Raw genomic sequence first — 114,681 nt, 5'->3', positions numbered from 1 at the left:
GGATGATCTGTCCGGTCAGGTCCTGGAAATCCTGCGCCATCAGCACTTCCTGCAGATTGGCGCGCAGGCGTGGGGCATCCGTGTTGACGCCATCGAGAAACTCGCCCAGACGGCGGCTCAGATCGCGAAATTCATCCGGACTCATCTTGCGCTGGGTAAAACGGCCCCACTCCTGCTTCAGCGCGGTAGCCCGTTCTTCCATTGATTCGCAAATGGGCATCGATTCTTCCACGGCTGTCATGGTGCGATTGGCGGACTGCGCGGTCATGCTGACCACGTAATTGAGGCGTTCACGCGCATCAGGAAAATCCTGTGCCGCCAGGGAGGCAATACGGGAATCAAGACGGAAGCTCTGCAAGGCTTCGTGGAACTCACGGGTCAGACGGCCCAGCTCCTGAAACAGAGTCTTCTCGCGCAGAGTGGTGAGTTCGTCGAGCAGCCGCGTCGCTTCCGCAGTATCGCCTGCGTCGATGGTCTGGGCCAGGGTACGCACCCGATCGATGTATTCTGCGCTCAGGGGGCCGGTTTCATTATTCATTATCTGGGTCATCCTCTACTGCTGACGCCGCCGGGCGGCCAAGGGTTTACTGGCTGGCTTCGATGCGCTCGAAGATCTTCTCCAGTTTCTCCTTGAGGGTCTGTGCCGTAAACGGCTTGACGATATAGCCGTTCACGCCAGCCTTGGCCGCTTCGATGATCTGTTCCTTTTTCTGTTCGGCCGTGACCATCAGCACCGGCAGGGTAGCCAGCTTGGGATCAGCCCGCACCGCCCTGAGCAGGTCGATGCCTTGCATGCCGGGCATGTTCCAATCAGTCACCAGAAGTTCAAAATTGCCCGATTGCAGCATGGGCAGGGCCGTCAGACCATCATCGGCTTCCGCCGTATTGGTAAAGCCAAGGTCGCGTAGCAGATTCTTGATGATGCGCCGCATCGTGGAGAAGTCATCCACAATGAGAATCTTTATGTTTTTGTTCAAGACAACCTCCTGACCTGTACTTCCGGCCGTTCGACCGGAATCCGCCCGGCTAATTAGTATTTTGCCTATCTTAACCCGAACAATTCATAAATTGCGCCCACCCTCGGCCAGGGCAGTACGCAGACGCAGCAGGGCACGACTGTGGATCTGGCAGACCCGGGACTCGCTCACCCCCAGCACGGCGCCGATCTCCTTGAGATTCAGCTCCTCATCGTAATACAGGGACATCACCAGCCGTTCCCGCTCCGGTAGCTCGTCTATGGCGGTGGCCAGACGGCTTTGCAACTCTCTTGCCTGCAACCCATCCTCGACGCCCGGCCCCTCGTCGGCCAGTCGCTCCAGGATCGATTCGTCATGGCCGGTGGCCATGTCATCCAGGCTGAGCAGGCGGTGGCTGCTGGAGTCCAGAAGTATCTGATGATATTCCTCGCTGTCGATGCCGAGGGCGGCGATAACCTCCTGTTCGGTGGCTTCGCGCCCCTCGCGGTGCTCGATGGCACGCATCACCTCCCCCATTTCGCGCGCCTTGCGATGAACCGAGCGCGGTGTCCAGTCAGTGCGCCGCACCTCATCCAGCATGGCGCCCCGGATGCGGATGCCGGCATAGGTCTCAAAGCTGGCGCCCTGGCCAGTGCGGTAGTTGCGCGCGGCCTCCAGCAGGCCGATCATGCCCGCCTGGATCAGGTCGTCGACCTGGATATGCTCCGGTAGCCGCCCCAGCAGGTGGTAGGCGATGCGCTTGACCAGCGGCGCATACTGCTCCACCAGGTCATCGGACCAGGTGGTTTCGCGTTCGATGGCATAAGCCGCCAGGCCGTTCATGGCTGCTTCCTCCGGTTCATGGCCACATCCCCCAGTCTGCGGTGTCGCTGCGCACCAGACGCTCGACGAAGAACTCCAGGTAACCGCCGGCGGCAGTCGGCATCGGCCAGCTGTCCGCCTTCTTCGCCAGACCGGTAAAGGCCTGCGCCGCCTTGCTGCGCGGGTAGGCCTCCACCACCGGGCGCTGCTTCTGCACCGCCTTGCGCAGATATTCGTCGTAGGGGACGCTGCCCATGAAATCGAGCACCACGTCCTCCAGGAAACGATCGGTCACCTTGACGATCTTGGCAAACAATTCGCGTCCCTCCTGCGGGCTGTGGGCCATGTTGGCCAACACCCGGAAGCGGCGCACGTTATGTTCCTTGTTGAGCAGCTTGATCAGGGCATAGGCGTCGGTGATGGAGGCAGGCTCATCACACACCACCACGATCACCTCCTGCGCCGCCTTGCTGAAGCTGACCACGCTGTCGGAGATGCCGGCTGCGGTATCCACCAGCAGCACGTCCACATCCGAAGACAATTCGCTGAAGGCGCGGATCATTCCCGCATGTTCCGCCGGGGTAAGCTCGGCCATGCGCTGGATACCGGACGAGGCCGGGATGATGCGCACACCGGCCGGACCCTCGACCAGGATTTCCTCCAGACTGCGTTCGCCGGACAGTACGTGGGACAGGTTGTACGTGGGTTGCAGACCCAGCATCACGTCCACATTGGCCAGACCGAGGTCGGCGTCGAACACCAGCACCTTGCGCCCCATATGCGCCAGCGCCACGGCCAGGTTGACCGAGACGTTGGTCTTGCCCACACCGCCCTTGCCGCTGGCCACCGCCAGCACGCGCACCGGTTTGGGCTTGTTCATACGGCGCAGGCCAGCCGCCTGATCGTTTGCATTGTCTGCCATCGCGTTAGCTCACCCTGCGGCCGAAGGCCTCGGCCAGGATTTCTTCCCCCGGCACTTCACTGTTGTGGTTCTGCATCAATGCCACACTGCCGCTGACCAGCTTGTTGGCCCGCGCCTGGTGCAGGTCCTCAGGCACCCGCTGACCGTCGCTGACATAGGCCACCGGCAGCTTCTGCTGCACCACCGCCGACAGCACCTCGCCCAGGCTGGCCGCCTCGTCCAGCTTGGTGATGACGCAACCGGCCAGGTCCATATGACGGAAGGTGCGCACGGTTTCGTCCAGCGCCGCGCGCTGGGCCGTGGCCGACAATACCAGATAGTTCTTCACCCGCGGCGCCCCCTGACGCAGCAGGCCCAGTTGCTCGGTCAGGCGCATGTCACGCTGGCTAACACCGGCGGTATCGATGAGCACCAGCTGCTTGTCACGCAGGGTATCGAGCAGGGTGCGCAATTCGGCGGCGTCGTTGGCTTCATGCACCGGCACGCCGAGCAGGCGGCCGTAGGTACGCAACTGCTGATGGGCGCCGATACGGAAACTGTCGGTGGTCACCAGGGCCACGCGGTTGGGACCATGGCGCAGGATGAAACGGGCGGCCAGCTTGGCGACGGTAGTGGTCTTGCCCACGCCGGTAGGCCCAACCAGGGCCACCACGCCGCCGCGGGTCAGGATATCGTCCTCGGTGACCTGCACCTGACGCGCCAGCAGGCCCAGGGCGTGGCGCCAGTGATGTTCGTGATCCTGCGCGTAGGACACCTGGTCGGCCAATTGGCGACACAGTGCCGGCGCCAACCCCAGTTGCAGCAACCGCTGCATCAGCTTGGCGCGGGCCGGATGGCGCATGGCCTGATCGCGCCAGGCCATACCGGTGAGCTGGCTCTCCAGCATGCCGCGCAGCGTCTTGATCTCCTCCCGCATGCCGAGCAGGGCCGGGTCCTGGCTCCACTCAATCTTGTGCACCGCGGCCGCGGACGGCTTAGCCGGGACGGGCTCCGCCATGGGCATGGCCGGCGCCTTGCGTTGCAGGGCCTCAGCCACCGCATGGGCAAACGGTGCATTGGGAGGCATTGCGGCAGGTTCCACGCTGGGTCGAGGCTGCGGCGCCGCAGCCGGGCGAGACTCTTCCCCCGCCATCTTGCGCACCAGCGCCTCGTCGTAATCCACCGCCGCCACAATCTCGACCCCGCCGTTGACCTTGCGGTTGGAGAGTATGACCGCGTCCGGTCCCTGTTCCTCGCGCACCAGGCGGATGGCCTGGCGCATGTCGGCGGCAAAGTAGCGTTTGATTTTCATCCCATCGACCCTCGTACAGGCCGACCGCTCGCGGCTAGCCTGCCTGATTACCCACCGTCGCCACGATCCGCAACTGCTTGCTGTCCGGTACCTCGTTATAGGCGAGGACATGCATGCCCGGTATCGTGTGCCGTACAAACCGCGCCAGCAGATCGCGCAAGGGGGCTGAAACCAGCAGGACCGCCGGCTGCCCGGCCATTTCCTGCTTCTGGCTGCTCTGGGCCAGGCCGCGGTGGATACGTTCCGCCAGCCCCGGCTCGATGCCCGCGCCCCCTTCATCTGACGCTCGAATACTCTTTAGCAATATCTGTTCCAACTCTGGCGCCAGCGTAATCACCGGCAACTCGCTCGCCAACCCATTGATTTTCTGGACTATCATCCTGCCGAGGGCCACACGTACCGCGCTCGTCAAAATCCCGGCATCCTGGGTGCGGGGAGCGTTCTCGGCCAGCGTTTCGGCGATGCTGCGCATATCGCGGATGGGTATGCCCTCGGCCAGCAGGTTCTGCAGCACCTTCACCACCACCGACATGGGCAACTGCTTGGGCACCAGATCTTCCACCAGCTTCGGCGCGCCCTTACCCAACTGGCCCAGCAGGTGCTGCACTTCTTCGTGGCCCAGCAGCTCGTGGGCATGACTTTGCAACAGTTGGCTCAGGTGGGTGGCCACCACCGTGTTGGGATCAACCACCGTGTAACCCAGGCCCTGTGCCTCCTCGCGCCGGCCCGGCTCGATCCACACGGCCTCCAGACCGAAGGCCGGGTCGGTGGTCTTGATGCCGGTGAGCTGGCCATAGACCTGGCCGGGGTTGATGGCCATCTCGCGATCGGGATAGATCTCCGCCTCCCCCACCGTCACACCCAGCAGGGTGACACGGTAGGCCGTAGGGGACAGGTCCAGGTTGTCGCGGATATGTACCGCCGGCACCAGAAAACCCAGCTCCTGCGACAGTTTCTTGCGTACGCCCTTGATGCGCGCCATCAACTGCCCGCCCTGGGTCTTGTCCACCAGCGGGATCAGGCGATAGCCCACCTCCAGACCGATGGGATCCACCAGGGGCACGTCATCCCAGGTCAGTTCCTTCAGCTCCGTGCTCGGTTCGGCGGCCGGCGCGGCAGCCGGTGGCGGCGCAGCCCTGGCGATGGCCTCGGCCTTCTGCTTACGGAACAGCCACCACGCACCACCGCCTATGATCGAAGCCAGCAACAGGAACGGCAGATTGGGCATGCCGGGGATCAGACCCAGCAACAGCAGCACACTGGCGGTCACCGCCAGCACGCGCGGATTGGAGAACACCTGGGCTACCACCATCTCGCCCATATCACGCGAGGCAGAGACGCGGGTAATGATGATGCCGGCGGCGGTGGACAACACCAGCGAAGGAATCTGTGCCACCAGGCCGTCACCAATGGTCAGCAAGGCATACACCTGTGCCGCGTCACCAAAGGGCATACCGTGCTGGGCGACGCCAATGGTGAGGCCGCCGATGATGTTGATGATGGTAATCAGGATGCCGGCCACGGCATCGCCGCGCACGAACTTGCTGGCACCGTCCATGGAGCCGTAGAAATCCGCCTCGCGTGCAATCTCCTCGCGGCGGGTGCGCGCCGTGTCGGCATCGATCAGACCGGCATTGAGGTCAGCGTCGATGGCCATCTGCTTGCCGGGCATGGCATCCAGGGTAAAACGGGCGCTTACTTCCGATATACGGCCGGCGCCCTTGGTGACCACGGCAAAGTTGATGATCACCAGGATCACGAACACCACCAGACCTACCGCGTAATTACCGCCCACCACGAATTCACCGAAGGACTGGATCACCTGGCCGGCGGCGCCGGTACCGGTGTGGCCCTCCAGCAGCACCACGCGGGTGGAGGCCACATTGAGCGCCAGGCGCAACAGCGTAGCGATGAGCAGCACGGTGGGAAACACCGCAAAGTCCAGCGGGCGCAATGCGTACACCGTCACCAGCAGGATGATCAGCGACAGCGCGATATTGAAGGTGAAGAAGATATCGAGCAGGAACGGCGGTAGCGGCAGCACCACCATCGACAGCAGAATGAGCACGATGATCGGCGCGCCGAGGCCGGAGGCCAGCAACATGCGTGTGGTGTGTAGAACTCCGCCAAATTGAGCCATTGTCAGTACCTAGTCAGAAACCTTGCTCGTCATTCATCGCGCCGCAGATCATCCGGGATCGGCAAGTCGGGCATGGTCACCACGCCCTCACGGCTGTACAGCGGGCCTTGGCGCAGGTGATAGACATAGGCCAGCACCATGGCCACCGCACGATACAGGCCGACCGGGATCGGCTGCTCCAGCTCTGTACTGTGGTACAGCGCGCGCGCCAATGGCGGCGCCTCCAGTACCGGCACATCGTTTTCCTGCGCCACGGTACGGATCTTCAGCGCGATCAGGTCGCTGCCCTTGGCCACTACCACCGGCGCATCGCCGCGCGCCTGGTCGTAGCGCAGCGCCACCGCGTAATGGGTCGGGTTGGTCACAACCACATCCGCCTTGGGCACTTCCGCCATCATGCGCCGCTGCGCGATCTCCATCTGCATGCGACGGATCCGGCCCTTCACTTCCGGGCTGCCCTCGGTCTGCTTGTACTCGTCACGCACTTCCTGCTTGGTCATGCGCAACTGGCGCTGGTGATCCCACAACTGGAACGGCACGTCGATAAAAGCCACGATCAGCAGGGTCGCACTCAACAGCAGAAAGATCCACGACAGCAGGTTGCCCACATGGGCCAGTCCCTGCGGCAAGGATTCACGCCCGAGGCCGAGGAACTGCTCCCCCATCAGTTTGAGGATCAGCAGCGCGGTCATTGCCACTAGCAGGAACTTGGCCATCCCCTTGAGCATCTCCACCAGGCCACGCCAGGCAAATACCCGCCCCATACCCTTGATGGGATCGAGTTTTTCCCATTTGAAGCTGATGGCGGTAAACGCCCAGCCACCGAGCACGGCCGACGCCGCGATGGCCACCACCAACATCAATACAAAAAACGGCATGAAGGTCCACAGGGCCGCAATCACCGCATCCACAAATCGCGCCGGCAATGCCGTCGTATCGAACACCTGCTCCCTGCTCAGGTTCAGACCACGCTGCATCTGCGCAGCCATGGCGCGGGTGAGAGATTCGCCCATGAAAATCAAGGCCGTGGCGGCGGCCATCAACGCCGCCACCGTGCCCAATTCACGCGAGCGCGGCACCTGGCCCTTTTCGCGCGCCTCCTGTTGGCGTTTGGGCGTTGCCTGCTCTGTACGTTCCTGGCCGTCGCTCTCTGCCATGGATTACTCCCGGGACAGCAAACGTACGATAAGTCCGAAACCGTCGCTAACCAACGACTCGAACTGTGGAACCACGGCAGGCAGGGTGAACAGAATCACCACAAAGCCCATCATCAGGGCAACCGGAAAACCGATGGCAAAAATATTCAGCTGCGGCGCGGCGCGCGCCATCACGCCAAAAGCGATGTTCACCACCAGCAGCGAGGCCACCGCCGGCAGCGCCAGCCACAGCGCGCCGGCAAACATCTGGCTGCCCCAGCCTGCCAGCAACCAGAAACCGTTGCGCGTCAGGCCATCCGCCGCCACCGGCAAAGCGATGAAGCTCTCTGCCACCAGTTCGATCATTATCAAATGGCCGTTGAAGCCGAGAAACAACAGCGTCACCAGCAGCAGATAGAGCTGCGACAGCACCGGCACCTGCATGCCGTTCTGCGGGTCCACCATCGACGCAAAGCCAAGCCCCATCTGCATGGCAATGATCTGCCCGCCGGTGGTGACGGCGTTAAATACCAGTTGCATGGAAAACCCCATGGCAACACCGATGATGATTTGTTGCAGTGCGATAAATACCGCCTCCAGGCTGAGCGGATCCACCGTCGGGCTGGCCGGCAGCACTGGCGCCACGATGGAGGTCACCGCCAACGCAAGCATCAGGCGCACCCGCACCGGGATCAGAATGGAGCCGAAGATCGGCATGGCCACAATCATGGCGCCGATACGGAACAGCGGCCACAGATAGCTGCCGATCCATGCTGCGATTTCGGCGCCGCTCAGATGCATGGCTAGCGGCTAGCCCAGCAGTGATGGGATGCTGTCGACCAGCCGCCGCGTATAGTCGATAAGCAGCTGCAACATCCACGGCCCGGCGATCATCAACACCGCCAGAGTGACCAGAATCTTGGGGATGAAACTCAGGGTCATTTCATTGATTTGCGTTGCGGCCTGAAACATGGCCACCAGCAGACCCACCACCAGCGCCGGAATCAGCAGCACCAGGATCAGCACCGTCATCACTTCCAGTGCCTGCTGAAAAACCGTCAGTACCGATTCGGGACTCATGCGCAGTCACCGTCAGACGTAGAAACTGGCCGCCAGCGTACCGACCACCATGGCCCAGCCGTCAACCAACACGAACAGCATCAGCTTGAATGGCAGCGAGATGATCATCGGCGACAACATCATCATACCCATGGACATCAGCACGCTGGCCACCACCAAATCGATGATCAGGAAAGGTATGAACAGCAGGAAACCGATCTGGAAGGCCGTTTTCAGTTCACTGGTGACGAAGGCTGGCACGACCACCGACAGCGGCACATCATCAGGCGAGGCATACCCCTCACTGCCCGACAGGCGGCCGAACAACTGGATATCGCTTTCCCGCGTCTGTGCCAGCATGAAGCCGCGCAAGGGCACGCTGGCCTTCTGCAGGCCTTCCTGGAAATTGATCTTGTTATCCATATACGGCTGGAATGCCTCGCTATGGATGCGATCAAATACCGGCGCCATGATGAAAAATGTGAGGAACAGTGCCAGACCGATAAGCACCTGACCGGAGGGCGCCTGCATCAGGCCCACCGCCTGGCGCAGGATCGCCAGCACGATGATGATGCGGGTAAAGGCCGTCATCATCATCACTGCCGCCGGCAGGAAGGTCAGCGCGGTCATCAACAACAGTACCTGAATGCTCAGGCTGTAGGTCTGACCGCCATTGGGGTTGGTGGTAACCGTCACTGCCTCCAGGCCGGTCTGTGCCCAGGCACCCAGCGGCAACAACGCGATGAACAGAACGAACACTACACGTTGCCAACTCATGAGCGGCCACTCTTTTTCAATGCGGTGGTCAAGCGCTCGGCAAAACTCTCACCAGCGCCTGCCACGACATTCACACTGATCGGTTCGTCCAGGACATGCAGGGTCTGCACCCGTCCGGGCGCCACTCCGAGCAACAACTGCTTGCCGCCCACCTGAATCAGTACCACACGCTCACGCTGTCCCACTGGCACGCCGCCCAGCACGCGCACCACGCCGCCACCCACCTGGGTAAGACCACCCATGCGCCGCATCAGCCAGGCCATGCCAACAATCAACCCCAGCACCAGCATCAAGGCCAGTACGACCTGCAACAGGCTGGCCGCCCCTACCGGCTCCGCCGGAGCCGGCGCCGGCCGGCCGACATCCGCGCCCCACACCGGCAACGTCCACAACGCTGCCGACAACCACACCAGCATCAGGCGGCCCGTCCTCATTTCAGCTTTTTCACCCGCTCCACCGGACTGATCACATCGGTCAGGCGGATACCATATTTCTCGTTGACCACCACCACTTCACCGTGGGCGATGAGCGTACCGTTCACCATCACATCCAGCGGCTCACCCGCCAGACGGTCCAGTTCCACCACCGACCCCTGGTTGAGCTGCAGCAGATTGCGAATGCTGATCTTGGTGCGACCGATCTCCAGCGAGATGGTCACCGGCACATCGAGGATCACATCCAGATTCACTTCGTCCGATGCCGGCGGACGATGTTCATCGTGCAGATCCTGCAAGGGAGCCTTTTTGACATCGGCCTTGGCAGCAGGCGGTTCCTCTTCAACACCCGCCTCGGCCATCGCCGCAGCCCACTCATCCATCACGTCACTGTCTTTATCCGTCGTGTCGTTCATGATTTACTCCGTCCACTCTCGCTGCGTCCCTTGCCGGGACGCTCTACCTGTTTGACGATCTTGATCGCCATATTGTCGTTGGCGACTCCCAGCGTGCCGCGAAACACCGGGATACCCTCGGCGCGCAACGTCACCAGCTCCGGCATTTCGATGGGAATGATGTCACCAGGCTTCATATGCATGATGTCACGCAGGGTCAACTCCACCTCGGTCAGGCCACTTTCCAGCTCCACCTCGGCGGTGCGAATCTCCTCGCGCAGCGCCACCATCCAGCGCTCATCGGTATCGGTACGATCGCTCTGCACGCCGGCATCGAGCATTTCGCGAATCGGCTCCAGCATCGAATAGGGCATGGTCACGTGCAGATCGCCACCACCGCCTTCCAGTTCAATGTGGAATTTGGAGGCCACCACTACCTCAGTGGGGCTGACGATATTGGCAAACTGGGGATTGACCTCGGAGTTGATGTACTCGAAGTCGACATCCATCACCGGCGCCCAGGCCTCGCGCAAATCCTTGAAGGCCAGATTGAGCAGCATCTGAATCACGCGCTGCTCGGTGGGCGTAAACTCACGGCCTTCGATCTTGGCGTGATAGCGGCCATCACCACCGAAAAAGTTGTCCACCACGATGAACACCAGCTTGGGGTCCAGCACCAGCAAGGCGGTACCGCGCAGCGGCCGGATCTTGATCATGTTCAGGCTGGTGGGTACGTACAGGGTGTGCACGTATTCAGAAAACTTCATCATCTCCACGCCACCAACGGAAATTTCCGCTGAACGGCGCAACATGTTGAACAGGCTGATGCGGAAGTGGCGCGAGAAACGCTCGTTAATCATCTCCAGGGTCGGCATGCGACCGCGAACGATGCGCTCCTCACTGGCAAAGTCGTAGGTCCGTGCCTCGCCCTCCGCCAGGCCCTCGTCGGTCTCGGTCTCGATATCGCCGCCCGACACCCCGTGCAACAGGGCATCGATTTCATCTTGCGACAACAGGTCGTTAATGGCCATGGGCGTTTACTGCATCACAAACTCGGTGTAATAGACGGCCTCGACCTTGCGCCCCTTCTCATAGGTGTCGAGGATGTTCTGCACCTTTTCCAGAATGGCGCCGCGCAACCGTTCCATACCCTCCGGCGTGTTGACCTCCTCGTACTTCTGTCCACCCAGCAACAGCAGAATATCGTTGCGGATGGCCGGCATATGGGTCTCCATCGCCTTCAGCGCCACCGGGTCATGGCTCATCACCTGCAGATTGACCTGCAGGAAACGCACCGGAGACCCCGGGCCAAAATTGACTACCAGCTTGTCCAGCGCCAGATAATGGGCCGGTTTGACCGCTGCAGGCTTGCTGTCCTTGCTACCCGCCTCCCCGGCGCTGTCTGCGTCTCCCTTGAGGAGAAAAAAGGCTGCACCGCCGCCGACCAGGGCCAGCACCAGCACTGCGATGATGATGTACAGGATCAAATGCTTCTTGCCTGCCGGCTTCTGTTGTACGTCGAGATCCAGTTCTTCTTTGTTCGCCATAGCCTCGTCCCCCACTGCGTTGAGCCGACTCAAGCAAGCTACATGCCAGCGTCAAAGGAAATAATAATGCCCTTGAATTTCAATGCGTTACAATCCAAGACGGAACGCATGCCGCTGCTGCGACGGCAGCGACGGAAAATTGACATCTATAACTAGCGGAACAGCTTCTCCCGGTAGTACTGCAACTCGGCGATGGACTCGCGGATGTCATCCAGCGCCAGATGCACCCCCTTCTTCTGCAGGCCGGCCGCCACATCGGGGTACCAACGCCGCGTCAGTTCCTTCACCGTGCTGACATCCAGGTTGCGGTAATGGAAGAAGGCCTCCAACTCCGGCATCCAGCGCGCCAGGAAGCGCCGATCCTGGCAAATGCTGTTGCCGCACATGGGGGATTTGCCCGCCGGCACATAGGCTTGCAGAAATTCGATGGTGGCGCGGGCCGCCGCCGCCTCGTCCTGCGTGCTGGCACGTACCCGCGCCACCAGCCCGGAAGCAGTGTGTGTACGGGTGTTCCACTCGTCCATGCCGTCCAGCACCGCAGCCGGCTGGTGCACCGCCAGCACCGGGCCTTCGGCGAGTATGTTGAGCTGGCTGTCGGTAACAATGGTGGCGATTTCGATGATGCGGTCGGCCAGCGGATCCAGCCCGGTCATTTCGAGATCGATCCAGATGAGGTTGTCGGGATTGGCGGCCATGGATGCGGCAAGCTCCGTATGAGTCAGGTTGCGGGCTATTCTATCAGAAGCCAACCTCCCGCCCGCCGCCCAATGGAACGTCGTCATGAATGAATTTTCCCTGCTGTTTCTCGCCGCCCTGAGCCTGATGGTTGGCGTGCAGTGGTGGCTGGCGCGGCGCCAGATGCACCATGTCGCGGCCCACCGAGGCACCGTGCCGCCAGCCTTTGCCGCGGCCATTTCCCTGGCCGACCACCAGCGCGCCGCCGCCTATACCCTGGCCCGTACCCAGCTCAGCCGTTGGGAACTGCTCTATGGCGCAGGCATTCTTCTGCTCTGGACACTGGGCGGAGGTCTGGAGCTGCTCGATCGGCTGTGGCGCATGGCGGAGCTGCCGGCCCTGGCGGGCGGCGTGGGACTCCTGCTCAGCGCATTGATGCTGATGGGGCTGCTGGACCTGCCTTTTTCCTGGTACCGCACCTTCCACCTGGAACAACGCTTCGGGTTCAACCGCAGCACTCCTGCGCTGTTCATCACCGACCTGCTCAAACAGGCGCTGCTGCTGGTGCTACTGGGCGGTCCGCTCGCCGCCGTGGTGCTGTGGCTGATGGCGGAAGCCGGCACACTGTGGTGGCTGTATGCCTGGTTGGTGTGGCTGGGCTTCGGACTGCTGCTGCTGTGGGCCTACCCCGCCTTTATTGCACCGCTATTCAACAAATTCGAGCCCTTGCAGAGTGCCGCGCTGCGCGCACGCATCGAGCAACTATTGCAGCGTTGCGGTTTTACCGCCGCCGGCGTGTTTGTCATGGATGGTTCGCGCCGCTCAGCCCACGGCAATGCCTACTTCACCGGCCTCGGCCGCCACAAGCGCATCGTATTTTTCGATACCCTGTTGAACAGTCTGGACGAACACCAAATCGAGGCCGTGCTGGCCCATGAGCTAGGACACTTCCACCACCACCATGTACGCCGCCGCATGGTGACCAGCGCCCTGTTCAGCCTGGCGGGGCTGGCCATCCTCGGGGGCCTGGCCGAGGCCCCCTGGTTCTACCATGGCCTGGGCGTCAGCCAGCCGTCCTTGCCCATGGCATTGCTATTGTTTCTCCTGGTGGCACCGGTGTTCACCTTCTTCCTCCAGCCCCTGCTTGCCTGGCGGATGCGCCGGCACGAATTCGAGGCCGATGATTTCGCTGCGCAGCAGAGCAGTGCCGCGCATCTGATCCAGGCGCTGGTCAAACTGTATCAGGGCAACGCCAGCACCCTCACCCCCGATCCACTGTACTCGGCCTTTTACGATACGCATCCGCCTGCGCCGGTGCGCATCGCCCATCTCACGAGGTGACCACCATGCCTACCGTCCTTGCGACCCAGCACTGTCGACCGGTCGCCCGCGGCACTCCCGCCCTCGACCAGGCCGCCATCGCGGAATTGCTGCCGCAGCTGCCGCAGTGGGCACTGGCCGACGCCCCTGCCGCACTGCGCCGGGAATTCCGCTTCCGCGACTTTTACGCCACCATGGCCTTCGTCAACGCCGTGGCCTGGGTGGCGCATCAACAGGATCACCACCCCGATCTGCAGGTGGGCTACAATCGCTGCCTGGTTGCCTGGAGTACCCACGCCGTTGGGGGACTGTCCCTCAATGACTTCATCTGTGCCGCCCGTATCGACATGCTGGACGACCATTCATGATCATCTCCCCCCGGCCCGCGCGCCGATGAGCAAACGCAAGCTGACGCAGCAACAGGCCTGGCGTATCGAAAGGATTCAGGAAGAGCGCCGCCAACGTGCCCAGCGCAAGGCCGTCGATCTGGAACAGCTCGACGGAGACCAACTGGGGCCGGAACAGGAAGGGCTGGTCATCGCCAATTACGGCGCAACCGTGGAAGTGGAGAGCGCGGACGGCACCTTGCACCGCTGCCGCCTGCGGCAGAATCTGGAAATACTGGTGCCAGGCGATCAGGTCATCTGGCAGGACATCGGCCAGGAACAGACCGGCGTGGTGGTGGCGCTGCAGCCACGCCGCACCCTGCTGGCCCGCCCCGATGCATTGGGTGCGCTGCGCCCATTGGCGGCAAATATCGATCAAATACTGGTGGTCGCCGCGCCTCGCCCTGCCTACAGCACCGACCTCATCGACCAGTATCTGGTGGCCGCCGAAACTACCGGCGTCACTCCTCTCATCGTATTCAACAAGGTAGACCTGATCAGCGACGACGAAGAGCAGGCGCACATCGCACATGACCTGGAGTGCTACCAGCGCATCGGCTATCGCGTAATCCACGCCAGTACCGTGGCGCGCCACGGCCTCGACGAGATCACCGCCACCATCCGCGACAAGAGCAGCGTATTCGTCGGCCAATCGGGCGTGGGCAAATCCTCCCTGGTCAATGCGTTGCTGCCGCTGCAGGACGCCAAGGTCGGCGCCCTCGGCGAGCGCAGCGGCCTTGGCCGCCACACCACCAGTTCCGCACGCTACTATGCCCTCCCTGGCGGAGGCGCCATCATCGACTCACCGGGCGTGCGCGAATTCAGCCTGTGGCACATGGAGCCCGCTGCACTCGCGCGCGGCTTCATTGAATTTCGCCCCTACCTCGGCAACTGCCGTTTTCGTGATTGCAGCCACCGCCATGAACCGGGCTGCGCCCTGCGTCAGGCCGTCGCCGAGGGCGCCATCAGCGCCGAGCGGCTGGCCAGTTTCCATCGCATGGTGGAAACGGAAGGCAGGTAATTTCATCGCAGAGGCGCAAAACGTCCAGCCATTCTTTGGCTGGGCGTTCTTTGCGCCTTCGTGGTGGTCTTTAGCGGCCCGGGGCCGGGCCGAGAACGCCTTCGATGGCACTTTCCACGCTATTGCCGTTGGCGCGGGCCGGTGCCGGGCGCGGCGTGATGGCGGGAGTGACGACGGGAGCGGCGGGAAGCGGCGGCGCCACCACCGGCGGCGGTGCAACGACCGGTGCCTCATCAGTGAGGCCAATGGCACGTTCAGTGGCCTTGTTCAGCACCACGATACTGATACGGCGATTCACCGGATTGAAACGGTTTTCCTTGTCGAACATCACCGAGTCGGCCAAGCCCACGACACGACCAAATTTGCGCTCCGGCATGCCGGCGCTGGCCATCTCGCGCCGCGCCGCATTGGCGCGATCGGCAGACAGCTCCCAGTTACTGTAGTCAGTGCGCTCACGACTGAAGGGCGTGGCATCGGTGTGTCCGGTGAGGCTGACGTGGTTGGGCACTTCATTGATGGTGCGGGTCAGCTCGCGAAGGATGGCGCGGGTATAGGACTTCAACTGCGTACTGCCCAGATCGAACATCGGCCTGTTCTCGCGATCCACGATCTGGATGCGCAGCCCTTCGCTGGTGATATCCAGCAGCAGCTGATCCTTGAAATCCTTCAGGGTGGAACTGGCCTCAATCTGTTCCTTCAACTTTTGCATCAACTCATCGAGGCGCGCCTTGTCCTCGATGATCTCGGCGATCTCTTCCGGCGTGGGCTTGGATGTATCGCGCGGTGTCTCCCGCAGCGGCTCACCCTCGCCACGCGGCACTTCCAGCGCACCACCCAGCTTGATCATCGAGGTGGAAGCGCCCCCCGGCCCCTGAATGGCAGAGGGGTTCTGGAAATAGTCGGCGATGGCGGCGCGCTCTTCCTGAGTAGTGGAACCCAGCAGCCACATCAGCAGGAAGAAGGCCATCATTGCCGTCACGAAGTCGGCATAGGCCACCTTCCAGGCGCCGCCATGGTGACCATGGCCGCCCTTCTTGATCTTCTTGACGACGATCGGCTGCTTTTTATCTTCCAACGCCATGAGCCACCGGCTGCGCGCTTATTTTTTCTTGACGTGCTCTTCCAGCTCAACAAAGCCGGGGCGCACGGTGGAGGGCAATGCCTTGCGGCCGAACTCGACGGCGATCTGCGGCGTGTAGCCGTTCAGTGTGGCCATGATGCACACCTTGATGCAGCCGAGGAACTTGCCCTCCTCTTCGGCGCGGTGCTTGAGTGCAGTCGCCATGGGGCCGACAAAACCGTAGGCCAGCAGAATACCGAGGAAGGTACCCACCAGGGCCGCAGCGATCTTCATACCCAGCACCTCCGGCGGCTCGCCCACCGAGGCCATGGTAATGACCACGCCCATGACCGCCGCCACGATACCAAAGCCCGGCAGACCATCAGACATGGTGGTAACGGACTCTCCGGGGAGCATGGCCTCGTGATGATGAATCTCCAGTTCCAGATCCATCAGGTTTTCCAACTCGAAGGGGTTCATGCTGCCGCCCACCATCAGGCGCATGTAATCGGTGATGAAGTCCAGCGCGTGATGGTCAGCAAGCACCTTGGGGTACTTCTTGAAGATTTCACTCTGCTGCGGTTCTTCGATGTCGTTCTCCAGCGCCATCAGGCCTTCCTTGCGCGCCTTGGCAAACAGGTCGTACATCAACGCGAGCAGATCCATGTAGGACTGCTTGTTGTATTTCGCGCCGCCGAACAGCTTGGGCAGCCCCTTCAGCACGGCCTTGATCACTTGCGGCGGATTGGCGACCACAAAGGCACCCAGGGCGCCACCGCCGATGATGATGAGTTCTGGCGGGTGGTACAGGGCGAGCAGTTGGCCACCGGAAAGCACAAAACCACCGAACACGCAGATGGTGACGATCAGAAGGCCGATAAGCAGCTTCATCCGTGGTCCGTCCTTAAACTAATCTGTTACATGAGTGACTTCGGGGTTATCGGCAGAAGCGCCCGGCCCTTTATCCGGCATGGATCGGGACCGGGAACGGCCGCATCCCCTCATGGGATACGTGTGGTGCCGGCAGTTTACCAGCACCGGGTACCGAAAACACCCCGCGCCACTGCGATAATTCGCCACCGGACACGGTGCAATACCTTGCCCCTTGCGGGCGCAAAAGGCACACTCCCGCCATGGCACGAAGTGCGGCATAAGGAGCCGTGATGCACAACACCCTGAATGCCTGGGCCGACAAGCTCCAGCATGCCGTTTTGCCGGCCCTGCCGCAGACGGTGGCGGAACTGGCGCGCCTCAGCGCAGACGACAATGTGAACATGTGGAACCTGGCCCGGGTGGTGGAAAAGGACCCGGGCCTGTGCGTCGCCTTGCTGCGCCGGGTCAACAACGGCAGCCAGAAACGGCTGCGCACCGAAGTCACCACGGTGGAACATGCCATGATGATGCTGGGCATGACCCAGCTACGCACCCTCCCAAAAGCGATCCCCCTCATACAACGCGCCGGCGACCCCGTCGGGCGGGAGCAGGCACTGCGCCTGATGGCACGCAGCTACCATGCCGCCTGGCAGGCGCGCGAGCTGGCGCGCCTGCGCAAGGATCTGGAGCCGGACGAGGTCTTTCTGCCAGCCCTGCTGCACCACCTGGGCGAGATTCTGCTGTGGTTGTACGCGCCGGCAAAAATGACCCAAATCGAGGAACTCACCACCCAGCAGCAGATGGAGCCAGAGGAGGCACAATATGTCGTGCTCGGCTTCGGCCTCGACCACCTGACCCTGATGCTGGCACGGCGCTGGGGACTGCCCACCTTGCTGCAGGACAGTCTCAAGTCGGAAAGTGCGCACCAGCCGCGTGTCTACGGCATCATGCTGGCGGTGCAGCTGGCGCGTGCTGCCGCCCAGGGCTGGTACCGTGCCGCCACAACCTCGGTGTTGGAGCATATTGCCGAATACCTGGGGCATGACTTCGGCTATGCCGCTGCCCAGACCCACCGCTACGCGGCAGAGGCGGCGCATCTGGCCGACTGCTATGCCAGCGCCCCGGCCGCCACCTTGTTGCTCCATCCATCACATCCCGAGGCTGCGCCAGGCTGGAAACCGGCACCGCCACCTGCGGAAGAAGACCAAGGCACTCCCCGCCCCCAGGCCGGGGAGTTGCCAGCGGAAGCGACGGCAGCCTTTTGTCTGGCGCCGCAGTTGCACATCCTGCGTCGCTCGTTGCAGGAACTACAGAATGGAATGAAGGCAGGCAACCTCACCCTGCAAAAGATTCTATCGCTCACCATGGACGGCATGCACGATGGCATTGGACTCAACCGCGTGGTCTTCTCCCTGCTCACCCAGGAGCGCCACCAGTTACGCGCCCGCGCCATTGCCGGCGCCGACAACGACCCGGTGTTCAAGCGCTTCCTCATCGAGCTGAACGGCGCCCATCTGTTCACCCGTCTGATGGAGAAACCGCAAGCGTTGTGGATCAACGACACCAATCGGCTCAAGTTCTGGCCCATCGTGCCCAAACCGTTCCAGCGCATCATCGGCGGCAACAGCTTTTTCGTATTGTCGGTCTTTGTAAAGGAACGGCCGGTGGGCTTGTTTTATGCGGATCGCCACAGCATGGACTGCGCGCTGGACCCCCACGCCTATCATCGCTTCAAGCAGCTGGGCCTGTTGGCAGCCAAGGCGATGGAGATGGTGTCGGGGGAAAAAGAGTAGCTTCGACAGGATAGTTGCTGCGGCTTTGCGGAACTTCGGACTCGAAGCTTTTTATACTTCCCGCCGCCCGTGGAAGGCATGCGACAGCGTGCCGCCATCGACGTACTCCAGTTCCCCCCCCAGCGGCACACCGTGGGCGATGCGCGTGGCGCGGATACCGCGACTGTGCACCATCTCGCCGATATAGTGAGCGGTGGCCTCCCCCTCCACGGTGGGGTTGGTGGCCAGGATCACCTCCTTTACCTCGCCAGCGTCGAGACGCGCGGCCAGACGATCCAGGCCGATATCATCCGGACCAATACCGTCCAGCGGTGACAGGTGGCCGAGCAGCACGAAATACAGTCCTTGATAGCCGGTGGATTGCTCCAGGGCCTGTACGTCGGTGGGCGACTCCACGATACACAACAGGGATCGATCGCGGCGCGGGCTGCTGCACACCGGACATACCTCGGCCTCGGTTAGGGTGCGGCAGTCACGACAATGGCCCACCTTTTCCACCGCTTCGACCAGCGCCTCCGCCAAACGGCGCGCTCCCTCACGGTTGCGTTCCAACAGGTGATAGGCCATGCGCTGCGCCGACTTGGGGCCCACGCCCGGCAGACAACGCAGCGCCTCGATGAGACGCCCAATCAATGGGCTATGCGACATGCCTATTTAGAACGGTAGCTTCATGCCGCCGGGCAGATTCATACCGGCAGTCACACCGGCCATGCGTTCCTGGCTGGTCTTCTCGATCTGGCGCACGGCGTCATTCACCGCCGCTGCGATCAGATCCTCCAGCATCTCCTTGTCGTCCTGCATCAGGCTGGGGTCGATACTGACGCGCTTCACGTCGTGACGGCCATTCATCACCACCGACACCATGCCGCCGCCGGACTGACCGGTGACTTCCATATTGGCCAGCTCTTCCTGCATGCGCTGCATATCGGCCTGCATCTTCTGCGCCTGGCGCATGAGATTGCCCAATCCGCCTTTCATCGTCTTTCTTTCCTCAACGGGTTTACGGTGAAAAATTCGTTGTGTCACTCCAGCGGCCGCACCGAACCAGGTTCGATACGGCCACCGAAACGTTCCAGAATGGACTGCACGTTGGCATCGCTCTCGATCGAGGCCAGCGCCTCGGCCTGGCGCTCCTGATCACGGCGTTGCTGCGCCGCCATCGGCGTTTCGCCGCGGCCCCCGCCCAACTGGATGGTCAGACGGATCGGACGCCCCAGATGGTCGGACAGCGCCTTGGCCAAAACGTCTTCCCACTTTTTGTTGTGCAGGGCGCGCTGGCCGGGTTCCAGCGCCAACTCAACCACATCGCCATCGTGGCGCAACAGCGCACAGTTGAGCGCCAACTGACGCGCCAGACCGCCCAGCGGCAGGCTTGCCGCCAGTTCGTTCCAGCTGAGTCCCGTCTCTGAGGCCTGGCTTGCCGGCGGAGCCACCACCGGAGGCGGTGTCGGTGCGGCGACCGTGGCAGCCGCGACCGGTTTTGCGGCGGGCGCAGAGGCAGATACGGGTACGGCAGCTGCAGCCGTCGCCGGCCGGCCCACGCCCTGTCCCGCCCCGCCGGCCGGGCGAAAGGCCAGCATGCGCAGCAGGATCATCTCAAAGCCACCGCGCGGCTCCGGCGCCAGCGGCAGGTCGCGCCTGCCGGTAAGTCCAATCTGGTAATAGAGTTGCACGTCTTCTGGGCTGATGCGCTGCGCCAGCTCGGCCAGGGCCTCGCGCTGCTCCACCTCCTCGCCCAGCGCATCCGGCACCGCCTGCACCAGGGCGATGCGGGTCAGAGCACTGTTCAGTTCATTCAACACACCGCCATAGTCCGGCGACAGTTCCGCCAGCATTGCCGCCTCGGCCAGCAGTATGCCAGCGTCGCCTGAGGCCAGGGCACGCAACAGGGCGATGACCCGGGTGCGATCGATGGTGCCGAGCATGGCGCGCACCCCCACCGCCTCCAGCGTCCCGCCGCCGTGGGCAATGGCCTGGTCCAGCAGGCTCAAGGCATCACGCATACTGCCGTCGGCGGCACGGGCGATCTCGTTCACCGCCGCCGCCTCGGCGCTGATCCCCTCGCTGCCCAGGATGTGCTGCAAATGATCACGAATCTGCTCCAGTGGCAGGCGCTTGAGGTTGAATTGCAGGCAGCGCGACAGAATCGTCACCGGCAGCTTCTGTGGATCGGTAGTGGCAAGCAGGAACTTGACGTGCGGCGGCGGCTCTTCCAGCGTCTTCAACAGGGCATTGAAGCTGTGGTTGGACAGCATGTGCACCTCGTCGATGAGGTACACCTTGTAGCGGCCGCGGCTGGGGGCGTATTGCACGTTGTCGAGGATCTCGCGCGTGTCTTCCACCTTGGTGCGGGAGGCCGCGTCCACCTCGATGAGGTCGACGAAGCGCCCCTCGTCGATCTCGCGGCAGGCACTGCAGGTGCCGCAGGGGTGCGACGACATGCCCTGTTCGCAGTTGAGCGACTTGGCCAGGATACGGGCGATAGTGGTCTTGCCCACGCCGCGGGTGCCGGTGAACAGGAAGGCATGGTGCAGACGGTCGTTGTCGAGGGCATTGATCAGGGCGCGCAGCACATGCTCCTGCCCCACCATCTCGGGGAAGGAACGCGGACGCCATTTGCGGGCCAAGACCTGATAACTCACGGACGGGCGGCTCTCGGATACGGTGCGGCCGGATAGTGGCCGACAAAGCAGGCAGTATACCCGATCAGCTGACGACGGAAGGCAACGGCTGGAGGCTATGAAGGGTGGCGTCCCGTACCAGCCACACCCCGGCACCCGAGTCCACTGTTACGGCTGCTCCCTTCCGGGCCTGACCGGGTTCACAGCTTGTCGTCGCGAGGGGACCGGCACGGTCCGCCATTGAACTCTGGGGAATCGTGCACAAACCAGCGCACTTAAAGGAAGGTCTGAATAAGTCCATCCTGGACTTCTCAGCCCACGCGAATCGAAAAATGCGATTTTCGATTCGCTTCATTTTCCAACGACTTATCGTCGTTGGAAAATGGCGGCACATTCCTGTGCCGCGGAATCTCTGAACTTATTCAGAGCTTCCTTAATGCAGAAAGATTTGGAAAGTGGCGGAGAGGAAGGGATTCGAACCCTTGATACGCTTTTAACGTATACACACTTTCCAGGCGTGCTCCTTCAACCGCTCGGACACCTCTCCGGGAAAGCGCGCAAGGTTAAACCAGATCGACAGGCGGCGCAAGACGAAGAGGCCGTCAGAAACGGTAGTTCAGGTAAAAACCGAGGGTATCCTGCTGGCTCTTGGGCTGATAGACGTTGTACAAAGAAGCACCATGGCTCACCAGGGCGCCGTCCGAGGGGCGGAAGCGGTAGCTGTCGTAATAGCCCCCCAAATCCCAACGCGGGTTGAGGCGATAGTTGACCGAGGCGTACAGGCTGTAGTCGGGCTTGGGCTTGAGGGTCGGGTCACTGTCGAACCCCAGCCGGGTCAGGCCCACGGTCTCGCTGGTATAAAAAGGCAACTTCACCCCGCCCTGTACTGACCAACCGTGCGCACCGCTGAATACCGCACCCAGCCGGCCGTAGCCCACGTCATAACGCTCCTCGTAACCATACACGCTGCCCTTGTCGCGCAGCGCGCGCAACCAGGAATCGTAGCCGAAGGAAAAGGTAATGCCCCAGGACTGGGGCGCAGCCGGGGAGGAAAGAAAGCGGTGGGTAAAATCCAGTTCCGCCGTCCAACCCAGGTAGTCGGTAGCCGTGGTATGCGGATCGCCCGTCTGGGTCTGGCCATCATAGGCCACCCGCCCCAGATAGAGGCGGCTGCGCAGGCCATACACCCAGTTTGCCGCCGGCACCGACGCGGCGTCCAGGCCGACGAAATGACGCAGCCCGGTCTCCTCCAGTAGCCTGCTGTCGCCATCGTATTCACGCCAGGAGAAATATTCACCGCCAAAGGTGACCATCAGCTGCTCGGCCTGGGCCGGCAGCAGGGTGGTACACAACACTACGGCGGACAAAAAACGGTACATCGGGTACTCCAGGCGCAGGTCCGTGGGATAGCAGCAAAAATGGGCATCAAAACGGGTAAAAGCAAGGAACTCCAGCACACTCTAGCCCATCAGCGCCGGAACTTTATTCCGCCAGCGGCTGACCAAGCGATAGCCGCACCGCGAGCCTGGCCGCACTTGTCGCAACAACGCTTTGATATTCATGGCTTTTTACACATGAAGTGGCGACGCGGCCGGAAATGAAGTGGCGGAGGGAGAGGGATTCGAACCCTCGTGGGGCGGTAAAGCCCCAACTCGATTTCGAGTCGAGCCCGTTACGACCGCTTCGGTACCCCTCCGAAAGGGGGCTAAAGATACACTTCCGGCCGGATAACGACAACCGGCGGATGCTATATTTCCAATCCAACCCTAGCCCGGATCACCGTATGCACCGACAACGACGACGCTATGCCGCCGCCTTGGGCGGGCTGTTCCTGCTCCAACTCATTGGCGGTTGCTCCCAGCCGCGCAATGAACTGGAGCAGGTGTTGCACACGGGCGAACTGGTGGTCATCACCAGCAACACCGCCACCACCTATTACGAAGGGCCAGACGGCCCCACTGGGATGGAGTACGACCTGGTGCGCGGTTTCGCCGACGAGTTGGGGGTGCGCCTCCGGCTGGTGGTGGCCAACAATGTGGGCGAAGTGTTGCGCCAGCTGGCGGAAGGCAAGGCCCATTTTGCTGCCGCCGGTCTGACGGTGACCGAACCGCGCCGGCAGTGGCTGCGTTTCACCCCGCCCTATCAGGAAATCACCCAACAACTGGTCTATCGACGTGGCACTCCCCGCCCCGCCTCCATCGAGAAAATCAACGGCCATCTGGAGGTACTCGCCGCCAGCAGCCATGCCGAGAACCTGACCCGACTCAAAAGCGAATACGCTCACCTGAACTGGACAGAAAATACCGAACTCGGCAGCGAGGAACTGCTGTCCCTGCTCTACGAAGGGGTCATCGATTATGCGGTGGCCGATTCCCACGAAGTGGCGCTCAATCAGCGTTTCCTGCCCGAACTGCGCATTGCCTTCAATCTTACCGAGCCGGAACCTCTGGCCTGGGCCTTTCCCCGCTTCCGTGACGACAGCCTGCATGTGGCAGCGACGGAGTACTTCCAGCGCCTACATGAAGGTGGCCAACTCGCCCGCCTGGTGGAGAAGCACTACGGCCACGTCAACGATTTCGACTACGTCGGCACCCGCACCTTCATGCGCCACATCGAACAACGCCTGCCGCAGTTCCGCCCTCAGTTTGAAGCCGCAGCCAGTGACAACAATCTGGACTGGCGCCTGCTTGCCGCGATGGCCTATCAGGAGTCGCACTGGAATCCGCGCGCCGTCTCACCGACCGGCGTGCGCGGCATCATGATGCTGACCCAGGTCACCGCCCGCGACCTCGGAGTGGAACGACGTACCGATCCGGACCAGAGCATTGAAGGCGGTTCACGCTACTTCAAATCACTCCTCGACCGCCTGCCCGAACGCATCAACGGCCGCGATCGCTTCTGGCTGGCACTGGCTGCCTACAATATCGGTTACGGTCACCTGGAAGACGCTCGCATCATCACCCAGCAACGTGGTGGCGATCCGGACAAATGGATGGATGTGAAGGAAAACCTGCCGCTGTTGCACAAGCGTAAATGGTATAGCCAGACCCGCTATGGTTACGCGCGCGGCAATGAAGCGGTGCGCTATGTGGAGAATATCCGCAGCTACTACGACATCCTCGCCTGGAACATCGAACGCAACACACCGAAGCCGCCGCCCATCACCCTGCCCGCCGCCCTGCTGCTGGCCAATCCGGCACTTTGATTGACCATCAGCGGCCTACCTCAACGCCGCGCCCGGAAGAACTCGCGCAACAAGGCGCCGCACTCCTCCGCCAGCACCCCGCCGCAGACCTCGGCCTGATGATTGAGCTGGACCGACTGCAACAGGTTGAACACGCTGCCGGCTGCGCCGGTACGCGGGTCAGAGGCACCGTACACCACGCGGCGCACGCGGGCATGCACCATGGCCCCGGCACACATGGCACAGGGCTCCAGGGTAACGTACAAGTTGGTATCGGTCAGACGGTAATTGCCGATGTGCAGTGCCGCGGCGCGCAGCGCCTGGATCTCCGCATGGGCCGTGGGATCGTGGGCGGCGATGGGACGGTTCCAACCCTCGCCGATGACAACGCCATCCTTCACCACCACGGCGCCCACCGGCACCTCACCCTCTGCCGCGGCACGTTGCGCCAATACCAAGGCATGGCGCATCCAACAGGCGTCTTCTTCTGCGCTGCTCATGCGTCGATATCGCGTTCACGCATACCGAGCAGATAGAGTATGGCGTCCAGGCCCAGAGTAGCGATGGAATGCTGCGCCTGTTGCTTGACGATGGGCTTGGCGTGAAAGGCGATACCGAGACCGGCGATGGACAGCATGGGCAGATCATTGGCGCCATCGCCCACGGCAATCACCTGCTGCAATGAAATCCCCTCCCGCGCCGCCAGCTCGCGCAGCAAACGTGCCTTGGCCTGGCCATCGATAATCTCGCCCTTGACCTCGCCGCTCAGCCTGCCGGCGTGAAAATCCAGCTGGTTGGCATAGATGTAGTCAATGCCCAGCTTGCGCTGCAGATGCTCGGCGAAATAGGTGAACCCGCCGGACAGGATTGCCACCTTGTAGCCAAAGCGCTTGAGGGTCGTGATCAGGTGTTCGGCGCCCTCGGTAATGGGTAACCGTTCGGCAATCCCCTGCAACACCGCTTCATCCATCCCCTGCAGCAGCGCGAGGCGGCGGCGGAAACTCTCGGCAAAATCCAGTTGACCACGCATCGCCGCCTCGGTGATGGCAGCAACCTCCGCGCCCACCCCGGCCACCTTGGCCAACTCATCGATTACCTCGGCCTGGATCAGCGTGGAATCCATGTCGAAGCACACCAGTCGGCGGCTACGGCGGTAGATGTCGTCCTCCTGAATGGCGATATCCACCGCCAACTCCTGCGATACCTGCAGGAAGGCGGCATGCAATGCCGTCAGATCAGATGTCGCGCCACGCACCGACAGTTCGACGCACGCAATACGCTTCGGCTCCGGATGTTGCAGCGAGATGCGACCGGACAAGCGGGTGATGTTGTCGATATTCAGGCCCTGCTCCGCCACCACTTCGGAAACCCTGGCCAGATGCCGCGCGCTGATCTTGCGTCCCAGCAGGGTAATGATGTGGCGCGGCTGCCCCTGCGCCGAAACCCACTGTTCATATTCGGCAGCACCGATGGGCAGAAACCGGATGGTGAGATCGAGGCGGTGGGCAGTGAACAGCAGGTCGCGGAATACCGCACAGCCGGCGGCGTCCGCGGGCATCTCGACCAGCAGCCCCAGCGCCAGGGTGTCGTGAATGACCGACTGGCCGATGTCCAGCACATTGACATCATAGGACGCCAGCACCGCGGTCAGTGCAGCGGTGATCCCCGGCTGGTCACGGCCGGAAACGGTGATCAGAATGACTTCGTGCATGCGTCCCGCGTCCCCAGACTCTGGCTCCGAGTCCCCGGCCCCTGTCGCATCATTCCCACTCGATGGTGGCGGGCGGCTTGCTGGAAATGTCGTACACCACGCGGGCGATGCCCTTCACCTCATTGATGATGCGGCGCGATACGTTTTCGAGGAACTCATAGGGCAGGTGTGCCCAGCGCGCCGTCATGAAGTCAATGGTTTCCACCGCCCGCAGCGCCACCACGTATTCGTAGCGGCGGCCATCACCCGTCACCCCCACCGATTTCACCGGCAGAAACACGGCGAAGGCCTGCGAGGTCTTGTCGTACAGATCCGCCTTGCGCAGCTCCTCGATGAAGATATGGTCGGCCAGACGCAGGATATCGGCATACTCCTTCTTCACCTCGCCCAGGATGCGCACGCCGAGGCCAGGCCCCGGGAAGGGATGCCGGTAAACCATTTCGTAGGGCAGGCCCAGCTCAACGCCAATCTTGCGTACCTCGTCCTTGAAAAGCTCGCGCAACGGCTCCAGCAGTTTGAGCTTCATATGCTCAGGCAGACCACCAACATTGTGGTGTGACTTGATCAGGTGGGCCTTGCCGCTCTTGGCACCAGCCGATTCGATGACATCGGGGTAGATAGTGCCCTGTGCCAGCCACTTGGCGTTCTTCAGCTTGGCGGCCTCTTCCTCGAACACCTCGACGAACAGGTTGCCGATGATCTTACGCTTCTTCTCCGGGTCGGTAACACCGGCCAGCGCGGACAGGAAACGCTGCTCCGCGTCGACACGGATCACGCGCACGCCCATGTGCTCGGCGAAGGTGGCCATCACTTGGTCACCTTCGCGATGGCGTAGCATGCCGTTATCGACAAATACACAGGTAAGTTGGTCACCTATGGCCTTGTGCAGCAAAGCAGCCACTACCGAGGAGTCGACACCACCGGACAAACCGAGCAGTACTTCATCACTGCCCACCTTCTCGCGCACGGCACGGATGGCGTCGTCAATGATCTGGTCCGGCGTCCATAGGGCGGCACAGCCGCAGATGTCGTGTACGAAGCGATTGATGATGCGCATGCCCTGACGGGTATGGGTCACTTCGGGATGGAACTGCACGCCGTAGAAGGCGCGTGCCTCGTCGGCCATGCCGGCGATAGGGCAGGAATCAGTGCTCGCCATCAGCGTAAAACCAGGCGGCATCGTGGTGACCTGATCGCCGTGACTCATCCACACATCCAACAGGCCGTAGCCCTCGGCGCTGGTGTGGTCCTCGATCTCCTTGAGCAGACGGGTATGACCACGGGCACGCACCTGGGCATAGCCATATTCATGATGGTCTGCTGCCATCACCGTACCGCCCAACTGCTGAGCCATGGTCTGCATGCCGTAGCAGATGCCAAGTACCGGCACGCCCAGGTCGAACACCCCCTGCGGGGCGCGCGGGGTCCCCTCTACGGTCACCGTCTCCGGACCGCCAGAGAGGATGATGCCGCGCGGATCGAAGCTGCGGATATCGGCGTCGGTCATATCGCAGGAGTGGAGCTCACAATAAACCCCAGCCTCGCGGACCCGGCGGGCAATGAGCTGGGTGTACTGGGACCCGAAATCAAGGATCAGGATGCGGTCGGCGTGAATATTGATGGACATGGCAGATGGCTGGCTCGGCGGCTGGGCAGGTGATATTCAGGGGTGCAGATCATCCGTGATCTCGCCGCCCCATTCAAGTCGGTTACTTTTTCGCCCCCAGAACCAGTTCATCCAGCGGTATCGGCTTCTCGATGATGTAGCCTTGGCCAAAATCCACGCCAATCTTGCGCAGCTTGTCCAGCGCCACCTCATTTTCTATGAATTCAGCGATAGTGCGCTTGCCCAGGGCATGGGCCATTTCGTGGATGGATTTGACCACTGAGTAATCAAAAACGTTGGTGCTTATGTTGCGAATGAACTGGCCGTCGATCTTGAGGTAATCCACCGGCATCGACTTCAGATAGGAATACGAAGCATGGCCGGAGCCAAAATCGTCCAATGCCAGCTGGCAGCCCGCCTGGCGCAGACGACGCATGTAGTAGACGGCCCGCTCCATGTTGCCTATTGCTGCCGTTTCGGTGATTTCGAAGCAGATTTGATGACTGGGAACCTCGGCATCCTCCAGTCGCTGTACCAACTCATCCATGAAAGCCTCATCGTCGATGGAATGGCCGGAAAGATTTACCGAGATGGAGTTGATGGTATTGAGCTTGCCCCTATTGGCACGCAACCACTCGAACACCTTGTCAACCACCCAGCGATCGATATCCAGGATACGATTATAAATTTCCGCCGACAGAACGAACTGATCCAACGACACCAGTTCACCCTGTTCGTTATGCACGTGCAGCAGGATTTCATAGCGCGGATGCTCATGGGCAAATTTGAGCGAGGCGATCTTCTGGCATTTCAGCTGGATGAGCCCGGCATCAAACAGCTTGTTGATGCGACCGACCCACTCCATGACCCCCTGACGCTTGAGGATGATTTCACTGTCTGGGTCATAGAACTGAACACGCCCACGCCCGGCCTCCTTGGCCGCAAAACAGGCCGAGTCCACTGCGGCCAGCAGGGTACGCACCGAATCACGCTGCGGGTCGATAGAAGCCACGCCAAAACTGGCATCGACCACAAATTCCTTGTTCTCGCAGCGAAAATGATACTCATTGATGGCACGCCGGATATCTTCAGATCGCTTGATGCCCTGCTCGCGGTCACACCCTTCCAGCAGTACACCGAACTCATCGCCGCCCAGGCGGGCGACAACCGTGTCCGGCCCCAGCTTGCGGCGCAACAGATCGGACAGGTTACCCAGCAACTCATCGCCGGCCTCATGACCGCAGGTTACATTGATGACATTGAAACGATCGAGATCAAAATAACAAAGGACATTGTTGCTGCCATCCTTCTTGGCCCGATTCAGCAGATTCTCCATCTCGGTTTCAAAGCCACGCCGATTCATCAGACTGGTCAGTGCATCATGATTGGTCTGCTCGATGAGTCGATCATGGATTGATTGCAGCATGGTGTAGGTGGCACGGTCCATGAGCGGCCGGTCCCAACCTTCCAGGATCAGCATGCGACCGCGCGACATCAGGGCAGCGATCTCTTCCGGCCGTACATCCAGCCCCTTGTTACCCTCGCGGTCGACAAATACGTAGCGCCCCCACTTGCGATCAGACCACACCAGTTTCTGCTGCTGCAGCTCCTCCTTATCGCTCTTATAGGAAACGAGATCGCCGTCGGCCAATGCCTCCACCCGCTTGAGCCAGCGCGCCCACTCCGCCTTGGACAGGTCCACCGGCTTCAGCGCCTGCTTCTCCTGTTCCCAGGATTGCAGCATCAACTGTGCGATGGGGCCTTTCTTGATGCGGGTGATCTTGCTCGGATCCTGTTTGGCCTGTTCGAGTTCGGAGATCAACTCCGACACTAGCACCAGACTCCGGGTATCATCCTTGTTGAGACGCTCGAGAACCTTGCTGACCTCTTCTACCAGCTTGTGGTTAGGCCATTCCATCTTGGGTCCCTTGAAGGGCTTGCCCTGCAGACGCGCCATAAGTTGCTCCATGGTGGCACGGGCGCCGCGGTAGCCGTCCCCCTTCATGCCGTCACGCTGGCAGTGGCGCCACAACAGATTTTTCCAGCCAGCATCGAGCAGCTCGAGCACTACCCGCGGAATTTGGCGGCCCGGCGCCATATCAAACACACGGTCGATATCCTCCAACATGTCCAGTGTCATCTGCCGCTGGTTGGGCTCGGCCTTGCACTTGGCGATAACCTCCTCCACCTTGCGACGGTATTCTTCCGACTGCTCGCCATAGAGCTGGTTGAGGGAGTTGACCGCCTCATCCAATACCTTGGGGTCGCCGCCGGATTCCTCACTCAGGCTTTGCAGCGCCGACTCGACCTTGTTCACCATCTGCTTGCGCAGTTCGGCCTTCTCCGGCGGCAACATCTGGAATAGCTGGTCCAGGGTGTTGAACAGATGGTGTACGGGATGGGCGCGATCCTGCAGCACATGCTCATTGTTGAGCGCCATCTTGATAAAGGGCAGCTCCACGCTCTCGAACCAGTTCTTGAGGTGAGTATCGGCAATGGCATCGGTCTGGATGGACGACAGCAGGCTCTCAGTCACCTCCAGCTTGTCTTGCGTCTCCACCGGCAGCTGTTTGGAGGTGTCGCCACCGGCCTGCTCAGTCAGTATCTGGGACAGGCGCGACGCCAGGGTCGTCCCCTGCTGACGCAGGTGACGAATGCTGATGCCCTGCTGTTGGAGATGCGCCAAACCGTTGTTCAATTCCTGCGGGGAGAAATGCGCTGCATGTCCGACCGCACCGGCCTGTGGCCCGGCGGCAGCCACCTCACCCGCGGCGGGACGCCCGGCCATGCCTGGCTGGGCTTGAATGGCAGCACGCTCCAGCTGCAGCAATTCATTGGCCGCCGCATAGGGCGAGGGCTCGGGCCCGTAACCTACGGCGGCGGCCCCATACCCCCCCTGTGCAGCAGCCGCAACGCCGTGTGGGGCTGCTGCGGTCATGCCACCCGGCGCAGGAGCATACCCGCCGACTGGGGCTTGCCCACTCGGAGCGGTCACAGGACCATACCCGGCCGCTGAAGCCTGCCCACCCGCTGGAGCCGACGCGCCATAGGCGGGCGCACCATACCCCGAGTCGGCTGCGGCATCCTGCTGTCCGGCCTCTCCTGCCGGCGGTTCCACGCCAGGCGATGGCGGCGGTGGCTTGTGAGCAGCCCCCGGCTTCTTCACCAAATGAAAATCTTTTTTCAGCTCAGGCAAAACGCCTTGGTCTTTGAGATAACTATTGATCTGCTCATAGAAAAGTCCGAACCTGGCCTGGCTATAGTCCTCGAAGGCCTTGAAAATGGGCGATCTCATATCCTCATCCAAGCGCAACGCGTCGAAACACTCCTGAAAGCGTTGTGCCAGCATCAAAGGACCCAGGGGGTTGGTCTGGCGGTTGAGCGGCCGGTTCAGTATCAGCCCCAGGCGATTTTCTAGCGCAAACAGCAGTTCTTCGTTATGGGCCTCCAGTTTGGTGACCAAGGTGGTCACGGTCAGCCAGTTCTGGAATTCGTCATCTGCCACCAGAGACAGTTCGGAACTATCGTCCACCGCTTGCTGTTTGAGTGGTTTACCCTTGTTGTCGAACTCATCCATGATGGCCGCCACGTAACACTGCTGCAGCGTGCGGCGCCCGTCGCGCAATTTCTGCTGCGCCTCAATGATGCCGCGCCAGTTCTTTTTCGACAGTTCATCGGCCCGGTTGAGGTTGTCAGAACCCTCCATGACGAAATCGTCCACCAAGGCTTCCAGGAAGGCATGGGTTTTGTCCCGGCACGCACCAATAATCGCCGCAAAACGTGCGTCGGGCGCGGCACGGCTGGTGGGCTCCGCCGTCGTACCCTGCCGCGCCCGGCTCATCAAATATTGAAAGGCCGCGCCGTCCAATTGGGTGAAGCTGACGCCAACGCCGATATCGACGACGCGGGCGATGCGCCCCGACAGCGTAAAGACCTGTCCACCCGCCTGAGGGAAACGGATATCAATGCGCTCGCCATTGCTCCAGTGCGTGGCGTGTGCGGCCTGGGGGTAAAAGGTGATGAACATGCCGCCCTGACAGAAGTCCTCGACGACGCACTCAAGATTGCGTCCTTGCGGTGAAACGGCGAGGGCATCGAGTCTGACCGGATAGCGGGGGTGGGCGCGCTTGTTGGCAGCTGACGTCATGTCAAGGCGACTCCTTGGCGTATTTGTAAGAGTTGTACCGGATAAGATAGCAAGACCGTGCCCCGCCGCATACCGGCCAACGCCATCCTAGTACGGTTCAGTCCATACGAGCCCCCCCAGGGCCGATGGTATACTTTCCGTTCTATCCTCCCTTACCCATCATGAGCAGCGATTCCCGTAAAGACACGATCTACGCCGTGCCCCATGAGCCGATGGCAGACTTTGCCTTCGACGAGCGCGTGGCCGCGGTGTTTCCCGACATGATCCGCCGGTCGGTACCGGGCTACGGCACGCTGACTGGCCTGCTCGGTCTTGTCGCCGGCACATACGCCCAGCCGGACAGCCAACTGTATGATCTGGGATGTTCGCTGGGCGCCGCCACCCTGGCCATGCGGCGGCGTATCGGCCAGCCCCGTTGCCGCATCATTGCCGTCGACAATTCCCCAGCCATGGCTGAACGCTGCCGCGAAAATATCGAGGCAGACCAAGCCCCCACCCCGGTAGAGGTGGTATGTGCCGACATTCAGGCCATTGCCATCGAACAGGCCTCGGTGGTGGTGATGAATTTCACCCTGCAATTCATCGAACCGGCGGTGCGTCTGCCGCTGCTGCGACGCATTCATGCCGGGCTGCTGCCCGGTGGTGTGCTGCTTCTGGCGGAGAAACTGCGTTTTGCAGATCCGGCCGAGCAAACAGAGCAGGAACGCCTGCATCTCTCCTTCAAGCGCGCCAATGGCTATTCAGAACTGGAGATCAGCCAGAAGCGGGCGGCACTGGAACGGGTACTGCTACCCGACACCCTGGAGGAGCATCGCGCCCGCCTCCGTGCGGCAGGCTTCAGCCAGGTCTGGCCCTGGTTTCAGGCCTTCAATTTTGCCGCCCTCATCGCCGTCCGATGATTTCATACGACCGATTGTGGCAGGCGCTGGCGCCAACACCGCTCGCTGCCTGGCGCACCCAACTCGAACCGCGGCTGGTACAGGCGCTGGATCCGGCCGGCCACGGCGACCTGCCGCACTGGTACGAGGTGCTGGCGGCACTCCCCGCCATTACACCGTCATCCATCGACCTGAGCGCCGACTGCCTGCGCATTGGCAGCGGGCGGGACACCGACACTGCCACCCGCGCACAGTTGACCCGGCTGCTGCAGGAACTGCATCCCTGGCGCAAGGGACCGTTTTGCCTGTTTGACCTGCACATCGATACCGAGTGGCGCTCCGATTGGAAGTGGAACCGCGTCGCGCAGCACCTGGACCTGGCCGGCAAGACGGTGCTGGACGTGGGTTGCGGCAACGGCTATTACGGCTGGCGCATGCTCGGTGCCGGTGCCCACCTGGTGTTCGGCGTCGATCCGACGCTGCGCTATGTCATGCAATACGCTGCTATGCGCCATTATCTCGGCGCCCAGGCCAACTACGTGTTGCCGCTCAAGTTCGAGGAGCTGCCGGAGCACTGCGCGGCCTTCGATATCGCCTTCTCCATGGGGGTGCTGTACCACCGCCGCGACCCACTGGAGCACCTGCGGCGCCTGCACGGGCACCTCAGACCAGGGGGAGAACTGGTGCTGGAGGGGCTGGTATTGGAGGGAAATACGGAGGCAGTACTGCACCCGGCCGAGCGTTACGCAAAGATGAAGAACGTCCACGCCATCCCTGCGGTTCCCCTGCTGGCCCGCTGGCTGCGGGAGGCCGGGTTCACGGATATCGCCACCCTGGACGTATCGCCCACCACGCCGCAGGAACAGCGCCGCACCGACTGGATGCACTTTGAGTCGCTGGCAGACTTCCTCGACCCGCACAACCCGGCCCTCACCGTTGAAGGCCATCCGGCACCGCTAAGGGCCTGCCTGCGTGCACGCCGGCCGGATTGAGGCGGCACACGGACACGCCTTGGTCTGAAGAGTCCAGGGGGACTTATTCAGGCCGTCCTTAATCCACGGCCCACGCGGGTCAAACGGAAAAACTGGGGAGATGCGACGCGTCGCACTCCTCGGGCAGCAGGTCTTCGGCGAGCAGTTCGCTGAGCCCGTCATCGATCGTAGAGTCGCTGGGCGAGGACGTGCCCGCGTGGGCAGGGGAACTGAGGTGTTCGTGCCGGTTCATGTCATCTCCTGTTGCGTAGCGGAGATCCATTCGATAGGGTCGGATACGCCATTCCCTTTTGGCGCATTGCCGCAGACGCTCTGCGCCCGCCGCCCAAAACACTACCCCCATCGCAACGCAATGTCCACACGATTATTGAGATAAATATCTCAATATCAGCGCTTGATCACACAAAATGAAAGGCCGCCCTAAGGGCGGCCTTGGTCGGTGCCGGTAAGAACCATCAAACGCGGTAGTTGGGTGCTTCCTTGGTGATCTGCACGTCATGGACATGGCTCTCACTGATACCGGCGCCGGTGATACGCACGAACTGAGGCTTGGTACGCATCTCGTCGATGTTCTTGCAGCCGGTATAGCCCATGGAGGAACGCAGACCACCCATCAGCTGGTGGATCACCGGCTGCAGCGGCCCCTTGAACGGCACGCGGCCCTCGATGCCTTCCGGTACCAGCTTGTCGGCCTCGTTGCCTTCCTGGAAATAGCGATCGGACGAGCCCTGCGAGGAGGCCATGGCGCCCAGCGAACCCATGCCGCGGTAGGACTTGTAAGAGCGGCCCTGGAACAGTTCCACCTCACCCGGGGCCTCTTCGGTGCCCGCGAACATACCGCCCAGCATCACCGAGTAGGCACCCGCCACGATGGCCTTGGCCAGATCGCCGGAGTAACGAATGCCACCGTCAGCGATGAGCGGAACGCCGGTGCCGGCCAGGGCCTCGGCCACGTTGGCCACGGCGGTGATCTGCGGCACGCCGACACCAGCAACGATACGGGTGGTGCAAATGGAGCCGGGGCCGATGCCGACCTTGACGCCGTCGGCACCCGCCTCGACCAGGGCCAGGGCTGCGGCGCCGGTGGCGATGTTGCCGCCGATGACCTGCAGGTCGGGGAAGTTCTTCTTGGCCCAGCGCACCCGATCCAGCACGCCCTGGGAATGGCCGTGGGCGGTGTCGACCACGATCACGTCCACCCCGGCTTCGACCAGGGCGGCGATACGCTCATCGGTGCCGGCGCCGACGCCAACGGCGGCACCGACGCGCAGGCGACCGTGCTCGTCCTTGCAGGCGTTGGGCTTGTCAGTGGCCTTCTGGATGTCCTTGACAGTGACCATGCCCTTGAGACGGAAGGCATCGTCGACCACCAGAATCTTCTCGATGCGGTGCTCGTGCAGCAGACGTTTGACCTCCTCCTTTTCCGCGCCTTCCTTCACCGTCACCAACTTGGCCTTGGGGGTCATGATGGTGGAAACCGGGGCGTCATAGCGGGTTTCGAAGCGCAGGTCACGGTGGGTGACGATGCCCACCAGGCCGCTGCCGTCGACCACCGGCACGCCGGAGATGCCATAGGCACGGGTCAGTTCCAGCACTTCGCGGATACTGGCGGTGGGGGCCACGGTGATGGGGTCTTTGATCACACCACTCTCGAACTTCTTGACCTTGCGCACCTCGGTGGCCTGCTGCTCGGTGGTCATGTTCTTGTGGATGATGCCGATACCGCCCTCCTGCGCCATGGCGATGGCCAGACGGGCTTCGGTCACGGTATCCATGGCGGCGGATACCAGGGGCAGGTTCAGGGTGATGCCGCGGGTCAATCGGGTCTTGAGGTCCACTTCCTTGGGCAGGACGGTGGAATGGGCCGGGACCAGCAAAACGTCGTCGAAGGTAAGGGCTTCCTGAACAATGCGCATAGACGATCCGCCTTAAGGAGTGTGTCGGTAAATAAACGGGCGATTATACGGTTCCGCCCGGCCGTGGTAAACAACTCGATACCCCGCCTCGATAAGTGGAATAATCCCCCTCGCTATCGCCACTTATTCCACGTCCCTGCGATAACAAAACCACTGGAGGAGAGAAGATGCGCAAAATTATCCTGGCCCTGGCCGCCGCCACCCTGCTCGGCGCCGGCTGCGCCACGCAGACGGCCAAGCCGGCCGATGCGGAACAGGCCGCCGCCGCCATCGCTGCCGCCGAGTCCAGCCGTGCCGCTGCAGCCGCCGTGGGTTATGAATGGCGCGATACCGCCAAGATGATCGAGGATGCCAAAAAGGCGGTTGAGGAAAAGGATTTCGACAAGGCCGTGAAGCTGGCCAAACAGGCCGAACGCCAGGGGCAGGCCGCAGTCGCCCAGCACAAGCAGCAGATCGAAGCGGTCAACCGCAAGTAAACACCGCACAGACAAAGGCCGCCCTGCGGCCTTTGTCTCACTGCCCCGCCAACCAGTCCAATACCCCCTGCCCTGCCGCCCGGCCGCTGGCAAAGCAGGCGGTCAGCAGATAACCGCCCGTCGGCGCCTCCCAGTCCAGCATCTCGCCGGCACAAAACACCCCAGGGACACTGCGCAGCATCAGGTGCGCGTTCAAGGCCTCAAATCTCACCCCACCGGCGCTGCTGATGGCCTCATCCAGCGGGCGCGGCGCAACCAGGGGTACTGGCAGAGCCTTGAGTGCGGCCGCCAGCCGCGCCGGATCGGCCAACACCTCCGCCGACAGAAACTCCCGCACCAGACCGGCCTTCACCCCTTCGATGCCGGCATGGCGGCGCAGGTGCTTGGCCAGGGTGTCACCGCCGCGCGGCCGCGCCAGGTCTGCCGCCAGGCGGGACGCGTCCCGGCCCGGTACGAGATCCAGCCACAGTACGGCCCGCCCCTCGGCCGCGATGGTTTCCCGCAGCGACGCCGACAGGGCGTAGACCACGCCGCCCTCGATGCCCTGCTCGGTGATCACCAGTTCACCTTGCCGGCGCTCACCGGCAAAGCTCACCACCACCGGCTTCACCGGCTGACCGGCATAGTGCGTGCGGAAGTAGTCGCTCCAGCCCACATCGAAACCGCAGTTGGACGGCTGTAGAGGTGCGACATCGACATTACGCTGCAACAACAGCGGCACCCAGGCGCCATCGGAGCCCAGCCGCGCCCAGCTGCCGCCGCCCAGCGCCAGCACTACGGCATCCGCCTGCACCCGCTGCTCTCCCGCCGGCGTGGCGAAACGCAGCGCGTCCGCACTGTCCCAGCCCAGCCAGCGGTGGCGCACATGCAGACGCACCCCGGCCATGCGCAAGCGATGCAGCCAGGCACGCAGCAGGGGTGCCGCCTTCATGTCGGCGGGAAACACCCGGCCGGAACTGCCGACAAAGGTGGTGATGCCGAGACCATGGATCCACTCGCACAGAGCCTGCGGCCCGAAGGCCGCCAGCATGGGCGCGATGAGTTCACGGCGCACCCCGTAGCGGGTGAGGAAGTGCTGCAGGGGTTCGGAATGAGTGATGTTCAGGCCGCCCTTGCCCGCCATGAGAAACTTGCGCCCCACCGAAGGCATGGCGTCATAGACGTCCACGTGCACGCCGCCGCCAGCCAGCACCTCGGCGGCCATCAGGCCCGCTGGACCGCCGCCGATCACGGCTACGCTTGCTGTGGGGAAATCAGGCTTCATGCGGTCGGGCATCGTCAGGCCATGGTTGCGGCACAAATGAAAAAGGGGCTGCCCTTGCGGGAAGCCCCTTTTGAATTGGTGCCCAGGAGAGGACTCGAACCTCCACGGTGTTACCCACTAGTACCTGAAACTAGCGCGTCTACCAATTCCGCCACCTGGGCAGGTGCAACGAAGGCGCGCACTTTAACCAAGCGCCGGGAGCTTGTCAATAATGCCCCCGGCCGTGCGCTCTTCTTCCGGTCCCGTCAGTTGAACGGGTGGCGCAACACGATGGTTTCGTTGCGATCCGGGCCTGTGGAGATGATGTCGATGGGCACGCCGACCACTTCCTCGATACGCTTGAGGTAGTTGCGCGCCGCCTGCGGCAGCTTGCCGTATTCCTTCACGCCCACGGTCGAATCCTTCCAGCCCGGCATCTCTTCGTACACCGGCTTGCAGGCGCTGAAGGCCTCGGCGCCCACCGGTGGCGTGCTGCGCTGTTCGCCGTTGCAGTCGTAGCCGACGCACAGGCGGATGGTGTCCAGGCCATCCAGCACGTCCAGCTTGGTGATGCACAGGCCAGTGACCGAATTGATCTGGTTGGAGCGGCGCAGCGCCACCGCGTCGAACCAGCCGCAGCGGCGCGGGCGGCCGGTGGTGGAACCAAATTCGTGGCCGCGCTCGGCCATGTAGGCGCCAACGGAATCCATCAGTTCCTTGCCGTCGTACAGCTCGGTGGGGAACGGACCGGCGCCGACACGGGTGGTGTAGGCCTTGGTGATGCCCAGCACGTAATCGAAGTAGCGCGGGCCGACGCCGCTGCCGGTAGCGGCGCCGCCGGCGGTAGTGTTGGACGAGGTGACGAAGGGGTAGGTGCCGTGATCGATATCCAGCAGCGCGCCCTGGGCGCCCTCGAACATCACGTTCTCGCCGCGCTCACGGTACTGGTGCAGCAGCTCGGTGACGTCGGCCACCAGCGGGCGCAGCTCCTCGGCCATGGCCATGCTCTCATCCAGCACCTTCTGGAAGTCGACCGGGTCGGCCTTGAAATAGTGCTGCAGGCAGAAGTTGTGGTAATCCAGCACCTCGCCCAGCTTGGCGGCGAAGCGCTCGCGGTGGAACAGGTCACCGAGGCGCAGGCCGCGGCGCGAGACCTTGTCCTCGTAGGCGGGGCCGATGCCGCGACCGGTAGTGCCGATGGCGGACTTGCCGCGGGCACGCTCGCGGGCGTGATCCAGGGCCACATGGTAGGGCAGAATTAGCGGGCAGGCCTCGCTGATGCGCAGCCGTTCGCGGGCCGGCACGCCGTTGTCTTCCAGCATGCGCAGTTCCTCCAGCAGGGCCGACGGCGACAGCACCACACCGTTGCCGATGAGGCACATCACGCCCTCGCGCAACACGCCGGAGGGAATCAGATGGAGTACGGTCTTTTTGCCGTCGATGACCAGGGTATGGCCGGCATTGTGGCCACCCTGAAAGCGGGCCACTGCACTGGCGCGGTCGGTGAGCAGATCCACCACCTTGCCCTTACCTTCGTCACCCCACTGGGTGCCAATGATTACGACGTTCTTGCCCATTATTACCCCTAAAGTCCCGCCCGCGCGCCTGCTTCCCCGGACGCTGCGGGTGTTGTGATGAATTTAGATTTACGGGAAAACTCGAAAACGCGGCCCGCTACTCCTGCCCGACCACCTGCCAGCGGCCGTCGCGCAGTACCAGTTCGCGGTCACACCCCATCGCCGCCGCATCGCCCTGTTGCCCCGGCAGGGCACAGACCACCCGTTCGCCGCGCGCGCGCAATTCATCCACCTGCCGCGCCAGCGCCGGGTCGTCGGCGCAGGGCGCAAAGATACCACGAACCTCCGGCAGGGTGGCAGTGGACAAGGCCAGCAGGGTCTTGAGGTCAGCGGAAAAGCCGGTGGCGGGGCGGGCGCGGCCGAACACCCGGCCGATGTCGTCGTAACGCCCGCCCTGGGCCAGGGCCTGACCGCTGCCCGGGGCATAGGCGGCGAACACCGCGCCGGTGTGGTAGTGATAGCCGCGCAGCTCGGCCAGATCGAAGTGCAGCGGCACCCCAGGCAGAGCATGGCGCACCGCCCCGGCAATGGCGCTGAGGTTGTCCAGGGCAGCATGCACCTCGGAGCTGGCGCCGGCCAGCACCGTGCGGGCGGCAGCCAATGCCTCTTCGCCGCCGTTGAGATCGGCCAGCTGCAGCAGCATCCCGCGCAGGGCTGCATCCAGCGGCAAGCCGGCGAGCAGCGCAGTGATATCCGGCCGCGACTTGCGTTGCAGGGCATCGAACAGCTGCGCCTCCTGGGCGGGACTCAGCCCAGCCTGACGCGCCAGGCCACGGAAGATGCCCACGTGCCCCAGATCGAGATACAGCTGTTTGAGGCCGGCGGCATGCAGGGTCGCCAGCATCAGGCGCAGCACCTCCACATCGCTGTCGATGCCGCCGTGACCATACAACTCAGCCCCCACCTGCAAGGGGCTACGGCTGCCACCGTGCCCTTCAGGACGGGTACGGAGCACGGTACCGAGATAGCACAAGCGGGTCGGCGTCTCGCGCTTGAGATGGTGAGCGTCGATGCGCGCCACCTGCGGCGTCATGTCGGCGCGCACGCCCATCAGGCGGCCGCTCAGCTGATCGGTCAGCTTGAAGGTCTGTAAGTCCAGATCGTTGCCGGTACCGATGAGCAGCGAGTCCAGATATTCGATAAACGGGGGCAGTACCAGCTCGTAGCCCCAGGTACTGAACAGATCGAGCAGACGGCGGCGCAACAGCTCCAGCCGCCAGGCCCCCGCGGGGAGGACCTCCTCGACGCCTTCCGGCAATAACCAACGTTCGTTTTCCATCAGTGTTTCAACCAGTAGACCAGTATCGCTCCGACCACCATCAATACCAGCCCTGCAGTACGGATGGAGCGGTCGTCCATCTGGGCGAGACCCAGCATGGCTTTGCGGTAATTACGCGGCGATAGCGCAGGTAACACCCCTTCCAACACCAGCAACAAGGCCAGTGCCACCCACAGATCAGACCACATCGCTACCTCACAAAAAAAACCGGGTGGCTAGCGCCACCCGGTACGTTGCTGCCCTGTTACTTGCGCGTTCCCGCCGCGTTGTTGAAATACTGGAAGAACTCCGCACTGGGGTCGACCACCAACATGTCCTGCGACTTGTTGAAGGTGTTGCGGTAGGCATCCAGGCTACGATACAGCGCATAGAACTCGGCGTTGCGGCCGAAGGCCCGAGCATAGATCTCCGCCGCCCGGCCGTCGCCCTCACCGCGCGTACGCTCGGCATCGCGGTAGGCCTCGGCAAGGACCACGGTACGCTGGCGATCGGCGTCGGCACGGATGCGTTCCGCCGCCTCGGCACCGCGCGAACGCAGATCCTTGGCCACGCGGGAGCGCTCAGCCTCCATGCGCTGGTACACCGAGGTGGACACTTCCGCCGGCAGTTCGATACGCTTGATGCGCACGTCCACCACCTCGATACCGAACTGCTTGGCCTGCTCGCTCATCTGGTTGGTGATGATGCTCATGATCTCGGAGCGCTCACCGGAGATGGCCTCCTGCATGGTGCGCTTGCCGAACTCGCTGCGCAGGCCGTCCTTTATGATCTGGGCCAGGCGCAGCGCCGCCTGGCGCTCATCGCCGCGCATGGTGACGTAGTAGGTGGAAACATCGCTGATGCGCCACTTGATGAAGGAGTCGACGATGACGTTCTTCTTCTCCTGGGTCAGATAGCGTTCAGAGTCCACTTCCAACGTCATGATGCGCTTGTCGAAGAATCGCACGTTGTTGATGAAGGGCAACTTGAAATACAGACCCGGCGTGTAGTCGGCGCGCACGAACTCACCCAGCCGGAACTTGATCGCCAGCTCACGTTCGTTCACCACGAAGATCGACATGGAGCCCAGCCACAGCACGGCCAGCAGGGCGATGAGAGAAATCATTCCGCGCGACATTATCGCACCTCCCGTTGACGCACGTTGTCACGCAGCCGGATATCCGTGCGCGGTTGCTGTTGCGGTGCCGTCGGCGCCGAGGTGAAGGAATCGCTTCCCAAAGTGCCGAGTGAGGCATCACGCTGCATCAGCTTGTCCAACGGCAGATAGAGCAGATTGTTGCCCCCCTTGGTATCCACCAGCACCTTGCTGCTTTGGCTCAGCACCGACTCCATCGACTCCAGGTACAGACGCTTGCGGGTCACCGCCGGAGCCTTCTCGTACTGGGCCAGCACGCTGAGGAAACGGGCAGTTTCACCTTCCGCCGCCGCGATCACCTGATCACGGTAGGCGTTGGCCTCCTCGATCAGACGCGCCGCCGCACCACGGGCACGGGGCAGCACGTCGTTGGCATAGGCCTCAGCCTCATTCTTCAGGCGCTGCTCGTCCTCACGCGCCTTGACCGCGTCAGCGAAGGCACCCTGCACCTGCTCGGGCGCCTGGGCATCCTGCATGTTGAGGGTGACCACGGCGAGGCCGGCACGATAGCGATCGAGGATATCTTGCACCAGGACGCGGATGCGCTGTACCACGTCGCTGCGGCCGCTGGTGATGACGAAATCCATTTCACTCTGGCCGATGATTTCGCGTATGGCGCTTTCGGTCGCCTCGCGCAGGGTCTGGTCCGGGTCACGCACGTTGAACAAATAGTCGCGCGCATCCTTCACCTGGTACTGCACGGTGAACTTGACGTCGATGATGTTCTCGTCCTGGGTCAGCATCAGTGCCTCGTCGGCACGGCGGCCCAGTTCCATGGAACGCACACTGGAGATATCCACCGTCTCCACGGTCTGGATGAAACGCGGATACCAGTTGAGACCGGGCATGGTGGTTTCCTTGTAGGAACCGAACTGCAACACCACGCCACGCTGGCCTTCGTCGACGATGTAGATGCCGGACAGCGCCCACAGGGCCAGCGCCAGCACCAGCACCATGCCGGCGGAACCCGCAGAAGCGGCACCGCCGCCGCCCTTGCCGCGGCCCTGGCCGAACAGACCACCGAATTTGTCCTGCAGCTTGCGCACCACCTCGTCGAGGTCCGGCGGTCCCTGCTCATTGTTACGGCCGCCCCAGGGGTCCTTGCCCCCGGAATTACCTGGTTCGTTCCAAGCCATGAGTCTCTGTACCTGTCGTTATCGTGAATTTAGTCACGCAGCACCAAGGGGCAAAGTTTAGCCCTCAGCCTGCAAGCTCGGCAACAATGCGGCGAAATCCTGCTGTTTGCGCAGTTGCGCCAGATTATGCGCCTTGATCTCCACATCCAGCAGCCAGACGCCGTCGTCTTCCAGCTGCTCACGCCGTACTGCGTCGAGGGCATACAGCGCGGCACGCAACCGCCCCGCACCGGGCGGCAGACGCAGGCGGCTCTGCACCACCTCTTCGCGGAAGAAATCGGCAACAGCCTGCAACAAAAGTTCCATGCCGGCACCGCTGATGGCCGAGAGATGCACACGCAACGGCCGGCCATCGCTGTCGCGCTCCAGTTGCGGCTGGGCCTGCGCCAGCAGATCGATTTTGTTGTAGACCTCGATCTGCGGCACCTCACCGGCGCCGATCTCCGTCAACACCGCGTGCACCTGCTCTATCTTTGCCTGCCGCTCCGGGTCATGGGCGTCGATGACGTGCAGCAGCAGATCGGCTTCATGCGTCTCCTGCAACGTGGAACGGAAGGCCGCTACCAGGTCATGGGGCAGATGGCGGATGAACCCCACCGTGTCGGCCAGCACGATGCCCTTGCCGCCGGGCAGGTCGATACGACGCAGGGTCGGGTCGAGGGTGGCAAACAACTGATCGGCGGCATACACACCGGCCGCGGTCAAGCGGTTGAACAACGTAGATTTGCCGGCATTGGTGTAACCCACCAGCGACACAGTGGGCAGCTCCGCCCGCTTACGCCCGCGCCGCCCCTGCTCACGCTGGCGATTCACCTTGTCCAGGCGCCGCTCCAGCAGGCGTATGCGATCGGCCAGCAGGCGACGATCGGTTTCCAGCTGGGTTTCGCCGGGGCCGCGCAGACCGATACCGCCCTTCTGCCGCTCCAGGTGGGTCCAGCCGCGCACCAGCCGGGTGGACAGATGGCGCAGCTGCGCCAGCTCCACCTGCAACTTGCCCTCGTGGGAGCGGGCGCGCTGGGCAAAAATATCCAAAATCAGGCCGGTGCGATCCAGCACCCGACATTGCAGTACGCGCTCCAAGTTGCGTTCCTGTGCCGGACTCAGGGCGTGGTTGAACAACACCAACTCCGCCTCGCTTTCCAACACCGCAGCACGTACCTCCTCTGCCTTGCCGCTGCCGATGAACAGCTTGGCGTCGGGACTCTTGCGTGTACCGGTCACCACGGCCACCGGCAACGCGCCGGCCGACACCGCCAGCTCTTCCAGTTCCAGCAGGTCTTCCTGGTCGCCCTCTTGCGGCAGTTCCAGGTGAACCAGGACGGCGCGTTCACCGCTCTTGGGCCGATCAAACACGGTAGTGGCTCCAGCAGGCGACAGCCGCAGACAGCAGGCTTGAATCCTCACCGCCGAGGCGCGGCGCACGCAACACTATCAATGGCATAACAAATCCGCGCCGGCTTGCAGCCTGAAGCGGTCATCCTTTCGCGTGGTCAGCGCCCCGGTGGTGGCTTTCAAGTCAGATGCGATTGCCGGGTTCAGCGGGGGCAGGCAAGGGCATGTCGTCCGGCCCCAGGTTCAGCTTGACGTTGCGCGCGGGCACAACGGTGGAAATGGCGTGCTTATAGACCATCTGGCTGACGGAGTTCTTCAGCAGCACGACGAACTGGTCGAAGGATTCAATCTGGCCTTGCAGCTTGATGCCGTTCACCAGATAAATGGAGACAGGGATGCGCTCCTTGCGCAGGGCGTTCAGATACGGATCCTGCAGGGCTTGCCCTTTGCTCATGGTGTTTCTCCTTTATTGTTATCCGCAACATGCGGTATCGCGGCCAAAGTCGGCCAAGTATCCCATTGTTTAAGTGAGACTTCCGTGTTGGAGCCCAGTGTAGCACAGGGCCGGAATCTCAGTTAATGGCGTTCTGTCCCAGCAATTTCAACACCTTGTCCAGCAGATGGGCGTCCATACTGTCGAACCCGTGGCTGTCCGGTTCACTGCGCAACCAAGTGAACTGGCGCTTGGCCAACTGGCGGGTGGCGGTAATCCCCAGTTCCACCATGGCGGGGTACTCCACCTCGCCGGCCAGATAACTCCATACCTGGCGATAACCGACGCAGCGGATGGAGGGCTTATCGGGACCGAGGTCGCCACGGCGGTACAGCCCTTCGACCTCGGCCACCAGACCCCGTTCCAGCATGAGGTGGAAACGGTCATGGATGCGGGCATGGAGCCGTTCCCGCTCCATCGGCGCCAGGGCCAGGGCCACGACCCGGTAGGGCAAGGCCGCGCCGCCGCCACGCTGCAACTCGCTCAGCGGCCGGCCGGTCAGTTCGTAGACCTCCAACGCCCGTTGCAGACGCTGCGGGTCATTGGGATGAATGCGCGCCGCCGCCACCGGGTCGACCTGGCGCAAGCGCTGGTGCAACGCCTCCCACCCCAGCGCCGCGGCCTCCGCCTCGAGGCGGGCACGCACGACCGGATCGGCCCCCGGCAGGTCGGACAGCCCCTGGCGCAGGGCGCGGAAATACAGCCCGGTGCCGCCCACCAGCAGCGGTATCCGTCCGGCCGCGGTCACCTCCGCCATCTCGCGCAGCGCGTCGGTGCGGAAACGGGCGGCGGAATAGGCCTCGGCCGGGTCGAGGATATCGATGAGGCGGTGCGGTGCCCGCGCCAGCAGCGCGGCGTCGGGCTTGGCAGTACCGATGTCCATGCCGCGGTACACCAGGGCCGAATCGACACTGATGATTTCGCAGGGCAGTCGCGCCACCAGGGCCGCCGCCAGTTCGGTCTTGCCGGAGGCAGTCGGCCCCAGCAGAAAGATCGCGGGCGGCAGAGCGTGCTCAGACATGGCGCTCAACCCAGCAGGCGGGCAAGGTCGGTGGGACTGAGCAACACCGACACACCGGCAGGGTCGGCACAGGCGGCGGCGGCCAGCCCGTCCCACTCACCCCGTTCCGGCAAAGGACCGCTACCGGCGTCGGCCAGGGCATCAATCAGTCCGTCGGTGTCCGCACCCGCGGCCAGGACGTCCAGGGCGGCCCGCGCCAGCACATCAGGCGCGGCATGGCGCACGGGGGCCGGTATCTGACGCAGCATCCACTGCTGCGGTCCGAGCGCCTCCAGTTCCAGGCCGCAGCGCGCCAACAGCGCCCGATGCGCCTGTGCGGCCGCCTGCTGCGGCGCGGACAAAGACAGCGTCACCGGCAACAGCAGGGGTTGCGCCCGCACCTGCCCGTCCGCAGCCAGCGCGGCCCGCATGGCCGCACCGGCCTGCCGGGCGCGGGTCGCCGGCAAATCGACAAGACGTAGGCCCTGCCCCCCTGCGTCCTGCAGCAGATAACGCCCTGCCACCACGCCAAGCACACGACTGGCCGACGCGCCGGCCGTGACGGCCGCTGCCGACGGCTGATACCCCGCCGTCGCCTCACGCACCCCCAGCATGGCGGCCGGTGCGGCGGCGGCCTCGTCCACCGCGGCGCGCAGGGCGCGATAGAGAAAATCATGCACCTGGCGCGTTTCGCGGAAGCGCACCTCGTGTTTGGTGGGATGAACGTTCACATCCACCTGGGCCGGGTCCATGTCCAGATAAAGCACATAGGCGGGATGGCGTCCGGGGAGCAGCGCCTCGCCATAGGCCTGGCGCACCGCATGGGTCACCACCCGATCGCGGATCACGCGGCCGTTGATATAGAAATATTGCAGGTCCGCCTGGGCGCGGGCCGCCTCCGGCCGCACCAGCCAGCCACGCAGGTGCAGCCCGGGCAGGGCAAACTCCACCGCCGTCGCCTGCTGCACGAACGGCCGGCCGCAGACCACCGCCAGACGCTGCTCGCGCTGCGCGGCGTCCTGCGCCGGGCGCACCGCCAGCACCTGACGGCCGTTGTGGCGCAGGGTGAGCGCGACATCAAAACGGCTCAGGGCCACGCGTCGCACCACCTCGGCGAGGTGTTCGAACTCGGTACGCTCGGCCCGCAGAAACTTGCGCCGCGCCGGTGTGTTGTAAAACAGGTCACGCACCTCCACCGTGCTGCCGCGCGGATGGGCGCAGGGTGCCCGCACGCCGGCGGCGTCGATGCGACTGCCGTGGGCATCATCGGCGCTGCGGCTGCTCAGGGTCAGGCGCGACACCGAGGCGATACTGGCCAGCGCCTCGCCGCGAAAACCGAGACTCACCACCCGCATCAATTCATCCTGGCTGTAGACCTTGCTGGTGGCGTGGCGCGCCAGGGCCAGCGGCATGTCCGCCGCCGCGATGCCGCAACCATCGTCATGCACGCGGATCAGCGCCACACCGCCCTGCTCCACATCCACCTCGATGTGGGTGGCGCCGGCATCGAGACTGTTCTCCAGCAACTCCTTGACCACCGAGGCAGGGCGCTCCACCACCTCGCCGGCGGCGATCTGGTTGGCTAGCAGGGGAGCGAGGGGACGTATGCGCCGGGGTGCGATCATGGCGCGCAGATTACCCCGAACGGCGCAGGATGTGTACCTGACAGACCAGGGCGCGCAGCGCCCTCGACGCATCAACCGCCGCTGGCGGCGGGAATGCTGAGCACATCGCCGACGCGCAATTGATCGCCTTTGATGTCGTTGGTCGAACGCAGTTGTTCCAAACTGACCTGATATTGGCGGGCAATACCGGACAGCGTCTCGCCACGGCCGATGACATGCTGCTGGCCACGCGATTCCTGGCGCATGGCCAGCAGGGTGCCGGGCGGCGAGTTCTGGCGGAAATAGGCTCGGGCACCTTCCATGATGCTGCGTGCCAGCGCGTACTGATGATTGGGATCACGCAGTTTGCGCTCTTCATCCGGATTGGAGATGAAGGCGGTTTCCACCAGGATCGACGGCACGTTGGGCGACTTCAACACGCGGAAACCGGCCTGCTCCACCCGGGTACGGTGCAGATGGCCCACCTGGCCGAGGCCGGACAGCACGCGACTGGCCACGTCGGTGCTGGCCTCCATGGTGCCGGTGAGCGAGAGATCCAGCAGCACCGAGGCGAGCAGATCGTCCTTGTCGTCCAGGCTCACGCCACCGATGATGTCGGAGGCGTTTTCCTTGTCGGCCAGCAGGCGGGCATGCTCGCTGGTGGCGCCGCGGTGCGACAGGGTGTAGACGGAGGCACCGCGTGCGCGCCGATCGCCGAAGGCATCGGCATGAATGGAGATGAACAGATCGGCGCGGTGCTCACGCGCCATCTCGACGCGCCGCCGCAAGGGGATGAAGTAATCGCCGTCGCGCGTCATTACCGCGCGCATGCCGGGCTCGCGCGCCACCAGTTCGCGCAGGCGCTGCGCCACGGCCAGGGTCACATCCTTTTCGCGGGTACCGCGCGGTCCGATGGCGCCGGGGTCTTCACCGCCGTGGCCGGCGTCGATGGCGATGACGATCTCGCGCGGCGCATTGCGCACGGCAGGCGCCGCCGGGGCGAGACGCTCCGGGGCGGCCGGTGCCGCGCTGACGCGCGCATCGTACAGATCGATGACCAGACGGTGGCCGTATTCGTTGTTCGGACGCAGCACAAAACTCTTGGGCTGCACCGCTCCCTTCAGATCCAGCACCACGCGCAGGTCGCCGTCATTGCGCGGGGCGGAACGGATATCCCGTACCAGGGTGGGGGCGAGATCAAGGCCGACGAAGGGCTTGTCGAGGCGGGTGTTCTTCAGATCAATGACCAGACGGTCGGGGTTCTTCAGCAGGAACAGGCTATGTTCGACATCGGCCGTGACATCAAACACCAGGCGGGTGTTGTCCGGTGCCGGCCACATGCGCACGCCGCGGATATTCACCGCATCGGCCCAGGCAGCCGCGCACAGCAGCAGCAACAGTGACGTGATTGAGGCTCTTTTTATCATTTCGCGCCCCCCCGGCACCCCGAGGCGTGATTAAACATCCGATATAAATCAATGAGATGAGCGTTATTCCTTCGATCATCTCTTAGGATATAATGGTAACTTAATACCGAATAAGCGAAAAATCAACCCGAATATCCGTGCCGAGAGAGACAGGCCAGCACCGCCGCGCCCCGCTTCGTCACCGCCTGCAAACGCGCCAGGCGGCCTTCGGCCTGATAGTCCAGGGCCAGCTCCAGGTCCGGCGGCGGCAGAATGCCGCTGCCCCGCTCCGGCCACTCCACCAGACATTGAGACTCCCCGCCGAGGTAGTCGCGTATGCCGAGAAACTCCAGTTCCTCCGGGTCACCCAGGCGGTAGAGGTCGAAGTGATACACGGTGCGGGCGGCCAGCTCATACGGTTCGACCAGGGTATAGGTGGGGCTCTTTACCGCACCGCCATGGCCCAGACCATGCAGATAGCCGCGCACCAGGGTAGTCTTGCCGGCCCCAAGATTGCCGTGAAGAAACAGCAGCAGGCCGCCGCCCGCCGCACAATCGGCCAGCGCGGCGCCCAGTGCCTCGGTGGCGGCCGTATCGGCCAAAGGCAATTCCAGTCCCGTCATGGCTGCGTCCGCCCCGGATTGACCAGGTGCCGCAGGTGGGAAAACAGGTCGGAGGCCAGCAGACCGCGCTCGCCATCGGCTTGCGCTGCGGCATCGGCAGCGGCGGCATGCAGGCATACGGCGGCAGCGGCCGCCTCACGCAGGGCCAGCCCCTGGGCAATCAGGCCGCCGATGATGCCGCTGAGGACATCGCCCATGCCGCCGCTGGCCATGCCTGGATTGCCGCCGGCACAAATTCCCGCCATGCCGTCGTCACCGAGCACCAGGGTGCCCGGCCCCTTCAGCACCACCACTCCGCCGAAACTGGCCTGCAGCCCCGCCGCCGCCGCAAAACGGTCTTGCTGCACCTGCGCCACGGTTTCGCCCAGCAAGCGGCCGGCCTCGCCGGGATGGGGGGTCAGCACCCAGTCCTTGCGATGCAGCGGTTCCAGCGCCAACAGATTGAGGGCATCGGCATCCACCACCAGCGGGTGGCGCGCCTGCAGCACCGTCGCCAACATCTGCTGGCCCCACGCCGCCTGACCGAGACCCGGACCAATCACAACGACCGTGGCGCGGCGCAACAGAGGCTCCAACTGCGCCGCCGTCTCCACCCCATGACACATCAACTCTGGCCGGGCTGCGGTAATGCTCGTCGCATGGGCCGCACGTGTCGCCACGCTGACCAGCCCTGCCCCCGTACGCGCCGCCGCCTCGGCGGCGAGACGCGCGGCGCCGGCATAGCCATGGTCGCCGCCGATCACCAACACATGACCGCAGTCGCCCTTGTGCGTATCGCGTGGCCGCGGCGCAAGATAAGTGGCGAACTGCGTCAGTTCCAGCCGCCGCGCCGCCGCCGGCACCCGCTGATAGACCTGGACCGGAACATCCAGATCGGCAAAATACAGCTCACCGCAACAGGCCGGACCGGCGCCAGTGAGCAGGCCCGGTTTGAGACCGATGAAGGTGATCGTGGCACTGGCCCGCACTGCGCAACCCAGGGGCGCGCCGCTATTGGCATCGAGTCCGGAGGGGAGGTCCACCGCCAGTACCGGCCGGCCGCTATCGTTAATGGCCAGGATGGCCCCGCGCCACTCATCGCGCACCTCGCCGCGAAGCCCGGTACCGAGCAGCGCGTCCACCACCACGTCGCAGTGGCGCAAGGCACCCACGGTCAAAGGCTGTGCCGTCAGCCCGGCCTGGCGCGCCGCATCCAGTGCCGCGCCGCGCAACCGCGCCGCCTCGCCCACCTGATACAGCGCCACCTCCAGCCCGACCGCCCGCACCAGCCGCGCCATCACAAAACCATCGCCGCCGTTGTTGCCGACGCCGCACACAATCGCCACACGACGCGCCTCGGGCCAGCGTCGGCGCAGCAGGTCAAAGGCCGCCTCACCGGCACGCTCCATCAGCGCATTGCCGGTGATGCCACCGAGGTCGATGGCCAGCCGGTCCAGTTCACGTACCTGGGCGGCACGATAAAGATCATGGGGTAAGGTTTTCATGGAGGGGTATCATACCGGCATGCCTGATCCGCACAACAGCGATGCCCGCGACTACCGCACCCTGGCGCAACAGATCCGCCAGTGGGGTGCGGAGCTGGGCTTCCAGCAGGTCGGCATCAGCCACACGGATTTGTCCACCGCCGAAGCAGCGTTGCATGCCTGGCTGGATGCGGGCCTGCATGGCGAGATGGGGTACATGGCGCAGCACGGAACCAAACGCAGCCGGCCGGACGAACTGGTGCCGGGAACGCTCAGCATCATCAGCGTACGCATGGACTATCTGCCCCCCGCGGCCGAGCCTTGGGCCGTGCTGGCCGACGGCGGGCTGGGCTATATCGCCCGCTACGCCCTGGGCCGTGACTATCACAAACTGGTGCGTGCCCGTCTGCAAAAGCTGGCGACACGTATCCAGCAGGCCGTCGGTCCCTACGGCTACCGCGTGTTCAGCGACAGCGCCCCGGTACTGGAAAAACCCATCGCCGCCCAGGCCGGCCTCGGCTGGGTCGGCAAACACAGCAACCTGCTGACGCGCCAAGGCTCGTGGTTTTTTCTCGGCGAAATCTACACCGACCTGCCGCTGCCGGCCGATACCGCAGTGAGCGCCCATTGCGGCCGCTGCACGGCCTGCATCGACATCTGCCCCACCCGCGCCATCCTTGCCCCCTACACGGTGGATGCGCGGCGCTGCATCTCCTATCTCACCATCGAGCTGCACGGCAGCATACCGGAAGCACTGCGACCGCTGATGGGCAACCGCATCTACGGCTGCGACGACTGCCAGCTGGCCTGTCCATGGAATCGCCGTGCCCACCACACCGTCGAGGTAGATTTCCTGCCGCGCCACGGCCTCGATGCGCCGCGGCTCGTCGACCTGTTTGCCTGGAGCGAGCAGGAATTCCTGCAACGCACCGAGGGCAGTCCCCTGCGCCGCCTCGGCCATGAACGCTGGCTGCGCAATATTGCCGTCGCCCTCGGCAATGCGCCGGCCGATCCGGCCGTTCGGACGGCTCTGTCGGCGCGCGGCGATCACCCTGCGCCGCTGGTGCGAGAACACGTGGCCTGGGCGCTGGCCCGGCAATCGCAATGAACACCGAGCCCTGCCTGTGACCGCGGTGGCGAAATCCGCCCCCGTTCAGGTTTACACTACGCAGCCCCGCATCCCCGGAAAGGAATCATGGCCCGCATACTTGCCGTCGGCATCGCCACCCTGGACATCATCAACCTGGTCGAAGACTATCCGGCGGAAGACGCCGAGATACGGGCGCTGGAGCAGGAAATGCGCCGTGGTGGCAACGCCACCAATACCCTGGTGGTACTGAGCCAGTTCGGCCATCAGTGCAGCTGGGCCGGCACCCTGGCGGACGAACCGGACGCGCGGCTGATCCGCGCCGATCTGGCGCGCCACACCATCGACATCAGCGCCGTGGAACTGTTGCCGCGCGGCAAGGTGCCCACCTCCTATATCACCCTGAGCCAACGCACCGGCTCGCGCACCATCGTTCATTACCGCGATCTGCCCGAATACAGTTACGAACACTTCCGCGCCATCGACCTGTCCCGCTTCGACTGGGTGCACTTCGAAGGGCGCAATGTGGAGGTGACGCAGAACATGCTGGAACGAGTGAAAAAACTGCACCCCGGCCTGCCCTGCTCCCTGGAGATCGAAAAGCCGCGCCCCGGCATCGAGCAGTTGCTGCCCTATCCCGACCTGCTGCTCTTCTCACGCGCTTATGTCCGCGCCCGCGGCTTTCAGCGGGCGGAAGGATTGTTCGAACGGCTACGGCCCCAGGCGCCGCATGCCCAACTGGTGTGTGGCTGGGGCGAAGGCGGCGCCTATGCCCGTGACCGCGACAACCACAGCTATCACACCCCGGCCTTCCCACCGCCGCGACTGGTGGACACCTTGGCTGCCGGCGATGTATTCAATGCCGGCATCATTCACGGCCTGGTGCGCAAGCGCCCGCTGGAGCTGACCCTGATCGAGGCGGCACGCCTGGCCGGCCGCAAGTGCGGTCAACAGGGCATCGAGGGATTGGCGGATTGAGAACGGCTTGAGCCGTCAGAGAAAACAGGCAATCTCGGAGTAGGCACGCACCTGATTGCGTCCATTGTGCTTGCCGAAATAGAGGGCCTGATCGGCCTCGCTGATCAGACGTTCGAGGACCAACTGTGCATCACCCTTGTCTTGCTCCAACAGGCAGGCAATGCCGATACTGACCGTGACCTTGATGCTGTGTCCTTCAATTTCAAACGCAGTGGCCTTCACCGCCGCGCGTATGCGCTCTGCCAACTGCTTGGCCCCATCCAGTTCGGTATCCGGCAGGGCCATGATGAACTCCTCGCCGCCAAAGCGCGCCAGCACATCCACCTCGCGCACCTGCTGACGGAACAATTCGGCGCAACGACACAACACCTCATCGCCCAGGCGGTGACCATGCACATCGTTGATGCGCTTGAAGTGGTCGATATCGAGCAGCAATACACAAAAGCCTTTTTTGTAGCGCAGGCTGCGCGCCAGGGCCGAACGCGATTCGGGGAAAAAGAAGCGGCGATTGTGCAGGCCGGTCAGTTCGTCAATCACAGACAGTTCGGCATAGCGGCGCTTGAGCGCTTCGGCGTCGGCCAGCGTCTGCTCCAGCTGACGGGTACGCTCGCGCACCAGATGCTCCATGCTGTTGAGCAGACGGTTGTTGACCAGCATCTGCCCCAGGAAATTGGCGAAAATAATCAGCGAACGTTCGTGCCCGTCAGTAAAGAATTCCGCATGCGGGTGCGACACATTGAGTACCCCGAGAACCTCGCCACTGGCCTTGATGGGCAAACTGATCAGCGCGCCGATCGCCATGGTGTTGGGGCTGATGCCACGACAATTGCGCTCAAAGCGCGGGTCGTTTTCACAGTTGCGGCTGTGCTGCAGGGTGCCGGTCTGCGCCGCCAGTCCCACCAGCCCCTCGCCTACCTCAAAGGAGGTAAACAACGGTGTATGGTCAGCTTTGTGGCCCTGATGGAGACCGACCAGGTCCGCCCAGTCCATGCCAGCCGTGTTCACCAGCTTGCCGTCCTTGAGCAGGTAGACGGAACAGCGCTCCAAATCCTGGTTCTGCATCAGTACATCGAGGGCGCTGCCGAGCAACTGGGTATCGCTCTGGCCGTAGATGCGCAGCGACGACAGGCCACGCAAGGCGGAGAGGGAATCGATCAGCTTGAGGAAGCTGTCGTTGAGTTCGCGAAAGGATTCAATGAACGGTGCGGTATCCATGGCGAGCCTGCTCAATGTCCCGCCAGCATCTTGGCCAGTTGGGCGATCTCCTCGCGCTTGGCGAGCATCTCACCCAATACGGCCTCGGCCTCGGCCGGCGCAATGCCCAACCCGGTCAAGGCGGCCAGGTCCGGGGCCGCCTCCTGCCGCTGCAGACGCGACGCCCACTGGGCACAGAATCCGATCAGCCGCACCAATGCGCCGTGCTCACCGTTATAGGCAATATCCCGATGGTGTTCGATGGCGGCGACCGCAAAGGCCGGCAGGTGCCACTTGCGCCCCAGCCAGCCGCCTACCTGGGCGTGATCGGCGGCCAGCAGTGCGGTCTCGATCGCTGTCAGCCCTAGCGCCGGCTCCTTGTCAAAGCGATCGAACGCCAGCGACATCTCTGCTGGGTAGAGGTGTACCAAGGCCAACAGGCCAAGATTGTGCAACAGGCCGGCAAGATAGGCGTTGCCGCCATGGGGCCGCGGCTCCACATCAATCAGGCGCGCCAGGCGCTGCGCCAGGGTGGCCGCCACCATGGCGTTGGCCCAGTATTCGTCGACGCGGAAGGCGGGGCAATGGCTGGTACGGAAGGGACCCGCCAGCACCATGCTGAACGCCAGGTTGCGGGCAATATTGAGACCGAGCACCTTGAAGATGGCGTCCTCGGCATTGGATACCCGCTCCGGGTAACCGAAATAGGCGGAATTGGCCAGGCCGATGAGGCGGGCCAGCAGGGCCGGGTCCTTCTCGATGATGACGGCGATGCGGTGCACGTCGAGATCGCCCTTGCCGAACACCTCCAGCAGTTCCTGCGCCACCAACGACATCGGCGGAAGCGTATTCAGCTTCTGAATCTCAAGCCGGGTCTCGGTTAGCGTGTGGCTGGGCTGCACCTGTCGTTTCCTTATATGTATAGCTCCAGCCCTGGGCGGGCCGTCATTTGGAACAGGTGCACAGTATATGGAAATGGAGGAGAAAGAATACCCCTGCTCAGGATTTGGGAGGCGCCCTGGCTCAGGCCTTGTCGTCGAACAGACTGCCGATGGCCTCGTCGATGGTACGCATGGCCTTGGCGCTGGCCTCGACCTGCAGGCGGTTCACCTTGCTTTCCACCAGGGGTTGCAGGGGCGACGACTCGCCACGCAGCTGCTCGGCACTGGCGATCTGGGCCGTATTGCGGTCCAATCCCTCCATGCCGCGGCGGATCCCCTGCAAGGCGCTGCCCAATGCCGCTGTTATCTTCATAGCCGTATATCCCTCGCGATTCTTACTCTACTATCGTCCAACCCGGCGGATTTTCAAGGGTGCCACTGCCGCCGCAGCCGCGACCGGTTCATTTGCAGCCATTGCAGGGCGATGATCGGGCTGGCCGAGTTGATCTGCCCGGTGGCCAGCAGGGTCATGGCCTCCTCAAAGGTCACGGCGGTAACCCGGATATCCTCGCCCTCCTCGGCCAGGCCGTGGATGCCCCCCACCCCGTCGGCATCCACCCGCCCGCAATACAGGCTGATCCGCTCCGAGGTCCCCCCCGGGCTGACCAGATATTCGCAAATGGGCTCCAGATCCAGCAAGGCGCAGCCGGCCTCCTCCTGCATCTCGCGCCGCACCACCTCCACCGCCGTCTCGCCCGGCTCGATGATGCCGGCCACAATCTCCAGCAGCCAGGGACCACCGGGGGCGGTCAACGCCCCGATGCGGAACTGCTCCAGCAGCACGATGCGATCCAGCACCGGGTCGTAGGGCAGCACCGCCGCCGCATGACCGCGCTCGAACAATTCGCGGCTCAACAGCGGGCTCATACCGCCATCGTAGCGGCGATGGTGCAGGCGATAGTGCTCCATGCGAAAGAATCCCTGATAGCACGTGCGCTGCTCCACGATTTCCACCGTAGGCTCTACCGGCCCGCGCCCTGTTTCACATTGGTCCACGCTACCTCCTCCGCTCCTGTCTGCGCCGCGTCAACGCATGGTACGATGCGACGACCTGTTGTGACACCTGCACCCATGTCCATCGAACATCCGCACGCATCCATCACCGCCGTCATCCTCGCTGGCGGACGGGCGCGCCGCATGGACGGCGCCGACAAGGCCCTGCTGCCGCTGGCGGGGCGTCCCCTGCTGGCCCATGTCATTGCGGCATTGCGCCCGCAGGTAGACACCCTCGTACTCAACAGCAACCGACCCGCCGCCCAGTATGCCTCCTTCGGCCTGCCCGTGATTGCCGACAGCCTGCCTGAACAACCCGGCCCACTGGCCGGCCTGCTCAGCGCCCTGCAAGCCAGCAGCAGCGAACTGCTGCTGAGCGTACCTTGCGACACGCCCTGCCTGCCGGCCGATCTGGTGCTACGCATGCGCCGCGCCCTGGAGGAAAAGGATGCCGATGTATGCTCCGTCAGCGATGGCGCGCGGATGCACGCCGCCATCATTCTGGTGCGCCGCCGCGTGCTCCCCGCCTTGGAGGCCTATCTCGCGGCCGGGCACCGCAAGGTACAGGACTGGCTGCGCGCGCAAAATCTTGCGGTAGCCGATTTCTCCGACCAGCCCAACGCCTTCAGCAACATCAATACCCCGCAGGAATTGCAGCAACTGGAACTGAGATTGAACCCACATGCCTGCTGATCACACCCCGCCCCTGCTCGCCTTCGTCGCCGCCAGCGGTACCGGCAAGACTACGCTGCTGGAACAACTCATCCCGCTGCTGTGCGCCCACGGCCTGCGCCTGGCGGTAATCAAACATACCCACCATGACTTCGACATGGATCAGCCCGGCAAGGACAGCTACCGTATGCGTGCCGCCGGCGCGGATCAGGTCATGGTGGCCTCGCGCCGACGCTGGACACTGCTCACTGAGCACCGTGACGATCGCCCCGAACCGCGGCTGGCGGAACTGGTGCAGGCCCTGGATCACACTGAGCTGGATTTGATTCTGGTGGAAGGGTTCAAGCATGAGGCGGTGACCAAGATTGAACTGCACCGCCCGGCATTGGGCAAGCTACCGCTGTTTCCCAACGATCCGCAGATCATCGCCATCGCCTGTGACGCGCCGCCCGCTGCCGCCACCGAACTGCCCCTGCTCGATCTCAACAACCCCGCCGCCATCGCCGCATTTGTGCTGCGCATCATCGGCCGGCAATAATTCACCGACCACTTGCTGCCCAGGAGTCGCCCTTACCATGCCCCAGAATCCCAATAGCGCGCCCCGCTCACCGCTGCTCAGCGTCGCTCAGGCGCTGGAGTACATCCGCAGCAGCCTCGTAGCTGTGCAGGGCTTCGAACAGCTTGCCCTGCGCGATGCCCTCGGGCGTGTGCTGGCCGCGGACGTACAGTCCCCTCTCGACGTGCCACCTCACGCCAACTCTGCAATGGACGGTTATGCATTGCGTGCCGCCGACCTGCCCCATGACGGCGAAGCGCCTTTGCAGCTCATCGGCACCGCCCTGGCCGGACACCCCTACAGCGGCACCGTCGGCAACGGGCAGTGTGTGCGCATCATGACCGGCGCCAAACTGCCGGCCGGTGCCGATACCATCGTGATGCAGGAAGACGTACGCCGCGAAGGTGAAACGATTTTTGTCGGCGGCGGGCACGCCCCGGGCTCCCATGTGCGTCAGCCGGGCGAGGACATCGGCACCGGTCAGACCGTGCTGAACGCTGGCAGGCAGCTCATCCCCGCCGATCTGGGCCTGCTCGCCTCCCTCGGCATCGCCGAGGTACGGGTAAAGCGCCGCCTGCGCGTCGCCTTTTTCTCCACCGGCGACGAACTGCGCTCACTGGGCGAAGCGCTGGAAGAAGGCCAGATCTACGACAGCAACCGCTACACCCTGTACGGCATGCTGAGCCGCCTCGGCGTGGAGATTATCGACATGGGAGTGGTGCGTGATCGACGGGAGGACATCGCCGATGCCTTCCGCCAGGGTGCCGCCGTGGCCGACGTACTCCTTACCTCGGGCGGTGTGTCCGTCGGCGATGCCGATTACGTCAAGGAGACACTGGAAGCACTCGGCAAGGTGAATTTCTGGAAGATTTCCATGAAGCCGGGCAAACCGCTGGCCTTTGGCCTGCTGGGCAATACCGTATTTTTCGGCCTGCCAGGTAATCCGGTGTCATCCATGGCCACGTTTTACCAGATCGTCCAGCCGGCACTTTATCAACTGATGGGTCAGGCAGAACGCATGCCGCTCAAACTGCACGTGCCGTGCGTGACTCCCTTGAAAAAATCACCGGGACGCGCCGATTACCAGCGTGGCATTCTGGAATACGACACCAATGGACAACTCGCCGTGCGCAGCACCGGCCCACAGGGTTCGCATGTGCTCAGCTCCATGAGCCGGGCCAACTGCTTCATTATCCTGCCGGCAGAAAGCGGCGATGTGGAGGCGGGGAATCTGGTGGAAGTACAACCCTTCGCCGGCCTGATTTGACCGGGCGGGAAATAGACCCTGTGCAGTGAACAGGGCCTACAAAGAAGAAGGCCACCGTCCGGGGACGGTGGCCTAGTTCATCAGGCAGCAGCCTTGACGACGCGTTTCTTACGCGCCGGTTTGCGCTTGGCCTTCTTAGCGACGGCCTTGGCGTGCTTCTTGTCAAACGCCGCAACGGCCTTGGCCATCAGGGCCTGACGGGCTTCAAAGACCTTCTCTTCATCCAACACGGCCTTCAGGCGTGCCTTGGCTTCCGCCACAGCAGCGCGCAGCTTGGCACGCATTGCCTTCTCCGCCTGTGCCGACTTCTTCTTCTCGGCAGTCAGCCGCGCCTTAACGGCCTTGGCCTGGGCATTCATCTTCTTCACGCTGGCCATCACTGCCTTCTTGCTGGAGGCAGCCTTGGCGGTGGAACGGCGTACGGCGCGCTTCGGCGCAGCAGCCTTCTTGGTACGAACACTCTTCTTGGCAACGGCACGTCTTGCAACTTTCGGCATGGCAACTCTTCTCCTTGTTTAGTAGAGACACATGTCGAAAAACATTATAAACATAAACGCCAATGTAACAAGCAAACTTGCAATATTTTTTCAAGCACAAAATGATGCGCTTCACACCCGCCATGCAGCGTGACGCGTCATTCGTCCCTCAGTGACAGGTGCACGGACTTGTGCAGGCGCCGCGACGGCCACACTATATCCCGGTGCGTACCCTGCGCGCAGACTGAAAAATACGGTATCCGGCATCACCAGTGACACCGCTGCGAGGAACAACAACATGCCCGACAACGACACCCTCGAACCCGAAATTTTGTCCCCTGAAGGCGCGTCCTCGGAGCTGGCCATCAGCGCCGACATGCTGCCCACCACACTGTACCTGCTGCCGCTGACAGACCGTCCATTCTTCCCCGCCCAAGCCTTTCCGGTGCTGCTGGACGAGCAGCAGTGGCTCGAAACGGTCGAGCGCATCGGCGATCACCCGCACCACATGGCCGGTCTGGTACTGACCCGGGGAAGCGATCTGGAGCACCTCAAGCCGGAGAATTTTTACCGCATTGGCAGCCTGGTACGCGTCCACAACCCAAACCGTTCCGGCGGAAAGATCCAGTTCATCGCCGAGGGTATCCAGCGCTTTCGCATCGTCAAATGGCTCTCGCACAAGCCACCCTTCATGGTGCAGGTGGAATATCCAGCAGAAAAGCCGCTCAAGGCCGATTCCAAGGTCAAGGCCTATGCCATGGCCATCATCAATACCCTGAAGGAGCTGATTCCGCTCAATCCACTCTACAGCGAGGAACTGAAATACTTCCTCACCCGTTTTAGCCCTAATGATCCCTCACCGCTGGCGGATTTCGCCGCGGCGCTGACCAGCGCCAAAAGGGAGGAGTTGCAGCAGGTACTGGAGCTATTCCCGGTGCTGCCGCGCATGGAGAAGGTGCTGGTGCTGTTGAAAAAGGAGCTGGACGTGGCCCGCCTGCAGTCGCAGATCCGCGAAAAGGTGGATGAGCGCATGAGCGAGCAGCAGCGCAAATTCTTCCTGCGCGAACAGCTCAAGGAAATCCAGAAGGAACTGGGGCTGGAGAAGGACGACCGCACCGCCGATGTGGAGCGCTTCCGCGAACGTCTGACCAGGCTCACTCTGCCGGCAGCGGCCCAGAAGCGGGTGGACGACGAATTACAGAAACTATCCATTCTGGAGGTAGGCTCGCCGGAATACACCGTTACGCGCAATTATCTGGACTGGGCCACGGCCTTGCCCTGGGGCGTGCACTCCACCGATCGGCTGGATTTGAAGCGCGCTCGCCGCATCCTCGACCAGGACCACGACGGCCTGGAGGACGTGAAACAGCGCATCATTGAATTCCTCGCCGTCGGCGCCCTCAAGGGTGAGGTGGCCGGCTCGATCCTGCTGCTGGTCGGCCCGCCTGGTGTGGGCAAGACCTCCATCGGCCGCTCCATCGCCAACACCCTGGGGCGCAAGTTCTACCGGTTCTCCCTCGGCGGCATGCGCGACGAGGCCGAGATCAAGGGCCATCGCCGTACTTATATAGGAGCCATGCCCGGCAAGTTCATCCAGGCCATCAAGGAGGCGGAAACCGCCAATCCGGTGATCATGCTGGACGAGATCGACAAAATCGGCGCCTCCTACCAGGGCGACCCCGCCTCCGCCCTGCTGGAAGTGCTGGACCCGGAACAGAACAGCGACTTCCTCGATCACTACCTGGACCTGCGCTTCGATCTGTCCAAGGTGCTGTTCGTCTGCACCGCCAATCAGCTCGATACCATTCCCGGCCCCCTGCTGGACCGCATGGAGGTAATCCGCCTGTCCGGTTATATCACCGAAGAGAAGCTGGCCATCGCCAAGCACCACCTGTGGCCGAAACAGTTGGATAAGGCGGGCCTCAAGTCGAGCCAGTTGAAGATTTCCGACAACGCCCTGTGCAAGGTCATCGAGGGCTACGCGCGCGAGGCCGGCGTGCGCAACCTGGAGAAGCAATTGGGGCGCATCGTGCGCAAGGCAGTGGTGCGCATCGTCAGCGGTGAAAAAACGCCGCTCCGTGTCGGCCCCACCAGCATCGAAGACCTGCTCGGCAAAGCGTTGTTCCAGCGCGAAAAGCCCATCAGCGGCACCGGCGTGGTCACCGGCCTGGCCTGGACCGCCATGGGCGGCGCCACCCTCAGCATCGAGGCGACTTTGGTGCACAGCAAGAATCGCGGCTTCAAGCTCACCGGCAAGCTGGGCGAGGTGATGCGCGAATCGGCCGAGATTGCCTACAGCTATATCTCTTCCCATCTGAAACAATTCAACGGTGACCCGGCCTTTTTCGATGAGGCCTTCGTCCATCTGCATGTGCCGGAGGGCGCCACCCCCAAGGACGGCCCCAGCGCCGGCGTCACCATGGCCACCGCCCTGCTATCCCTGGCACGCAAGGAGCGCATCAAGCGGCCGCTGGCCATGACCGGGGAGTTGACCCTCACCGGCCAGGTACTGCCGGTAGGCGGCATACGTGAAAAGGTGATCGCCGCGCGGCGCATCGGCGTGATGGAGCTGATCCTGCCCGAAGCCAACCGTGGCGACTTCGAGGAACTGCCCGCCCACATCCGCAAGGGCATCACCATCCACTTCGCGCGCCACTATCGCGACGTAGCACAGGTGGTGTTCGGGGTCAGCCGCGGAAGCTCTGCATAAGTTCAGAGTTTCCGCAGCACAGAGATGTGCCGCCATGTTCCAACGACGATAAGCCGTTGGAAAATGAAACGAATCGAAAATCACATTTTTCGATTCGTGTGGGCGGAAAAGTCCAGGATGGACTTATTCAGACCTTACCCGAGCTGGTGGGCAGGCAAATATTGCGCATCAGTATCGATGCACTACGCCAATAGCAGCATGAATGCCGAAACGATGAGTCCATACCGGCTTTGCCAGGGATTCGGTACACGACAGTCTTTTAGCTTCGGCCATTTACCCATAATTAGCAACGTGAGCAGATCGTCCCTACCATAAGCCCAGAGGATGCGAAACATTTCCTTATATTAGTTCACACTGCCTACGCACCAGCGTGCAGACATGCCCCGGAAAAAATGCGTATCTCCCGTTGCTTCAGTGCCCACAGACCTATATTTTTGGTAGCCCTGGTAGCGTGTAGAAAATTGTAGGGTTAATATCCCCCTTGATTCTCGCTTGACGTTGCACACAGAAAGGGACGCATCGAGAAACTGCATAAAAACTACAATACCGCATTGGGGGAAATCATGCCTTGCAGCCAAACCTTGCCCAGGACGGCACTTTGTGCCTGTCTTCTAGGTCTTTCCATGCCCGCCCTGGGGGGCGGCTTTGCCATCAGCGACAAAAGCGTCAGTGCGCTCGGCCAGGGCTTTGCCGGGGCCGCCGCCCTGGGCGAGGATGCCAGCGCCCTGTACAACAACCCCGCCCTGCTGACCTCGCTGAAGGGCTCGCAACTGGCCGTGGCCATCCACATCATCGACACCCATGGCGAATACCGCGACCAAGGTTCGAACACGAGCGGCGATACCCGCGAAGATGTTCACCGCCGCTCCTATCTGCCCAACCTGTATTACGTCACCGATCTGGGCAATAACCTGCATGCGGGGGTGGGAGTGTACTCGCCCTTTGGCCTGGGCCTTGAATACGACGAGAACTGGCGCGGCCGTTACCACACCATCGAGTCCTCGCTGCGCACCATCAATGTCAGCCCGACCCTGGCCTGGCAAGCCAGCGAACAGCTCTCGCTGGGCGGCACGCTGAACATCCAGTACGCCGACGCACGACTGAAGCAGGCCGTGGACTTCGGCATCCTCTGTGTGGCCAGACTGATGGGCCTGGGTGCCGACCAGACCACGGCACTGACCAATTGCGCGGCACTTGGGCTGGTGCCACAGGGCAGCGACGGCTACCAGATGCTCACGGGTGACAGCCTCTCCTATGGCCCCAGCCTCGGCCTTGCCCTGCAAAGCAAGTCTGGGCGCAGCCGCGCCGGGTTGGTCTGGCATGGCCCGGTCACCCACACGCTCAAGGGCAACTCGAAATTCGAGAATGTTCCCGCCATGCTGGCCACCACCTTCAGCGACAGCCAGGGCCAGGTCTCCATCACCTTGCCCGAGAGCGTCAGCCTGAGCGCCGCGCACGCCGCCACCGAACGTCTGACCCTGTTGGCCGACTACACCTGGACGCGCTGGAGCAGCTTCGACGAGCTGCGCGTGAAATTCAGCAACAGCCTGCCCGACTCGGTGGCCGTGCAGGGCTGGAACGACTCCGCACGGTATTCCATCGGCCTGAACTACCGGCTCACACCGGCCTGGTTGCTGCGCGCCGGCTATGTCATCGACGAAACTCCGGTCCCCAACGCCAATCTGCGCTCACCGCGCGTCCCCGATGCAGACCGCCGCTGGTACACCATCGGTTTCAGGTGGGCGCTCAGCGAGGATTTCTCCATCGATGCGGCCTACGCCTACGCGCCGGCGGACAACGCCCCCATCGACAATACCGACAGCCTAGGCCACAACCTCAAGGGCGAATACACAGATATCCTCGGGCAATATCTGAGCGTACAGGGAAACTGGCACTTCTAGGGACACAGCCATGGCACTGGTCGCAGGGAAGCTCACGGCCCCCGTACTGGGCGAGACGGTCGCTCGTCCGCGGCTGACATCGCTTGTATTTTCGCAATCCGGTCATGTGTGGATTGCCGCGGCCGCCGGTTACGGCAAGACCACGCTGGCCGCCGAGCTGCTTGTCCGCAGCGAGCTGCCAGGTGCCTGGTACCGCTTCGATGCCCTGGATCACGACCCCGGCAGCTTTTTTACTCATCTGGCCGAGGCGCTCAGACCTATCGCAGGCACAGGACTCCCCAGTCTGGGCGTAGAGTTTCACGATAACCCCAGCGCCTTTGCACGTCACTTTGCCACCCTCCTTGCCCCGCGCCTGCCCGAACACGCCTTGCTGGTGTTCGACGACTATCACCTGCTCGCACCCGACAACCCCCTGCACGACGCCCTCCCTGCCCTGCTCGCAATGCTGCCTGCCGGGCTGCGCGTGGTGGTAGCCAGCCGCAGTAGCCTGCCCGAGAGCTGGGCGAAGCTGGAGCTGTCGCCAGGTGTGATGCAGTTGGGCCCCGGAGATCTGGCCTTCACAGCCGACGAGCTGTCCGCCGTGGCACAGTTACATGGCATACAGACCGACGAGGAACAGCAACAACGCCTGCTGGGACGCACGGCGGGCTGGATCACCGGTCTAGTGCTGATGCTGCGCGGCAATGCTGCGCAGGCCGCGGCGGCGGTGGACTATCCCGAAGGCGTGTTCCGCTATTACGCGGGTGAGCTGCTGACACACGCCACACCAGACATGCGTAAATTTCTGGCCACCGTCTCGCTGTTGCCGCGCATGACCGCCGCCGGCGCCGCAAGGCTCACCGGTCATCGTGACGCCAAGGGGATCCTCGCGCGTCTGCATCGCGACAACTTCTTCATCGAACGCCATCGCCTCTGGCGGCATGTCTATACCTTTCATCCACTGTTCCGCGAGTTCCTGCTCGAACGTCTCTATGAATCGCTCGACGCCGAGGATATCAAGCTACTGCGCTGCCGTGCCGCCGAAGTGCTCGAAGATGAAGACGACAGTGAAACCGCCATCGAGCTGCTGCTGGCCGCCGGCGAATCTGCGCAGACGCTAGATATCATCATCCGCCATGCAGGCCGCTGGGTGGAGCAAGGCCGCTGGCTGATGCTGCTCGACTGGTTTGCGCGCCTGCCTGCCGATGCTTTGAAGGAGCAGCCGAAGGCGCGTTACTGGCGCGGCATCTGCCTGTTGCACGGTCAGACCCGACAGGCCAGGGACGATCTGACTGTCGCCTACCACCAACTGCGCAAGACCGGGGAGTGGGAAGATATGCACCTGGCGTGGTGCGCGGTGGTGCAATCCATACTCTTCGAATTTGGCCATTACTCCGTGCTCGATGAGTGGATCGATGCCTGGCTGAACTTTTCGCGCGACGGCATTCCGCGCGCCGCGTTTACCACGCGCCTGCGCCAGAAGGTCCTGCTATTTTCCGCACTGATGTTCCGCCGCCCGCAGGATCCGGCCTTCGCCGCACTGGAAAAAACCCTGCATCGCCTTGTGTTCTACGCCCCACTGCGCGCACCGCAACGTTTGCATATCGGCGGACACCTGCTGCGCTATTACGCCTGGACGGGCAATCTGGAGAAGAGCCGCCTTGTGGTGGATCGCCTGCGCCGTGCCGCCTCCAGCGGAGAACTCGATCCGCTGAGCCAGCAACTCTGGCAAGTGGTCGAGGCCATGTATTCCTGGTATGGCATCTCGCCGCGAGCGGGCATCGATGCCGCAGAACGTGGCCTGGCCAAGGCGGATGAAAATGGCGTGCATCTGATGGACTTCACGTTGCTGGTGCAGGCCGCCTACGCCGCCTTCGCGCTGGGTGACATCGAACTGGCGCGTCATTTCATCCAGCGCATGGAGCCCACGCTGATCGAAGAGCGCATCGTGCACTTCGGCCATTATCAATTTTATCTGGCTTGGTTGAACTATGCCGACGGCCAGCCGCAACAGGCACTGGAACGCATGCGCAACGGCCATAAAATGGCACACCGCACCGGGGCACCCTATGTAATGGTGCAAACCGACTATGGCTATGCACAGGCCCTGTTTCGCAACGGCTTGATGGATGAGGCGCAGCGTATCAATGATGCGGCCCTATCGCTGGGACGCCAGTGTGGATATGGTCCGCAGATCTATCTGCTGCTGCTCAACCGCGCACAATTTGCGCAGGCGGCAAACGACGCCGACACACTCGAGGCCACCTTGAGAGAAGTGCTCGCCTTCGGTCGCGACCGCGGCTATCGCCATGTACCCTTCTGGACACATCAGGACTTTGCCCCACTGCTGGCGCATGCATTGGACTACGGCATCGAGACCGGCTTTGTACTCGACATCATCCGCAGCCAGCAGATGCTTCCGCATGGCGTGGCTGCGCACTGTCAAGCATGGCCGCGCGTGGTGAGCATCCAGACCCTCGGGCGTTTTGGCATCACCCTCAACGGCGAGGCGCTGAGCTTTGCCGGCAAGGTACAACATCGTCCGCTGGATCTGCTCAAATTGCTGATCATCGAACCACGCATCGCCGTAAGTGATGCCGCCCTGGCCCTGTGGCCCGAGGCCGATGCCGACAGCGCGCAGGACAATCTCAAGGCCACCCTCGCACGGCTGCGCAAACTGGTGGGCAGCGACACGGTCATTCAGCAGGAGGGGCGCCTGTGGATCGATGAGGCCCGTGCGGGTTGCGATCTCTGGAGCCTGGAGCAGGCACTGGCCGAACATGCTCAAGGGCGCTGCCCGCTCAAGCGTATCCGTGCGCTCTATCGCGGCGCCTTCTTGCCCGGGGATGAACATCTGTCCTGGGTAGTGCATGTACGTGAAAGGCTGCGTCTACGTTTTCTGGCCGCACTGGAGCAGGAAACCCGGCACTGCCTGGCTGACCAGCCAGCCCAGGTGCTGGAGCTGGCCGAGGAGGCCCTGGGTGTCGACCCCCTGGCCGAGCCCTTCTACCGCCTGCTGATGCAGGCCCACATCCGCCTGGGACAGGCTCCCGAGGCAGTGCGCTGCTATCGCCGCTGCCAAAAGACCCTCGCTGACCTCCTAGCCATCGAACCCTCTGCCGAAACCCGGGCGCTCTACGCCTCGCTCCATGAACAGGTCGGGCACAGCGGCTGACGCCCCCAACCCCAAGCGCATCCGTTACCTGATCCGTCACCTCCCCCGCCGCATCCTCCGTTCCGACACACGGAGGGAATCCATATGGACAGTTACATCCTGCGCATCTATCGCCGCGAGGGCGAGCGTATCGTCGGCCAGTTGATCACGGTCGACAGTCCCCTCCCCCAAGCCTTTCACTCCATGTCCGAGCTGGGCCGCCTGCTTCAGGCACAGCCTCTCGCGCAGGATTCATCCCCAACACCCACCACGGAGCCACGAAAATGACCCCTATGTTCCGCTATGCCACTTCACTGCTGGCATTGCTGGTCTGTGCCGGCGCCCAGGCTGAAACCTGGCAACTGCTCAGCCCCAGACCCACGCCCGAAACCATCCGCAGCTGCGTCTATTCGGCATCGGCCTCCGCCTATGTCGCCGTGGGCACGCATGGCCGCTACCTCATCAGCAGCAATGGCAGCGACTGGCAGGCCGGTATCGTCACCACAGAGAACGACAACCTCTTGGGCCTGGCGGCCAGTGACAGCCTCATCGTGGCCACCAGTTTTGGAAAGGCGTTTACCAGCACCGATGGCCGCAACTGGACGACGCACACGGTAGCGGGCGATGCCACAACGCTCAGTGATGTGATCTGGACTGGCAGCCAGTTTGCCGCCACCGGCATCCACTCCCAGTCCGTGCGCAGCAGCCTCAACGGTAGCGACTGGACTGACCACCCCACCGGCGCGGGCAAGGCCATCGAAGGCATCGCCTGGAACGGCGCGCTGTATGTCATCGTTGCGCGTGATGGCGTGATCATGACCAGCAGCCATCTGGATTCATGGACACCGGCCACTTCCGGCGTGACCGTCAGCCTGAACAGCGTCGTCTGGGCCGATGGCGCCTTCGTGGCGGTCGGCGGCGACGGCACCATTCTCCGAAGCAGCAACGGCGCGGACTGGACCTCACAGGGGCCGGGTGGTGGATATGCCTTCACCAAGGTGCGTCACGACGGCAGCCGCTTCGTTGCCGTGGGTGACAACGGCATGCTGTACACCAGCAGCGATGGGCTGAATTGGACACACCAGCTGAATCAGCCCAGCGAGGAGACAGGAAAATCGCTGCACGCCATTTGCAATCAGGCAGGCAAGACCATCGTGGCAGGCGATGGCGGCCTGATCCTCTCCAGCAGTAACGGCAGCGACTGGAGCAAGCACAGCCCCGATCTGGGCATACTCAATTCGATTGCCTGGAATGGCAGCCGGTATGTAGCGGTCGGGCTGGACGGCACGGTGCTGACCAGCAGCAATGGCGCTTCCTGGACCAAAGGTTACGTCGGCCACGGCACCATGCTGTATTCCGTCATCTGGGCGGAGGAACTGGGCCTGTTCGTGACCACCGGTTACCTCGGTTACATCAGCACCAGCCCGGATGGGTTGAACTGGACGATGCGTAGCAGCGGCACCATGCAATCCCTGATGGGCGTGGCCTGGAATGGCACGGTACTCGTGGCTACAGGCGATAACGGCACCGTGCTGCGCAGCAGCAATGGCACCGACTGGGACGACCATAGCGTGACCTTCAGTCACACCAGCGCCACCCTGCGGGTGCGCCACCTGGGCGGGAGGTTCATCGCCACCGCATTCAGCGGCCCGACACTGACCAGCAGCGACGGCATCGGCTGGACGGCAAGCAACCTGGGCACCATGGGTTTTGTCTTCGATGTGGCCTGGAACGGCAGCGTCTACGCCAACGGACGTTTCATCAGCAGTGATGGCGTCAACTGGACGGCCGCTAGCACGCAGATCAGCAACCTCTACGGCATCACCCACGATGGCGAGAAGTTCATCGCCGTGGGCGCCAGCGGCATGCTCAGACACAGCAGCGATGGCAGCACATGGGTGGAACGGCCCTCCCTAACCTCGCAGACCATGAAGGGCATCATTACCACGGAGCGCACCTCCATCATCGTCGGTGACAAGGGCATCGTCTATTTCCGTTCCGGCATCGAACTGGCGGAAACCGATGGCGGCAGCAGTGTGACTGAGGGTGGCGCGAGCGACAGTTACAGTCTGGTACTGAGCGCCCCGCCAGTGCATGACGTGGTGATTACCATCAGCGCGGATGCGGGTCTCGAAGTCAACCCGACGGAACTGACCTTCACCTCGGCCAACTGGGGCACACCCCAGATCGTCACCCTCTCCGCCATCGACAACGACAGCGCCGAAGGCGGCCGCACGCTGTATATCTCGCATGTGGTCAGCAGCGCTGATACCGCATTCGATGGCATGGCCATCGCCGACCTGGCAGTCACCGTCATCGATAACGATAACGATAACGACAACGACAGCAGCAGCGGTGCCGTTGGAACGGGTAGCTCCGGTGGTGGCGGCGGAATGGGTCTGCCCTTCCTGCTGCTTGCTGCCGCAACACTGCTGCGCCGTCGCATGAGTTCACATAACCATCAAGACAAGGAGGACTGAGATGAATCGAAAGAGCATATCCATGTTCGCCCTGCTGTGTGCCGCAGGGTTCGCGCAGGCGCAAAGCTGGCATGCCGTAACACCGCATGTCACCACCGAAGACCTACTGGGCTGCACCTATTCTTCTGATGCAGGCAAGTGGGTGGCCGTCGGAGAGCTGGGCCGGGTCCTGACCAGCGCCAATGGCACGGACTGGACCCTGTCCGCCACCCTGAATACCGGCACCACCACTGGTCTGAGCCGTGTCACGACCACCGCCAGCGGACTGGCCGCCCTGTCGACAGACCAGCTGTGGGCCAGCAGCGATGGCAGCGACTGGAGCAGTTCCTATCTCGTCGATGGCCCCATCACCGGCGGCGGGTTGCGAGGTCTCCATCGCCACGGAGATCGACTGATCACCGCCGACAGTAACAATAATAAAATCTGGGTCAGTGAAAACAGTGGAGTAAGCTGGGCCGCTGTTGACCCCGGCATCACGCAGATCCTGCAAGCCGTCACCGGAAATGGCACCGACACCTATGTCGCCGTGGGCAATGCCGGAACCATCCTGACCAGCTCGGATGCCAGCAATTGGACGCCACGCACCAGCAACACCGCAAATGCTCTGTTTGATGTCGTCTACGGCAATGGCTGGTTCGTGGCAGTGGGTTCTTCCGGCACGACCGTGCGCAGCAGCGACGGCATCGACTGGGAAGTGGTCTCCGTTGGCGACATGGTCGGGCGTCGCAGTATCATTTACGACGGTACGCAGTTCGTCATCGCCGCCGGTACCGGCAACGGCATCCATACCAGCACCGATGGCAGCTCATGGACCAAACAGCATCCTGATGCCCCCCTGGCCGCCGCGCTGGACAAGCCGCTCAATGCCCTGTGCAACAATGGCGCGGATATTCGCGCCGTCGGCAATACGGGCACGATCCTTGGCAGCAGCGACGGCATCGACTGGACCTTCTTCAGCACCGATCTTCCCAGCCTTAATGCATTGGCCGCCAACAGCGACATCTATGTGGCCGTGGGTGTGAACGGAACGATCCTGACCAGCGACAACGGCAGCCAGTGGACGGAGCGCAACAGCGGCACCACTAACGAGTTACGCGACGTGCTCTGGGCCAAGGAACTCGATCTGTTTGTCGCCATCGGTTTCAATAGCACCCTATTGACCAGCCCGGACGGCATCAACTGGACACCACGCACGGCCCCTGTGTCCTCTGAGCTGCTATATCGTGTGGCCTGGAGCGGTACACGACTACTGGTCAGTGGCTACAACGGCCTGCTCTTCTCCAGCACTGACGGTACCGACTGGAGTGACATCCATATCACCGCAGAGATTGGACAGAGCCGCATCATGCATATCCACCATGCAGGCGAAAAGTTCATCATTCGCGTACAAAATGGTCCGACCTATGCCAGCGTCGATGGCGACAACTGGACCACCGGCAACCTCGGCACCATGGCCGGCAACGGTGCACTGGCCTGGGACGGCATTCGTTATACTACCGGCCCCCATTACAGCGAAAACGGCATAAGCTGGAGCACCTCAACCAACAACACAAGCAATTCTCTGCTGAACATCATGCACGATGGCAGCGCATTCACCGGCGTCGGCAATACAGGCACCATGCGCAGCAGCAGCGATGGCAGCAGCTGGCCGGCACAGACCAGCTGGTTTACCGCCGCAAACCTCCAGGACATCGTCTTGGCGGGCAGCAATGGCGTGATCGTGGGCGAGAACGGCGTAATCTTCTTCCGCTCACAGGTGTGGATCAACGAGACAGATGGCGGCAGCAGTGTCAGCGAGGACGGCACGACCGACACCTACGACGTGGTTCTGGGTTCGCCGCCTTCAGGTGATGTCACCATCACCATTGATGCCGGCGGCCAGCTCGAAACCAGCCCCATTTCCCTTATCTTCACCTCGTCCAACTGGAATGTGCCGCAGACGGTCACGGTGAGTGCGGTGGATGACACCGCAGAGGAGGGCAATCACAGCGGCACCATTACCCACAGTGTCAGCAGCAGCGACCCGGCGTACAATGGCATCGGCGCCGCACAGATCACAGTAAGCATCGAGGACAACGACCTACCGCCCGGCGTGACCATCACGCAAAGCATGGGCAGCACCATCGTCGAAGAGTCGGGCGCAGGTGACACCATCCAGATCGTACTGGACTCCGCACCCACAGCGAATGTCACCATCACGCTCGATGGCGACAGCCAGCTCTATCTGCCGCTGACATCGCTTACCTTCACGACAACGAACTGGAGCACGCCGCAAAATGTAAGTATTTATGCGATCGACGATGATGTAATCGAAGGCAACCACAGCGGACAGATCGTCCTTGCCGTCACCAGTGACGACGCAGACTATGATGGACTGTCGATCGGAAACCTGGCGGTTTCCATTGCCGACAATGACAGCGAAAGCAGCGTTGCTAGCGTAGGCGGCAGCGGCGGTGGCGGCGGTGGCGCCTTCGGATGGCTGGGTCTGGCATTGCTTGGTCTGGGCATGTTCAGGAGGCTCGTGAAGCACTGAACCAATTGGTACAACATCGGTAACACCCGCACGCAACGTGCTAATGCCAGTCAGTCAAACTGATTGGCATTATTTTTTGGACAGGTGCGGATTTCAGTCCAGAAACAGCTCCCGCGCCACGATACCGGCCAGGGCGGTGATGTGGTCGGGACGATCGTTGAGGGCCGGGATGTAGTGAAAGGACTCGCCACCGGCGTGCAGGAACAGCTCACGGTTCTCGCCGGCGATCTCTTCCAGTGTTTCCAGGCAGTCGGCGGAGAAACCGGGACAGATCACCTGCACATGTTTGATGCCCTGTGCCGGCAATCGCTTGAGTACCTCATCAGTATAGGGCTGCAGCCAGGGTTCGCGGCCGAAACGCGACTGAAAGCTCACCTGCCACGCGTCGTCCTTCAATCCCAGGCGTTCCGCCGTCAGCCATGCGGTAGTGAGGCACTGCTGATAATAGGGGTCGCCCTCGGTGCGGTAGCGCTCGGGCGTGCCGTGAAAGGAAAACAGCAGGCGCTGCCCCGATGCACCACCCTGCGGCGCCTCGCGTACCGAGGCGGCCAGCGCATCGATATAGGCCGCGTCGGCATGATAGTCCGCCACGAAGCGCAGTGCCGGCACGTCGCGCGTGTGGCGTAGCGCCTCGGCCACCGCATCGAAGGTGGATGCCGTGGTGGAGCAGGAATTCTGTGGATACAGCGGCAGCACCAGCACCTGCCGCACCCCGGCGGCACGCAACTTGGTCAATGCACTTGCAATGGAAGGATTGCCGTAGCGCATGCCGAGAGCCACCTTGCTCCGCCCCGGCCATTTCGCCTCCAATGCCTGCTGTAATAGTGCCTGCTGGCGCCGTGCGATGAGCAGCAAGGGCGAACCCTCTGCTGTCCATACCTTGCGGTACAGGCGTGCCGACCGGGCCGGACGGGTGCGCAGGATGATGCCGTGCAGGATCAGCCACCACAGCGGCCGCGGCACATCCACCACGCGACGGTCCCACAGGAATTCAGCCAGATAGCGCCGCAGCGCCGGGGTGGTCGGCGCATCAGGGGTACCCAGGTTGGTCAGCAGGATGCCGAGTGGTGCGGCAGTATCACTCACGGCAGGCACTCTCAGGTTAGTCGTTCGGCGCGAGTATATCAGTGGCGCCCGCGCAACACGGCAAACTGTTGCAGGATCGGCGTCACCACCGGCTCGATCTTCTTGCGCATCACCGTGCCGACGGCATCGCTGTGGGCGAAGATCGGGGTAATGATGGCCTCGTCGATATGGGCCAGGAACACCATGGCACGGACCTCGGCGGCGAGTTGGGGCAGGGCCTGTAACAACGCGCACAGGTCGCCGCTGCCGGCGCCACACAAGGCGGCCACGCTGGCATCAATCGCCGCGATCTCGCGCAGGCTGGGGGCGGCAGGCCGCGCGGCCTGAAAATAGCGACCGATGGCGTTGACCAGCGCCGTCACCACATCCTGATCCGCCGGCTTGTTCAGCACATCCGCGCCTACTTCAAGAAAGGTCTGGCCGGGGCCGTCCAGCAGTTTGAGCAGCAGCGCGGCATAGGGATTGTGCACTGCCAAGGGGGCCAACAGTGGACGATGCTGATCAAAATCGGCGCGGGCCGCCACCGCATCGGGCAGCGTGTCCGGTTCGGTAGCGAGGAAACCGACGCGATAGGTCTTACGGGTGCGCCCCGCGTCCCACAGTTTCCTGCGCGTCTCGGGGCTGATCAGTCCCGGCTGCAGCACCAGGCGCACCGTGTCCAACATATCCTGGTGCTCCGTCTCGAAAGGCAGATGCTCCACCAGAAACTCCGCCAGCACCGGTCCCATGGCTCCCGCCACCACCACCGGATTTTCCAGCATGCGGCGGGCATTCTCCGAGTAAGGCGCCACCCACCAGGCGCGGCGCGCCAGTTCGTCGGTGAGCTGGCGCGAGCGGGTCACTGCCACCACCGCCTCCGGCTCACCGATCATCAGCAGTTTGTCCAGGTCCTCGTTGTTGATCTGGCCCATGCGCGTCCAGCGGCGTAGAAACACCGGATAGCCGCCGGGCGAACCGAGCACCTGCCCCGACAAAAGCTCGCGCACGCGCTGCAGATACTGCTCACTGCGGCCGGTTGGATTGAGCGTTACCTTCATCTCGCGCTCGCCCTTGAGACCGTACACCGTCATATTGTTCTCGTCGATGCGGATCGCCTCGGCATTGGCGATGAGCACGTTCAGGCGCAGGCTGTCTTCGCTGGAAAGGTCCATAAAATCGCTGTCTGTTACGGTTTCTGTGCGGGATGATGCCCGCATGCGTCAATTGAGTTGGATGCGCTGGCCCCAGGGCACCTTGCCCTTGCCTTTCACCAGCCAGATCACCGGAAAGTTCGCCTCTTGAGTGGGGAAGGCACCATCGGCATCGGTGAAGTACACCAGCAGATCGGGGCGGCGCCCCTCGCGTTCCAGCCAGTCGAATACCGGCAGGAACGAGGTGCCGCCACCGCCCTTGAACTCGCGCGGCAACTTGAACTCCTCCCACGGCTCGAAGCGCCAGGGGCCATCCGCGGCCAACTGCGCGTCGCAGGCATGCAGGGTGACGCGGGCGCGCACCTGCCCCTTGATGGCGTCGATCTCGGCAAGGAACTCAGCCATTTCCTTGTCGCTGACCGAGCCGCTGGTGTCCAGCGCCACCACGATGTCGATCTCCGAGGAACGCAGGCTGGGGAAGATCGCATCGCCCTCGCGGCGCGAGGGACGCAAGTAGTTGTAATCGTCGCGGGCGGTGGCGGTCATGTATTTGGCCAGCAGCATACGCCAGGGCAGTTGCGGTTGCAGCAAGTGATCGATAAGCCGTGCCAGTGCGCCACCCAGCTTGCCGGCCTGCAAGGCCTGCTGCGCGGCGCCGGCCATGCGCTGGCGCCACTGTACCGACAGGCGCTCGCGCTCCTCGTGCGACAGCGGCTCCGGCCTGGGTGCGCCCCCCTGGCCGTCTTCCTGTTTGGGCTGCGGCCTGCCGCCACCGCCCTTGTCGTCCTTGTCCTCGTGCGTGGCCTTGCCAGCCCCACCCTCGCCTTTGTCGCCGCCGCTGCCGGCGCTGCCGCCCTGCTCGCCGCTGTCCTGATCGTAGACATGGTCGTCATGGGGCCGCATCGACTCCGCCTCATCCAGGCAGGGATAGATCTCCTCCGCCGTCATGCCCTTGTACTCATCGAGCAGCAGCGCATCCTGCACCGGGGTCAACCCCTCCTCCACCAGCAGCGGGTTGATGGCCAGGTCGCAGGAGACATCCCAGCGGTGACGGTCACGGTGCTGACGACGCGCGAAGTGCGACAGCGCGCAGTGCAGAGCCTCGTGGGCCAGGGCGAACTGGGTTTGATCGAGGGTCAACGCATCGATGTAATCGGCGTTGTAATAGAAGGCGCGCGCATCGGTGGCGGTGGTCTTGCACCAGCGCGGGTCTGCGGCGACCAGCGGCAGGCGCAGCACCAGCGCGCCGAGGAACGGCTTGTCCAGGATCAGCTTGGTGCGCGCGGCACTCAGCTTGGTTTCCAGATCAGACATGAAAACAAAACACCGGCGCAAAGATGCGCGAGTACGGCTCAGTATTCTTAACCTCTGCGCCTCTGCGCCTCTGCGGCAGATATTCCATCTTAGTCGTACAGCATCACGTCGGCCACCGCCTGCGCCCACGGCGCAAACTCGGGCACGCTGAAGATTTCCTGACCGATGGCGCGGTGCATATCGGATACCAGCATCACGCCCATTTCGCGCTGAGTGAAGCGGCCGGCAAATTCCAGGATCGGGCCGTACACCTCGGCCCCCTTCTTCTCTGCCTTGGCGCGCAGGGCGCGCGCCACCAGGGCGGAGGCAACGGCATATTGCAGGTCGATCTCGCGCGGCACCGGCACCATCTCGCGGCGCAGGATGGCGTCGAGATCGGGCAGTTTGTCCAGGTTGCGCACGAAGGCGGCGGCCTCGATGCCGGCGGCCGGGCCGACACAGGCCTGCAGCGTCTCCACCAACAACTGATGCGCCTCACCGAACTTCTTCAGCGCGCGGTGGGCAAACTCCCAGGAGCGCGGCGAGGGAAAAGCGATGGGATTGTGCGCCGGGTCGAAATCGAACAGCAGTTCGGGGCGGAAACGCAGGAAGGCGATGATGCGCTCGTCAATGCCGTTACGGTAGGCCCACAGCACCCAGTCGTCGAGATGGGTTTCCACCTCGAAATGGGCGAAGCGGTTGGCCAGCGGCGCCGGCATGGCGTAGGTGACGCCGCGATCGCCCTGGCGGTTGCCGGCGGCGAAGATGGCCCAGCCCTCGGGCACGCGGTATTCGCCCAGCCGGCGATCCAGGATCAACTGATAGGCGGCGGCGGAAACGGACGGCGGCGCGGAGGTGATTTCATCGAGGAACAGGATGCCGGCCGGACCGTGACGCTGGGCATCGGGCAGCATGGCGGGCACGGCCCACTCCACCTGGCCTTCGGCACGAAACGGAATGCCGCGCAGGTCGCTCGGTTCCATCTGCGACAGGCGGATGTCGATCACCGGCACCTGGTGACGCGCGGCCACCTGCGCCACCATCTGCGACTTGCCCACGCCCGGCGGCCCCCACAGCATCACCGGCGTGTGGTGCCCGTCGCGTGTACTGGAAAACTCCCGCTCTAGAACCTCGGTGATGTGGGCCGGACGCATCAAAACTCCCCGTTACATGGCAAAGGACAATAGCTTACTGCATTTGTCAGATTCACAGAACAGGGAGTGGGGACGGCAGCCTCCAGTTTCAAACGGCAGGAACAGACGCCGAAACCCAAGACTCGCGCCCGCAGCTGGCAGGGATCACCCCTGTTGCTGCTGCTCCGCCACCTGCCTGTGCACCTCGGCCATGTCCAGCTCCTTGGCACGCTGCAACAGATCTCTCAACTGTGATGCCTGCAGGGCGCCGGCCTCGGAATAGATGATCACCTGCTCGCGGAAGATCATCAGGGTGGGAATGGAACGGATCTGGAACAGGCCACCCAACTCCTGCTCCTCTTCGGTGTTCACCTTGGCAAATACGATGTCGGGGTGATTTTCCGACTCCGCCTCGAACACCGGGCCGAAGCCCTGGCAGGGGCCACACCAAGGCGCCCAGAAGTCGATGATGATGAACGGATTGCTGTTGATGATTTGATCGAAATTGTCTTTGGTCATGTGCACGGTGGCCATGGCAATTCTCCGTTTCAATGGATGTGTGAGGGTCTGAAGCGGACAGGCGGCACGCCGTGACGAACAACAGACGGGGAATGACTAAACATTAGCCTACACTAATGCACTCGGGAGTAGAACCGCGGGCGACCATTCAAATGCCCCGGCCGGTAAAGCGAATGATCTGCCGGCGCCCGCGCTTGTCCGGACGCCGCGCCGGCAAGGCGCCGGCCGCGACGGCCAGGCGACGCTCCTCCGCCAGGGCCGCGCGCCGCATGCGGCTATCCTCGCTTTCCTGATAGAGCTGCTGCGCCGCCGCTGCCGGGCCACGCTGCTCCGCCACGCCGGTTACGGTGATACTGAATTCCATGCCGCTCTTGCGAATCACCAGTTCATCACCGCACTGCACCGTGCGCGCCGGTTTTGGCCGGGCGCCGTTGAGGTGTACATGACCGCCGTTGATGGCCTCCACGGCCAGGGCGCGGGTCTTGTAGAAACGTGCCGCCCACAGCCACTTGTCCAGACGCAGCACAGCCCTGGCGTCATTCATCCTTGCCGGCGTCCTCGCTGATCTCCAAGTAATACTCCATGGTGATCAGCGTGTGCTCGCGACTGCCGCAGGCCGGACAGTGCAACAGCATCATCAGACCGAGCGCCTCCCGATCCTCGTAGGACTCGCCCTCGACACGGAAATACTCCAGCATCCCCTCATAACCGCAGTCGATGCAGGTACCCCACGCACGCAATGTCTTACTCATTCAGTCGCTGATCCTGTTATTCGATAGCGCCCAGTGTAACGGAATCCGCGGCAACGCCCCAATCATCCGTGGTGGCCGATACGCTCATCATGCTAAAGTGGCACTACCACACGCCGATACGCTCTCCATCGGAGTATCACCTAATACCACATAAATAGAGAGGGTGACATAATGAACCTGCTGCAAAACTTCACCATCAAAACCCGCCTTATCGCCCTGGTTGGCCTGGCGACCGTATTGATGGTCGCCATCGGCCTGATGGGCCTGACCGGCATGCGCGATGCAGACGACTCACTCAACACGGTGTACAACGACCGCCTGGTACCCACCGGACAGATCAGCCAGATCATCGAAATGATGCAGGATAACCGCACCCAGTTGCTGCTGTCCCTGCAACATGACCCGGCCAGTGACTTCTCCAGGATGCATGACCACCCCATCGACATGCATCTCAAGGTGGCCGAGGACAACATCGACAAGATCAACACCCTGTGGCAGGCCTTTATGGCCACCTACCACACCCCGGAAGAAACACGTTTGGCCGAAGACTTTGCCGCCAAGCGCGCGGTATTTGTTAACGAGGGTCTCAAGCCGGTCATCGCCTCCCTCAGGGCCGGCCGCTATCACGACGCCAACGAGGCCCTGCTCAAGCGCGTCAACCCCGCCTTCTACGCCGCCACCGGTGTGGCCGACAAGTTACTGCAGCTGCAGCTCGACGTGGCCAAGGCCGAATATGACAATGCCGAGGCCGAATACTATAGGGTACGCAATGCAACCATCATCCTCATCGCCGTGGCCATCGGTCTGAGCACCCTGCTGGCCTGGGCCACCATCGGCGGCATCGGCCGTGCCGTCGCCGAGCTGGAACGCGCCAGCGGCCAGATGGCCGAAGGCAACCTCACCGTGCGCGCCGATTATCACGCCAAAGATGAGCTGGGCCGTGTTGCCTCCGCCTTCAATCGTATGGGGGAACGCTTCCACGGCATGGTACAGCAGTTGTCCGGCGCCACCGGCCAGTTGGCGGCCGCCGCCGAAGAGACCTCCGCGGTCACCGAACAGACCAGCAGCGGCATCCGCCAGCAGCAGTCGGAAACGGAGCAGGTCGCCACCGCCATGAACGAAAGGTGCAGGAAGTGGCGCACAGCGCCGCCAGCGCCGCCGAGGCGGCCCACAAGGCAGACGACGAAGCCGTGTCAGGCAAGCAGGTGGTGACCCGCACCATCGACGTCATTGACTCCCTGGCCAGCGAAGTGGAAAAGGCCGCCGGCGTCATCCATCAGCTGGAGCAGGACAGCGAGCAGATCGGCACCGTGCTGGATGTGATTCGCGGCATCGCCGAACAGACCAATCTGTTGGCCCTCAATGCGGCCATCGAGGCGGCGCGCGCCGGCGAGCAGGGCCGCGGCTTCGCCGTGGTGGCCGACGAGGTGCGCACCCTGGCCTCGCGTACCCAGCAGTCCACGGCTGAAATTCAGGGCATGATCGAAAAACTGCAAACCGGCGCTGCCAATGCGGTGAAGGTGATGGAGGCCAGCCGCGCCCAGGCGCAGGCCGGTGTGGAGCAGGTGGCCCAGGCCGGCGCCTCGCTGGACTCCATCACCCGCGCCGTCGGCACCATCAACGACCTCAACGCCCAGATCGCCTCCGCCGCCGAGGAGCAGAGTTCCGTGGCCGAAGAGATCAACCGCAATATCGTCAACATCAGCCAGGTGGCGGATCAAACCAACCAGGGCGCACAGCAGACAGCGGCCGCCAGCGAGGAGCTGGCCCGTCTGGCCGAGCAGCTGCAAAGCCTGGTCGGTCAGTTCCGCATCTGATTTTCCCGCCGGTGATAAAAAACGCCGCCTTTTCAGGCGGCGTTTTCATTTCTGCGGGTGTCGTGGTTACCAGCTTAGCCCTTGTGCTCCCAGTCCTCGGGAAGCGCATCCGGGTAGCTGTCCGCCACCTGTCGCAGCAACGCTGTACGGCCCTCCAGCAGCAGCCGCAACTGTTCCAGCTCCGTGCGCAATTCACGCACCTCACGCTGCAATTCGCTTTGCGCCACGCCCTCCTCCACGGCCTGGAGCAGCACCATATTATCGACGGGCTTTTCGATAAAGCGATGCAACTGCGCCTGGTTGATGGCGGAGCGGAACAGTTCACTGTCGGCGTAACCACTGACGATGATGCGGTAGGCCTGGGGCTGCAACTGGCGGAAGGCCTGCAGGAAACGGGCGCCGTCCATCTCCGGCATGCGGTAGTCGGCGATCACGATATCGAACTGTACTTCCCGCGCCCTGGCCAAGGCAGCTGCCGGGGTCTCGAAACGCTCGATCTCGTGATCACCCTGCATGCGCAGCACGCGCATCATGGCACTGAGATTATGCGGCTCATCGTCCACCAACATGATGTGCGCCATGGCGGGTCTCCTGTCCTGTAACGGTACACCCTACCCTACATGAGCCGGCCCCGCCACGGCAAGGCGGGGCCGGCCCAGCGCCTCTAGAGTAGGTCTGGATAAGTCCATCCTGGACTTCTCAGGTCGCTCCCGCCCATCCATGGGCTCCGCGACATGAATCCATCCATGGACAAAACCACGCGCATCGAAAAGTGTGATTTTCTATTCGCTTCATGTTCCAACGACTTATCGTCGTTGGAACATGGCGGCACTTCCCTGTGCCGCGGAAGCTCTGAACTTATTCAGAGCTTCCCTAGCGCAACTCCAGCAACAACTGGTTCAAGCGTTGCACGAAGGCCGCCGGGTCGTCGAGCTGCCCCCCCTCAGCCAGCAGCGCCTGGTCGAACAGGATGTTGACCCAGTCGCCGAAACGCGCCCCCGCGCCCTCGGACTTGAGGCGCTGCACCAACGGATGCTCGGGGTTGAGTTCCAGGATCGGCTTGCTGCCGCCGACCTTCTGCCCGGCCTGCTTGAGGATGCGCTCCAGATGGGCGCTCATGTCGTGCTCGCCGGCCACCAGGCAGGCGGGCGAGGCAGTCAGGCGATGAGTGATGCGCACCTCTTTAACCTTGTCGCCCAGGGTCTCTCGCACCTCGGCCACCAGCTCCTTGAACTCGTCGGCCACCTTCTCCTGCGCCTTCTTCTCCTCTTCATCTTCCAGCTTGCCGAGGTCCAGCGCACCCTTGGTGACGGCCTTGAGCGGCTTGCCATCGAATTCGGTGAAGGAAGATACCAGCCACTCGTCGACACGGTCGGACAGCAGCAGCACCTCGATGCCTTTCTTGCGGAAGATTTCCAGGTGCGGGCTGTTCTTGGCCGCGGCGAAAGAGTCGGCGGTGATGTAGTAGATGGCCTCCTGGCCTTCCTTCATGCGGCCGATGTAGTCGGCCAGGGAGACAGTCTGCTCGCTGCTGTCGGCATGGGTGGAGGCAAAGCGCAGCAGCTTGCCGATCTGCTCGCGGTTGGCATAGTCCTCACCCGGGCCTTCCTTCAGCACGCGGCCGAATTCGTCCCAGAATTTCTGGTATTTCTCGGCGTCGGATTTGGCCAGGTCCTCCAGCATGCCCAGAACCTTTTTCACCGAACCGCCGCGCATGGCATCGATCACCTTGCTGTGCTGCAGTATCTCGCGCGACACGTTGAGCGGCAGGTCGTTGGAGTCGATGACACCGCGCACGAAACGCAGATAGGCCGGCATCAGCTTCTCGGCGTCCTCCATGATGAACACGCGGCGCACATACAGCTTGATGCCGTGGTGGCGCTCGCGGTCCCACAGGTCGAACGGCGCGCGCTGCGGCACATACAGCAGCGAGGTGTATTCCAGCTTGCCTTCGACGCGGTTGTGGCTCCACAGCAGCGGGTCCTCAAAGTCGTGGGCCACGTGCTTGTAGAACTCCTTGTACTCGTCCTCGCCGATCTCACTCTTGGCGCGCGCCCACAGGGCCGATGCCTGATTGACGGTTTCATCCTCCGGCGCTTTATCCTTCTCCTCCTCGCCGTAACGCTCCTTCTCCATCACGATGGGCAGGGTGATGTGGTCAGAGTACTTGCGGATGATGGAGCGCAGGCGCCAGCCGTCGAGGAACTCGTCCTCGCCCTCGCGCAGGTGCAGCACCACCTCGGTGCCGCGGCCGGCCTTTTCCACCGTCTCCAGGGTGTAGTCGCCGGCGCCGCCGGACTCCCAGCGCACGCCATGCTCGGCGCCGACACCGGCACGGCGGGTGGTGAGGGTGACCTTGTCGGCAATGATGAAGGCGGAATAGAAGCCGACGCCGAACTGGCCGATGAGATGGGCATCCTTGGCCTGGTCGCCGGTGAGCGACTCGAAGAACTGACGCGTGCCCGACTTGGCGATGGTGCCGATATTGTCGATCACCTCCTGGCGCGACATGCCGATACCGTTGTCCGTCAGGGTGATGGTACGCGCCGCCTTGTCGAAGCTGACGCGGATATTCAGTTCGTTGTCACCTTCCCACAAGGCGTCGTCGGACAGGGCCTCGAAGCGCAGCTTGTCGCAGGCATCGGAGGCATTGGAGATCAGCTCGCGCAGGAAAATTTCCTTGTTGGAATATAAGGAATGGATCATCAGCTGCAACAGCTGCTTCACCTCGGCCTGAAAGCCCAGGGTTTCCTTATGTGCTTCTACGGTCATGGTCCAACTCCCGACAAATTAAATGGTTAACGATACAGCAACGGAAAGTGGGGATATTATGGAGGGGTTTCAAGCCCTCCCACCGGCCGCGGCCGTGTGGTTGAATGAGTGAAAATCAAAACAGGAAGCCGTCATGACCGTCCGTACCATCCCCACCCTCCCCTTCGAGGGCCAGCGCCCCGGCACCTCCGGCCTGCGCAAGCGCGTCACCGTATTCCAGCAGCCGGGCTATCTGGAGAACTTCGTCCAGGCGGTGTTCGACTGCGTGCCCGAACTGGTGGGCGGCAGCCTGGTGCTGGGTGGCGATGGGCGTTTCTATAACAAGGAGGCCATCGAGGTGATCCTGCGCATGGCGGCGGCCAATGGCGTGCAGCGCTGCCTGGTGGGGCGGGGCGGCCTGCTTTCCACCCCTGCGGCCTCGGCGGTGATCCGCAAACACCAGGCCAGCGGCGGCCTGGTCCTATCCGCCAGCCACAACCCCGGCGGCCCCGAGGGCGACTTCGGCATCAAGTACAACATCGGCAATGGCGGCCCGGCACCGGAAAAACTTACCGAGGCCATCTACGCCCGCACCCAGACCATCGACCGCTACCGCACCCAGGATACCAAGGACATCCCGCTGGATGTCATCGGCCACTACACCATCGGCGGCATGGCGGTGGAGGTCATCGACCCGGTGGCCGACTATGCCGAGCTGATGGAGACGCTGTTCGACTTTGACGCCATCCGCGCCCTGTTCGCCTCCGGCTTTCGCATGCGCTTCGATGCCATGAGCGCCGTCACCGGCCCCTACGCGCGCGAGATCATCGAGGGCCGCCTGGGCGCGCCCAAGGGTACGGTGATCAACGGCGAGGCCTTGCCCGACTTCGGCGGCGGCCATCCCGACCCCAACCTCACCTACGCCGAACGGCTGGTGGCCGAAATGTTCGGCGACAACGCACCGGACTTCGGCGCCGCCTCCGACGGCGACGGCGACCGCAACATGATCCTGGGGCGCCGGTTCTTCGTCACCCCATCCGACTCCCTCGCCGTACTGGCCGCCAACGCCACCCTGGTGAAGGGCTATAGGAAAGGACTGGCCGGCATCGCCCGCTCCATGCCCACCTCCTGCGCCGCCGACCGTGTCGCCGAGAAGTTGGGCATCGAATGCTTCGAAACCCCCACCGGCTGGAAATTCTTCGGCAACCTGTTGGATGCCGGCCGCATCACCTTCTGCGGCGAAGAGAGCTTTGGCACCGGCTCCGACCATGTGCGCGAGAAGGACGGCCTATGGGCTGTGCTGTGCTGGCTCAACATCCTCGCCGTACGCAAGGAACCGGTGGAGCAACTGCTGCGCGAGCACTGGGCCCAGTTCGGCCGCAACTACTACACCCGCCACGACTACGAAGAGGTGGACGCGGTGGATGCCAAGGGCCTGATGCAGCACGTCATCGACCGGTTTCCCACCCTGCCCGGCAAAACCATCGCCGGCCGCACCGTGCGCCTGGCCGATGACTTCAGCTACACCGACCCCATCGACGGCAGCGTGAGCAAGAACCAGGGCCTGCGCATCGTGTTCGACGACGGCGCGCGCATCATCTTCCGCCTCTCCGGCACCGGTACCGTGGGCGCCACCCTGCGCGTCTATATCGAGAGCTATGAGCCGGAACCGGCCAGGCATGACCAGGATCCGCAGATCGCCCTTGCCGACCTGATCAAGGCCGCGGCGCAGATCTCCGAATTGGGCGAGCGTACTGGCCGCGATCGGCCGACGGTGATTACATAATCACTAACCGGTTGCAGCACCATGACCCCAGAACGATAATCACCCCCATGGAAGATAACCCGACTATAGACGCGTTGTGCCATGTGCTGGAACCTTACGGTTCCGCGCTGGTGTGCGCCTACCTCTTCGGCAGTCAGGCGCGCGGGGAGGCCACGTGACCAAATCTGGCCGCCCAGATCAGGGAGGCTCGGCAGTCAGGCGCGCGGGGAGGCCACTCCGGGCAGTGACGTGGATGTGGCCGTGCTGTTCCATACCGAACCGCCGGCGACCCTGGATGGCCTCGGGCTGACCTTGGCGGCGAACATCGAGGCCGCCACCGGCCGGCGCGCCGATGTGGTGGTGCTCAACCGGGCCAGCCCCGACCTGATACACCGTGTCCTGCGTGACGGAATACTGGTGCTGGAAACCGACCGTTCGGCACGCGTCCGCTTCGAGGTCAAGGCCCGCGCCGATTACTTCGACGTACTGCCCTATTTACAGGAACACCGCCGCACCACGGGTTCACACCATGACCGACCGTGAACTGCTGGAAAAGAAACTGGCGTTCATCGAAACCTGCGTCAGTGAGTTGCGGCGACTGGCACGGCCGGACCTGATTGAATCCGATGTGCGCGAAGAACGCTTCGTGGCACACACCTTGCAGCCGGCCATCCAGGCGGCGTTGGATACCGCCTCACACATCATTTCCGACTTGCGCCTGGGCGAACCGGAAACCAACTGGTAACTATTTGCGCTGCTGCACGAGGCATTGGCATTGCCTGAAACCTTGAGCGGCAACTTGCAAAAAATGGCCGGCTTTCGCAACCTTCTGGTACATGGCTACCAAACGGTAGACCGTCGCATCCTGCGCCATGTAGTCGAGCACAATCTCGACGATCTGCTGGCCTTTGTTCATGCGATACGTACTCATCTTCTGCGCTGAACAGAGCTTGGAACATTCGAAACGAAGAAGGCGGGATAACCCGCCTTCTTCGTTTCTGGCATTACGCTACCGCTACCATTGATAGTCAGCCTCCTTCAACTTGGCATGCGCCGCCGCCAGGCGCGCCACCGGCACGCGCGGCGAGGAACAGGACACGTAGTTGAGGCCCACGTGGTGGCAGAAGCGGATGGTCTCGGGATGGCCGCCCTGTTCGCCGCAGATGCCGACCTTGAGATCGGGCCGGCCCTTGCGGCCCCAGTCCACGGCGATCCAGATCAGGCGGCCGACGCCCTTCACGTCCAGCACCTCGAAGGGATTGTGGTCGAGGATCTTCTTCTCCGCGTACATGGGCAGGAACTTGTTCTCGGCATCCTCACGCGAGAAGGAGAAGGTGGCCTGGGTCAGGTCGTTGGTGCCGAAGGAGAAGAACTCCGCCGCCTCGGCCATGTGGCCGGCACGCAGGCAGGCACGCACCACCTCCATCATGGTGCCGAACTTGAGCGGCACGGTAACCCCGTACTGCTTCTCCACCTGCGGTTTGATCTCGTCCAGGTAGCTGCGCACGATCTCCAGCTCGCGCTTGGTACAGACATTGGGCACCATGATCTCCGGGTGCACATCGATGCCTTCCTTGATGCACTCCGCCGCCGCCTCGCACAGGGCGCGCAACTGCATCCGGTAGATCTCGGGATAGGTGATGCCAAGACGCACACCGCGGTGACCCAGCATGGGATTGACCTCCTGCAGCACGCGCACCTTGGCCAGCATGGTCTCGGTGCGGGCAATGGCCTCCTCCACCAGCGAACTGTCGCCCAGCACGCCCAGCGAACCCTCCAGGCCGGCGGATTTCTCCGGGTGCAGCACACGCAGGGTGGATACCAGTGACTCGACACCGTGCACTGAGCTGCGCAACTGGCGCAGGTGAGCCAGCTCATCGAGCAAGCGCTGCTCAGTGGGCAGGAATTCGTGGATCGGCGGGTCGAGCAGGCGCACGGTCATCGGCCGCGGTGCCATCACGCTGAGCATTTCCTTGAAGTCGCCGCGCTGCATGGGCAGCAGCTTGTCCAGGGCGCGCTGCCGCGCCGCGGTATCTTCGGCCAGGATCATCTCCACCACGATGGGCAGGCGTTCCTGGGCATTGAACATGCGCTCGGTACGACACAGGCCAATGCCCATGGCGCCGAACTTCACTGCGCGGCGCGCATCATTGGGGGTATCGGCATTGGCCATCACCTGCAACTTGGCCACCTCGTCGGCCCAGCCCAGCAGGGTGGCGAGTTCCTGCGAGAATTCCGGCTCCACCGTCGGCACCTTGCCCAGATACACCGCGCCGCTGCCGCCGTCGATGGTGAGCACGTCACCTTCATGCAGCACATGTTCGCCCACCACGGCGGTGCGCGCCCGGCTGTCCACCTTGATGCCCTCGGCGCCGACCACGCAGGGTTTGCCCATGCCGCGCGCCACCACCGCCGCGTGGGACGTCTTGCCGCCGCGCGAGGTGAGCACACCCTGGGCGGCGAAGAAGCCGTGGATGTCCTCCGGCTTGGTTTCCTCGCGCACCAGGATCACCTTCTCGCCCAGCTTGCCGCGCCGCTCGGCGGTATCCGCATCAAATACTACATGGCCGCTGGAGGCGCCGGGTGAGGCGCCGATGCCGCTGGTAAGGGCCTCGCGCTTATAGCTCGGATCGAGGCGCGGGAACAGCAATTGCTCCAACAGGGTTGGCTGGATGCGCAGCAGGGCCTGATTGCGATCGATGAGACCTTCCTTGACCATCTCCACCGAGGTGCGCACCATGGCCTGCGCGTTCATCTTGCCGTTGCGCGTTTGCAGGCAATACAGCACGCCCTTTTCAATGGTGAACTCGAAGTCCTGGATTTCGTGATAGTGCGACTCCAGCTTGTTGCGCAGCTCCACCAGCTGGCGAAACATCTCCGGCATTTCCTTTTCCAGCTCAAGGATCGGCTTCGGGGTGCGGATGCCGGCCACCACGTCCTCGCCCTGGGCATTGACCAGATACTCGCCGAACAGCACGTTCTCGCCGGTACCCGGGTTGCGGGTGAAACCGACACCGGTGGCGGAGTCGTCGCCCAGGTTGCCGAACACCATGGTCACCACGTTCACCGCCGTGCCGTTGGCCATTTGCGGAGTGATGTGGAACTCGCGCCGGTAGTCCACCGCGCGCTTGCCCATCCAGGAATTGAATACCGCCTTGATGGCCAGCTCCAATTGTTCCATCGGGTCGGTGGGAAACGGCTTGCCGGTCTGCTGTTGCACCACCTGCAGGAAGCGCTCACTGATCTCCTTGAGGTCCGCCGCCTTGAGGCCCACGTCCACCGCCACGCCGGCGCGCTGCTTCACTGCCTCGAAATGTTCATCGAAGTGTTCGTCAGCCACGCCCAGCGCCACCTTGCCGAACAACTGGATGAAACGGCGGTAGGAGTCGTAGCCAAAACGCTCGTTGTTGCTCTGCTTGATCAGGCCGGTCAGGGTCTGCGCATTGAGGCCGAGGTTGAGGATGGTATCCATCATGCCCGGCATGGACATGGCCGAACCGGAGCGCACCGACACCAACAGCGGATTGTCGGCGCCGCCGAAGGTCTTGCCGGTGGCCTTTTCCAGCGCGGCGATCTGGGTACGCACCTGATCCATCACGCCGGCCGGCAGCTCGCGCTTGGGATCGGCCAGATAGGTCAGGCAGGCCTCGGTGCTGATGACGAAGCCGGGCGGCACGTTGAGACCGATCTGGGTCATCTCGCACAGGTTGGCGCCCTTGCCGCCGAGCAGATGCTTATTCTTGCCGTCGCCCTCGCTGAAGGCATACACGTATTTCTGCGATCCCATAATCGACCTCGTTGGTAGTTTTTATTGACCATCCTGGTACAGCGCTGCCTCGAATAAGGTAGCCCCAATGCCGGCAGGCGGCAATGGGGGAAGACAGAGGTTAGAAAGGCTCAGAGGGTAGCGCGCGCCTGCATGGCGTCATATTCGGCCTGAAAGAAAAACTGTTCTTCCCCGAAGGCCGGATGCAGGTCATCCAGCCAGGTGGCCTGCGGATCGAAACGGGCAAAGAATGGCCGTTGCACCCAGTCCGGGTTGCGGCCCTGAATGAAGCGCAGCACGAATACCTGCTCGCCGGCCACCGCGGTCACGCCCTGCACCTCCACCTTGCCGGGGCCGGCGCTCATGGACGGGCCGCGTACGGTGCGCGCCACACCGGAGACCTGCTGCACGGCTGCGCGGTAGATCGCCCAGGCACGCACCAGGGGCACCTCGAAGTAACGCCGCGCGCCGGTATCGCGCTCGATAAACATGTAATAGGGCACGATACCCAGGCGCACCTGAGTCTGCCACAGTTGCGCCCATACATCGGCATCGTCATTGATGTGGGCCACCAGCGGCGACTGGCTGCGAATCACCGCACCGGTCTCGCGCAGGCGGCGCACCGCCTCGCGGGCAATGGGCGTGTCCAATTCACGCCAGTGGTTGTAGTGGGCCATCACCGCCACATGCTTGCCCTTGCGCACCATGCGCTCCAACAGGCGCAGCAGGTCATCAGCATCCTCATCGAGCACGAAGCGCTGCGGCCAGAACGACAGCGCCTTGGTGCCGATGCGCAGGGTCTGGAGGTGTTCGAACTCCGGCTGCAACAGCGGCTCCAGATAACCGGCCAGGTGTCTGCTCTTCATCACCAGGGGGTCACCACCGGTCATCAACAGATCGGTCACCTCATGATGCTGTTTGAGGTAGCGATGCAGTTGCGTGGCCTCGTGGGAGGCGATGCGCAACTCCTTGTCGCCGATGAACTGGGCCCAGCGGAAGCAGAAGGTGCAGTAGCTATGGCAGGTCTGCCCCTGGCTGGGGAAGAACAGCACCGTCTCACGATACTTGTGCTGCATGCCCTCCAGGCGCTTGTCGTCCAGGCGCGGCACATTGAGCAGGCGCTGCCCCGCCGGATGGGGGTTGAGCCTGTGACGGATGTCCTGCGCCGCAGCACGCAGCTGCGCCGGGTCGGCCCCGGCATCGAGCAGGGCGGCGATGTGGTTGAAATCCGCCATTGCCAACATGCCCTGTTGCGGGAAGGTGAGTTGGAAGATGGGGTCGTCCGGGACGTTGTCCCAGTCGATCAACTCGTCGATGACGTAACGATTGACGCGAAATGGCAACACCTGCGCCACGGCATGCATGCTGCGGCGCAACTCCGCCGGCAGCCGCTGCAACTGCGGGATCTGCTCCAGCTGGCGTTCGGTATAGACCTGGAACCGTTCTACCCCGGTCAGGGACTGCGCCGTGCGCGCCCCGAAATTTCTGACTTGGCTCATCTGCTTACCTCGTATCTGCCGACAACAACTGCCGATAGAGTTCGCATGGGCAAGCGGGAAGGGAATATCACCCCGGAAATCCGGGCCACCTGACAAGGCGTTTCCTGCTTGCGATGTATGAATGTGCCGGCAAAGCCGGGCACTCGGATGAGGATACTGCTGTTATGTGACAATCGGTGTTGAGCGGCGGTTCGTTCGAAATGCTGTGCCCACGACCGAGAAGTATTGTACCCGAACGCGCCACAATACCAAAACAGACAACATTGACACACTATCGAACCAGATTCATGACAATTAACTGTATAATCATGCATATTGCTTGAAATACCAACCGGCAGCCCCACCTTATTGAACCATCATCCCTGCCCGAAACCACCATGACCGACACGACACTGCCGCTCCTGCTTGAGCCCGAAATGCTGGAGCCCTTGCTGGGCGATCCCCGCCTGCTGCTGGTCGATCTGAGCCGCGCCGACATCCATGTCCAGTACCACATCCCGGGCGCGGTACACCTGGAATACAGCCGCATCGTCCGCATGGCTCCCCCGGTCGGTGGCCTGTTGCCAGATGAGACGCAATTGACTGAGGTGTTGTCGGCCATCGGCCTGACAGCGGAGCACCACGTAGTGGCCTATGACGATGAAGGCGGTGGCAAGGCCTGCCGCCTGCTGTGGACCCTGCAGGCCATCGGCCATCAGCACTACTCCCTGCTCAACGGCGGACTGCACGCCTGGGCCAACGAGGGGCATGAGTTGACGCAGACGGCGACCTCGTCTGCCCCCTCCTCATATCGGGCGAACTATTCCGATACCAGTGTGGTAGCGGACGCCGCCTATATCCTCGCCCACCTGGGCGATGCCACTCACGCCCTGCTCGATGCCCGCTCCGCCCTGGAATACCGCGGTCTGCAACGCTATTCGGTGCGCGGCGGCCATATCCCGGGGGCGGTCAACTTCGAATGGACCGAGGCGATGGATCAGGGACGCAATCTGCGCCTGAAGCCGGCGACAGAACTGCGTGCACAACTGGAGGGCTTGGGCATCACGCCGGACAAAACGGTGGTGGCCTACTGCCAGACCCACCACCGCTCGGCCCACACCTGGTTCATGCTCAAGTGGCTGGGCTACCAGGCCAGGGGCTACGCGGGATCATGGTCCGACTGGGGCAACCGGGAAGACACGCCGATAGACCGCTAGTTTCGGGGCTTATTAAGGAAGGTCTGAATAAGTCCATCCTGGACTTCTCCGCCCACGCGAATCGAACAGTGTGATTTTCGATTCGCTTCATGTTCCAACGACTTATCGTCGTTGGAACATGGCGGCACATCCCTGTGCCGCGGAAGCTCTGAACTTATTCAGAGCTTCCTTAAGCAGTCCGTATCACCCCGGTGACGATACCGAGGATCTGTACCTCTTCATTGCGCAAAAAGATGGGCTGCATCTCGGGATTGGCCGGCTGCAGGCGGATACCGTCGCGCTCGACATAAAACTTCTTCAATGTCACCTGCGCCCCATTGATCATGGCCACCACCGACTGGCCATTGGCGGCGCTCTCGCGTTTCTCGATAATCACGATATCGCCGTCCTGAATGTTGTCATCGATCATGGAATGGCCGCGCACGCGCAGGGCGTAGGTATTCTTGCGCACCATGGTGGCCGGCACGGCCACCTGTTCCTGACTTTCATTCAGTTCCACCGGACTGCCCGCAGTGATGTAGCCGAGCAGCGGTATTTCCACCATATCCGCCGCGGTCAGCGCGACGGCCTCCAGTTCTGCACTCCAGACCGGACGGTTACTCTTGGGAATCAGCAGACTGACATTGGACATGACGGGCACCTCGCATGGTTATTTATACAGTAAGGTACGTGCCTGGCTGGCACAATGCAAGTCACCGATGACCGCGTGGCGGACAGATGCGATAATCACCGCCCATGGATCGCCTGCGTACCCCGCTGCTGCTCACCCTCGTTGCCGCCCTCAGCGCCGCGCTGTTCTGGCTGTGGTTCGCCGATACGCGCCAGGAGTACAGCCGCAGCGCCCCCCTGTCGCGCGAGCTGGCAGGCATCGTGCAACCCGAACTACAGCCCTTGCCCGAGTTTGTCCTCCACGACTTCGATGGCCATCCCATCAGGGCCGACTGGTTCCACGGTCAGTGGACCTTTGTGTTCTTCGGCTATACCCATTGCCCCGACATCTGCCCGACCACGCTGTACACGCTGCAACAGGTACGCCGGCAACTGACGCGCACCCCGGACCTGCTGGCCGACACCCGCTTTCTCTTCATCACCCTGGACCCGCAACGCGACACGCCAGAACTCCTCAAGGACTACGTGCAGCACTTCGACCCGAGCTTTCTTGCCGCCAGCACCGACCCGTCTACCCTTGAACGCCTGACGGCGGCACTGAATGTTGCCTATGCCTTCGACAGCAGCCCCGAGCGCAGTGGCTATACCATCAACCACAGCGCGGCGATTCTGCTCATCGACGCCCAGGGGCGCTATCATGCGCGCTATACGCCGCTGCAAAATGCCAACCATATCGCCGATACCTACCGTACAATCCGCGATCTCCGCCACCGCTGACGAGCCCCCTATGGAACAGCCTGCCACTACCCCGGTCCCGCTCACGGACCTCCTGAAGACCTGGCCGCAATACCTGATGCCCGGGCATCTGCTGTCGCGCCTGATGCAGGGGCTGACCCGCATCCGCTGGGCGGGTTTCCGCGAGCCATTCACCGACTGGTTCGTCGACCGCTTCAAGGTCAACATGGACGAGGCGCTGGAGCCGGATCCGCACGCCTATGAGCACTTCAATGCCTTCTTCACCCGCGCCCTGAAGCCGGATGCCCGCCCGCTGGTGGATGGCCCCTATGACATCGCCTGCCCGGTGGATGGTGCCGTCAGTCAGGCCGGCCCCATCACAGACGGCCGCCTGCTGCAGGCCAAGGGGCACGACTTCAGCCTGGTGCAGTTGCTGGGCGGTTCAGAAAAACGCGCCGCGCCGTTCCAGGGTGGCAGCTTTGCCACCCTCTATCTGTCGCCGCGTGACTACCACCGCATCCACATGCCGCTGGACGGCACCCTGCGCGAGATGGTGCATATCCCGGGGCGTCTGTTCTCGGTCAACGCCGTCACGGCACGCCGGATACCGGATCTATTCGCGCGCAACGAACGCGTCGCCGCCCTGTTCGATACCGCCGCCGGGCCGATGGCCATGGTCTTGGTGGGCGCCGTCTTCGTCGGCAGCATCGAAACGGTATGGAGCGGCGTGGTCACGCCGCCCGCCGGCCGCGTGGTGCGCCGCTGGCGCTATGACGACGCAGAACAGCCCGTCCACCTGGCGCGCGGCGAGGAAATGGGCCGTTTCAACATGGGATCGACGGTCATCGTCCTGTTTGGCCCGCAGGCCCTGGACTGGGCCGAGGCCATCCGGCCTGAGGCCCCCATCCGCATGGGCCAACGCCTGGGTACACGCCGCCTGTCTGGCAGCACCGAGAGCCCGCAATAGCCTAGTGATTGACTATACTTTCTGGCATTCCCCGCGGTAGCAGGAGGTTTGCCATGAAACAGGCCGGTGCGGACAAACCCATACCCAGCGAACCCGAACTCATCCAGTGTGAGGTGTGCCTGAACGAAATTCCTGGCTCCATCGCCGCCACTGTGGAGGGATCGGAGTACGTCCATCACTATTGCGGACTGGACTGCCTGGGGCGCTGGCGGGCCTGCGCCGAAACTTCGCTACCATCTTCAAGATGACGCGGCAGGACATTGATTCAGGCTGATATTTTGCCTCCGAGTTGATATGCTAAGGCGTGGCGCTGCCGCCACACTGGATATCAACCCGAGGATGCTGCATGGCAGAGGGACAAGGCCACATCGGATTTACGCTGCCGGAGCAGCACAAGCCCGGCCGTGACTCCTTCGACACCAAGCCAAGGAAGGTGGAGGCGTGGATTTCCCAGTTGCCCATGGGCAACGTGGGCGAAACCGCACGTCAGGTGTTCGGTGCCCTGCACGAAAGCAACCGCCTGCGCATTTCCTGGAAAGAACGCTATCAACTGCTGGAGGCGCTGCGTGGGCCGGTGGGCTATATCGGCCAGGCCCTGCACAAGCGATTCACCGGCCTGACCTTCCCGCTGCAACCCAAGACCCAGCGCATCGCCAATCTGGCCACCGAGCTGTACAGTGAAATGGCCCTGGGTTACAAGATCGCCATTGAGGACATGCTACGGTGCAGCTTCCTGTTCCGCAGCCGCCGCGCCCTTACCATCATGCTGCACCGCGCCCTGCGCTACCTCAACCGCGTGCTGCTTACCAGTTATCAGGTCTATGCGCCTTCACCGCGGGAAACCTGGGCCGATCTGCATCGCCTGTACCGCTACGCCGAAGGCCAACGCCTACATCAGTCCTCGGTCACCGACAAGGAACAGGCGATTCTGCCGAAGACCAGCATCACCACTGCCTACAAGCAAGCGCTGTTGCTGGCCCTGGCCACACCCTACCGCCTGCGTCAGGGCGAGGTCAGCACCGTTTATGCCGCGCTGGAGGTGTGGTCCCACTTGGCGCAGCTCAAGCCTTATACGCCCAAAGCCGACCCCGACGCCGCCCTGTTTATCACCCATCTGGGCAGCAACGAGGAACCCAGCCACCTCGCCTTCAACCACCTCCCGTGTGATGACGGCCAATGCCGCCTCATCGACCTGAAAAACCTCAACGCCACTGTGCATGAGGAACTGGAACTGGTGGCCGGAGGCACGGTCACTTCACTGAAACACCGTCTCGGCAACAGCCTGACGCTGGACCTGCTGCGCCGCCTGAGCATGACCTGGGGCGTACCGCCCAAACGCGGCTTCTATCGCAGCAACAAAACTGCCAAGGCGGAACTGGTGGTCGGCCTCACCTCGGTGCACCGCGCCCTGGGCCTGGTCAGTGCACTGCGCAGCATCACCCTGTTGAACAATGGCGACAGCGGACCGGAAAACCTGTTCTCCAAGACGTCCTCCTTCTCCAGCCGCGTGGTTGCGGCCGAGAGCGACGTGAAAGAGGACGTGTGGGATGTGTTCAAACCCAAACCGGTCAGCAAACCGGGCCAACCGCAACAAATCGCCCCCAAGACACCGCCCCTGTTGATGCAGACCTGGGACGTACGCGACGAAAGCGGTGGAGGCTTTCGTGTCGCCCGCCAGGGCAGCGACACGCTGGGCGTACAGGTGGGCGACCTGATCGGTATCCGTCCGCTCACCGACACCCATGACGCCAACTGGCTCATTGCCGTGGTGCGCTGGATCCGCCATGCCAACGCCGAAGAACTGGAGATGGGCCTGCAGAACATCGCCACCCGCAGCCGGCCGGCAGCGGCACGGGTACGGCTGGAAAACGGTAAACTGACCGAGTTTCAGCGCGTCATCGGTCTGCCGGAGAACAAGGAGCCACCGCAACCCCAAAGCCTGCTGGCGCCCCCCATGCTGTTCAGCGTCGGTACCAACCTGCTGGTACAGTTCGACCATACCGAACACCATCTGATACTGACCCAGCAGTTGGAAAGTACCGGTGCCTATGCCCAGTTCGCCTTCGAGGATCTGGGCCCCACCGGTGCGGGCGGCCTGAAGCGCACCGACTCCCCCACGGGCCGGCCGGCGGACTACTCCTCGCTGTGGACGGATCTCTGACGCCCCGCAAACCAGTTACCACGGCCATCACTCATATCACGTAGAAGACTGCATTAATGGTGAAGACAGAGGAAATTCTTCGGCTCATCGTCATTGACGACGCCTCCAATCACGCCGAAGTCGTCAGCAGCATGTTGCGCAATGCCGGCCAGGCCGTACGCACCGAACGTGCCGAGGATGACGAGGATTTGCGCGAACTGCTCGCCCAACAGGGCTGGGACATGGTGTTGAGCAAGGTGACGGTGCCCCATCTCACCCCCGTCGAGGCACTGCAGATCATCGCGCAGACCGAGCTGCACATTCCGCTCCTCGTCCTGTTGGAACACTTCGACGACGCCGCCATGGCCGATGTCCTGGAGGCCGGTGCCCGTGACGTCGTATGCCTGGAGCACCCGAACGTCCTGGTACACACCCTGAAGCGCGAATTCGGCGATGTGATGAAACGCCGCCGCCACCGTGAGTGTGAAAACCTGCTGCAAGAAGCCAACCGCCGCGCCCAGTCGCTGGTGGACAGCTCGCGCGACGCCATCGCCTATGTACATGAAGGCATGTACATCTACGCCAACGAATCCTATCTGCAAATGTTTGGCTATTCCGTGTTGGAGGAGATCGAGGGCATGCCGCTGATGGACATGGTCTCACCCGCAGACCATGGAAAATTCAAGGAATTTCTGCGCGGTTATCTCAAGGGCCGTACCACCAGCGACTCACTCAATATCCACGGCTGCAAATCGGATGGCGAAGAATTCAATATCACCATGGATTTTTCGCCTGCCAGCTACGAAGGCGAATCCTGCATACAGATCATCATCCGCGACCAAAGCCTGAGCAAGGAACTGGAAGCCAAGCTCGACTCCCTGACCAAGCATGATTTGCTCACCGGCGCCTACAACCGCCAGTACTTCATGGCCATGCTGGAAAATCTGGTCGGCCAGAGCGGCGTGCATGGCACCCTGCTCTACATCGCACCGGACGATTTCAAGTCCGTGCGGGAACGCATCGGTATCGCCGGCAGCGATCTGATACTCACCGACTTCGCCACCCTGCTCAAGAAATATCTACCGGGTGATAACGATTTGGTGGCACGTTTCGATGGCGAGGTCTTTACCCTGATCCTGCAGGGGATCGAGGATGCCGAGGCTGAAGCAACGGCAAAAAAGATTCTGCAGGCCGTGGAAGAAAACATCTTCGACGCCAATGGCCAGACGGTCAGTCTCACCTGCAGTATAGGTATTGCCCTGTATCACGAAGACCTGCACGACGTGCACGAGCTGCTGCTGCGCGGCGAGAAAGCGTGGCGCAAGGCCGCAGCCAGCGGCAACCGCCACTACCTGTACAACCCGCAGACCGAAGGCATGGCCGAGCGCGAACAGGCGTCACTGCGTGTCAAGCAGCTGAAGACGGCGCTGCGCGACAACCGCTTCCTGCTGCTGTACCAACCCATCGTCAGCCTGCACGGCGATCCGGCAGAAAACTATGAAGTGCTGCTGCGCATGCTGGATGACGACAACAACCAGATTACCCCCAGCGAATTCATGCCCGCGGCGGAACAGGCCGGACTGATGGGCGGCGTCGACCGCTGGGTGCTGGCCCACACCGTCAAGGCCCTGGTGGAGCGACGCCGTGCCGGCCGCCACACCAACTTCTTCATCAAGGTCTCGGGCGAATCGCTGCGTGACGACAAGCTACTGCCCTGGCTGCGTGACCTGCTCAAGGCTGCCCACGTCGAAGGTAACTATCTCACCCTGGAAATGAGTGAGGCGGTGGCCAGCAGCAACCTCAAACTGATCAAGCCCCTCATCGAGGGTCTGCATCAGCTGCGTATCCGGGTCGGCCTCGATCACTTCGGCCTGGCCCCCAACTACGCCAACCTGCTGCGCCACGCCGAGGTCGATTTCCTCAAGATCGACGGCAACCTGATTCGAGGTATTGCGCAGAACAAGGAAAACCAGGCGCGCGTCAGCGAAATCGCCAGCATGGCGCAGGAATCGGGCAAAAAGACCATTGCCGAATTCGTCGAGGATGCCGGTAGCCTGTCCTCGCTGTGGACCTGCGGTGTCGACTACATCCAGGGCTACTTCCTGCAGGAGCCGGGTACGGAGATGAATTACGACTTCAACGCCAGTTAGGCGCGTTTGATAGTCTGCTGTTTGGGCACAAAAAAGGCCGGCTATGCCGGCCTTTTTTGTGCCCAGGTGAATCCCGTCACACCACCGTGCGGCTCTTCAGTGCGGCGATGCGCTCCTCCAGCGGCGGGTGCGACATGAACAGGCGCTTGATACCGCCGCCCAAGCCGCCGGCGATGCCGAAGGCCGCCATCTGATCCGGCAACTGGCCGGCACCGTGATTCATCTGCAACCGTTCCAGCGCCGCAATCATCTTACGCGAACTGGACAGGTTGGCGCCGCCGGTGTCGGCACGGAACTCGCGCTGGCGCGAGAACCACATGACGATGATGCTGGCCAGGATGCCCAGCACCAGTTCGGCGATGATGGCGGTGATCCAGAACGCCGGGCCGTGGCCACGCTCGGTCTTGAACACCACGCGATCCACCAGGTGGCCGATGACGCGCGACAGGAAGATGACGAAGGTATTCACCACCCCCTGGATCAACGCCAGCGTCACCATGTCGCCGTTGGCCACATGGCTGACCTCATGGCCCAGCACCGCCTCGGCCTCGTCCTGAGTCATCTTCTGCAACAGGCCGGTACTCACCGCCACCAGGGCATTGTTGCGGGTCGGGCCGGTGGCAAAGGCGTTGATCTCCGGCGCATCGTAGATCGCCACCTCGGGCATGGCGATGCCGGCCTGCTGCGCCTGACGCCGCACCGTCGCCACCAGCCACTGCTCGGTGGCACTACGCGGCTGTTCGATCACCTTGGCGCCGGTCAATCGCTTGGCGGTCCATTTGGAAATGGCCAGCGAGATGAAGGAGCCGCCGAAGCCGAACACGGCGGCAAAAATCAGCAGGGCATTGAGATTGAGATCCACCCCTTCGGCGTCGAGGATGCGTTCCACACCGAGCAGGCGCAGGGTGATACTGAGTACCACGATGATGGCCAGATTGGTGACCAGGAACAGGAAGATACGCTTCATGGCAGCTTGTTCACTCCTTATGGGCTGTCGATGGATTCAGATATTGCCTGATGAACAATGGGGGCATAGGCCGCCCGGTTCAAGTGTTGTCCGGCGCCGAATTCTAGACCATCATGCCGCAGGCGGGTTCCTTGCCGACAATCAATATTTCACCGCAAATCTATCAGTGGATTGTTATATAATTCTGACGCCTCATCATACTCATCGCCCCCGTGCCGCGTACACCCCACATGAATACAACCGTGCAGTGCAGTCTGTTCTGGGTCAAGCTCTTTCCCTTCCTGCGCTGGTGGCCGCGCGTCAACCGCGACAGCAGCCGCGCCGACCTGCTGGCGGGGCTGACCGGTGCAGTCATCGTCCTGCCTCAGGGTGTGGCCTTCGCCACCATCGCCGGCCTACCGCCCGAATACGGTCTCTATGCGGCCATGGTGCCGGCGGTGATCGCTGCGCTGTGGGGCAGTTCCTGGCATCTGGTGTCCGGCCCGACCACCGCCATCTCCATCGTGGTGTTCGCCTCATTGAGTCCGCTGGCTGAACCCGGCAGCGCCGACTTCGTGCGCCTCGCCATCACCCTCGCCTTTCTGGTCGGTGTGCTGCAACTGGTGATGGCACTGGCCAAGATGGGCACCCTGGTCAATTTCATTTCGCACTCGGTGGTGGTCGGCTTTACCGCCGGCGCCGCCATTCTCATCGCCGCCAGCCAGATCAAGAACTTCTTCGCCCTCGACATCGCCCGCGGCAGCCACTTCTACGAAATCATCTACGCCTTCGCCCAGCAGCTGGACGACATCAATCCCTACGTCACTGCGGTCGGTGCGGTAACACTGGTGAGCGGCATCATCGCCCGCCGTTACGCGCGCAAGGTTTACATGATCGTCGCCATGCTACTGGGCAGCCTGTTCGCCCTGGCCCTCAACCTGACCTTCGGCGTGGAGGAAACGGGCATCAGCACCGTGGGGGCGCTGCCCACCCAGTTACCGCCGCTGTCACTGCCGGATCTGTCGCTGACCACCATCAAACAGCTGGCGCCGAGCGCCCTGGCCGTGGCGCTACTAGCCATTACCGAGGCGGTGTCCATTGCCCGTTCCATCGGCAGTAAGGCCCATCAGCGTATCGATGGCAATCAGGAGTTCATCGGCCAGGGCCTGTCGAACATGGTGGGCAGCTTCTTCTCCGCCTACCCCAGCAGCGGCTCGTTCAACCGCAGCGGCGTGAATTTCGAGGCCGGGGCGCGCACGCCGCTGGCCTCGGTATTCGCCGCCGCCGCCCTGGTGCTGATCGTGCTGCTGGTGGCTCCCCTGGCCGCCTATCTGCCGGTGGCGGCGATGGCCGGGATCCTGTTCCTGGTGGCCTGGGGGCTTGTCGACTTCCATCATATTGCCCAGATCATCCGCACCAGCCGCAACGAAACCGTGGTGCTGGGGGCAACCTTCTTCGGTGCACTGTTTCTGGAACTGGAATTCGCCATTCTGCTCGGCGTAATGCTGTCGCTGGTGTTCTACCTCAACCGCACCTCACGCCCGCGCATCTTGAGCCGCGTGCCCGATCCGCGACACGAAAAGCGCGCCTTTACCACTGACAGCACGCTGCCGGAATGCCCGCAGCTCAAGATCATGCGCATCGACGGTTCGCTATTCTTCGGCGCCGTCAACCACGTGGAGCAGGCGTTCCAGAATGTCGACGCCGTCAACCCGCAGCAAAAGCACCTGCTGCTGGTGGCCAAGGGCATCAACTTCGTCGACATCTCCGGCGCCGAGGCACTGACGCACGAAGCGGAACGGCGCCACAAGCTCGGCGGCGGCTTCTACCTGTACGAGGTGAAGGACACCGTGTGCGGCATCCTGCACAAGGGCGGCTATATCAAGTCCATCGGTGACGAAAATATTTTCCACTCCAAGACCGAGGCGCTGAAGACCATCGTCAACGAACGGCTCGATCACGACATCTGCCGCCACTGCGACAAGCGCATCTTCCGGGAGTGCAGCCAGTTCGCCCCGGCGGCAGAATGAGCACCCCGCCTGGCACCATTGCGCCGACGCCATAAGGAAAGTTCACGGACTCCGGCAACGGCAGCGGCCGTGATATGATAGCCGCCCGACTGTCGAAACGTTCAGAACCATGCGCGCAGGCAGCCTTACCCTCCGTACAGCACGAGATGCAGGCACGCGGCTACTTCAGCAGGTATCCGCCCTGACGGCGCGCGCTAGCCAATTCTGGCAGGACCTGCAACCACAGCACTTCCCCATTGCCTACAAACTGGCCCTGGTAATTACCTTGGTCATTACTGTGGGTATGTCTCTATTGGGCATGGTCATCGTCGATGACCAGACCCGCCTGCTGCGCCAGCAGATGAATCAGTTCGGCCAGGCGCTCATCCACCAGATGGCCGAGACCGTCAAGGAACCCCTGCTGGCCGGCGATGCTTTGGCATTGCGCCTGGCCACGGACAGTATGATGCGCCACGGCGGCGTGTTGGGTGCGGTCATCTATTCCGACGAACTGCTCCCGCTGGTCAGTGAAGGAGTGGCGCCACCTGCACTCCAGTTGCAGCGCATGGTAGGACAGTCAAACACTGTGGCCCCTGTTGCCGCCGTAGAATGGGACGCTCAGTTCCAAGACAGACATACCGGTGTCATCACGTTCTTCGCGCCCATCGTGGTACGTGAACTTACCACTGGCTATGTGCTGCTGACCTTCGATCATTCACAGTTGAGCCAGGCCCAGCGCCATACCCTGCGTGCTGTCACGGCCGCTACCCTGCTGATGGTACTGCTCGGCGCCGTTGCCGCCATACTCCTCGGCCAGCGCCTGTCCCGCCCGATTAACGATCTGATGGATGCCAGCCTGCTGATTTCACGCGGCGACTACAGTTTCCGCTTCGACGAGCGCCGCAACGACGAAATAGGCACATTGATGCAGGCCTTCAATACCATGAGCGACGGCCTGGTACGCAAGCAGCAGGTGGAACAGGTGTTCTCACGTTACGTCTCGCCCAAGGTGGCGCGAGAAGTACTCAGCGATCTGGATCAGGTACAGCTGGGCGGCCAGCACGTGGAGGCGAGCGTATTGTTTGCGGATATCGCCGGCTTTACGGCGCTGTCGGAGACCATGACACCGCAAGAAGTCAGCACACTGCTCAACGACTACTTCACTGTCATCGCCCAGGCTGCCCAGGCTTACCATGGCCATGTGGACAAATACATGGGCGACTGTGCCATGCTGGTATTCGGTGTCCCTGAGCCCGACGAGCAACACACTGTACATGCCGTATGCTGTGCGGTATTGATTCAGCGCCTGATCAGCGAAATGAACCGGCAGCGTCAGACGATAGGCAAGGTACCGGTGCATTTCCACATCAGCTGCAACTCGGGGACGATGCTGGCCGGCAACATGGGCTCCCACGAACGCATGGAGTACACCGTAGTGGGTGACGCGGTAAATCTCGCCTCCCGCCTGTCCACCGTGGCAGAAGCGGAGCAGATCATCATCAGCAAGGTAATGCACGACCTACCAATCCTGGCAGGCAAACTCATCTCCCGCCAACAGGACACCATACGATTGCGCGGCAAGCAGCAGCCCGTCGCCACCTTCGAAGTGCTGGACCTGACCGAACCGCTGCGCAGTGAGCTGGAACAGCATTACCACCACATTCTGCACCAGCGGCGCAACAGCACTACGGCAGCCTGATGTCACGCCGCCTGTTACTGCTGCTCCTGCTGCTATCGCTCAATGGCTGTGCCTATCTGGCCAGCGTCAGCGGAGACCTCGATGCCCAACTCGATCGCTGGACAGCCCAGCAGGAATATGGCAAAGCCTTGGCTGCCCTGGCCCACGTCAAACCGACTCGCGCCGACTATGCGGTGTTGATGCGGAAGCGCGATACCATCCTTGCAAAAGCGGAACAGTACGAACGCGAGACCGTAAGCCAGGCGACGGACCTGGCCCGCCGCGGGCAGTGGCAACAGGCGCTGGAGCGGTATGACCAGGCCCTGTCGCGTCTGCCCGACGGCAAGATACTACAGGCCGGCCATGCGCAGTTGCTGCGGCAACAGGCGGCGCGTCTGGATGAACTGGAGCTGGATCTGCTTATTGCCCGCGGCGAAGGCTTGTTGCATCTGCTGCCGGCCTATACCAACCGTGCCAACGTCGATCCTCGCTCCTGGCGTGCACAACGCGAGCTACGTAGCGCACAAGAGGAGGCCGGGCGTATCGCCCACGAACTCACTCAGCGTGGCCGCATGGCGTTGGAGCAACGGGACATGAATCAGGCACGCCGTAGCCTGCCCCTCGCCCTGCGTCTGCACTCCACTCCAGAAACCAAGCAGGCCAATCAGGACCTGCTGCGTCGCCTCGGTCCACCGGCAACGCAGACAACCAAACCCGCGGCGAAGCCCAGCCGCGAGGACGAAACGCGTGAGCTATTGCAGCGTTACCGTCAGGCCTACGCTGGCAAGGACTGGGGTGAAGCGCAGCGCCTGCTGGCGCTACTGGAATTGCAACCCACACCGCCGGACGATATCGTACAGCTGCGTAGTGAACTCAATGCCGAGGTCGCCGAAGCGGTGAATCGCCATATCGAGCAAGGCATCACCCTGTACAGCGACGGGAAATATGAACGTGCCCTGGCCGTATGGCAGCAGGCCCTACAGCTCGAACCGGGCAACGAGCGGGTCCGGGCGCACATCGAGCGGGCCGAACGGGTACTGGAAAAACTGCGCACCCTGCAGGAAAAACGTAGCGGCGAGTAAGACTCAGGTGAGAGAAGCAGTGGACTGATCGTCTGCCAGTTGCGTACGCAAACCCTCCTCGGCCCGCTGCACCAGCTGTTCAAAGGCAACCACACTCTCATCGATGGTCTGCGACGCCACACCGGCCTTGAACACCAAAGATGCCTTCCTGTCACCCACCTTGAGTTCGAATTGGGCAAGGCGGCCGCGTAACCGCGCCCACACCTGGACTGTGGCTTGGGGTTCAACGCCGACCAGCAGCAGCGCAAACTGCCCGGTACCGAAATAGGCGGCAATATCCTCGGTGCGTATGTTCTGACGCATTACCTTGGCCACAACGGCCATCATTTTCACCACCAGCGGCACACCGAAGTCCCGCTTCAACTCGTCCAGATTGGCTACGGCAATCCGCGCAACGGCCAGCTTGAAACCCTGACGCCGCGCCAGCGCCGTGTGCCGGCCGCCCTGCTCCATAAAATGATCGCGGGTTGCCAGACCGGTCAGCGTATCCACCGGAAGTTTCTGCTCCAGCCGCGTGACCTTCTTGCGCAACGTGGCGTAACCACGGGCGCGGGAAATGAGCTCGGAGGAATGAAACGGCTTGCTGATGAAATCGGTGGCACCCAGCCCGAGTATGCGTTCCTTGTCCTGCTCGTCGTCCTCTTTGCCGGTGACGATAATCACCGGAATCTCGCGCAGCGATGGGGTCTCGCTGGCGCGAATCCGCTCCAGCAATTCATAGCCATCCATCTGCGGCATCGCCAGATCGGTGAAGATCAAGCTGAAGTCATCCGCCTGTTCGAGGGCGGCCAGCGCCTGCATGCCGTTCTCGCACAACTGCACGTCGAACTCTGCGCCCAGATATTTGGCAAAACTGGCACGAATGAGTTTGGAATCATCCACCACCAGGATTCTGGGTTTGTCAGTTGCCGCCTCACTCATACGTGTTGCACCTTTGATTCCTGCTGTCAGCAAGGCAGACTCAGCCCTTTTCCCCCGCCATCATGGCATCCACACGTTGGAAGCCGCGTGGCAGCTTGTTGCCGCGCCGGCCGCGTTCACCGCGGTAATGTTCCAGGTCAGCGGCCTTGAGGGTGATGTGGCGCTTGCCCGCGAACAGGGTCACGGCGCCATCGGCGGGAATCACCGCCGCGGCCACCACGTATTCCTCGCGCAGGGCGGCCTTGTTGGCCGGGATGCCGATGATCTTGTTGCCCTTGCCGCGCGGCATCTGCGGCAGTTCACTGAGCGGGAACACCAACAGACGGCCATCATTGGTGGCCGCTACGATGAGGTCATGGGCATAATCGCCCACCCGCTGTGGCGGCAGCACCTTGGCGCCGCTGGGCAGGTTGAGCACATTCTTGCCGGCCTTGTTGCGTGCGTGCAGATCGGACAATTTGGCGACGAAGCCATAGCCGGCGTCGGAGGCCAGCAACACCAGTTCCTCGTCCTCGCCCATCAACACGCTCTCGAAGGTTGCACCGGCGATGGGGTTGACGCGGCCGGACAAAGGCTCGCCCTGACCACGCGCCGAGGGCAAGGTGTGCGCCGGCAACGAATAGCTGCGCCCGGTGGAATCGATGAAGGTGGCGAGCTGGTTGCTCTTGCCGCGCGCCACATCCTTGTAGCCGTCGCCGGCCTTGTAGCTGAGTCCGGTGGGGTCGAGGTCGTGGCCCTTGCCAGCACGCACCCAGCCCTTTTCCGACAGCACCACGGTGAGCGGCTCCACGCCCACCAGGGCGGTTTCATCCAGCGCCTGGGCGGCGGCACGCTCCATCAGCGGCGAGCGGCGTGCATCGCCGTAGGTTTCGGCGTCAGCGATCAATTCCTTCTTCACCAACGACTTCAGCCGCGCCTCAGAGGATAGCGTCTTTTCCAACGCATCGCGCTCTTTGGCCAGTTCGTCCTGTTCGCCGCGGATCTTCATCTCCTCCAGTTTGGCCAGGTGGCGCAACTTGAGTTCGAGGATCGCCTCGGCCTGCTCGTCGGACAGGCCGAAGCGTGCCATCAATACCGGTTTGGGCTCATCCTCGGTGCGGATGATGTGGATCACCTCGTCGATGTTGAGGAAGGCGATGAGCAGGCCATCAAGGATGTGCAGGCGGCGCTGCACCTTGTCCAGACGATGCTCCAGGCGGCGGCGCACGGTGCGAATGCGGAACTCCAGCCACTCCACCAGCATCTCGCGCAGGTTTTTCACCCGCGGCCTGCCGTCCAGGCCGAGCACGTTCATGTTGACGCGGTAGCTGCGCTCCAAGTCGGTGGTGGCGAACAGATGATTCATCAGCTCGTCCACGTCGATGCGATTGGAACGCGGCACGATCACCAGGCGCGTCGGGTTTTCGTGATCGGATTCGTCGCGCAGGTCTTCCACCATGGGCAGCTTCTTCTGCTGCATCTGCTGGGCGATCTGCTCCAGCACCTTGGCGCCGGAGACCTGATAGGGCAGCGCGGTGATGACGATGTCACCCTCGTCACGCTCCCACTTGGCACGCATGCGCACGCTGCCGCCGCCGGTCTGATACATCTTCAAAAGGTCGGCGCGTGGGGTGATGACCTCCGCTTCGGTGGGATAGTCCGGCCCCTGCACATGCTCGCACAGCTGCTCCACCGTAGCCTTGGGCTCCTCCAGCAGGCGCACACAGGCGCTGGCCACCTCGCGCAGGTTGTGCGGCGGGATGTCGGTGGCCATACCCACGGCGATGCCGGTGGTGCCGTTGAGCAGCACATGGGGCACGCGGGCGGGCAGGATCGACGGCTCTTCCAGCGTGCCGTCGAAGTTGGGCACCCAGTCCACCGTGCCCTGATCCACCTCGGTGAGCAGCAGGTCGGAAAATTTCGCCAGGCGCGATTCGGTGTAGCGCATGGCAGCGAAAGACTTCGGATCATCCGGTGCGCCCCAGTTGCCCTGACCGTCGATGAGTGGATAGCGGTAGGAGAACGGCTGCGCCATCAGCACCATCGCCTCGTAACAGGCCGAGTCGCCGTGGGGGTGGAACTTGCCCAGCACGTCACCGACGGTGCGCGCCGACTTCTTGTACTTGGCGCCGGCCTTCAACCCCAGCTCGCTCATGGCGTAGACGATGCGGCGCTGCACCGGCTTCAGGCCATCGCCGATGTGCGGCAGGGCGCGGTCCATGATCACGTACATGGAGTAGTCCAGGTACGCCTTTTCGGTGAAGGCCTTGAGTGGCAGGCGCTCGACGCCTTCGTAATTCATCTCGGTGGTTTCAGCCATGATATTTGCTCACTGTTCCTATTGCGCCAGGTCCAGCAGGATGGCGGCGATGCCCTCCTCTGCCGCGCCCAGATAGGGCGCGATGGTGATCTTCACCTGCGGGTGCTCCGCCTGCTTGGGCTGCACCTGCTGCGGGACATCCGTCGTCACGTGGCGCCCCTGCGACAGGAAATAGGGCAGCACCACCACCTCCTGTGCGCCGCGCTCGACGCAGCATTGAATGGCGCCAGGGATGCTCGGCTCGGCCAGTTCAAGGAAGGCGGCGGTGACATCGGCATAGCGCGCACCGGCCAGGGCCTTGAGGCGCGCCGCGATCTTGCGCACCTCGTCGTTGGAGGCCTCGCGGCGGCTGCCATGGGCGACGAGTAGCAGATGTTTCATTGCCTCATACCTCCGCCAGGTCGCCCTTCTGCTCCAGCCAGCTCTTGCGCTCACCGGCGCGCTTCTTGGCCAGCAACATGTCGAGCAACTGGTTGGTATCGTCGCCCGGTTCGATGGTGAGTTGCACCAGACGGCGGGTGTCCGGCGCCAGGGTGGTTTCGCGCAGTTGCAGCGGATTCATCTCGCCCAGGCCCTTGAAGCGGGTGACGCTGATCTTGCCGCGCTTACCCTCGGCGGCGATGCGATCGAGCACGCCCTGTTTCTCGGCATCATCCAGGGCGTAATACACGTCCTTGCCGATATCGATGCGGTACAACGGCGGCATGGCCACGTGCACATGGCCGTTGGCCACCAGCGGGCGGAAGTGGCGCACGAACAACGCGCACAACAGCGTGGCGATGTGGGCGCCATCGGAGTCGGCGTCGGCCAGGATGCACACCTTGCCATAGCGCAGGCCCTCCAGATTGTCGGAGCCGGGGTCGACGCCGATGGCCACGGCGATGTCGTGCACCTCCTGCGAACCCAGCACCTCGGCCGGGTCCACCTCCCAGGTGTTCAGGATCTTGCCGCGCAGCGGCATGATGGCCTGGAAATCCTTGTCGCGTGCCTGCTTGGCCGAGCCGCCGGCGGAGTCGCCCTCCACCAGGAACAGCTCGCTACGCGCCGGGTCCTGGCTGGTGCAGTCGGCCAGCTTGCCGGGCAGCGCCGGGCCTTGCGTCACCTTCTTGCGCGCCACCTTCTTGCCGGCACGCAGGCGACTCTGCGCACTGCTGATGGCCAGCTCCGCCAGGCGCTCGCCCAAGTCCACATGCTGGTTGAGCCACAATGAGAAGGCATCCTTCACCACGCCAGAGACAAACGGTGCGCACTCACGCGAGGTGAGGCGCTCCTTGGTCTGGCCGGAGAACTGTGGGTCGGCCAGCTTCACCGACAGTATGTAGCTCGCCTTCTCCCACACATCCTCCGGCGCCAGCTTGATGCCGCGCGGCAACAGATTGCGGAATTCGCAGAACTCGCGCATCGCCTCGGTGAGGCCGGTGCGCAGGCCGTTGACGTGGGTGCCGCCCTGTGCGGTGGGGATCAGGTTGACGTAACTCTCCGCCACCGGCTCGCCACCCTCGGGCAGCCACACCACGGCCCAGTCCACCGCCTCGGTATTGCCGGCCAGGCTGCCGATGAACGGATCTTCCGGCAGCAGCAGGTTGTCCTTCAGCTCGTCGAGCAGATAGGCGCGCAGGCCGTCCTCGTAATGCCACTCCTCGCGTTCGTTGGCCGCCTCGTCGAAAAAGGTGATGCGCAGACCGGGACACAGCACTGCCTTGGCGCGCATCACGTGCTTCAAGCGCGGCACGGCGAACTTGGGCGAGTCGAAGAATTGCGGGTCGGGCCAGAAGCGCACCGTAGTGCCGGTATTACGCTTGCCCACCTCGCCCACCGCCTCCAACGGCGTGGCCTTGTGGCCGTCCTTGAAGGCGATGTTGTATTCCTTGCCGTCGCGCCGCACCCACACTTCCAGGTGCTTGGACAGCGCATTGACCACCGACACGCCGACGCCGTGCAGACCGCCGGAGAACTGGTAGTTCTTGTTGGAGAATTTGCCGCCAGCGTGCAGCTTGGTGAGGATCACCTCGACACCGGGCATCTTTTCCACCGGATGCATGTCCACCGGCATGCCGCGGCCGTTGTCGGCCACCGACAGCGAACCGTCCTTGTGCAGGGTCACCTCGATGGTCTTGGCGTGGCCGGCAATGGCCTCATCCACCGAGTTGTCGATGACCTCCTGGGCCAGATGGTTGGGGCGCGAGGTGTCGGTGTACATGCCCGGGCGCTTGCGCACCGGGTCGAGGCCGGACAACACCTCGATGGATTCGGCGGTATAGGAACTGGCTGACATAATTCTATGATTAGCAATGGTTATTTATTATCAGGGGCCGACAGCAACGGCCGCCGGGAACCGGGGTTGGGGGATTCTAACGCAAAAACGCCCCTGCCATGCGGGACGGCAGAGGCGTTTCACGGGATGGCCTGGACTCAGGTCTTGAACTGCCCCACCAGGCCCTGCAACTGCTCGGCCAGCTGGGCCAGCTGGGTGCTGGAGGCGGCCAGTTGCCGGGTGCCCTCGGCGGTCTGCTCGGCCACCTGGGTGATGTTGGCGATATTGCGGTTGATCTCCTCGGCCACCTGTTCCTGCTGGGCCGCCGCATCGGCGATGTGACGATTCATGTCAGTGATGTTGTCCACCGAGGCGGTGATCTCCTCCAGCGCGGCGCCGGCGCGGGCAGCCTGCTCCACGCTGGCATTGGCCTGCACCCGCCCCTTGGTCATCATCGCCACCGCATCGCTGGCGCCCTTCTGCAGGGTCTCGATGATGGCCTTGATCTCCGCGGTGGACTGCTGGGTGCGCGAGGCCAGGGTGCGCACCTCATCGGCCACCACGGCGAAGCCGCGGCCCTGCTCGCCGGCGCGCGCCGCCTCGATGGCCGCGTTGAGGGCCAGCAGATTGGTCTGTTCGGCGATGCCGCGAATCACATCCACCACGGTGCCGATGCTGTCGCTGTCATCCTCCAATTTATGGATCACCTCGGCGGCCTGTTCCACGGCGCGCGCCAGATTGTCGATGGCATCCACCGTCTGCGCCACCACCTTACGCCCACCGGCGGCCTGGGTGTCCGCCTGGGCGGCGGAGTCGGCGGCCAGACCGGCGTTCTGCGCCATCTCCTGCGCCGTCGCCGCCATCTGGTTCATGGCGGCCGCCACCTGCTCGGTCTCCTGCTGCTGGCGCTGCACGCCGCGATTGGCATCGGAGCTGATCTGCGACATCTGCTCGGCGGCCGCCGACAGTTGTGCCGTGGAGCCCGCTACCTGACTGACGATGGCGCGGATCTTTTCCACGAAACGATTGAAGGCCATGCACAACTGGCCGATTTCATCACGGCCGTCCACATGCAGCTGGCAGGCCAGGTTGCCGCCGCCAGCGGCGATGTCATTCATGGTGCTGACGGCCATGCGCAGCGGCTTGCTGATCAGATGGCTGATGATCCAGGCACCGAACACACCGAGGAACAGCCCAATGGCGAGCAGCAGCAGAACCGTCGCACGCGTAACATCGATCTGTGTCAGCAGGGCATCGCTGCGCTGCTCAGTACGGCTGCGCAACTCCTGCACCAGTTCATCGAGCAGTTGCTTGCTCTCGCCCAGCAGCGGCCCCAGCTCGCTCCGCACCAGATGGGCATCGGTGCGCCACTGCTCGCTGCTGTGCAGAGTGCGCATCTGGGTGAAATTGGCGAGGAAACGCTGACGCAGGGCGACAAACTGCTCGAAGGCATCCTGCTGCTCGAAATTGAGCTGGCCGGCCCGTTTCTTCACCCGCTCTACCAACTTGCCGACATTATCCTGATGCACTTGAATCTCATCCAGCGCGCTGTCGGCGCGGAAGGCCAGATAACCGCGAATGCCATTCATGACGTTGGTCCAGGCATAGCGCAGCTCACCGAGCAGCAGCAGTAACTGCTTGCGCTGCGCGCTGGCCGCTTCCTCCTCCTCCGCCATGATCATCTGCGACAGCAACTGCAGCGCCTCCTGGCTGAGAGGATTGACGTTCATGCCGGCATATTGCATGGCGGGAAAATTGGCGCCGTCATCCAGCGCCAGTTGCAGCATGCGTTCGCGGTAATCCGAAAAACGCTTCACCTTTTCAGCCACGGCAGCCACCTTGACGCGGAGTGCGGCTTCTTCCTGGATCAGGGATTGCTGCTGCAAGCGCTGCAACAGCTCAGCCACCTGCTGCAGGTTGTGCACATAGTCCTCGCGCTGCCGCGGTTCCTTGCTGAGGAGGTAGAAACCCAGTGAGGCGGTGGTGTGCTCCAGGCGCGTGGCCAGTTCCAGCGCATCGAGCACGGTGGGCTGAATACGCTCGGCCACATCGGCCATGTTGCCGCGGGTAGCGCTCAAACTGACAACCGTGGTCAGCACCACCACGGCCAGGATAGCCACCAGCATGCCGAAGCCAAACCAGAGTTTGGTGCGTATGGAATAGCGCGCCAGCAGGCGCTGGATAAACGTGAACATGGACACCTCTCCCCGGCAAATGCATGCGTCCCGGCACAGGAAGGGCCAGCCCTGGCAATTATTGCTATTTGCTAAAATACTGAAAAAACCAGCCGATTCTCTGATTCTTTATATGCAGTATAGAGAAGGATGTCGAGAGCAGGTGCTTTATTCCCACCGTGTGGGGGAACGTGTTCAACCCAGCTCGCGCCAGTCGAGGCCAGCGTCCTGATGAGCCGCAGCGATCCAGTCGCGACTGCAATCCAGTGCCGCAGCAAGGGCAGAGACCGCCAGTTGCGGGGTGTTGTTCTTGTCGCTGATGTGAGCGGCGACAATGTGTTGCAGGCGGGAACAATCGATGCGGCGCAACAGTGCACCGGCCTGTTCATTACTCAAATGACCGTAGTCACCGCCAACCCGGGCCTTGAGCACCGGGGGATAGATGCCGTTGGCCAGCATGGCGCGATCATGATTGCATTCCAGCAGCAGTGCATCGCAGCCCGTGAGTTGCTGCTCGATGTGCGGGGTCAGGGAACCGGTGTCTGTGAGCAGGCCGAGTCGCTGGGCACCATTGCCGAAGACAAACTGCGCCGGCTCGCGCGCATCATGCGGCACGGGGAAGGGGGTAATCTCGATATCGCCGACGGCGAAGGAGGCATGGCTGCTGAATACATTGCAGCCGGCGATATCGCCACTGCTGGCCGCGCACGTACCGGCACTGAGCCAGACCGGCACACCGTAGCGACGGGCAAACAGCGCCACGCCGCTCAGGTGATCACCATGCTCATGGGTAACAAGGATCGCGCTGACCTGCGCCGGGTCACGCCCGAGCCGCAGCAGACGCCGTTCCGTTTCACGCAGGGAAAAGCCGCAGTCGACGAGCAACAGGGTCGAGTCCTGCTCGACCAGGGTGGCATTGCCACGGCTGCCGCTGCCCAGGGAGGCGAAACGCATCGATCAAAGAAAATTTCGCGTTTCGGGTTGCGAGGCTTCAACCCCGCAACCCGAAACCGTGTATTACCGCAGTTCCGTTTCCAGCTGTTGCAGTATCTTCACCGCCGCAGCCGACACATCACGCGCACCGTCAGCATTTTGTACAGTGACGCGGGTGGTCTCGCCGCCGTCCTGTAAGTGGATACGGGCGGGGGCAGCCTGGGCCGCCGCGGCATCCTTGCTGGAGAACAGGCCGGAGAAGAATCCCGGCTTGGACTTGCCGGCATCGTCGATCTGGTCGACGGCGCGGATGTAGTACAGGCCGGCGGAGCGATCGCGGTCCTCCACCACCAGACCAAGACGGTCGAGGGCGATGCCGACACGGCGCCAGGCGCGCGGGAAGGACTCGTTCACCACCAGGGCATCCGCCTCCAGACGGGTGCGCGCGGCAGGTGCAGCCGTTGCCGCCGCGGCGAGCTGGGCCTCGGCCCGCGCCTGCGGCGTACCGAAGTGCACCATCAGACGGTTGAGCATCTCGGCCACCAGCTCCGGATCGGACGGACGGTTCTGCCAGATGGTGTCATAGGACTCCACATTCTGGCCGCGCAGCACCTCTTCCACGCCGTAGTGGGCAATGAATATCTCGGTGGTATTGGGCGTGCTGCCGCGCTCCACACGCAGGCGGAACTTGTCGCGCGTCGGCGCGGTGTAGGCATTCTTGAACACCCGGCTCACCATGCTCTGAATCCAGTCACCCGGAACATCGGCCTTGTTCTCGGCCCACTGGGTTTCCATGATGCCGAGGTGCGGTTCGTCACGACGGACCTCCAGCCCCTGCTGCTGCCAGAACTCGCGCAGCTTGGCCCACAGCTGTTCGGGCGCTGCATCCACCTGCAGCCAGCGCATATCGCCATCACGCAGCACACGGATATTTTCCTGCTGCGGCAACACCTGCGCCCCGGGGGCATCGCCGCCCTGGGCGACGTGGGCCGAATAGCTTTGCGGCAGGTCCATGGCGCCCTGCAGTTCGGGTGCGGTGAGATCGGGGGGCACCTCCAGCGGCGGCAGCGTCACTGCGCGCTTGTACTCGGCCTTGCGGCCCGATTCGGTGGCACAGCCGGTAAACAGGAGACAGACGGTGGCGACGATGGCCACGGTGGCAAGACCTTTACGCACTAGAAATCCTCGTTACTGCCCGAATGAACAGACATTCAGGTCAAAGCACGCCGGCCCGCTTCATGGCCTGGCGTACGGTGTCGTGATGCGGTGCCGACAGCTCGGTCAGCGGCAGGCGGATCCCCGGCGGAATCAGCCCCATTTCGTGCAGCGCCCACTTCACCGGGATGGGGTTGGCCTCAACAAACAGGTTCTTGTGCAGCGCTTCCAGGTTGGCATTGATGGCATGGGCAGCGACGCGGTCCCCCTTCAGGGCCGCGGCACACATCTCATGCATGGCGCGCGGCGCCACATTGGCGGTGACGGAGATATCCCCCTTGGCCCCCATCAGGATCAGCTCCATGGCGGTGGCATCGTCGCCGCTGTAGATGTCCATACGATCGCCGCAGCGATCAATAAGTTCCTTGCCGCGCTCCAGGTTGCCGGTGGCATCCTTGATACCGACGATGTTGCTGATGTCGGCCAGGCGGGCGACGGTGTCGTTACTCATATCGACGGCGGTGCGGCCCGGCACGTTGTACAGGATCTGGGCGATGGGCACAGCCTCGGCCACCGCACGGAAGTGGCGGTACAGCCCTTCCTGGGTGGGCTTGACGTAATACGGTGTCACCAGCAAGCAGGCATCGGCGCCGGCCGCCATGGCGCAACGGGTCAGCTCGATGGCCTCGGTGGTGGAATTGGAGCCGGTACCGGCAATGACCGGAATGCGCCCGGCCGCGAGCTCGACCACCCGGCGGATCAGGCCGCAGTGCTCGTCATAGTCGAGGGTGGAGGCCTCGCCGGTGGTGCCGACCGCGACGATGGCGTCGGTGCCGTTGGTCACATGGAACTCGACCAGGCCGCGCAGGCTGTCGTCGTCGATGCTGCCGTCCGCCCGCATCGGCGTGACCAGGGCCACCATACTGCCGTGAAACATGTTTGCTCCCCCGCTGTGGGCGCCGCCTTGGGGCGCCCGTCCGGCTAAAAATAACGTTGCATCCTACAAGAACACAGGCATCAGGTACAAGGCAGGGGGCGGGGACAACGGCCGCTGTCGCGGGAACAGCGGCCGCTCCAGAAACGGCCCGCCTGGGGTACAATGGCCCCCCCAAACCATTCTTACTACCCGCCCCGAGGCCCCATGAGCACCCAACCCGCCCAGCAGCAGTACCTCGTCATCTCGGCCCTGGGCCAGGATCGACCGGGCATCGTCAACGACCTGGCCCTCCATGTCACCGATGCCGGCTGCAACATCGTCGACAGCCGCATGACCGTGCTGGGCGGCGAATTCGCCATCATGATGATGGTGGAAGGCGCCTGGAGCGCAGTGGCCAAGCTGGAAACCCAGCTGCCCAGCCTGCAGAAGAAACTGGGGCTGACCATCATCTCCAAGCGCACCGAGGAGCACGAACCCACGACCGGCGGCCGCCCCTACATGGTGGAGGTCATCGCCATGGACCACCCGGGCATCGTCTACCAGCTGGCCAATTTCTTCTCCAGCCGCAATATCAACATCCAGGACCTGTACACCGACAGCTACCGCGCCGCCCACAGCGGGGCGCAGATGTTCTCCGCCAACATCACGGTAAACCTGCCGGCCACCACCCAGGTGGCGCGTCTGCGCGAGGAATTCCTCGACTTCTGCGACGCCCTCAACCTGGATGCGGTGCTGGAGCCGGTGAAGGGCTAGAGGGCGGTATTCATCTCCTTGCAACCTCGCCGCCATAGACTCGCAATACTCCAACCATCGGGATGCCCATGAGCACTGTGACCCTCGGCAAAAAAGTGCCGGCCTTCGCCCTGCCCGCCACCGGCGGCCAGACCCTGGCCCTGAAAGACTACCAAGGCAAAAATCTGGTCATCTATTTCTATCCCAAGGACAGCACCCCGGGCTGCACCACCGAGGGCCAGGAGTTCCGCGACCTGCACGCCGAGTTCGCGCGGCTCAACACCGCCATTCTCGGCGTCTCCCGTGACAGCGTGAAATCCCACGAGAACTTCAAGGCCAAACAGGGCTTCCCCTTCGAACTGTTGTCCGACGCCGACGAGACGCTGTGCCGGCTGTTCGACGTCATCAAGGAAAAGAACATGTACGGTAAAACGGTGATGGGCATCGAGCGCAGCACCTTTCTCATCGACGCCAAAGGCGTCCTGCGCGCCGAGTGGCGCAAGGTCAAGGCCGCCGGCCATGCCGCCGAAGTTCTCGCCGCCGTGAAAACCCTGTAACCTCCCTACGCATCCCAACCACAGCCAAACCCACGATGAAGAAATCCAGCAACCCCGGCAAGAAGCTGTTCGTCCTCGACACCAACGTGCTGATGCACGACCCCACCGCCCTGTTCCGCTTCCAGGAACACGACATCTACCTGCCGATGGTGGTGCTGGAGGAGCTGGACAACAACAAGAAGGGCCATTCAGAGGTTGCCCGCAACGCACGCCAGACCAGCCGTTTTCTCGACGAGCTGATGGTGGGCGTGAGCAAGGACACCATCGGCCACGGCATCCCGCTGGCCAGCGGCAGCCTCGGCAACGGCACCAGCACCGGTCCCAGCGGCAGCCTGTTCTTCCAGAC

General features: G+C 62.8%; 102 protein-coding genes, 3 tRNA genes, 1 other RNA gene and 1 pseudogene (2 of these 107 running past the window's edge). 37 read left to right on the top strand and 70 right to left on the bottom strand.

All coding sequences use genetic code 11. The annotated features are described in order from the left end of the window. The 15 genes from ACMV8A_RS00780 to orn form a co-directional block, all read right to left on the bottom strand. Positions 1-538: the 5' portion of a protein phosphatase CheZ gene (locus ACMV8A_RS00780; protein ID WP_495323994.1), read on the bottom strand. It extends 206 nt beyond the left edge of the window; the window shows 538 of its 744 coding nt (coding positions 1-538); the start codon lies at positions 536-538; the stop codon falls past the left edge of the window. A gap of 46 nt (positions 539-584) precedes the next feature. Then, positions 585-977: a chemotaxis response regulator CheY gene (cheY, locus tag ACMV8A_RS00775; RefSeq protein ID WP_495323813.1), complete on the bottom strand. Its 393-nt coding sequence runs from the start codon at positions 975-977 to the stop codon at positions 585-587. Between the two features lie 84 nt (positions 978-1,061). Then, the gene (locus ACMV8A_RS00770; protein WP_495323812.1) at positions 1,062-1,799 is read right to left on the bottom strand and encodes an RNA polymerase sigma factor FliA; all 738 of its coding nucleotides are present in this window, start codon (positions 1,797-1,799) and stop codon (positions 1,062-1,064) included. A gap of 16 nt (positions 1,800-1,815) precedes the next feature. Continuing rightward, entirely contained in the window at positions 1,816-2,700 is an 885-nt protein-coding gene (locus ACMV8A_RS00765) for a MinD/ParA family protein (RefSeq protein ID WP_495323811.1), read from the bottom strand. 4 nt (positions 2,701-2,704) lie between these two features. Beyond that, the gene (flhF, locus tag ACMV8A_RS00760; protein ID WP_495323810.1) at positions 2,705-3,991 is read right to left on the bottom strand and encodes a flagellar biosynthesis GTPase FlhF; all 1,287 of its coding nucleotides are present in this window, start codon (positions 3,989-3,991) and stop codon (positions 2,705-2,707) included. A gap of 34 nt (positions 3,992-4,025) precedes the next feature. Beyond that, complete coding sequence (flhA, locus tag ACMV8A_RS00755) at positions 4,026-6,131, bottom strand: flagellar biosynthesis protein FlhA (RefSeq protein ID WP_495323809.1); 2,106 nt, start codon at positions 6,129-6,131, stop codon at positions 4,026-4,028. 29 nt (positions 6,132-6,160) lie between these two features. After that, positions 6,161-7,288, bottom strand: a complete 1,128-nt coding sequence (flhB, locus tag ACMV8A_RS00750) for a flagellar biosynthesis protein FlhB (RefSeq protein WP_495323808.1) — start codon at positions 7,286-7,288, stop codon at positions 6,161-6,163. A 3-nt stretch (positions 7,289-7,291) separates the two neighbouring features. After that, positions 7,292-8,068, bottom strand: coding sequence for a flagellar biosynthetic protein FliR (fliR, locus tag ACMV8A_RS00745; protein ID WP_495323807.1), 777 nt, complete (start codon positions 8,066-8,068; stop codon positions 7,292-7,294). 9 nt (positions 8,069-8,077) lie between these two features. Continuing rightward, the gene (fliQ, locus tag ACMV8A_RS00740) at positions 8,078-8,347 is read right to left on the bottom strand and encodes a flagellar biosynthesis protein FliQ (RefSeq protein ID WP_495323806.1); all 270 of its coding nucleotides are present in this window, start codon (positions 8,345-8,347) and stop codon (positions 8,078-8,080) included. Positions 8,348-8,359: 12 nt separating this feature from the next. Further along, positions 8,360-9,103 (bottom strand): flagellar type III secretion system pore protein FliP, encoded by a 744-nt coding sequence (gene fliP, locus ACMV8A_RS00735; RefSeq protein WP_495323805.1) that lies wholly within the window; start codon positions 9,101-9,103, stop codon positions 8,360-8,362. Beyond that, complete coding sequence (gene fliO / locus ACMV8A_RS00730) at positions 9,100-9,537, bottom strand: flagellar biosynthetic protein FliO (protein WP_495323804.1); 438 nt, start codon at positions 9,535-9,537, stop codon at positions 9,100-9,102. Before fliO ends, fliP begins: the two co-directional genes overlap by 4 nt. Further along, positions 9,534-9,953 carry a flagellar motor switch protein FliN gene (fliN, locus tag ACMV8A_RS00725; RefSeq protein ID WP_495323803.1) on the bottom strand — a complete coding sequence of 140 codons (420 nt, stop codon included), beginning with the start codon at positions 9,951-9,953 and terminating at the stop codon, positions 9,534-9,536. Before fliN ends, fliO begins: the two co-directional genes overlap by 4 nt. Continuing rightward, positions 9,950-10,963 carry a flagellar motor switch protein FliM gene (gene fliM / locus ACMV8A_RS00720; RefSeq protein ID WP_495323802.1) on the bottom strand — a complete coding sequence of 338 codons (1,014 nt, stop codon included), beginning with the start codon at positions 10,961-10,963 and terminating at the stop codon, positions 9,950-9,952. The genes fliN and fliM overlap by 4 nt, the downstream gene beginning before the upstream one ends. Before the next feature lie 6 nt (positions 10,964-10,969). Continuing rightward, positions 10,970-11,479 (bottom strand): flagellar basal body-associated FliL family protein, encoded by a 510-nt coding sequence (locus tag ACMV8A_RS00715; RefSeq protein ID WP_495323801.1) that lies wholly within the window; start codon positions 11,477-11,479, stop codon positions 10,970-10,972. A gap of 152 nt (positions 11,480-11,631) precedes the next feature. Beyond that, complete coding sequence (orn, locus tag ACMV8A_RS00710; protein ID WP_495323800.1) at positions 11,632-12,174, bottom strand: oligoribonuclease; 543 nt, start codon at positions 12,172-12,174, stop codon at positions 11,632-11,634. A gap of 85 nt (positions 12,175-12,259) precedes the next feature. On the opposite strand from orn, the gene ACMV8A_RS00705 reads away from it, so the two are divergent. From ACMV8A_RS00705 to rsgA, 3 genes are read left to right on the top strand one after another with little or no spacing between them, the layout of a single operon-like run. After that, positions 12,260-13,495 (top strand): M48 family metallopeptidase, encoded by a 1,236-nt coding sequence (locus ACMV8A_RS00705; protein WP_495323799.1) that lies wholly within the window; start codon positions 12,260-12,262, stop codon positions 13,493-13,495. A 5-nt stretch (positions 13,496-13,500) separates the two neighbouring features. Beyond that, complete coding sequence (locus ACMV8A_RS00700; RefSeq protein WP_495323798.1) at positions 13,501-13,842, top strand: 4a-hydroxytetrahydrobiopterin dehydratase; 342 nt, start codon at positions 13,501-13,503, stop codon at positions 13,840-13,842. Between the two features lie 25 nt (positions 13,843-13,867). Further along, positions 13,868-14,881 (top strand): small ribosomal subunit biogenesis GTPase RsgA, encoded by a 1,014-nt coding sequence (gene rsgA, locus ACMV8A_RS00695; RefSeq protein WP_495323797.1) that lies wholly within the window; start codon positions 13,868-13,870, stop codon positions 14,879-14,881. Between the two features lie 70 nt (positions 14,882-14,951). On the opposite strand, the gene motB is transcribed toward rsgA, so the two are convergent. After that, on the bottom strand, positions 14,952-15,962 hold the full coding sequence (gene motB / locus ACMV8A_RS00690; protein ID WP_495323796.1) for a flagellar motor protein MotB: 1,011 nt from the start codon (positions 15,960-15,962) through the stop codon (positions 14,952-14,954). Between the two features lie 18 nt (positions 15,963-15,980). Then, the gene (gene motA / locus ACMV8A_RS00685) at positions 15,981-16,832 is read right to left on the bottom strand and encodes a flagellar motor stator protein MotA (RefSeq protein WP_495323795.1); all 852 of its coding nucleotides are present in this window, start codon (positions 16,830-16,832) and stop codon (positions 15,981-15,983) included. Between the two features lie 272 nt (positions 16,833-17,104). Here motA and ACMV8A_RS00680 point away from each other — a divergent pair, with 272 nt between their 5' ends. Beyond that, a complete protein-coding gene (locus ACMV8A_RS00680) occupies positions 17,105-18,607 on the top strand; it encodes an HDOD domain-containing protein (RefSeq protein WP_495323794.1) in 1,503 nt (500 codons plus the stop codon). Positions 18,608-18,658: 51 nt separating this feature from the next. On the opposite strand, the gene recR is transcribed toward ACMV8A_RS00680, so the two are convergent. The 7 genes from recR to ACMV8A_RS00645 form a co-directional block, all read right to left on the bottom strand. Beyond that, complete coding sequence (gene recR, locus ACMV8A_RS00675) at positions 18,659-19,255, bottom strand: recombination mediator RecR (RefSeq protein WP_495323793.1); 597 nt, start codon at positions 19,253-19,255, stop codon at positions 18,659-18,661. 6 nt (positions 19,256-19,261) lie between these two features. Continuing rightward, positions 19,262-19,585: a YbaB/EbfC family nucleoid-associated protein gene (locus tag ACMV8A_RS00670; RefSeq protein ID WP_495323792.1), complete on the bottom strand. Its 324-nt coding sequence runs from the start codon at positions 19,583-19,585 to the stop codon at positions 19,262-19,264. Between the two features lie 44 nt (positions 19,586-19,629). Beyond that, a complete protein-coding gene (gene dnaX / locus ACMV8A_RS00665) occupies positions 19,630-21,234 on the bottom strand; it encodes a DNA polymerase III subunit gamma/tau (protein ID WP_495323791.1) in 1,605 nt (534 codons plus the stop codon). Between the two features lie 127 nt (positions 21,235-21,361). Then, an RNA gene (gene ffs, locus ACMV8A_RS00660) (signal recognition particle sRNA small type) lies at positions 21,362-21,458 on the bottom strand. 226 nt (positions 21,459-21,684) lie between these two features. Beyond that, positions 21,685-21,775 (bottom strand) — tRNA-Ser (locus tag ACMV8A_RS00655). Positions 21,776-21,830: 55 nt separating this feature from the next. After that, positions 21,831-22,607: a hypothetical protein gene (locus ACMV8A_RS00650; protein WP_495323790.1), complete on the bottom strand. Its 777-nt coding sequence runs from the start codon at positions 22,605-22,607 to the stop codon at positions 21,831-21,833. Between the two features lie 224 nt (positions 22,608-22,831). Continuing rightward, a tRNA-Ser gene (locus ACMV8A_RS00645) sits at positions 22,832-22,924 on the bottom strand. An 87-nt stretch (positions 22,925-23,011) separates the two neighbouring features. Here ACMV8A_RS00645 and mltF point away from each other — a divergent pair. Then, positions 23,012-24,433, top strand: coding sequence for a membrane-bound lytic murein transglycosylase MltF (mltF, locus tag ACMV8A_RS00640; protein ID WP_495323789.1), 1,422 nt, complete (start codon positions 23,012-23,014; stop codon positions 24,431-24,433). A gap of 20 nt (positions 24,434-24,453) precedes the next feature. Here the strand turns inward: mltF and tadA are convergent, their stop codons facing one another. From tadA to ACMV8A_RS00620, 4 genes are all read right to left on the bottom strand, one after another. Then, on the bottom strand, positions 24,454-24,912 hold the full coding sequence (tadA, locus tag ACMV8A_RS00635) for a tRNA adenosine(34) deaminase TadA (RefSeq protein ID WP_495323788.1): 459 nt from the start codon (positions 24,910-24,912) through the stop codon (positions 24,454-24,456). After that, a complete protein-coding gene (serB, locus tag ACMV8A_RS00630) occupies positions 24,909-26,123 on the bottom strand; it encodes a phosphoserine phosphatase SerB (RefSeq protein ID WP_495323787.1) in 1,215 nt (404 codons plus the stop codon). Before serB ends, tadA begins: the two co-directional genes overlap by 4 nt. A gap of 49 nt (positions 26,124-26,172) precedes the next feature. Further along, the gene (gene guaA / locus ACMV8A_RS00625) at positions 26,173-27,750 is read right to left on the bottom strand and encodes a glutamine-hydrolyzing GMP synthase (protein WP_495323786.1); all 1,578 of its coding nucleotides are present in this window, start codon (positions 27,748-27,750) and stop codon (positions 26,173-26,175) included. Positions 27,751-27,832: 82 nt separating this feature from the next. Further along, entirely contained in the window at positions 27,833-31,876 is a 4,044-nt protein-coding gene (locus ACMV8A_RS00620) for a DUF1631 family protein (RefSeq protein WP_495323785.1), read from the bottom strand. 161 nt (positions 31,877-32,037) lie between these two features. On the opposite strand from ACMV8A_RS00620, the gene cmoA reads away from it, so the two are divergent. Together cmoA and cmoB are read left to right on the top strand one after the other, a co-directional pair. Then, a complete protein-coding gene (gene cmoA / locus ACMV8A_RS00615; protein ID WP_495323784.1) occupies positions 32,038-32,775 on the top strand; it encodes a carboxy-S-adenosyl-L-methionine synthase CmoA in 738 nt (245 codons plus the stop codon). Further along, positions 32,772-33,746, top strand: a complete 975-nt coding sequence (gene cmoB / locus ACMV8A_RS00610; protein WP_495323783.1) for a tRNA 5-methoxyuridine(34)/uridine 5-oxyacetic acid(34) synthase CmoB — start codon at positions 32,772-32,774, stop codon at positions 33,744-33,746. Before cmoA ends, cmoB begins: the two co-directional genes overlap by 4 nt. A gap of 79 nt (positions 33,747-33,825) precedes the next feature. Here the strand turns inward: cmoB and ACMV8A_RS00605 are convergent, their stop codons facing one another. Both ACMV8A_RS00605 and guaB read right to left on the bottom strand, forming a co-directional pair. Further along, positions 33,826-33,978, bottom strand: coding sequence for a hypothetical protein (locus ACMV8A_RS00605; protein WP_495323782.1), 153 nt, complete (start codon positions 33,976-33,978; stop codon positions 33,826-33,828). Between the two features lie 223 nt (positions 33,979-34,201). Continuing rightward, positions 34,202-35,662: an IMP dehydrogenase gene (gene guaB / locus ACMV8A_RS00600; RefSeq protein WP_495323781.1), complete on the bottom strand. Its 1,461-nt coding sequence runs from the start codon at positions 35,660-35,662 to the stop codon at positions 34,202-34,204. A gap of 167 nt (positions 35,663-35,829) precedes the next feature. Between guaB and ACMV8A_RS00595 the strand changes: the two genes are divergently transcribed. Continuing rightward, on the top strand, positions 35,830-36,138 hold the full coding sequence (locus ACMV8A_RS00595) for a SoxXA-binding protein (protein WP_495323780.1): 309 nt from the start codon (positions 35,830-35,832) through the stop codon (positions 36,136-36,138). A 37-nt stretch (positions 36,139-36,175) separates the two neighbouring features. On the opposite strand, the gene ACMV8A_RS00590 is transcribed toward ACMV8A_RS00595, so the two are convergent. From ACMV8A_RS00590 to ACMV8A_RS00525, 14 genes are all read right to left on the bottom strand, one after another. After that, on the bottom strand, positions 36,176-37,402 hold the full coding sequence (locus ACMV8A_RS00590; protein ID WP_495323779.1) for a TIGR03862 family flavoprotein: 1,227 nt from the start codon (positions 37,400-37,402) through the stop codon (positions 36,176-36,178). A 76-nt stretch (positions 37,403-37,478) separates the two neighbouring features. Beyond that, positions 37,479-37,563, bottom strand: a tRNA-Leu gene (locus tag ACMV8A_RS00585). A gap of 84 nt (positions 37,564-37,647) precedes the next feature. Continuing rightward, entirely contained in the window at positions 37,648-38,958 is a 1,311-nt protein-coding gene (locus tag ACMV8A_RS00580) for an adenylosuccinate synthase (RefSeq protein ID WP_495323778.1), read from the bottom strand. 97 nt (positions 38,959-39,055) lie between these two features. Further along, on the bottom strand, positions 39,056-40,240 hold the full coding sequence (locus ACMV8A_RS00575) for an ATP phosphoribosyltransferase regulatory subunit (RefSeq protein WP_495323993.1): 1,185 nt from the start codon (positions 40,238-40,240) through the stop codon (positions 39,056-39,058). Further along, entirely contained in the window at positions 40,237-40,425 is a 189-nt protein-coding gene (locus ACMV8A_RS00570; protein WP_495323777.1) for a DUF2065 domain-containing protein, read from the bottom strand. The genes ACMV8A_RS00575 and ACMV8A_RS00570 overlap by 4 nt, the downstream gene beginning before the upstream one ends. 56 nt (positions 40,426-40,481) lie before the next feature. After that, the gene (gene hflC / locus ACMV8A_RS00565; RefSeq protein ID WP_495323776.1) at positions 40,482-41,354 is read right to left on the bottom strand and encodes a protease modulator HflC; all 873 of its coding nucleotides are present in this window, start codon (positions 41,352-41,354) and stop codon (positions 40,482-40,484) included. After that, positions 41,354-42,508 (bottom strand): FtsH protease activity modulator HflK, encoded by a 1,155-nt coding sequence (gene hflK, locus ACMV8A_RS00560; protein WP_495323775.1) that lies wholly within the window; start codon positions 42,506-42,508, stop codon positions 41,354-41,356. Before hflK ends, hflC begins: the two co-directional genes overlap by 1 nt. Before the next feature lie 57 nt (positions 42,509-42,565). Continuing rightward, a complete protein-coding gene (gene hflX, locus ACMV8A_RS00555) occupies positions 42,566-43,861 on the bottom strand; it encodes a ribosome rescue GTPase HflX (RefSeq protein ID WP_495323774.1) in 1,296 nt (431 codons plus the stop codon). 163 nt (positions 43,862-44,024) lie between these two features. Then, entirely contained in the window at positions 44,025-44,294 is a 270-nt protein-coding gene (gene hfq, locus ACMV8A_RS00550; RefSeq protein WP_495323773.1) for an RNA chaperone Hfq, read from the bottom strand. Between the two features lie 118 nt (positions 44,295-44,412). Then, positions 44,413-45,363, bottom strand: coding sequence for a tRNA (adenosine(37)-N6)-dimethylallyltransferase MiaA (gene miaA / locus ACMV8A_RS00545; protein WP_495323772.1), 951 nt, complete (start codon positions 45,361-45,363; stop codon positions 44,413-44,415). Next, positions 45,360-46,958: a DNA mismatch repair endonuclease MutL gene (gene mutL / locus ACMV8A_RS00540; RefSeq protein ID WP_495323771.1), complete on the bottom strand. Its 1,599-nt coding sequence runs from the start codon at positions 46,956-46,958 to the stop codon at positions 45,360-45,362. Before mutL ends, miaA begins: the two co-directional genes overlap by 4 nt. 71 nt (positions 46,959-47,029) lie before the next feature. Further along, positions 47,030-48,364 carry an N-acetylmuramoyl-L-alanine amidase gene (locus tag ACMV8A_RS00535; RefSeq protein ID WP_495323770.1) on the bottom strand — a complete coding sequence of 445 codons (1,335 nt, stop codon included), beginning with the start codon at positions 48,362-48,364 and terminating at the stop codon, positions 47,030-47,032. Positions 48,365-48,486: 122 nt separating this feature from the next. Further along, positions 48,487-48,966: a tRNA (adenosine(37)-N6)-threonylcarbamoyltransferase complex ATPase subunit type 1 TsaE gene (gene tsaE, locus ACMV8A_RS00530; protein WP_495323769.1), complete on the bottom strand. Its 480-nt coding sequence runs from the start codon at positions 48,964-48,966 to the stop codon at positions 48,487-48,489. Further along, positions 48,963-50,450 (bottom strand): NAD(P)H-hydrate dehydratase, encoded by a 1,488-nt coding sequence (locus tag ACMV8A_RS00525; RefSeq protein WP_495323768.1) that lies wholly within the window; start codon positions 50,448-50,450, stop codon positions 48,963-48,965. Before ACMV8A_RS00525 ends, tsaE begins: the two co-directional genes overlap by 4 nt. 19 nt (positions 50,451-50,469) lie before the next feature. On the opposite strand from ACMV8A_RS00525, the gene queG reads away from it, so the two are divergent. Both queG and ACMV8A_RS00515 read left to right on the top strand, forming a co-directional pair. After that, entirely contained in the window at positions 50,470-51,537 is a 1,068-nt protein-coding gene (gene queG / locus ACMV8A_RS00520) for a tRNA epoxyqueuosine(34) reductase QueG (RefSeq protein WP_495323767.1), read from the top strand. 87 nt (positions 51,538-51,624) lie between these two features. Beyond that, a complete protein-coding gene (locus ACMV8A_RS00515; RefSeq protein WP_495323766.1) occupies positions 51,625-52,494 on the top strand; it encodes a PfkB family carbohydrate kinase in 870 nt (289 codons plus the stop codon). Between the two features lie 15 nt (positions 52,495-52,509). On the opposite strand, the gene ACMV8A_RS00510 is transcribed toward ACMV8A_RS00515, so the two are convergent. The 4 genes from ACMV8A_RS00510 to ACMV8A_RS00495 all read right to left on the bottom strand — a co-directional run bounded on the left by ACMV8A_RS00510 (position 52,510) and on the right by ACMV8A_RS00495 (position 55,574). Then, the gene (locus ACMV8A_RS00510; protein ID WP_495323765.1) at positions 52,510-53,709 is read right to left on the bottom strand and encodes a sensor domain-containing diguanylate cyclase; all 1,200 of its coding nucleotides are present in this window, start codon (positions 53,707-53,709) and stop codon (positions 52,510-52,512) included. An 11-nt stretch (positions 53,710-53,720) separates the two neighbouring features. After that, entirely contained in the window at positions 53,721-54,590 is an 870-nt protein-coding gene (locus ACMV8A_RS00505; protein ID WP_495323764.1) for an HDOD domain-containing protein, read from the bottom strand. Positions 54,591-54,711: 121 nt separating this feature from the next. Continuing rightward, complete coding sequence (locus ACMV8A_RS00500; protein ID WP_495323763.1) at positions 54,712-54,942, bottom strand: hypothetical protein; 231 nt, start codon at positions 54,940-54,942, stop codon at positions 54,712-54,714. Positions 54,943-54,995: 53 nt separating this feature from the next. Further along, entirely contained in the window at positions 54,996-55,574 is a 579-nt protein-coding gene (locus tag ACMV8A_RS00495; RefSeq protein WP_495323762.1) for an NUDIX domain-containing protein, read from the bottom strand. A gap of 126 nt (positions 55,575-55,700) precedes the next feature. Between ACMV8A_RS00495 and mobA the strand changes: the two genes are divergently transcribed. Genes mobA through moeA form a run of 3 tightly spaced genes read left to right on the top strand, consistent with a single transcriptional unit; the run spans position 55,701 to position 58,117 of the window. After that, positions 55,701-56,315, top strand: a complete 615-nt coding sequence (mobA, locus tag ACMV8A_RS00490; RefSeq protein ID WP_495323761.1) for a molybdenum cofactor guanylyltransferase MobA — start codon at positions 55,701-55,703, stop codon at positions 56,313-56,315. Next, positions 56,305-56,832 (top strand): molybdopterin-guanine dinucleotide biosynthesis protein B, encoded by a 528-nt coding sequence (gene mobB / locus ACMV8A_RS00485; protein WP_495323760.1) that lies wholly within the window; start codon positions 56,305-56,307, stop codon positions 56,830-56,832. The genes mobA and mobB overlap by 11 nt, the downstream gene beginning before the upstream one ends. Before the next feature lie 37 nt (positions 56,833-56,869). Continuing rightward, on the top strand, positions 56,870-58,117 hold the full coding sequence (gene moeA, locus ACMV8A_RS00480) for a molybdopterin molybdotransferase MoeA (RefSeq protein ID WP_495323759.1): 1,248 nt from the start codon (positions 56,870-56,872) through the stop codon (positions 58,115-58,117). Positions 58,118-58,197: 80 nt separating this feature from the next. On the opposite strand, the gene ACMV8A_RS00475 is transcribed toward moeA, so the two are convergent. After that, entirely contained in the window at positions 58,198-58,614 is a 417-nt protein-coding gene (locus ACMV8A_RS00475) for a hypothetical protein (RefSeq protein ID WP_495323758.1), read from the bottom strand. Between the two features lie 277 nt (positions 58,615-58,891). Between ACMV8A_RS00475 and lon the strand changes: the two genes are divergently transcribed. The 6 genes from lon to ACMV8A_RS00445 all read left to right on the top strand — a co-directional run bounded on the left by lon (position 58,892) and on the right by ACMV8A_RS00445 (position 71,350). Then, positions 58,892-61,303, top strand: coding sequence for an endopeptidase La (gene lon / locus ACMV8A_RS00470; protein WP_495323757.1), 2,412 nt, complete (start codon positions 58,892-58,894; stop codon positions 61,301-61,303). A 623-nt stretch (positions 61,304-61,926) separates the two neighbouring features. Then, positions 61,927-63,204: an OmpP1/FadL family transporter gene (locus ACMV8A_RS00465; RefSeq protein ID WP_495323756.1), complete on the top strand. Its 1,278-nt coding sequence runs from the start codon at positions 61,927-61,929 to the stop codon at positions 63,202-63,204. Between the two features lie 10 nt (positions 63,205-63,214). Beyond that, the gene (locus ACMV8A_RS00460) at positions 63,215-66,358 is read left to right on the top strand and encodes an ATP-binding protein (protein ID WP_495323755.1); all 3,144 of its coding nucleotides are present in this window, start codon (positions 63,215-63,217) and stop codon (positions 66,356-66,358) included. 84 nt (positions 66,359-66,442) lie between these two features. Beyond that, positions 66,443-66,625: a hypothetical protein gene (locus ACMV8A_RS00455; RefSeq protein ID WP_495323754.1), complete on the top strand. Its 183-nt coding sequence runs from the start codon at positions 66,443-66,445 to the stop codon at positions 66,623-66,625. Continuing rightward, on the top strand, positions 66,622-68,817 hold the full coding sequence (locus ACMV8A_RS00450) for a DUF6242 domain-containing protein (protein WP_495323753.1): 2,196 nt from the start codon (positions 66,622-66,624) through the stop codon (positions 68,815-68,817). Before ACMV8A_RS00455 ends, ACMV8A_RS00450 begins: the two co-directional genes overlap by 4 nt. A gap of 1 nt (position 68,818) precedes the next feature. Then, positions 68,819-71,350 carry a WD40/YVTN/BNR-like repeat-containing protein gene (locus ACMV8A_RS00445; RefSeq protein ID WP_495323752.1) on the top strand — a complete coding sequence of 844 codons (2,532 nt, stop codon included), beginning with the start codon at positions 68,819-68,821 and terminating at the stop codon, positions 71,348-71,350. Between the two features lie 105 nt (positions 71,351-71,455). Here ACMV8A_RS00445 and hemH read toward each other — a convergent pair. The 7 genes and pseudogenes from hemH to ACMV8A_RS00410 form a co-directional block, all read right to left on the bottom strand. Continuing rightward, positions 71,456-72,451: pseudogene (gene hemH / locus ACMV8A_RS00440) on the bottom strand (ferrochelatase); the annotation flags it as partial. Positions 72,452-72,474: 23 nt separating this feature from the next. Continuing rightward, positions 72,475-73,587 (bottom strand): sulfur reduction protein DsrS, encoded by a 1,113-nt coding sequence (locus ACMV8A_RS00435; RefSeq protein ID WP_495323751.1) that lies wholly within the window; start codon positions 73,585-73,587, stop codon positions 72,475-72,477. 48 nt (positions 73,588-73,635) lie between these two features. Then, a complete protein-coding gene (locus tag ACMV8A_RS00430) occupies positions 73,636-74,880 on the bottom strand; it encodes a vWA domain-containing protein (protein ID WP_495323750.1) in 1,245 nt (414 codons plus the stop codon). An 89-nt stretch (positions 74,881-74,969) separates the two neighbouring features. Next, positions 74,970-76,013 (bottom strand): AAA family ATPase, encoded by a 1,044-nt coding sequence (locus tag ACMV8A_RS00425; RefSeq protein WP_495323749.1) that lies wholly within the window; start codon positions 76,011-76,013, stop codon positions 74,970-74,972. Between the two features lie 144 nt (positions 76,014-76,157). After that, entirely contained in the window at positions 76,158-76,526 is a 369-nt protein-coding gene (locus tag ACMV8A_RS00420) for a thioredoxin family protein (protein WP_495323748.1), read from the bottom strand. A gap of 133 nt (positions 76,527-76,659) precedes the next feature. Beyond that, positions 76,660-77,055, bottom strand: a complete 396-nt coding sequence (locus ACMV8A_RS00415) for an RNA-binding S4 domain-containing protein (RefSeq protein WP_495323747.1) — start codon at positions 77,053-77,055, stop codon at positions 76,660-76,662. After that, positions 77,048-77,263 carry a hypothetical protein gene (locus tag ACMV8A_RS00410; RefSeq protein ID WP_495323746.1) on the bottom strand — a complete coding sequence of 72 codons (216 nt, stop codon included), beginning with the start codon at positions 77,261-77,263 and terminating at the stop codon, positions 77,048-77,050. The genes ACMV8A_RS00415 and ACMV8A_RS00410 overlap by 8 nt, the downstream gene beginning before the upstream one ends. A 171-nt stretch (positions 77,264-77,434) precedes the next feature. Between ACMV8A_RS00410 and ACMV8A_RS00405 the strand changes: the two genes are divergently transcribed. Continuing rightward, on the top strand, positions 77,435-78,475 hold the full coding sequence (locus ACMV8A_RS00405; protein ID WP_495323745.1) for a Tar ligand binding domain-containing protein: 1,041 nt from the start codon (positions 77,435-77,437) through the stop codon (positions 78,473-78,475). After that, positions 78,397-79,080, top strand: coding sequence for a methyl-accepting chemotaxis protein (locus ACMV8A_RS00400; protein WP_495323744.1), 684 nt, complete (start codon positions 78,397-78,399; stop codon positions 79,078-79,080). The genes ACMV8A_RS00405 and ACMV8A_RS00400 overlap by 79 nt, the downstream gene beginning before the upstream one ends. 74 nt (positions 79,081-79,154) lie before the next feature. Here the strand turns inward: ACMV8A_RS00400 and ACMV8A_RS00395 are convergent, their stop codons facing one another. Both ACMV8A_RS00395 and htpG read right to left on the bottom strand, forming a co-directional pair. Beyond that, positions 79,155-79,661, bottom strand: a complete 507-nt coding sequence (locus ACMV8A_RS00395) for a response regulator (RefSeq protein ID WP_495323743.1) — start codon at positions 79,659-79,661, stop codon at positions 79,155-79,157. 292 nt (positions 79,662-79,953) lie between these two features. Next, the gene (gene htpG, locus ACMV8A_RS00390; protein WP_495323742.1) at positions 79,954-81,852 is read right to left on the bottom strand and encodes a molecular chaperone HtpG; all 1,899 of its coding nucleotides are present in this window, start codon (positions 81,850-81,852) and stop codon (positions 79,954-79,956) included. Positions 81,853-81,985: 133 nt separating this feature from the next. Between htpG and ACMV8A_RS00385 the strand changes: the two genes are divergently transcribed. The 4 genes from ACMV8A_RS00385 to ACMV8A_RS00370 all read left to right on the top strand — a co-directional run bounded on the left by ACMV8A_RS00385 (position 81,986) and on the right by ACMV8A_RS00370 (position 84,539). Continuing rightward, complete coding sequence (locus ACMV8A_RS00385) at positions 81,986-83,617, top strand: alpha-D-glucose phosphate-specific phosphoglucomutase (RefSeq protein WP_495323741.1); 1,632 nt, start codon at positions 81,986-81,988, stop codon at positions 83,615-83,617. Between the two features lie 162 nt (positions 83,618-83,779). Then, a complete protein-coding gene (gene mntA / locus ACMV8A_RS00380) occupies positions 83,780-84,139 on the top strand; it encodes a type VII toxin-antitoxin system MntA family adenylyltransferase antitoxin (RefSeq protein WP_495323992.1) in 360 nt (119 codons plus the stop codon). Beyond that, positions 84,126-84,341, top strand: a complete 216-nt coding sequence (locus tag ACMV8A_RS00375; RefSeq protein ID WP_495323740.1) for a HepT-like ribonuclease domain-containing protein — start codon at positions 84,126-84,128, stop codon at positions 84,339-84,341. Before mntA ends, ACMV8A_RS00375 begins: the two co-directional genes overlap by 14 nt. Before the next feature lie 63 nt (positions 84,342-84,404). After that, positions 84,405-84,539, top strand: a complete 135-nt coding sequence (locus ACMV8A_RS00370) for a HepT-like ribonuclease domain-containing protein (protein WP_495323991.1) — start codon at positions 84,405-84,407, stop codon at positions 84,537-84,539. A 72-nt stretch (positions 84,540-84,611) separates the two neighbouring features. Here ACMV8A_RS00370 and ppdK read toward each other — a convergent pair whose 3' ends face one another. Together ppdK and ACMV8A_RS00360 are read right to left on the bottom strand one after the other, a co-directional pair. Further along, the gene (gene ppdK / locus ACMV8A_RS00365) at positions 84,612-87,383 is read right to left on the bottom strand and encodes a pyruvate, phosphate dikinase (RefSeq protein ID WP_495323739.1); all 2,772 of its coding nucleotides are present in this window, start codon (positions 87,381-87,383) and stop codon (positions 84,612-84,614) included. A 110-nt stretch (positions 87,384-87,493) separates the two neighbouring features. Beyond that, positions 87,494-88,861, bottom strand: coding sequence for a KamA family radical SAM protein (locus ACMV8A_RS00360; protein WP_495323738.1), 1,368 nt, complete (start codon positions 88,859-88,861; stop codon positions 87,494-87,496). A gap of 377 nt (positions 88,862-89,238) precedes the next feature. On the opposite strand from ACMV8A_RS00360, the gene ACMV8A_RS00355 reads away from it, so the two are divergent. Beyond that, positions 89,239-90,057, top strand: coding sequence for a sulfurtransferase (locus ACMV8A_RS00355; RefSeq protein ID WP_495323737.1), 819 nt, complete (start codon positions 89,239-89,241; stop codon positions 90,055-90,057). Positions 90,058-90,226: 169 nt separating this feature from the next. Here ACMV8A_RS00355 and lexA read toward each other — a convergent pair whose 3' ends face one another. Beyond that, positions 90,227-90,688 carry a transcriptional repressor LexA gene (gene lexA, locus ACMV8A_RS00350; RefSeq protein WP_495323736.1) on the bottom strand — a complete coding sequence of 154 codons (462 nt, stop codon included), beginning with the start codon at positions 90,686-90,688 and terminating at the stop codon, positions 90,227-90,229. Between the two features lie 104 nt (positions 90,689-90,792). Here lexA and ACMV8A_RS00345 point away from each other — a divergent pair, with 104 nt between their 5' ends. The 5 genes from ACMV8A_RS00345 to ACMV8A_RS00325 all read left to right on the top strand — a co-directional run bounded on the left by ACMV8A_RS00345 (position 90,793) and on the right by ACMV8A_RS00325 (position 96,658). Then, a complete protein-coding gene (locus tag ACMV8A_RS00345) occupies positions 90,793-91,443 on the top strand; it encodes an SCO family protein (protein ID WP_495323735.1) in 651 nt (216 codons plus the stop codon). 10 nt (positions 91,444-91,453) lie between these two features. After that, positions 91,454-92,368: an archaetidylserine decarboxylase gene (gene asd, locus ACMV8A_RS00340; protein WP_495323734.1), complete on the top strand. Its 915-nt coding sequence runs from the start codon at positions 91,454-91,456 to the stop codon at positions 92,366-92,368. Between the two features lie 53 nt (positions 92,369-92,421). After that, positions 92,422-92,616, top strand: a complete 195-nt coding sequence (locus tag ACMV8A_RS00335) for a DUF3330 domain-containing protein (RefSeq protein WP_495323733.1) — start codon at positions 92,422-92,424, stop codon at positions 92,614-92,616. A 98-nt stretch (positions 92,617-92,714) separates the two neighbouring features. Then, a complete protein-coding gene (locus ACMV8A_RS00330) occupies positions 92,715-94,529 on the top strand; it encodes a cyclic-di-GMP receptor FimW-related protein (protein WP_495323732.1) in 1,815 nt (604 codons plus the stop codon). Positions 94,530-94,585: 56 nt separating this feature from the next. Beyond that, positions 94,586-96,658, top strand: a complete 2,073-nt coding sequence (locus ACMV8A_RS00325; RefSeq protein ID WP_495323731.1) for an EAL domain-containing protein — start codon at positions 94,586-94,588, stop codon at positions 96,656-96,658. A gap of 76 nt (positions 96,659-96,734) precedes the next feature. On the opposite strand, the gene htpX is transcribed toward ACMV8A_RS00325, so the two are convergent. Beyond that, complete coding sequence (gene htpX / locus ACMV8A_RS00320; RefSeq protein ID WP_495323730.1) at positions 96,735-97,625, bottom strand: protease HtpX; 891 nt, start codon at positions 97,623-97,625, stop codon at positions 96,735-96,737. Between the two features lie 230 nt (positions 97,626-97,855). Here htpX and ACMV8A_RS00315 point away from each other — a divergent pair, with 230 nt between their 5' ends. The 3 genes from ACMV8A_RS00315 to ACMV8A_RS00305 all read left to right on the top strand — a co-directional run bounded on the left by ACMV8A_RS00315 (position 97,856) and on the right by ACMV8A_RS00305 (position 102,373). Beyond that, positions 97,856-99,634, top strand: coding sequence for a SulP family inorganic anion transporter (locus tag ACMV8A_RS00315; RefSeq protein WP_495323729.1), 1,779 nt, complete (start codon positions 97,856-97,858; stop codon positions 99,632-99,634). A 109-nt stretch (positions 99,635-99,743) separates the two neighbouring features. After that, the gene (locus ACMV8A_RS00310) at positions 99,744-101,312 is read left to right on the top strand and encodes an adenylate/guanylate cyclase domain-containing protein (protein WP_495323728.1); all 1,569 of its coding nucleotides are present in this window, start codon (positions 99,744-99,746) and stop codon (positions 101,310-101,312) included. After that, positions 101,312-102,373, top strand: a complete 1,062-nt coding sequence (locus ACMV8A_RS00305) for a tetratricopeptide repeat protein (RefSeq protein ID WP_495323727.1) — start codon at positions 101,312-101,314, stop codon at positions 102,371-102,373. The genes ACMV8A_RS00310 and ACMV8A_RS00305 overlap by 1 nt, the downstream gene beginning before the upstream one ends. A 3-nt stretch (positions 102,374-102,376) precedes the next feature. Here the strand turns inward: ACMV8A_RS00305 and ACMV8A_RS00300 are convergent, their stop codons facing one another. The 8 genes from ACMV8A_RS00300 to dapA form a co-directional block, all read right to left on the bottom strand. Next, positions 102,377-103,294, bottom strand: coding sequence for a GGDEF domain-containing response regulator (locus tag ACMV8A_RS00300; RefSeq protein ID WP_495323726.1), 918 nt, complete (start codon positions 103,292-103,294; stop codon positions 102,377-102,379). 40 nt (positions 103,295-103,334) lie between these two features. Further along, positions 103,335-105,593, bottom strand: coding sequence for a DNA topoisomerase IV subunit A (gene parC, locus ACMV8A_RS00295; RefSeq protein ID WP_495323725.1), 2,259 nt, complete (start codon positions 105,591-105,593; stop codon positions 103,335-103,337). An 18-nt stretch (positions 105,594-105,611) separates the two neighbouring features. Further along, positions 105,612-105,974, bottom strand: coding sequence for a sirohydrochlorin chelatase (locus ACMV8A_RS00290; protein ID WP_495323724.1), 363 nt, complete (start codon positions 105,972-105,974; stop codon positions 105,612-105,614). A 4-nt stretch (positions 105,975-105,978) separates the two neighbouring features. Further along, entirely contained in the window at positions 105,979-107,868 is a 1,890-nt protein-coding gene (parE, locus tag ACMV8A_RS00285) for a DNA topoisomerase IV subunit B (RefSeq protein ID WP_495323723.1), read from the bottom strand. Between the two features lie 137 nt (positions 107,869-108,005). Further along, on the bottom strand, positions 108,006-110,042 hold the full coding sequence (locus tag ACMV8A_RS00280; RefSeq protein WP_495323722.1) for a methyl-accepting chemotaxis protein: 2,037 nt from the start codon (positions 110,040-110,042) through the stop codon (positions 108,006-108,008). Between the two features lie 174 nt (positions 110,043-110,216). Next, positions 110,217-110,975 (bottom strand): MBL fold metallo-hydrolase, encoded by a 759-nt coding sequence (locus tag ACMV8A_RS00275; RefSeq protein WP_495323721.1) that lies wholly within the window; start codon positions 110,973-110,975, stop codon positions 110,217-110,219. Positions 110,976-111,038: 63 nt separating this feature from the next. Then, positions 111,039-112,130, bottom strand: coding sequence for an NlpB/DapX family lipoprotein (gene bamC / locus ACMV8A_RS00270; RefSeq protein WP_495323720.1), 1,092 nt, complete (start codon positions 112,128-112,130; stop codon positions 111,039-111,041). Positions 112,131-112,170: 40 nt separating this feature from the next. Next, on the bottom strand, positions 112,171-113,046 hold the full coding sequence (gene dapA, locus ACMV8A_RS00265) for a 4-hydroxy-tetrahydrodipicolinate synthase (protein WP_495323719.1): 876 nt from the start codon (positions 113,044-113,046) through the stop codon (positions 112,171-112,173). Between the two features lie 204 nt (positions 113,047-113,250). Between dapA and ACMV8A_RS00260 the strand changes: the two genes are divergently transcribed. The 3 genes from ACMV8A_RS00260 to ACMV8A_RS00250 form a co-directional block, all read left to right on the top strand. After that, entirely contained in the window at positions 113,251-113,799 is a 549-nt protein-coding gene (locus tag ACMV8A_RS00260) for a glycine cleavage system transcriptional repressor (RefSeq protein WP_495323718.1), read from the top strand. Positions 113,800-113,867: 68 nt separating this feature from the next. Beyond that, positions 113,868-114,335: a peroxiredoxin gene (locus tag ACMV8A_RS00255; RefSeq protein WP_495323717.1), complete on the top strand. Its 468-nt coding sequence runs from the start codon at positions 113,868-113,870 to the stop codon at positions 114,333-114,335. 35 nt (positions 114,336-114,370) lie between these two features. Beyond that, positions 114,371-114,681: the beginning of a PhoH family protein gene (locus ACMV8A_RS00250; protein ID WP_495323716.1), read on the top strand. It continues 1,105 nt past the right edge of the window; 311 of the gene's 1,416 nt are visible here — the first part of the coding sequence; it begins with the start codon at positions 114,371-114,373; its stop codon lies beyond the right edge, outside the window.

The organism is Sulfurivermis sp., from assembly GCF_059410345.1.
Note: the sequence above shows the minus strand (reverse complement) of the source record. Positions and strands in the feature narration are given on the sequence as shown.

Excerpts from the sequence above, each read along its gene's own strand:
- ACMV8A_RS00770 (WP_495323812.1), bottom strand. The coding sequence starts at position 1,799 with ATGAACGGCCTGGCGGCTTATGCCATCGAACGCGAAACCACCTGGTCC.
- ACMV8A_RS00765 (WP_495323811.1), bottom strand. The coding sequence starts at position 2,700 with ATGGCAGACAATGCAAACGATCAGGCGGCTGGCCTGCGCCGTATGAAC.
- flhF (WP_495323810.1), bottom strand. The coding sequence starts at position 3,991 with ATGAAAATCAAACGCTACTTTGCCGCCGACATGCGCCAGGCCATCCGC.
- flhA (WP_495323809.1), bottom strand. The coding sequence starts at position 6,131 with ATGGCTCAATTTGGCGGAGTTCTACACACCACACGCATGTTGCTGGCC.
- flhB (WP_495323808.1), bottom strand. The coding sequence starts at position 7,288 with ATGGCAGAGAGCGACGGCCAGGAACGTACAGAGCAGGCAACGCCCAAA.
- fliR (WP_495323807.1), bottom strand. The coding sequence starts at position 8,068 with ATGCATCTGAGCGGCGCCGAAATCGCAGCATGGATCGGCAGCTATCTG.
- fliQ (WP_495323806.1), bottom strand. The coding sequence starts at position 8,347 with ATGAGTCCCGAATCGGTACTGACGGTTTTTCAGCAGGCACTGGAAGTG.
- fliP (WP_495323805.1), bottom strand. The coding sequence starts at position 9,103 with ATGAGTTGGCAACGTGTAGTGTTCGTTCTGTTCATCGCGTTGTTGCCG.
- fliO (WP_495323804.1), bottom strand. The coding sequence starts at position 9,537 with ATGAGGACGGGCCGCCTGATGCTGGTGTGGTTGTCGGCAGCGTTGTGG.
- fliN (WP_495323803.1), bottom strand. The coding sequence starts at position 9,953 with ATGAACGACACGACGGATAAAGACAGTGACGTGATGGATGAGTGGGCT.
- fliM (WP_495323802.1), bottom strand. The coding sequence starts at position 10,963 with ATGGCCATTAACGACCTGTTGTCGCAAGATGAAATCGATGCCCTGTTG.
- ACMV8A_RS00715 (WP_495323801.1), bottom strand. The coding sequence starts at position 11,479 with ATGGCGAACAAAGAAGAACTGGATCTCGACGTACAACAGAAGCCGGCA.
- orn (WP_495323800.1), bottom strand. The coding sequence starts at position 12,174 with ATGGCCGCCAATCCCGACAACCTCATCTGGATCGATCTCGAAATGACC.
- ACMV8A_RS00705 (WP_495323799.1), top strand. The coding sequence starts at position 12,260 with ATGAATGAATTTTCCCTGCTGTTTCTCGCCGCCCTGAGCCTGATGGTT.
- ACMV8A_RS00700 (WP_495323798.1), top strand. The coding sequence starts at position 13,501 with ATGCCTACCGTCCTTGCGACCCAGCACTGTCGACCGGTCGCCCGCGGC.
- rsgA (WP_495323797.1), top strand. The coding sequence starts at position 13,868 with ATGAGCAAACGCAAGCTGACGCAGCAACAGGCCTGGCGTATCGAAAGG.
- motB (WP_495323796.1), bottom strand. The coding sequence starts at position 15,962 with ATGGCGTTGGAAGATAAAAAGCAGCCGATCGTCGTCAAGAAGATCAAG.
- motA (WP_495323795.1), bottom strand. The coding sequence starts at position 16,832 with ATGAAGCTGCTTATCGGCCTTCTGATCGTCACCATCTGCGTGTTCGGT.
- ACMV8A_RS00680 (WP_495323794.1), top strand. The coding sequence starts at position 17,105 with ATGCACAACACCCTGAATGCCTGGGCCGACAAGCTCCAGCATGCCGTT.
- recR (WP_495323793.1), bottom strand. The coding sequence starts at position 19,255 with ATGTCGCATAGCCCATTGATTGGGCGTCTCATCGAGGCGCTGCGTTGT.
- ACMV8A_RS00670 (WP_495323792.1), bottom strand. The coding sequence starts at position 19,585 with ATGAAAGGCGGATTGGGCAATCTCATGCGCCAGGCGCAGAAGATGCAG.
- ACMV8A_RS00650 (WP_495323790.1), bottom strand. The coding sequence starts at position 22,607 with ATGTACCGTTTTTTGTCCGCCGTAGTGTTGTGTACCACCCTGCTGCCG.
- mltF (WP_495323789.1), top strand. The coding sequence starts at position 23,012 with ATGCACCGACAACGACGACGCTATGCCGCCGCCTTGGGCGGGCTGTTC.
- tadA (WP_495323788.1), bottom strand. The coding sequence starts at position 24,912 with ATGAGCAGCGCAGAAGAAGACGCCTGTTGGATGCGCCATGCCTTGGTA.
- serB (WP_495323787.1), bottom strand. The coding sequence starts at position 26,123 with ATGCACGAAGTCATTCTGATCACCGTTTCCGGCCGTGACCAGCCGGGG.
- guaA (WP_495323786.1), bottom strand. The coding sequence starts at position 27,750 with ATGTCCATCAATATTCACGCCGACCGCATCCTGATCCTTGATTTCGGG.
- ACMV8A_RS00620 (WP_495323785.1), bottom strand. The coding sequence starts at position 31,876 with ATGACGTCAGCTGCCAACAAGCGCGCCCACCCCCGCTATCCGGTCAGA.
- cmoA (WP_495323784.1), top strand. The coding sequence starts at position 32,038 with ATGAGCAGCGATTCCCGTAAAGACACGATCTACGCCGTGCCCCATGAG.
- cmoB (WP_495323783.1), top strand. The coding sequence starts at position 32,772 with ATGATTTCATACGACCGATTGTGGCAGGCGCTGGCGCCAACACCGCTC.
- ACMV8A_RS00605 (WP_495323782.1), bottom strand. The coding sequence starts at position 33,978 with ATGAACCGGCACGAACACCTCAGTTCCCCTGCCCACGCGGGCACGTCC.
- guaB (WP_495323781.1), bottom strand. The coding sequence starts at position 35,662 with ATGCGCATTGTTCAGGAAGCCCTTACCTTCGACGACGTTTTGCTGGTC.
- ACMV8A_RS00595 (WP_495323780.1), top strand. The coding sequence starts at position 35,830 with ATGCGCAAAATTATCCTGGCCCTGGCCGCCGCCACCCTGCTCGGCGCC.
- ACMV8A_RS00590 (WP_495323779.1), bottom strand. The coding sequence starts at position 37,402 with ATGAAGCCTGATTTCCCCACAGCAAGCGTAGCCGTGATCGGCGGCGGT.
- ACMV8A_RS00580 (WP_495323778.1), bottom strand. The coding sequence starts at position 38,958 with ATGGGCAAGAACGTCGTAATCATTGGCACCCAGTGGGGTGACGAAGGT.
- ACMV8A_RS00570 (WP_495323777.1), bottom strand. The coding sequence starts at position 40,425 with ATGTGGTCTGATCTGTGGGTGGCACTGGCCTTGTTGCTGGTGTTGGAA.
- hflC (WP_495323776.1), bottom strand. The coding sequence starts at position 41,354 with ATGTCGCGCGGAATGATTTCTCTCATCGCCCTGCTGGCCGTGCTGTGG.
- hflK (WP_495323775.1), bottom strand. The coding sequence starts at position 42,508 with ATGGCTTGGAACGAACCAGGTAATTCCGGGGGCAAGGACCCCTGGGGC.
- hfq (WP_495323773.1), bottom strand. The coding sequence starts at position 44,294 with ATGAGCAAAGGGCAAGCCCTGCAGGATCCGTATCTGAACGCCCTGCGC.
- mutL (WP_495323771.1), bottom strand. The coding sequence starts at position 46,958 with ATGATCGCACCCCGGCGCATACGTCCCCTCGCTCCCCTGCTAGCCAAC.
- ACMV8A_RS00535 (WP_495323770.1), bottom strand. The coding sequence starts at position 48,364 with ATGATAAAAAGAGCCTCAATCACGTCACTGTTGCTGCTGCTGTGCGCG.
- tsaE (WP_495323769.1), bottom strand. The coding sequence starts at position 48,966 with ATGACGGGACTGGAATTGCCTTTGGCCGATACGGCCGCCACCGAGGCA.
- ACMV8A_RS00525 (WP_495323768.1), bottom strand. The coding sequence starts at position 50,450 with ATGAAAACCTTACCCCATGATCTTTATCGTGCCGCCCAGGTACGTGAA.
- queG (WP_495323767.1), top strand. The coding sequence starts at position 50,470 with ATGCCTGATCCGCACAACAGCGATGCCCGCGACTACCGCACCCTGGCG.
- ACMV8A_RS00515 (WP_495323766.1), top strand. The coding sequence starts at position 51,625 with ATGGCCCGCATACTTGCCGTCGGCATCGCCACCCTGGACATCATCAAC.
- ACMV8A_RS00510 (WP_495323765.1), bottom strand. The coding sequence starts at position 53,709 with ATGGATACCGCACCGTTCATTGAATCCTTTCGCGAACTCAACGACAGC.
- ACMV8A_RS00500 (WP_495323763.1), bottom strand. The coding sequence starts at position 54,942 with ATGAAGATAACAGCGGCATTGGGCAGCGCCTTGCAGGGGATCCGCCGC.
- mobA (WP_495323761.1), top strand. The coding sequence starts at position 55,701 with ATGTCCATCGAACATCCGCACGCATCCATCACCGCCGTCATCCTCGCT.
- mobB (WP_495323760.1), top strand. The coding sequence starts at position 56,305 with ATGCCTGCTGATCACACCCCGCCCCTGCTCGCCTTCGTCGCCGCCAGC.
- moeA (WP_495323759.1), top strand. The coding sequence starts at position 56,870 with ATGCCCCAGAATCCCAATAGCGCGCCCCGCTCACCGCTGCTCAGCGTC.
- ACMV8A_RS00475 (WP_495323758.1), bottom strand. The coding sequence starts at position 58,614 with ATGCCGAAAGTTGCAAGACGTGCCGTTGCCAAGAAGAGTGTTCGTACC.
- lon (WP_495323757.1), top strand. The coding sequence starts at position 58,892 with ATGCCCGACAACGACACCCTCGAACCCGAAATTTTGTCCCCTGAAGGC.
- ACMV8A_RS00465 (WP_495323756.1), top strand. The coding sequence starts at position 61,927 with ATGCCCGCCCTGGGGGGCGGCTTTGCCATCAGCGACAAAAGCGTCAGT.
- ACMV8A_RS00460 (WP_495323755.1), top strand. The coding sequence starts at position 63,215 with ATGGCACTGGTCGCAGGGAAGCTCACGGCCCCCGTACTGGGCGAGACG.
- ACMV8A_RS00455 (WP_495323754.1), top strand. The coding sequence starts at position 66,443 with ATGGACAGTTACATCCTGCGCATCTATCGCCGCGAGGGCGAGCGTATC.
- ACMV8A_RS00450 (WP_495323753.1), top strand. The coding sequence starts at position 66,622 with ATGACCCCTATGTTCCGCTATGCCACTTCACTGCTGGCATTGCTGGTC.
- ACMV8A_RS00445 (WP_495323752.1), top strand. The coding sequence starts at position 68,819 with ATGAATCGAAAGAGCATATCCATGTTCGCCCTGCTGTGTGCCGCAGGG.
- ACMV8A_RS00435 (WP_495323751.1), bottom strand. The coding sequence starts at position 73,587 with ATGGACCTTTCCAGCGAAGACAGCCTGCGCCTGAACGTGCTCATCGCC.
- ACMV8A_RS00430 (WP_495323750.1), bottom strand. The coding sequence starts at position 74,880 with ATGTCTGATCTGGAAACCAAGCTGAGTGCCGCGCGCACCAAGCTGATC.
- ACMV8A_RS00425 (WP_495323749.1), bottom strand. The coding sequence starts at position 76,013 with ATGCGTCCGGCCCACATCACCGAGGTTCTAGAGCGGGAGTTTTCCAGT.
- ACMV8A_RS00420 (WP_495323748.1), bottom strand. The coding sequence starts at position 76,526 with ATGGCCACCGTGCACATGACCAAAGACAATTTCGATCAAATCATCAAC.
- ACMV8A_RS00415 (WP_495323747.1), bottom strand. The coding sequence starts at position 77,055 with ATGAATGACGCCAGGGCTGTGCTGCGTCTGGACAAGTGGCTGTGGGCG.
- ACMV8A_RS00410 (WP_495323746.1), bottom strand. The coding sequence starts at position 77,263 with ATGAGTAAGACATTGCGTGCGTGGGGTACCTGCATCGACTGCGGTTAT.
- ACMV8A_RS00405 (WP_495323745.1), top strand. The coding sequence starts at position 77,435 with ATGAACCTGCTGCAAAACTTCACCATCAAAACCCGCCTTATCGCCCTG.
- ACMV8A_RS00395 (WP_495323743.1), bottom strand. The coding sequence starts at position 79,661 with ATGGCGCACATCATGTTGGTGGACGATGAGCCGCATAATCTCAGTGCC.
- htpG (WP_495323742.1), bottom strand. The coding sequence starts at position 81,852 with ATGACCGTAGAAGCACATAAGGAAACCCTGGGCTTTCAGGCCGAGGTG.
- ACMV8A_RS00385 (WP_495323741.1), top strand. The coding sequence starts at position 81,986 with ATGACCGTCCGTACCATCCCCACCCTCCCCTTCGAGGGCCAGCGCCCC.
- ACMV8A_RS00375 (WP_495323740.1), top strand. The coding sequence starts at position 84,126 with ATGACCGACCGTGAACTGCTGGAAAAGAAACTGGCGTTCATCGAAACC.
- ACMV8A_RS00370 (WP_495323991.1), top strand. The coding sequence starts at position 84,405 with ATGGCCGGCTTTCGCAACCTTCTGGTACATGGCTACCAAACGGTAGAC.
- ppdK (WP_495323739.1), bottom strand. The coding sequence starts at position 87,383 with ATGGGATCGCAGAAATACGTGTATGCCTTCAGCGAGGGCGACGGCAAG.
- ACMV8A_RS00360 (WP_495323738.1), bottom strand. The coding sequence starts at position 88,861 with ATGAGCCAAGTCAGAAATTTCGGGGCGCGCACGGCGCAGTCCCTGACC.
- ACMV8A_RS00355 (WP_495323737.1), top strand. The coding sequence starts at position 89,239 with ATGACCGACACGACACTGCCGCTCCTGCTTGAGCCCGAAATGCTGGAG.
- lexA (WP_495323736.1), bottom strand. The coding sequence starts at position 90,688 with ATGTCCAATGTCAGTCTGCTGATTCCCAAGAGTAACCGTCCGGTCTGG.
- ACMV8A_RS00345 (WP_495323735.1), top strand. The coding sequence starts at position 90,793 with ATGGATCGCCTGCGTACCCCGCTGCTGCTCACCCTCGTTGCCGCCCTC.
- asd (WP_495323734.1), top strand. The coding sequence starts at position 91,454 with ATGGAACAGCCTGCCACTACCCCGGTCCCGCTCACGGACCTCCTGAAG.
- ACMV8A_RS00335 (WP_495323733.1), top strand. The coding sequence starts at position 92,422 with ATGAAACAGGCCGGTGCGGACAAACCCATACCCAGCGAACCCGAACTC.
- ACMV8A_RS00330 (WP_495323732.1), top strand. The coding sequence starts at position 92,715 with ATGGCAGAGGGACAAGGCCACATCGGATTTACGCTGCCGGAGCAGCAC.
- ACMV8A_RS00325 (WP_495323731.1), top strand. The coding sequence starts at position 94,586 with ATGGTGAAGACAGAGGAAATTCTTCGGCTCATCGTCATTGACGACGCC.
- htpX (WP_495323730.1), bottom strand. The coding sequence starts at position 97,625 with ATGAAGCGTATCTTCCTGTTCCTGGTCACCAATCTGGCCATCATCGTG.
- ACMV8A_RS00315 (WP_495323729.1), top strand. The coding sequence starts at position 97,856 with ATGAATACAACCGTGCAGTGCAGTCTGTTCTGGGTCAAGCTCTTTCCC.
- ACMV8A_RS00310 (WP_495323728.1), top strand. The coding sequence starts at position 99,744 with ATGCGCGCAGGCAGCCTTACCCTCCGTACAGCACGAGATGCAGGCACG.
- ACMV8A_RS00305 (WP_495323727.1), top strand. The coding sequence starts at position 101,312 with ATGTCACGCCGCCTGTTACTGCTGCTCCTGCTGCTATCGCTCAATGGC.
- ACMV8A_RS00300 (WP_495323726.1), bottom strand. The coding sequence starts at position 103,294 with ATGAGTGAGGCGGCAACTGACAAACCCAGAATCCTGGTGGTGGATGAT.
- parC (WP_495323725.1), bottom strand. The coding sequence starts at position 105,593 with ATGGCTGAAACCACCGAGATGAATTACGAAGGCGTCGAGCGCCTGCCA.
- ACMV8A_RS00290 (WP_495323724.1), bottom strand. The coding sequence starts at position 105,974 with ATGAAACATCTGCTACTCGTCGCCCATGGCAGCCGCCGCGAGGCCTCC.
- parE (WP_495323723.1), bottom strand. The coding sequence starts at position 107,868 with ATGTCAGCCAGTTCCTATACCGCCGAATCCATCGAGGTGTTGTCCGGC.
- ACMV8A_RS00280 (WP_495323722.1), bottom strand. The coding sequence starts at position 110,042 with ATGTTCACGTTTATCCAGCGCCTGCTGGCGCGCTATTCCATACGCACC.
- ACMV8A_RS00275 (WP_495323721.1), bottom strand. The coding sequence starts at position 110,975 with ATGCGTTTCGCCTCCCTGGGCAGCGGCAGCCGTGGCAATGCCACCCTG.
- dapA (WP_495323719.1), bottom strand. The coding sequence starts at position 113,046 with ATGTTTCACGGCAGTATGGTGGCCCTGGTCACGCCGATGCGGGCGGAC.
- ACMV8A_RS00260 (WP_495323718.1), top strand. The coding sequence starts at position 113,251 with ATGAGCACCCAACCCGCCCAGCAGCAGTACCTCGTCATCTCGGCCCTG.
- ACMV8A_RS00255 (WP_495323717.1), top strand. The coding sequence starts at position 113,868 with ATGAGCACTGTGACCCTCGGCAAAAAAGTGCCGGCCTTCGCCCTGCCC.